The 114295-nt window shown below is 58.9% G+C and carries 109 protein-coding genes and 1 riboswitch (1 of these 110 running past the window's edge); of the genes, 79 read left to right on the top strand and 30 right to left on the bottom strand.

Features of this window, described 5'->3' with window-relative positions:
• A protein-coding gene (putA, locus tag ACJ8J4_RS05745) for a trifunctional transcriptional regulator/proline dehydrogenase/L-glutamate gamma-semialdehyde dehydrogenase (RefSeq protein WP_025303235.1) crosses the window boundary here: on the bottom strand, nt 1-2867 show its 5' portion. Its footprint begins 1105 nt before the window's first position; the window shows 2867 of its 3972 coding nt (coding positions 1-2867); the start codon lies at nt 2865-2867; its stop codon lies off the left edge, out of view.
• Nucleotides 2868-3438: 571 nt separating this feature from the next.
• Here putA and putP point away from each other — a divergent pair.
• The 6 genes from putP (at nt 3439) to lpxO (ending at nt 11123) form a co-directional block, all read left to right on the top strand.
• The gene (gene putP, locus ACJ8J4_RS05740) at nt 3439-4923 is read left to right on the top strand and encodes a sodium/proline symporter PutP (protein ID WP_060447836.1); all 1485 of its coding nucleotides are present in this window, start codon (nt 3439-3441) and stop codon (nt 4921-4923) included.
• A 244-nt stretch (nt 4924-5167) separates the two neighbouring features.
• On the top strand, nt 5168-6013 hold the full coding sequence (efeU, locus tag ACJ8J4_RS05735) for an iron uptake transporter permease EfeU (protein WP_049209047.1): 846 nt from the start codon (nt 5168-5170) through the stop codon (nt 6011-6013).
• Nucleotides 6014-6033: 20 nt separating this feature from the next.
• Complete coding sequence (gene efeO / locus ACJ8J4_RS05730; protein WP_142590281.1) at nt 6034-7170, top strand: iron uptake system protein EfeO; 1137 nt, start codon at nt 6034-6036, stop codon at nt 7168-7170.
• A gap of 11 nt (nt 7171-7181) precedes the next feature.
• Nucleotides 7182-8480: an iron uptake transporter deferrochelatase/peroxidase subunit gene (gene efeB / locus ACJ8J4_RS05725; RefSeq protein WP_049209045.1), complete on the top strand. Its 1299-nt coding sequence runs from the start codon at nt 7182-7184 to the stop codon at nt 8478-8480.
• A gap of 716 nt (nt 8481-9196) precedes the next feature.
• Complete coding sequence (gene phoH, locus ACJ8J4_RS05720) at nt 9197-9985, top strand: phosphate starvation-inducible protein PhoH (RefSeq protein ID WP_015378226.1); 789 nt, start codon at nt 9197-9199, stop codon at nt 9983-9985.
• 235 nt (nt 9986-10220) lie between these two features.
• On the top strand, nt 10221-11123 hold the full coding sequence (gene lpxO, locus ACJ8J4_RS05715; protein WP_025303230.1) for a lipid A hydroxylase LpxO: 903 nt from the start codon (nt 10221-10223) through the stop codon (nt 11121-11123).
• Between the two features lie 36 nt (nt 11124-11159).
• Here lpxO and chaA read toward each other — a convergent pair whose 3' ends face one another.
• Both chaA and ACJ8J4_RS05705 read right to left on the bottom strand, forming a co-directional pair.
• Nucleotides 11160-12263, bottom strand: coding sequence for a sodium-potassium/proton antiporter ChaA (gene chaA / locus ACJ8J4_RS05710; RefSeq protein WP_264383597.1), 1104 nt, complete (start codon nt 12261-12263; stop codon nt 11160-11162).
• A gap of 294 nt (nt 12264-12557) precedes the next feature.
• Nucleotides 12558-13376, bottom strand: a complete 819-nt coding sequence (locus tag ACJ8J4_RS05705; RefSeq protein ID WP_264383596.1) for a siderophore-interacting protein — start codon at nt 13374-13376, stop codon at nt 12558-12560.
• 130 nt (nt 13377-13506) lie between these two features.
• Between ACJ8J4_RS05705 and chaB the strand changes: the two genes are divergently transcribed.
• From chaB to ACJ8J4_RS05655, 10 genes are all read left to right on the top strand, one after another.
• On the top strand, nt 13507-13734 hold the full coding sequence (gene chaB / locus ACJ8J4_RS05700; protein WP_025303227.1) for a putative cation transport regulator ChaB: 228 nt from the start codon (nt 13507-13509) through the stop codon (nt 13732-13734).
• Nucleotides 13735-13985: 251 nt separating this feature from the next.
• On the top strand, nt 13986-14681 hold the full coding sequence (locus tag ACJ8J4_RS05695; RefSeq protein WP_025303226.1) for a gamma-glutamylcyclotransferase: 696 nt from the start codon (nt 13986-13988) through the stop codon (nt 14679-14681).
• A gap of 301 nt (nt 14682-14982) precedes the next feature.
• A complete protein-coding gene (gene cbl, locus ACJ8J4_RS05690; RefSeq protein ID WP_025303225.1) occupies nt 14983-15936 on the top strand; it encodes an HTH-type transcriptional regulator Cbl in 954 nt (317 codons plus the stop codon).
• Between the two features lie 175 nt (nt 15937-16111).
• The gene (locus ACJ8J4_RS05685) at nt 16112-17680 is read left to right on the top strand and encodes an ABC transporter substrate-binding protein (RefSeq protein ID WP_049295813.1); all 1569 of its coding nucleotides are present in this window, start codon (nt 16112-16114) and stop codon (nt 17678-17680) included.
• Complete coding sequence (locus ACJ8J4_RS05680; RefSeq protein WP_049204111.1) at nt 17680-18735, top strand: ABC transporter permease; 1056 nt, start codon at nt 17680-17682, stop codon at nt 18733-18735. The genes ACJ8J4_RS05685 and ACJ8J4_RS05680 overlap by 1 nt, the downstream gene beginning before the upstream one ends.
• A complete protein-coding gene (locus ACJ8J4_RS05675; RefSeq protein WP_016927339.1) occupies nt 18732-19601 on the top strand; it encodes an ABC transporter permease in 870 nt (289 codons plus the stop codon). The genes ACJ8J4_RS05680 and ACJ8J4_RS05675 overlap by 4 nt, the downstream gene beginning before the upstream one ends.
• A complete protein-coding gene (locus ACJ8J4_RS05670) occupies nt 19591-20433 on the top strand; it encodes an ABC transporter ATP-binding protein (protein ID WP_025303222.1) in 843 nt (280 codons plus the stop codon). The genes ACJ8J4_RS05675 and ACJ8J4_RS05670 overlap by 11 nt, the downstream gene beginning before the upstream one ends.
• Nucleotides 20430-21101, top strand: coding sequence for an ABC transporter ATP-binding protein (locus ACJ8J4_RS05665; RefSeq protein ID WP_141998302.1), 672 nt, complete (start codon nt 20430-20432; stop codon nt 21099-21101). The genes ACJ8J4_RS05670 and ACJ8J4_RS05665 overlap by 4 nt, the downstream gene beginning before the upstream one ends.
• 132 nt (nt 21102-21233) lie before the next feature.
• Nucleotides 21234-22808: an ABC transporter substrate-binding protein gene (locus tag ACJ8J4_RS05660; RefSeq protein WP_089181023.1), complete on the top strand. Its 1575-nt coding sequence runs from the start codon at nt 21234-21236 to the stop codon at nt 22806-22808.
• Between the two features lie 231 nt (nt 22809-23039).
• Entirely contained in the window at nt 23040-24650 is a 1611-nt protein-coding gene (locus ACJ8J4_RS05655) for a hypothetical protein (RefSeq protein WP_025303219.1), read from the top strand.
• Here the strand turns inward: ACJ8J4_RS05655 and ACJ8J4_RS05650 are convergent.
• Nucleotides 24647-25315 carry a prepilin peptidase gene (locus ACJ8J4_RS05650; RefSeq protein ID WP_025303218.1) on the bottom strand — a complete coding sequence of 223 codons (669 nt, stop codon included), beginning with the start codon at nt 25313-25315 and terminating at the stop codon, nt 24647-24649. The two genes, ACJ8J4_RS05655 and ACJ8J4_RS05650, sit on opposite strands and share 4 nt — an antisense overlap.
• A gap of 430 nt (nt 25316-25745) precedes the next feature.
• Between ACJ8J4_RS05650 and ACJ8J4_RS05645 the strand changes: the two genes are divergently transcribed.
• Nucleotides 25746-27245 (top strand): YchO/YchP family invasin, encoded by a 1500-nt coding sequence (locus ACJ8J4_RS05645; RefSeq protein WP_043138566.1) that lies wholly within the window; start codon nt 25746-25748, stop codon nt 27243-27245.
• On the opposite strand, the gene narL is transcribed toward ACJ8J4_RS05645, so the two are convergent.
• Nucleotides 27242-27892: a two-component system response regulator NarL gene (gene narL, locus ACJ8J4_RS05640; RefSeq protein ID WP_043138564.1), complete on the bottom strand. Its 651-nt coding sequence runs from the start codon at nt 27890-27892 to the stop codon at nt 27242-27244. The two genes, ACJ8J4_RS05645 and narL, sit on opposite strands and share 4 nt — an antisense overlap.
• A gap of 10 nt (nt 27893-27902) precedes the next feature.
• Nucleotides 27903-29687 carry a nitrate/nitrite two-component system sensor histidine kinase NarX gene (gene narX / locus ACJ8J4_RS05635; RefSeq protein ID WP_043138561.1) on the bottom strand — a complete coding sequence of 595 codons (1785 nt, stop codon included), beginning with the start codon at nt 29685-29687 and terminating at the stop codon, nt 27903-27905.
• 350 nt (nt 29688-30037) lie between these two features.
• Here narX and ACJ8J4_RS05630 point away from each other — a divergent pair, with 350 nt between their 5' ends.
• From ACJ8J4_RS05630 to ACJ8J4_RS05500, 27 genes are all read left to right on the top strand, one after another.
• Entirely contained in the window at nt 30038-31432 is a 1395-nt protein-coding gene (locus ACJ8J4_RS05630) for a NarK family nitrate/nitrite MFS transporter (protein ID WP_025303214.1), read from the top strand.
• Nucleotides 31433-32204: 772 nt separating this feature from the next.
• Nucleotides 32205-33104: a winged helix-turn-helix domain-containing protein gene (locus ACJ8J4_RS05625; RefSeq protein ID WP_060433321.1), complete on the top strand. Its 900-nt coding sequence runs from the start codon at nt 32205-32207 to the stop codon at nt 33102-33104.
• Nucleotides 33105-33284: 180 nt separating this feature from the next.
• Entirely contained in the window at nt 33285-34247 is a 963-nt protein-coding gene (locus ACJ8J4_RS05620; protein WP_025303213.1) for an NAD-dependent epimerase/dehydratase family protein, read from the top strand.
• Between the two features lie 174 nt (nt 34248-34421).
• Nucleotides 34422-35471, top strand: coding sequence for a UDP-N-acetylglucosamine--undecaprenyl-phosphate N-acetylglucosaminephosphotransferase (wecA, locus tag ACJ8J4_RS05615; protein WP_025303212.1), 1050 nt, complete (start codon nt 34422-34424; stop codon nt 35469-35471).
• Nucleotides 35472-35516: 45 nt separating this feature from the next.
• The gene (locus ACJ8J4_RS05610) at nt 35517-36650 is read left to right on the top strand and encodes a polysaccharide export protein (protein WP_025303211.1); all 1134 of its coding nucleotides are present in this window, start codon (nt 35517-35519) and stop codon (nt 36648-36650) included.
• A gap of 27 nt (nt 36651-36677) precedes the next feature.
• On the top strand, nt 36678-38861 hold the full coding sequence (locus ACJ8J4_RS05605; protein WP_043138547.1) for a polysaccharide biosynthesis tyrosine autokinase: 2184 nt from the start codon (nt 36678-36680) through the stop codon (nt 38859-38861).
• Between the two features lie 4 nt (nt 38862-38865).
• Nucleotides 38866-40164, top strand: coding sequence for a flippase (locus ACJ8J4_RS05600; protein ID WP_049204106.1), 1299 nt, complete (start codon nt 38866-38868; stop codon nt 40162-40164).
• The gene (locus tag ACJ8J4_RS05595) at nt 40145-40993 is read left to right on the top strand and encodes an ATP-grasp fold amidoligase family protein (protein ID WP_025303208.1); all 849 of its coding nucleotides are present in this window, start codon (nt 40145-40147) and stop codon (nt 40991-40993) included. Before ACJ8J4_RS05600 ends, ACJ8J4_RS05595 begins: the two co-directional genes overlap by 20 nt.
• 6 nt (nt 40994-40999) lie before the next feature.
• Nucleotides 41000-42154 (top strand): hypothetical protein, encoded by a 1155-nt coding sequence (locus tag ACJ8J4_RS05590; RefSeq protein ID WP_060433311.1) that lies wholly within the window; start codon nt 41000-41002, stop codon nt 42152-42154.
• A 3-nt stretch (nt 42155-42157) separates the two neighbouring features.
• Nucleotides 42158-43063, top strand: a complete 906-nt coding sequence (locus ACJ8J4_RS05585; protein ID WP_025303206.1) for a glycosyltransferase family 2 protein — start codon at nt 42158-42160, stop codon at nt 43061-43063.
• A gap of 1 nt (nt 43064) precedes the next feature.
• On the top strand, nt 43065-44120 hold the full coding sequence (locus ACJ8J4_RS05580; protein WP_049209033.1) for a glycosyltransferase family 4 protein: 1056 nt from the start codon (nt 43065-43067) through the stop codon (nt 44118-44120).
• 7 nt (nt 44121-44127) lie between these two features.
• A complete protein-coding gene (locus tag ACJ8J4_RS05575) occupies nt 44128-44871 on the top strand; it encodes a glycosyltransferase family 2 protein (RefSeq protein ID WP_038876984.1) in 744 nt (247 codons plus the stop codon).
• Between the two features lie 11 nt (nt 44872-44882).
• Nucleotides 44883-46742 carry a carbohydrate-binding protein CenC gene (locus ACJ8J4_RS05570; protein ID WP_197836197.1) on the top strand — a complete coding sequence of 620 codons (1860 nt, stop codon included), beginning with the start codon at nt 44883-44885 and terminating at the stop codon, nt 46740-46742.
• Between the two features lie 292 nt (nt 46743-47034).
• Nucleotides 47035-50796 carry a nitrate reductase subunit alpha gene (locus ACJ8J4_RS05565; protein WP_060433303.1) on the top strand — a complete coding sequence of 1254 codons (3762 nt, stop codon included), beginning with the start codon at nt 47035-47037 and terminating at the stop codon, nt 50794-50796.
• Entirely contained in the window at nt 50793-52337 is a 1545-nt protein-coding gene (narH, locus tag ACJ8J4_RS05560) for a nitrate reductase subunit beta (RefSeq protein WP_264383594.1), read from the top strand. Before ACJ8J4_RS05565 ends, narH begins: the two co-directional genes overlap by 4 nt.
• On the top strand, nt 52334-53056 hold the full coding sequence (narJ, locus tag ACJ8J4_RS05555) for a nitrate reductase molybdenum cofactor assembly chaperone (RefSeq protein ID WP_025303200.1): 723 nt from the start codon (nt 52334-52336) through the stop codon (nt 53054-53056). Before narH ends, narJ begins: the two co-directional genes overlap by 4 nt.
• Before the next feature lie 2 nt (nt 53057-53058).
• Nucleotides 53059-53736, top strand: a complete 678-nt coding sequence (gene narI / locus ACJ8J4_RS05550; protein ID WP_025303199.1) for a respiratory nitrate reductase subunit gamma — start codon at nt 53059-53061, stop codon at nt 53734-53736.
• Nucleotides 53737-54009: 273 nt separating this feature from the next.
• Nucleotides 54010-55017: a 3-oxoacyl-[acyl-carrier-protein] synthase III C-terminal domain-containing protein gene (locus ACJ8J4_RS05545; RefSeq protein WP_025303198.1), complete on the top strand. Its 1008-nt coding sequence runs from the start codon at nt 54010-54012 to the stop codon at nt 55015-55017.
• Entirely contained in the window at nt 55014-56030 is a 1017-nt protein-coding gene (locus ACJ8J4_RS05540; protein ID WP_169541327.1) for an NAD-dependent epimerase/dehydratase family protein, read from the top strand. The genes ACJ8J4_RS05545 and ACJ8J4_RS05540 overlap by 4 nt, the downstream gene beginning before the upstream one ends.
• A complete protein-coding gene (locus tag ACJ8J4_RS05535) occupies nt 56023-56829 on the top strand; it encodes an MBL fold metallo-hydrolase (protein ID WP_025303196.1) in 807 nt (268 codons plus the stop codon). The genes ACJ8J4_RS05540 and ACJ8J4_RS05535 overlap by 8 nt, the downstream gene beginning before the upstream one ends.
• Nucleotides 56826-58112, top strand: a complete 1287-nt coding sequence (locus ACJ8J4_RS05530) for a F390 synthetase-related protein (protein ID WP_049204099.1) — start codon at nt 56826-56828, stop codon at nt 58110-58112. Before ACJ8J4_RS05535 ends, ACJ8J4_RS05530 begins: the two co-directional genes overlap by 4 nt.
• Nucleotides 58109-58726: a phosphatase PAP2 family protein gene (locus ACJ8J4_RS05525; protein WP_025303194.1), complete on the top strand. Its 618-nt coding sequence runs from the start codon at nt 58109-58111 to the stop codon at nt 58724-58726. The genes ACJ8J4_RS05530 and ACJ8J4_RS05525 overlap by 4 nt, the downstream gene beginning before the upstream one ends.
• Nucleotides 58723-59856, top strand: a complete 1134-nt coding sequence (locus ACJ8J4_RS05520) for a sterol desaturase family protein (protein ID WP_197836159.1) — start codon at nt 58723-58725, stop codon at nt 59854-59856. Before ACJ8J4_RS05525 ends, ACJ8J4_RS05520 begins: the two co-directional genes overlap by 4 nt.
• Nucleotides 59849-60931 (top strand): fatty acid desaturase family protein, encoded by a 1083-nt coding sequence (locus ACJ8J4_RS05515; protein WP_025303192.1) that lies wholly within the window; start codon nt 59849-59851, stop codon nt 60929-60931. The genes ACJ8J4_RS05520 and ACJ8J4_RS05515 overlap by 8 nt, the downstream gene beginning before the upstream one ends.
• Entirely contained in the window at nt 60928-62013 is a 1086-nt protein-coding gene (locus ACJ8J4_RS05510) for an acyl-CoA desaturase (RefSeq protein WP_049204097.1), read from the top strand. Before ACJ8J4_RS05515 ends, ACJ8J4_RS05510 begins: the two co-directional genes overlap by 4 nt.
• Nucleotides 62014-62119: 106 nt before the next feature.
• Nucleotides 62120-62344, top strand: coding sequence for a hypothetical protein (locus ACJ8J4_RS05505; RefSeq protein WP_025303190.1), 225 nt, complete (start codon nt 62120-62122; stop codon nt 62342-62344).
• Nucleotides 62341-62607, top strand: a complete 267-nt coding sequence (locus tag ACJ8J4_RS05500) for a hypothetical protein (protein WP_033643416.1) — start codon at nt 62341-62343, stop codon at nt 62605-62607. The genes ACJ8J4_RS05505 and ACJ8J4_RS05500 overlap by 4 nt, the downstream gene beginning before the upstream one ends.
• 9 nt (nt 62608-62616) lie before the next feature.
• On the opposite strand, the gene ACJ8J4_RS05495 is transcribed toward ACJ8J4_RS05500, so the two are convergent.
• Genes ACJ8J4_RS05495 through ACJ8J4_RS05485 form a run of 3 tightly spaced genes read right to left on the bottom strand, consistent with a single transcriptional unit; the run spans nt 62617 to nt 65194 of the window.
• Nucleotides 62617-62769: a DUF2474 domain-containing protein gene (locus tag ACJ8J4_RS05495; RefSeq protein WP_071605360.1), complete on the bottom strand. Its 153-nt coding sequence runs from the start codon at nt 62767-62769 to the stop codon at nt 62617-62619.
• Between the two features lie 14 nt (nt 62770-62783).
• Nucleotides 62784-63791: a cytochrome d ubiquinol oxidase subunit II gene (cydB, locus tag ACJ8J4_RS05490; protein WP_025303188.1), complete on the bottom strand. Its 1008-nt coding sequence runs from the start codon at nt 63789-63791 to the stop codon at nt 62784-62786.
• A gap of 2 nt (nt 63792-63793) precedes the next feature.
• The gene (locus ACJ8J4_RS05485; protein ID WP_016927376.1) at nt 63794-65194 is read right to left on the bottom strand and encodes a cytochrome ubiquinol oxidase subunit I; all 1401 of its coding nucleotides are present in this window, start codon (nt 65192-65194) and stop codon (nt 63794-63796) included.
• A gap of 144 nt (nt 65195-65338) precedes the next feature.
• Between ACJ8J4_RS05485 and ACJ8J4_RS05480 the strand changes: the two genes are divergently transcribed.
• From ACJ8J4_RS05480 to ACJ8J4_RS05455, 6 genes are all read left to right on the top strand, one after another.
• Entirely contained in the window at nt 65339-66757 is a 1419-nt protein-coding gene (locus tag ACJ8J4_RS05480; protein WP_049209027.1) for an aminotransferase-like domain-containing protein, read from the top strand.
• Nucleotides 66758-66944: 187 nt separating this feature from the next.
• Nucleotides 66945-68600, top strand: coding sequence for an ABC transporter substrate-binding protein (locus ACJ8J4_RS05475; protein ID WP_252189140.1), 1656 nt, complete (start codon nt 66945-66947; stop codon nt 68598-68600).
• A gap of 48 nt (nt 68601-68648) precedes the next feature.
• Nucleotides 68649-69605, top strand: a complete 957-nt coding sequence (locus tag ACJ8J4_RS05470) for an ABC transporter permease (RefSeq protein WP_004934604.1) — start codon at nt 68649-68651, stop codon at nt 69603-69605.
• 4 nt (nt 69606-69609) lie between these two features.
• A complete protein-coding gene (gene opp4C, locus ACJ8J4_RS05465; RefSeq protein ID WP_043143878.1) occupies nt 69610-70560 on the top strand; it encodes an oligopeptide ABC transporter permease in 951 nt (316 codons plus the stop codon).
• Nucleotides 70557-71543, top strand: a complete 987-nt coding sequence (locus tag ACJ8J4_RS05460; RefSeq protein ID WP_025303183.1) for an ABC transporter ATP-binding protein — start codon at nt 70557-70559, stop codon at nt 71541-71543. The genes opp4C and ACJ8J4_RS05460 overlap by 4 nt, the downstream gene beginning before the upstream one ends.
• A complete protein-coding gene (locus ACJ8J4_RS05455; RefSeq protein WP_025303182.1) occupies nt 71533-72501 on the top strand; it encodes an ABC transporter ATP-binding protein in 969 nt (322 codons plus the stop codon). The genes ACJ8J4_RS05460 and ACJ8J4_RS05455 overlap by 11 nt, the downstream gene beginning before the upstream one ends.
• Nucleotides 72502-72503: 2 nt before the next feature.
• Here ACJ8J4_RS05455 and ACJ8J4_RS05450 read toward each other — a convergent pair whose 3' ends face one another.
• Entirely contained in the window at nt 72504-73478 is a 975-nt protein-coding gene (locus ACJ8J4_RS05450; RefSeq protein ID WP_197836163.1) for an alpha/beta hydrolase, read from the bottom strand.
• 676 nt (nt 73479-74154) lie between these two features.
• On the opposite strand from ACJ8J4_RS05450, the gene ACJ8J4_RS05445 reads away from it, so the two are divergent.
• The 6 genes from ACJ8J4_RS05445 to ACJ8J4_RS05420 all read left to right on the top strand — a co-directional run bounded on the left by ACJ8J4_RS05445 (nt 74155) and on the right by ACJ8J4_RS05420 (nt 81965).
• Complete coding sequence (locus ACJ8J4_RS05445; protein ID WP_025303180.1) at nt 74155-75369, top strand: aspartate aminotransferase family protein; 1215 nt, start codon at nt 74155-74157, stop codon at nt 75367-75369.
• A 52-nt stretch (nt 75370-75421) separates the two neighbouring features.
• Nucleotides 75422-76456, top strand: coding sequence for an arginine N-succinyltransferase (astA, locus tag ACJ8J4_RS05440; RefSeq protein WP_004934585.1), 1035 nt, complete (start codon nt 75422-75424; stop codon nt 76454-76456).
• Nucleotides 76456-77928, top strand: coding sequence for a succinylglutamate-semialdehyde dehydrogenase (gene astD, locus ACJ8J4_RS05435; RefSeq protein WP_197819270.1), 1473 nt, complete (start codon nt 76456-76458; stop codon nt 77926-77928). The genes astA and astD overlap by 1 nt, the downstream gene beginning before the upstream one ends.
• A gap of 52 nt (nt 77929-77980) precedes the next feature.
• A complete protein-coding gene (gene astB / locus ACJ8J4_RS05430) occupies nt 77981-79321 on the top strand; it encodes an N-succinylarginine dihydrolase (protein ID WP_043143870.1) in 1341 nt (446 codons plus the stop codon).
• Between the two features lie 10 nt (nt 79322-79331).
• Nucleotides 79332-80315 carry a succinylglutamate desuccinylase gene (astE, locus tag ACJ8J4_RS05425; RefSeq protein ID WP_043143868.1) on the top strand — a complete coding sequence of 328 codons (984 nt, stop codon included), beginning with the start codon at nt 79332-79334 and terminating at the stop codon, nt 80313-80315.
• 567 nt (nt 80316-80882) lie between these two features.
• Nucleotides 80883-81965, top strand: coding sequence for a porin (locus tag ACJ8J4_RS05420; RefSeq protein ID WP_025303175.1), 1083 nt, complete (start codon nt 80883-80885; stop codon nt 81963-81965).
• A gap of 242 nt (nt 81966-82207) precedes the next feature.
• Here ACJ8J4_RS05420 and ACJ8J4_RS05415 read toward each other — a convergent pair whose 3' ends face one another.
• Nucleotides 82208-82432, bottom strand: a complete 225-nt coding sequence (locus tag ACJ8J4_RS05415; RefSeq protein WP_016927388.1) for a biofilm development regulator YmgB/AriR family protein — start codon at nt 82430-82432, stop codon at nt 82208-82210.
• A gap of 123 nt (nt 82433-82555) precedes the next feature.
• Entirely contained in the window at nt 82556-82747 is a 192-nt protein-coding gene (locus ACJ8J4_RS05410; RefSeq protein ID WP_004934567.1) for a YebW family protein, read from the bottom strand.
• Nucleotides 82748-82975: 228 nt separating this feature from the next.
• On the opposite strand from ACJ8J4_RS05410, the gene lysM reads away from it, so the two are divergent.
• From lysM to ACJ8J4_RS05385, 5 genes are all read left to right on the top strand, one after another.
• Nucleotides 82976-83422, top strand: a complete 447-nt coding sequence (lysM, locus tag ACJ8J4_RS05405) for a peptidoglycan-binding protein LysM (RefSeq protein ID WP_025303174.1) — start codon at nt 82976-82978, stop codon at nt 83420-83422.
• 265 nt (nt 83423-83687) lie between these two features.
• The gene (locus tag ACJ8J4_RS05400) at nt 83688-83843 is read left to right on the top strand and encodes a hypothetical protein (protein ID WP_016927390.1); all 156 of its coding nucleotides are present in this window, start codon (nt 83688-83690) and stop codon (nt 83841-83843) included.
• Nucleotides 83844-83866: 23 nt separating this feature from the next.
• Nucleotides 83867-84031, top strand: a complete 165-nt coding sequence (locus ACJ8J4_RS05395; protein WP_162837923.1) for a hypothetical protein — start codon at nt 83867-83869, stop codon at nt 84029-84031.
• A 100-nt stretch (nt 84032-84131) separates the two neighbouring features.
• Nucleotides 84132-85073 carry a pirin family protein gene (locus ACJ8J4_RS05390; RefSeq protein ID WP_025303173.1) on the top strand — a complete coding sequence of 314 codons (942 nt, stop codon included), beginning with the start codon at nt 84132-84134 and terminating at the stop codon, nt 85071-85073.
• 427 nt (nt 85074-85500) lie between these two features.
• On the top strand, nt 85501-85854 hold the full coding sequence (locus tag ACJ8J4_RS05385) for a DUF1304 domain-containing protein (protein ID WP_025303172.1): 354 nt from the start codon (nt 85501-85503) through the stop codon (nt 85852-85854).
• 21 nt (nt 85855-85875) lie between these two features.
• Here the strand turns inward: ACJ8J4_RS05385 and ACJ8J4_RS05380 are convergent, their stop codons facing one another.
• Both ACJ8J4_RS05380 and ACJ8J4_RS05375 read right to left on the bottom strand, forming a co-directional pair.
• Complete coding sequence (locus ACJ8J4_RS05380; protein WP_004927697.1) at nt 85876-86262, bottom strand: helix-turn-helix domain-containing protein; 387 nt, start codon at nt 86260-86262, stop codon at nt 85876-85878.
• A 447-nt stretch (nt 86263-86709) separates the two neighbouring features.
• Nucleotides 86710-86922: a YccJ family protein gene (locus tag ACJ8J4_RS05375; RefSeq protein WP_004927694.1), complete on the bottom strand. Its 213-nt coding sequence runs from the start codon at nt 86920-86922 to the stop codon at nt 86710-86712.
• A 183-nt stretch (nt 86923-87105) separates the two neighbouring features.
• Here ACJ8J4_RS05375 and ACJ8J4_RS05370 point away from each other — a divergent pair, with 183 nt between their 5' ends.
• The gene (locus ACJ8J4_RS05370; protein WP_025303170.1) at nt 87106-87345 is read left to right on the top strand and encodes a DUF2766 family protein; all 240 of its coding nucleotides are present in this window, start codon (nt 87106-87108) and stop codon (nt 87343-87345) included.
• A gap of 40 nt (nt 87346-87385) precedes the next feature.
• Here ACJ8J4_RS05370 and ACJ8J4_RS05365 read toward each other — a convergent pair whose 3' ends face one another.
• The gene (locus ACJ8J4_RS05365; RefSeq protein ID WP_004927690.1) at nt 87386-87619 is read right to left on the bottom strand and encodes a YobH family protein; all 234 of its coding nucleotides are present in this window, start codon (nt 87617-87619) and stop codon (nt 87386-87388) included.
• Nucleotides 87620-87780: 161 nt separating this feature from the next.
• On the opposite strand from ACJ8J4_RS05365, the gene ACJ8J4_RS05360 reads away from it, so the two are divergent.
• Nucleotides 87781-87939 (top strand): PhoP/PhoQ regulator MgrB, encoded by a 159-nt coding sequence (locus ACJ8J4_RS05360; protein ID WP_004927688.1) that lies wholly within the window; start codon nt 87781-87783, stop codon nt 87937-87939.
• Between the two features lie 81 nt (nt 87940-88020).
• Nucleotides 88021-88299: a YebO family protein gene (locus ACJ8J4_RS05355; RefSeq protein ID WP_025303169.1), complete on the top strand. Its 279-nt coding sequence runs from the start codon at nt 88021-88023 to the stop codon at nt 88297-88299.
• Nucleotides 88300-88338: 39 nt separating this feature from the next.
• On the opposite strand, the gene fos is transcribed toward ACJ8J4_RS05355, so the two are convergent.
• Nucleotides 88339-88746: a fosfomycin resistance glutathione transferase gene (gene fos, locus ACJ8J4_RS05350; RefSeq protein WP_025303168.1), complete on the bottom strand. Its 408-nt coding sequence runs from the start codon at nt 88744-88746 to the stop codon at nt 88339-88341.
• A gap of 169 nt (nt 88747-88915) precedes the next feature.
• Here fos and ACJ8J4_RS05345 point away from each other — a divergent pair, with 169 nt between their 5' ends.
• From ACJ8J4_RS05345 to ACJ8J4_RS05335, 3 genes are all read left to right on the top strand, one after another.
• Nucleotides 88916-89218: a phage protein NinX family protein gene (locus ACJ8J4_RS05345; protein WP_004927682.1), complete on the top strand. Its 303-nt coding sequence runs from the start codon at nt 88916-88918 to the stop codon at nt 89216-89218.
• A 74-nt stretch (nt 89219-89292) separates the two neighbouring features.
• A complete protein-coding gene (locus tag ACJ8J4_RS05340) occupies nt 89293-89529 on the top strand; it encodes a DUF4060 family protein (protein ID WP_025303167.1) in 237 nt (78 codons plus the stop codon).
• A gap of 175 nt (nt 89530-89704) precedes the next feature.
• A complete protein-coding gene (locus ACJ8J4_RS05335) occupies nt 89705-91066 on the top strand; it encodes an amino acid permease (RefSeq protein WP_264383593.1) in 1362 nt (453 codons plus the stop codon).
• Nucleotides 91067-91112: 46 nt separating this feature from the next.
• Here the strand turns inward: ACJ8J4_RS05335 and ACJ8J4_RS05330 are convergent, their stop codons facing one another.
• Entirely contained in the window at nt 91113-91403 is a 291-nt protein-coding gene (locus tag ACJ8J4_RS05330) for a hypothetical protein (protein WP_033632819.1), read from the bottom strand.
• A gap of 219 nt (nt 91404-91622) precedes the next feature.
• On the opposite strand from ACJ8J4_RS05330, the gene ACJ8J4_RS05325 reads away from it, so the two are divergent.
• Nucleotides 91623-92657, top strand: coding sequence for an MBL fold metallo-hydrolase (locus tag ACJ8J4_RS05325; protein WP_135638292.1), 1035 nt, complete (start codon nt 91623-91625; stop codon nt 92655-92657).
• Nucleotides 92658-92741: 84 nt separating this feature from the next.
• Here ACJ8J4_RS05325 and ACJ8J4_RS05320 read toward each other — a convergent pair whose 3' ends face one another.
• Nucleotides 92742-93032 (bottom strand): hypothetical protein, encoded by a 291-nt coding sequence (locus ACJ8J4_RS05320; RefSeq protein WP_134942539.1) that lies wholly within the window; start codon nt 93030-93032, stop codon nt 92742-92744.
• A gap of 306 nt (nt 93033-93338) precedes the next feature.
• On the opposite strand from ACJ8J4_RS05320, the gene ACJ8J4_RS05315 reads away from it, so the two are divergent.
• Together ACJ8J4_RS05315 and cspE (ACJ8J4_RS05310) are read left to right on the top strand one after the other, a co-directional pair.
• Nucleotides 93339-93455 carry a DUF2627 domain-containing protein gene (locus ACJ8J4_RS05315; protein ID WP_002211058.1) on the top strand — a complete coding sequence of 39 codons (117 nt, stop codon included), beginning with the start codon at nt 93339-93341 and terminating at the stop codon, nt 93453-93455.
• 41 nt (nt 93456-93496) lie between these two features.
• A complete protein-coding gene (cspE, locus tag ACJ8J4_RS05310) occupies nt 93497-93706 on the top strand; it encodes a transcription antiterminator/RNA stability regulator CspE (RefSeq protein ID WP_002221949.1) in 210 nt (69 codons plus the stop codon).
• A 52-nt stretch (nt 93707-93758) separates the two neighbouring features.
• On the opposite strand, the gene pgeF is transcribed toward cspE (ACJ8J4_RS05310), so the two are convergent.
• Nucleotides 93759-94475, bottom strand: a complete 717-nt coding sequence (gene pgeF / locus ACJ8J4_RS05305) for a peptidoglycan editing factor PgeF (RefSeq protein ID WP_004927619.1) — start codon at nt 94473-94475, stop codon at nt 93759-93761.
• A 161-nt stretch (nt 94476-94636) separates the two neighbouring features.
• Here pgeF and rlmA point away from each other — a divergent pair, with 161 nt between their 5' ends.
• A complete protein-coding gene (gene rlmA / locus ACJ8J4_RS05300) occupies nt 94637-95455 on the top strand; it encodes a 23S rRNA (guanine(745)-N(1))-methyltransferase (RefSeq protein ID WP_048323884.1) in 819 nt (272 codons plus the stop codon).
• Nucleotides 95456-95518: 63 nt separating this feature from the next.
• Here the strand turns inward: rlmA and mntP are convergent, their stop codons facing one another.
• From mntP to manX, 5 genes are all read right to left on the bottom strand, one after another.
• Nucleotides 95519-96088: a manganese efflux pump MntP gene (gene mntP, locus ACJ8J4_RS05295; RefSeq protein ID WP_142110047.1), complete on the bottom strand. Its 570-nt coding sequence runs from the start codon at nt 96086-96088 to the stop codon at nt 95519-95521.
• 11 nt (nt 96089-96099) lie between these two features.
• Nucleotides 96100-96283, bottom strand: a riboswitch (yybP-ykoY riboswitch).
• 218 nt (nt 96284-96501) lie between these two features.
• Nucleotides 96502-96960, bottom strand: a complete 459-nt coding sequence (locus tag ACJ8J4_RS05290) for a DUF986 family protein (protein ID WP_060559774.1) — start codon at nt 96958-96960, stop codon at nt 96502-96504.
• 54 nt (nt 96961-97014) lie between these two features.
• Complete coding sequence (locus ACJ8J4_RS05285; protein WP_015378157.1) at nt 97015-97857, bottom strand: PTS mannose transporter subunit IID; 843 nt, start codon at nt 97855-97857, stop codon at nt 97015-97017.
• Between the two features lie 15 nt (nt 97858-97872).
• On the bottom strand, nt 97873-98673 hold the full coding sequence (locus ACJ8J4_RS05280) for a PTS mannose/fructose/sorbose transporter subunit IIC (protein WP_264383592.1): 801 nt from the start codon (nt 98671-98673) through the stop codon (nt 97873-97875).
• A 56-nt stretch (nt 98674-98729) separates the two neighbouring features.
• Entirely contained in the window at nt 98730-99689 is a 960-nt protein-coding gene (gene manX, locus ACJ8J4_RS05275; RefSeq protein WP_049203948.1) for a PTS mannose transporter subunit IIAB, read from the bottom strand.
• A gap of 562 nt (nt 99690-100251) precedes the next feature.
• On the opposite strand from manX, the gene ACJ8J4_RS05270 reads away from it, so the two are divergent.
• On the top strand, nt 100252-101796 hold the full coding sequence (locus ACJ8J4_RS05270; protein WP_025303158.1) for a TerC family protein: 1545 nt from the start codon (nt 100252-100254) through the stop codon (nt 101794-101796).
• A gap of 16 nt (nt 101797-101812) precedes the next feature.
• Here ACJ8J4_RS05270 and ACJ8J4_RS05265 read toward each other — a convergent pair whose 3' ends face one another.
• The 4 genes from ACJ8J4_RS05265 to pabB form a co-directional block, all read right to left on the bottom strand.
• Complete coding sequence (locus tag ACJ8J4_RS05265) at nt 101813-103399, bottom strand: EAL domain-containing protein (protein WP_025303157.1); 1587 nt, start codon at nt 103397-103399, stop codon at nt 101813-101815.
• 268 nt (nt 103400-103667) lie between these two features.
• Entirely contained in the window at nt 103668-105032 is a 1365-nt protein-coding gene (gene sdaA / locus ACJ8J4_RS05260) for an L-serine ammonia-lyase (RefSeq protein WP_025303156.1), read from the bottom strand.
• Between the two features lie 446 nt (nt 105033-105478).
• Nucleotides 105479-106057 (bottom strand): CoA pyrophosphatase, encoded by a 579-nt coding sequence (locus ACJ8J4_RS05255; RefSeq protein ID WP_025303155.1) that lies wholly within the window; start codon nt 106055-106057, stop codon nt 105479-105481.
• Nucleotides 106054-107427: an aminodeoxychorismate synthase component 1 gene (gene pabB, locus ACJ8J4_RS05250; RefSeq protein ID WP_197836167.1), complete on the bottom strand. Its 1374-nt coding sequence runs from the start codon at nt 107425-107427 to the stop codon at nt 106054-106056. Before pabB ends, ACJ8J4_RS05255 begins: the two co-directional genes overlap by 4 nt.
• Before the next feature lie 525 nt (nt 107428-107952).
• Between pabB and ACJ8J4_RS05245 the strand changes: the two genes are divergently transcribed.
• Together ACJ8J4_RS05245 and ACJ8J4_RS05240 are read left to right on the top strand one after the other, a co-directional pair.
• Entirely contained in the window at nt 107953-108954 is a 1002-nt protein-coding gene (locus tag ACJ8J4_RS05245) for a glycosyltransferase (RefSeq protein ID WP_442516028.1), read from the top strand.
• A 70-nt stretch (nt 108955-109024) separates the two neighbouring features.
• The gene (locus ACJ8J4_RS05240) at nt 109025-109264 is read left to right on the top strand and encodes a YoaH family protein (RefSeq protein WP_025303152.1); all 240 of its coding nucleotides are present in this window, start codon (nt 109025-109027) and stop codon (nt 109262-109264) included.
• Between the two features lie 34 nt (nt 109265-109298).
• Here ACJ8J4_RS05240 and purT read toward each other — a convergent pair whose 3' ends face one another.
• Complete coding sequence (gene purT, locus ACJ8J4_RS05235) at nt 109299-110477, bottom strand: formate-dependent phosphoribosylglycinamide formyltransferase (protein ID WP_148123510.1); 1179 nt, start codon at nt 110475-110477, stop codon at nt 109299-109301.
• Between the two features lie 246 nt (nt 110478-110723).
• Between purT and cspE (ACJ8J4_RS05230) the strand changes: the two genes are divergently transcribed.
• From cspE (ACJ8J4_RS05230) to yebF, 5 genes are all read left to right on the top strand, one after another.
• Nucleotides 110724-110933, top strand: coding sequence for a transcription antiterminator/RNA stability regulator CspE (gene cspE, locus ACJ8J4_RS05230; RefSeq protein ID WP_004927572.1), 210 nt, complete (start codon nt 110724-110726; stop codon nt 110931-110933).
• Nucleotides 110934-111080: 147 nt separating this feature from the next.
• A complete protein-coding gene (gene dbpA, locus ACJ8J4_RS05225; RefSeq protein WP_043143580.1) occupies nt 111081-112463 on the top strand; it encodes an ATP-dependent RNA helicase DbpA in 1383 nt (460 codons plus the stop codon).
• An 88-nt stretch (nt 112464-112551) separates the two neighbouring features.
• On the top strand, nt 112552-112875 hold the full coding sequence (locus tag ACJ8J4_RS05220) for a YebG family protein (protein ID WP_025303149.1): 324 nt from the start codon (nt 112552-112554) through the stop codon (nt 112873-112875).
• Nucleotides 112876-112914: 39 nt separating this feature from the next.
• A complete protein-coding gene (gene yqfB, locus ACJ8J4_RS05215) occupies nt 112915-113223 on the top strand; it encodes a N(4)-acetylcytidine aminohydrolase (RefSeq protein WP_004927562.1) in 309 nt (102 codons plus the stop codon).
• A 70-nt stretch (nt 113224-113293) separates the two neighbouring features.
• Nucleotides 113294-113653: a protein YebF gene (gene yebF, locus ACJ8J4_RS05210; protein ID WP_193402280.1), complete on the top strand. Its 360-nt coding sequence runs from the start codon at nt 113294-113296 to the stop codon at nt 113651-113653.
• A gap of 57 nt (nt 113654-113710) precedes the next feature.
• Here yebF and ACJ8J4_RS05205 read toward each other — a convergent pair whose 3' ends face one another.
• The gene (locus ACJ8J4_RS05205) at nt 113711-114274 is read right to left on the bottom strand and encodes a lipoprotein (protein ID WP_025303147.1); all 564 of its coding nucleotides are present in this window, start codon (nt 114272-114274) and stop codon (nt 113711-113713) included.
• Between the last annotated feature and the right edge of the window lie 21 nt (nt 114275-114295).

Below are 114295 nucleotides of genomic sequence, written 5' to 3'. Positions count from 1 at the left end.
TCGGTCGACAGGCGCTCCGGATTGCCCATGCGGCATTCGGCCATCGCGCCGCGCAGCATTTGCAGCGTGTGCTCGGCCACGTCTTCTTGAATGCACAGGATACGCAGCGCGGAGCAGCGTTGGCCGGCGCTGTCGAAGGCGGAGGCCACCACGTCGGTCACCACCTGTTCGGTCAGGGCGGAGGAGTCGACGATCATGGCGTTCAGGCCGCCGGTTTCGGCGATCAGCGGCGTCGGACGGCCTTGCGGATCCAGACGGCCGGCGATGCTGCGTTGCAGAATGCCGGCGACGTCGGTGGAGCCGGTAAACATCACGCCGCGGACGCGGGCATCGTTAACCAGCGTTGAGCCGACGGTTTCACCCTGGCCCGGCAGCAGCTGCAGCACGCCTTGCGGAATGCCGGCTTCCAGCAGGATACGCACCGCCTGCGCGGCCACCAGCGGCGTTTGCTCGGCCGGTTTGGCCAGCACGCTGTTGCCCGCCGCCAGCGCGGCGGCGATTTGGCCGGTGAAGATCGCCAGCGGGAAGTTCCACGGGCTGATGCAGACCACCGGGCCCAGCGGGCGGTGGCTGTCGTTGGCGAAGTCGTCGCGCACCTGGCCGGCGTAGTAGTGCAGGAAGTCGACCGCTTCGCGCACTTCGGCGATGGCGTTGTTGAAGGTTTTACCCGCTTCGCGCACCAGAATGCCCAGCAGGCTTTGCAGCTGGCTCTCCATCAGCTCGGCGGCGCGTTCGAGGATCGCGGCGCGCTCCGTCGGCGGCGTAGCGAACCAGATTGGGCCGGCGGCCGCGGCGGCGTCGAGCGCACGGCTGACTTCGCCTTCGGTGGCTTCACGCACGTAGCCGACCACATCGCCTGGCTCTGCCGGGTTGATCACCGGCTGCTCGACGCCCTGATCCAACTCGGCATCGATGATAGGTTCCGCGCGCCACGGATGGCTGGCGCTGGTGAGCAGGGCACTGGAGAGTGAGGCCAGACGCTGTTCGTTGGACAGATCCAGGCCGCTGGAGTTGGTACGTTTCTCGCCATACAGCTCGCGCGGCAGCGGAATGCGCGGATGCGGCAGACCAATCTGGCCTTCGCTGGCCGCCAGCGCTTCCACGGCGCTGACCGGATCGGCCACCAGCTCGTCGAGCGGCAGGGTGGCGTCGGCGATGCGGTTGACGAACGAGGTGTTGGCGCCGTTTTCCAGCAGGCGGCGCACCAGGTAAGCCAGCAGCGTTTCATGGGTGCCGACCGGTGCATAGATGCGGCAAGGGCGGTTCAGTTTGCCGTCGGCCACTTTGCCCACTACCTGTTCGTACAACGGTTCACCCATGCCGTGCAGGCATTGGAACTCATACTGGCCAGGGTAGTAGTTATTGCCGGCCAGGTGATAAATGGCGCTCAGCGTATGGGCGTTGTGGGTCGCGAACTGCGGATAAATCAGGTTCGGCACCGACAGCAGCTTGCGGGCGCAGGCCAGGTAGGATACGTCGGTGTACACCTTGCGGGTGTAAACCGGATAACCTTCCAGGCCATCCATTTGGGCGCGTTTGATTTCGCTGTCCCAGTAAGCGCCTTTCACCAGACGGATCATCAGGCGACGGCGGCTGCGCTGCGCCATGTCGATCACCGCGTCGATGGCGAACGGGCAACGTTTTTGGTAGGCCTGGATCACGAAGCCGATGCCGTTCCAGCCGGCCAACTGCGGCTCGAAGCACAGTTTCTCCAGCAGATCGAGCGAGATTTCCAGTCGGTCGGCCTCTTCGGCGTCGATGTTGATGCCGATATCATACTGGCGTGCCTGCAGGGTCAGCGACAGCAGGCGCGGGTAAAGCTCTTCCATCACGCGTTCGTACTGCGCGCGGCTGTAGCGCGGGTGCAGGGCGGACAATTTGATGGAGATGCCGGGGCCTTCATAGATGCCGCGGCCGTTGGAGGCTTTGCCGATGGCGTGGATCGCCTGCTGGTAGGAAACCAGGTAGGCCTGGGCGTCGGCCTCGGTCAGGGCGGCTTCGCCCAGCATGTCGTAGGAGTAGCGGAACCCTTTTTCTTCCAGCTTGCGCGCGTTGGCCAGCGCCTCGGCGATGGTTTCGCCGGTCACGAACTGTTCGCCCATCAGGCGCATCGCCATGTCCACGCCTTTGCGGATCAGCGGCTCGCCGCTCTTGCCGATAATGCGGTTCAGCGAGCGGGACAGATTGGCTTCGTTATGGGTCGACACCAGCTTGCCGGTGAACAGTAGGCCCCAGGTGGCGGCGTTGACGAACAGCGACGGGCTGCGCCCGAGGTGCGAATGCCAGTTGCCGTTGCTGATCTTGTCGCGGATCAGGGCATCGCGGGTCGGTTTGTCCGGAATGCGCAGCAGCGCTTCCGCCAGGCACATCAGCGCTACGCCTTCCTGCGAGGAGAGGGAGAACTCTTGCAGCAGGCCTTGCACCATGCCGGCGCGGCCGTTTGCACTTTTTTGGTTACGCAACTTCTCGGCGATGCCGTAGGCCATTTTGTGAGTAGCCTGAGCAAGATCGGCAGGTAATCGCGCCTGTTCGAGCAACATCGGCACCGCTTCGGTCTCCGGGCGACGATAGGCGGCGGTGATGGCGGCGCGGGTCACCGATTGCGGCAGAATTTGTTCGGCGAAATCGAGGAATGGCTGGTGTGACTCTTCCTGCGCTTGCGGCATAATGTCGTCCGCTTCAGGCTGGCCCGCAGCGGCCAGCGCTGGAATTTCAGGAATATCGGTACCGCTCTCGAGACGCTCGAGGTAATTAAAGATGGCCTGCTTGATGAGCCAGTGCGGCGTGCGATCGATGCGCTGCGCGGCGCTCTTGATCCGGTCGCGTGTTGCCTCGTCGAGTTTCACGCCCATTGTGGTAGTGCCCATGCCTATCCAACTCCTGTGTTTAGAACCTATCCCATCAGGCTAGACAAACAGCAGGCCGGAAAGCCTGTTGGGATAGGTTCGTGTGATGTGTGGTGTCAAGAATGCAGACAATATCCTGCATGTTGCAACTTTGTGCAACCTTGTTAAATCAGGCTGATGAGCGAAGTGTGAGTTTCATCGATTTTTTAACATGGGCAGTTGGCATGAATGTTGCGTTATTGAGCGAACGCGGCGGGGTTTATGATGCCGCAGGCGCTTTACCTTGCGGTATATAAGGGTAATAACCAGGTGCAACTCACTTTGCTTGTCGTAAGTGCAACCCGTGAGCCCGGTAAATGTGACGCAGGGTAAACTTTGTGTAACTTTGTTGTTAAATGTCTTGTTGGTTGATGAAAAGCTCATCTAGGATAACCGACGGTCAACAATTACGGGCAGAAACTATTTTACCTGCACTTGCTCGCAGGCTGCGCCACGTTCCGGCGCGGCGGCCAGTGAAATGCATTGCGCGTGGGTTTACCGGCGCCGGCTTGGCCGGAGCGAAACGCGAATAATAATGAAAGTGGAGAATTAAATGACAATGAGCACACCTATGCTGGTGACCTTCCTGGTGTACATTTTCGGGATGGTGCTGATCGGCCTGCTTGCCTACCGGGCAACCAACAACTTTGATGACTATATTCTCGGCGGCCGCAGTTTGGGCAGCGTGGTGACCGCGCTGTCCGCCGGCGCTTCCGACATGAGCGGCTGGTTGCTGATGGGCCTGCCGGGCGCCATCTTCCTCTCCGGCATCTCCGAAAGCTGGATCGCCATCGGCCTGACCATTGGCGCTTACCTGAACTGGAAGCTGGTGGCAGGAAGGCTGCGCGTACATACCGAAGCCAACAACAACGCCCTGACGCTGCCGGACTATTTCACCAGCCGCTTTGAAGACAACAGCAAGTTGCTGCGGGTGATCTCGGCCATCGTCATCCTGGTGTTCTTCACCATTTACTGCGCCTCCGGCATCGTGGCCGGCGCGCGCCTGTTCGAAAGCACCTTCGGCATGAGCTACGAAACCGCCCTGTGGGCCGGCGCCGCAGCGACCATCCTCTACACCTTTATCGGCGGTTTCCTGGCGGTGAGCTGGACCGACACCGTGCAGGCCAGCCTGATGATTTTCGCGCTGATCCTGACGCCGGTGATCGTGATCTTCGCCGTCGGCGGCATCGATACCTCGATGCTGGTGATCCAGGCACAGAACCCGGCCAACCTTGACATGCTGAAGGGGCTGAACTTCGTCGCCATCCTGTCGCTGCTGGGTTGGGGCCTGGGCTACTTCGGCCAGCCGCATATCCTGGCGCGTTTCATGGCGGCGGATTCTCACCGCACCATCCGCAGCGCGCGTCGCATCAGCATGACCTGGATGATCCTGTGCCTGGCCGGCACCATCGCCGTCGGTTTCTTCGGCATTGCTTACTTCGCCAATAACCCGGATCAAGCCGGTAACGTGTCGCAGAACGGCGAACGCGTGTTCATCGAACTGGCGATGTTGCTGTTCAACCCATGGGTGGCGGGCGTGCTGCTGTCGGCGATTCTGGCGGCGGTCATGAGTACTCTGAGCTGCCAGCTGCTGGTGTGCTCCAGTGCGATCACCGAAGACCTGTACAAGGCATTTCTGCGCAAGGGCGCCAGCCAGCGTGAGCTGGTGTGGGTCGGCCGCGTGATGGTGCTGGTGGTGGCGCTGATCGCCATCGCGTTGGCGGCCAACCCGGAGAACCGCGTGCTGGGCCTGGTGAGCTATGCCTGGGCCGGTTTCGGCGCCGCCTTCGGCCCGGTTGTGCTGATCTCGGTAATGTGGTCGCGCATGACCCGCAACGGCGCGCTGGCCGGCATGCTGGTCGGTGCGGTGACGGTGATCGTCTGGAAACAGTATGAATGGCTGGGCCTGTACGAAATCATCCCGGGCTTCATCCTGGGCTGTCTGGCCATTGTGGTGGTGAGCCTGATGGGCCGCCAGCCGTCTACCACCATGACCGAACGTTTCGATCAGGCGGAAGCCGAGTACAAAACGGTATAACGCCGTTCGATGTCAGTCAGCAAGGGGCGCGCAGAGCGCCCCTTCTTTTTGCCGGCTTACCCCGTCATCCGGCTGTAACACCTGGCGACATTTGATTAGAAAAAATCACGCTTGCGCCTCTTGTATTTCTTCTTGGCAGAATGATAATCACTCTCGTTGTATTTTACGTTTCTTTACAGAGTTGCCGCCGCTCATTTCGAGTCAGTTTTCTCTGCCGCCGCGGTCTTTTCAGGGGTGTTTATTTATGTTCGTTCCCTTTCTTATCATGTTCCGCGAGGGGCTGGAGGCTGCGTTGATCGTCAGCCTGATCGCCAGCTACCTGAAACGCACGCAGCGCAGCCAATGGCTCGGTGCGGTGTGGATCGGCGTGATTGTCGCCGCGGCGCTGTGTCTGGCGCTCGGCATCTTCATCAATGAGACCACCGGCGAGTTCCCGCAAAAACAGCAGGAGCTGTTTGAAGGCATCGTGGCGGTGGTGGCGGTGCTGATCCTCACCTATATGGTGTTCTGGATGCGTAAGGTGTCCAAATCGGTCAAGGTGCATCTGGAAGGCGCGATCGATCAGGCGCTTAACGCCGGTAAAGGGCAGGGTTGGGCGCTGGTGGCGATGGTGTTCTTCGCCGTAGCGCGAGAAGGGCTGGAGTCAGTGTTCTTCCTGTTGGCGGCGTTTCAGCAAGACGTGGGCGCCGCGGCGCCGATCGGTGCGGTGCTCGGGCTGGTTGCCGCCATCGTGCTGGGCATGATGATTTACTGGGGCGGTGTGAAGCTGCACCTGGCCAAATTCTTCAAATGGACCAGCCTGTTCATTTTGTTCGTCGCCGCCGGCCTGGCCGCCGGGGCGATCCGCGCCTTCCACGAAGCCGGTCTGTGGAACCATTTCCAGGACATCGCCTTCGATTTCAGCAACACCCTGTCGACCCATTCGCTGTTCGGCACCCTGCTGGAAGGCATTCTCGGTTATCAGGAAGCCCCGACGGTCAGCGAAGTGGCGGTCTACTTCCTGTATCTGATCCCGGCGCTGATTTTCTTTTTCCTGCCGCAGCGCGCGGAGCCGGCAGCGGCCCCGGCGCAACGTAAAATCAATCATTAATGTTTAATAGGGAATCTCGTATGTCTACTCCGTTATTTCGCCGCAAGGCGTTGCACGCAGCATTACTGGCTATCCCGGCGTTTGCGCTGAGCATCGACGCCTTGGCGGCGGACGTGCCGCAGGTCAAGGTCACGGTCAACGACAAGCAGTGCGAACCAATGCAGCTGACGGTGCCGGCCGGCAAGACGCAGTTTGTGGTGCACAACACCAGCCAGAAAAACGTCGAATGGGAAATCCTGAAAGGGGTGATGGTGGTGGAAGAGCGCGAGAACATCGCGCCGGGTTTCACCCAGAAAATGACCGCCACGCTGGAAGCGGGCGAATATGACATGACCTGCGGGCTGCTGAGCAATCCGAAAGGCAAACTGACTGTCACCGCAGCGGCCAACGGCGCTACCGACGGCAAGCCGAGCGCGCTGGATCTGGTTGGCCCGATCGCCGAATACAAAGTTTACGTCACCAAAGAAGTCGATGGGCTGGTGAAACAGACCAAGCTGTTCACCGACGCGGTGAAGGCCGGTAACGTGGAGCAAGCGCGCAAGCTGTACGCGCCGACCCGCCAGCACTATGAGCGCATCGAGCCGATCGCCGAGCTGTTCTCCGATCTGGACGGCAGCATCGACGCCCGCGAAGACGACTACGAGAAGAAATCGGCGGACCCTAACTTCACCGGTTTCCACCGTCTGGAGAAGGCGCTGTTTGCCGACAACTCCACCAAAGACATGGGCGCCTACGCCGATCGCCTGTACCACGACACCGTCGAGCTGCAAAAGCGCGTGAGTGAACTGACCTTCCCGCCGAGCAAGGTGGTGGGCGGCGCAGCCGGGCTGATCGAAGAGGTGGCGGCCAGCAAGATCAGCGGTGAAGAAGACCGCTACAGCCGCACCGACCTGTGGGACTTCCAGGCCAACGTCGACGGCGCGCAGAAGATAGTCAACCTGCTGCGTCCTTTGCTGGTCAAAGCCAATAAGCCGCTGCTGGACAAGATCGACGCCAACTTCAAAACGGTGGACACCATTTTGGCGAAGTACCAAACCAAAGAGGGGTATGAGTCCTATGAGAAGCTGACCGATGCCGATCGCAATGCGTTGAAAGGGCCGATCACCACGCTGGCGGAAGACCTTTCCCAACTGCGCGGCGTGTTGGGCCTGGACTGAGGCATACGGTTATGAGCAACAAGGCAGGCCCGAATAACGGGCCTCATCTGCACTCTCAGGGGGCGGCATCGCCTTCACGGCGCCGTTTGCTGCAAGGGCTGGGGCTGGGCGCACTGGCGCTGGGCGGCACCCGCTTGGCGCAGGCGGCGGGCAATGCGGCGGAGCCGTTGGCGACGCCGCAGGATGAGCGCTGGCAGAAGCAGCCGTTTTATGGCCGCCATCAGGCCGGGGTGCTGACGCCGCAACAGGCGGCGATGATGCTGGTGGCGTTCGATGTGCTGGCGACCGACAAAGCGGGGCTGGAGCGCCTGTTCCGGCTACTGACCGATCGCATCGCCTTCCTGACCCACGGCGGCAAGGCGCCGGAGGTGGACGCCAAGCTGCCACCGCTCGATTCCGGCATCATGGGGCCGGAGATTTACCCGGACAACCTGACCATTACCGTCTCGGTCGGCGCATCGCTGTTCGACGAGCGCTTTGGCCTGCAGGCGCACAAGCCGCTGAAATTGCAGAAAATGACCCGCTTCCCCAACGATGCGTTGGACGCCGGGCTTTGCCACGGCGACCTGCTGCTGCAGATCTGCGCCAACACCAACGAAACCGCTCTCCACGCGCTGCGTGATATCATCAAGCACTCGCCGGATCTGCTCAGCGTGCGCTGGAAGCGGGAAGGGTTCATCTCCGCGCACGCGGCGCGCAGCAAAGGCAAAGAGACGCCGATTAACCTGTTGGGGTTCAAAGACGGCACCGCCAACCCGAAGACCGACGACAAACCGCTGATGGATAAAGTGGTCTGGGTCGGCGACAGCGTCGGCGAACCGGCGTGGACGGCGGGCGGCAGCTATCAGGCGGCGCGTATTATTCGTTTCCGCGTCGAGTTTTGGGATCGCACGCCGCTGCAGGAGCAGGAAACCATTTTCGGCCGCGAGAAGCACAGCGGTGCGCCGCTCGGCATGAAGCATGAACATGACGAGCCGAATTACGCGAACGATCCCGACGGTAAGGTGATCCCGATGGACGCGCACATTCGCTTGGCTAACCCACGCACGCCGGAAAGCCAAAGCAACCTGATGCTGCGGCGCGGCTACAGCTATTCCCTTGGCGTCTCCAATGCCGGGCAGTTGGAAATGGGGCTGCTGTTCGTCTGTTATCAGGCCGATCTGGAGAAAGGCTTCCTGACGGTGCAAAAAAGGCTGAACGGCGAAGCGTTGGAGGAATACATCAAGCCAATTGGCGGCGGATATTTCTTCGTGCTGCCGGGCGTGAAAGAGAACGGTGACTATCTGGCCAGCGGCCTGCTTAAGGCCTGAACCCGGAATGACGAGGCGGGATCGCCTGCCTCGTTTTACTTTGTTTTGCCTGCCGTAAGGAAGATTGAGCGTCGAAAGTCAATTCGACACCTGGCCTATGGATTAAAAAACACGCACCGCCGCGTTTTTTGGTTGTGCAAAATTTAATCAGGAAACCAAAGTGTCATTCGCGGTTTTTAATTGTAATTTGTTGAAATTTATATGTTAAAAATTTTTATGGAATGACGTGTCGCGCGTGATATAGTGTTTTAACGATAACTAAAAACAAAACATATAAAATTTTTTTACATTTTAGTAACGCGACAGGATTGAATGTCATTATACTGTAATCATCTGGCGGTAGTTTTCACACGGTGCACAGCTTGAAGCTGTAAATATCACTGCGGGGATCGCTAATGGTAAAGTCCTTGGTTGGGCTGGAAAGAAAAAATAACACATCTCCCCTGATTTCTCGTTGTAACGAGGGTTCTCTCTCCGACTCTCTTTTACCGGCAACTCCGCACTCTTATCGCTACCGAATCTCACCACTTTTTACTCCACGTTTATTGATGCAGTCCGCGTTGTCCCGTGAAAAAACGGCGCTTAAGCGTTGCCGTCAATTCACATTGTCCCTTGGCTCTCATTGGCTCGGAGGAGGCCAAAACCTAATACGTGTGTGAAACATAATCGCACGGCCTGGCCGTTGCGGTAGGTGAAACAAACTGTAAGGTGCCACTATGGGTAGACAGAAAGCAGTGATCAAAGCACGTCGTGAAGCGAAACGCGTTATTCGTCGTGACGCTCGTAGTCATCGCCAGCTGGAAGAAGAGTCTGTGACCTCGCTGGTGCAAATGGGGGGAGTCGAGTCTATCGGCATGGCGCGAGACAAGCGCGATAGCTCACCCATCGAGGCTAGAACCGAAGCTCAGGGTCATTACTTATCAGCCATAGAGAATAAGCAGCTGATCTTCGCCACCGGCGAAGCGGGCTGTGGCAAAACATTTATCAGCGCCGCCAAGGCGGCGGAGGCGCTGATCCATAAAGAGGTGGATCGGATTATCGTTACCCGTCCTGTTTTGCAGGCGGATGAAGACCTCGGTTTCTTGCCGGGGGATATCTCCGAGAAGTTCGCCCCTTATTTCCGCCCGGTGTATGACATTCTGGTACGTCGTTTAGGATCTTCCTTTATGCAGTACTGCCTGCGCCCGGAAATCGGCAAGGTAGAGATTGCACCGTTTGCTTACATGCGCGGACGCACCTTCGAAAATGCGGTCGTTATCCTGGATGAAGCCCAGAACGTGACCGCCAGCCAGATGAAAATGTTCCTGACCCGCCTGGGGGAAAACGTGACGGTTATCGTTAACGGCGACGTGACCCAGTGCGACCTGCCGCGCGGCGTGAAATCCGGCCTCAGCGATGCCCTGGAACGCTTCGAAGAGGACGAGATGATCGGCGTTATCCGCTTTGAAAAACAGGACTGCGTACGCTCCGCTTTGTGCCAGCGCACGCTCAACGCTTACAGTTAACCTATCCGCTAATGGAAAGGCCGCCTCGGCGGCCTTTTTTATCGCCCCTCATTTATCATTTCGTTTAACCTTTGTGTAAATTATTGTGGTTTTTTGTATGGATTTTCGTTGAGTTAGCGTTAATGATTAATGGGTTCCAGATTGGCGCGCAATTTGCCTGTGCCGCCAAAAGGACATTATCTGGGGTGTGCGCCGCGCGGCGCATAGCGTGTGGGTTCCTTGATGCGATTCAAACATGAAATACATCATTCTGATTTTGCTTATTTTATGCGTCGTCTATGTGCATTACCGCGGACGGGTGCGCTACAACGTGTGGCGACAGCTGTCTGACCATTCCACCTTTACTGCACCGTTGAACGTTTTCATGTATCTGTTTTCCCGTGTGCCGACTACGCCGTATCTGAAGCCGGAGCAGTTCCCTGAGTTGGCGGTACTGCGGGAGAACTGGGAAACCATCCGCGACGAAGGACAGAAGCTGATGGAGATCCAGCAGATCAAGGCGTCCGATCAATTCAACGACGCCGGTTTCAACTCATTCTTCAAGACTGGTTGGAAACGCTTTTACCTGAAATGGTATGAAGACAGCCATCCTTCCGCCATGACCCTGTGCCCGCAGACCACGGAACTGCTGCGCAGCCTGCCTTCGGTCAAGGCGGCGATGTTCGCCGAACTGCCGGACGGCAGCCGGTTGCCGCGCCACCGCGATCCTTACGCCGGTTCGCTGCGTTATCACCTGGGGCTGATTACTCCCAACGATGACCGCTGCTTCATTGAGGTGGACGGCGAACGCTACAGCTGGCGCGACGGTGAAGGCGTGATGTTCGATGAAACCTATCTGCACTACGCGGAAAATCAGAGCGGGCAGAATCGTCTGATCCTGTTCTGCGACATCGAACGGCCGATGCGCTACCGCTGGGCACAGGCGGTTAACCACTGGCTGGGGCGCAATCTGATGAGCGCCGCCACCGCGCCGAACGAAGAGGGCGATCGTACCGGCGGCGTCAACAAGATGTTCAAATACATCTATGCGATACGCCGGGTGGGGAAACGCTTGAAGGCCTGGAACCGCACCGGTTATTACATCATCAAGTGGATTTTGTTCGGGGGGATCGCCGCGGCGATATTCTTCTCGGTATAACGAAGGCAGGGGCGCACAGAGTGCGCCCCTTTTTGATCAGGCGAAGATAGTCATCATGTAGGCGGCGAACAGCGCCAGGTGGGCGGTGCCGTTCAGCACGTTGGTGCGTCCGGTCGAGAACGACAGCTGGCACAGCAGCAGCACCGTCAGCATCACCACGATATGCGGCGTTTGCAGGCCGAAGATCAGCGTCTGCCCGGTCAGGGTGGCGATGATGGTCACCGCCGGCACGGTCAGGGAGATGGTCGCCAGCACCGAACCGAAGAACAGGTTCATGGCGCGTTGCACCTGATTGTTCAACACGGCGCGCAGCGCGCCCAGACCTTCCGGCGACAGGATCAACAGCGCCACCAGGAAACCGGTGAACTGCGCCGGTGCATTCATCTTGGTCAGCAGGCCTTCCAGCGGATTGGCGTTGAACTTGGTGACGGCGATAACCGCGATCAGGTGCACGATGAGCCAGGCGGCGTGCCAGGCGCTGCTGTGCGAAGAGGGCTTGCCGTGATGCGGATCGCCATCGTCGTCTTCATGCTCGTACACGAACAGGCTCTGATGGGTTTTGGTCTGGATCACCAGGAACACGCCATACATGGCGGCGGAGATCAACGCCACCAGCAGCGCTTGCCCGGTGCTGAAGTTACCGCCTGGCAGCGCGCTCGGGAACACCAGCACGATCACCGCCAGCGGGAAAATCGCCATCAGATACTGTTTGATGCCGCCCAGGTTGACGTACTGGGTGGCGAACTTGCGCCCGCCGAGCAGCAGCGCAAAGCCGACCAGGCCGGCGGAAACGATCATGATGATGGAATACAGCGTGTCGCGCATCAGCGCCGGTGCGGCGTCGCCGGTGGCCATCAGCGCGGAAATCAGGCTGACCTCGAGGATCACCACCGACAAACTGAGGATCAGCGAGCCATAGGGTTCGCCCAATCGGTGGGCCAGCACGTCGGCGTGGCGCACCACGCTGAAGGCGCTGCTGAGGATCCCCACCAGCGCGAGAATATTGATGCCGACGATTAGCGGAAAGTTACCGGTGCTACCCCATAGATTTAGCACTACCAACGCGGCGATAGGGAAGATCAGCGAGTATTCGGTGTGGCGAGATTTGGTGGATCGGCCAGGATCGTGTTGCGACTTCATGAGGGTGGCACTCCTTCTCAAACAGCGTAGCCCGTCAGCGCCGGTTGCCGTGATACGGCAACTCTGCGTTTCCAGTAGGTATTTTATATTAGGATACACCCACGGCGCCGGTGTGATGTTGTTTTTATCTGAGAAAGCAATTGCTTGCTTTATGTGATCAGGGTAGCAAAAAAACCGCACGGGGTGCGGTTTTATTTACTTACTTTTACGCAATAACGCCAAGTTTTAACGTTAGATTTGAGAAAAGTCATGTTTACTTGTTTAGTACTCGGTTAATCAAGGAAAATGAGACGATCAGTCGTCAATGTTATCCATGATTTCATGCCGTTTATTGTGGTAACCCTCTTCATTTAGCCCCTCACGCCAGTAAGGCACAGCATAAAGACGATTACGATCGCATTGACGTTCACGGCGTAGGTAGCGGCGCAGCTCTACCACCAGGCGATCTTCACCGGCGAGCCAGAAGTGGGTATCGCTCTGCGGCACGGATTGCGCGCGGAACCGAGCGACCAATTCGTCGGTTTTCTCTGTGCCGCCGACAACCCAATTCACCTCAACGCCGGCAGGCTTTTTCAGGTCAATGACGTCAGCGTTGCTGTCGACGCGGACGAAAGCGCGTCCGGCGCTGTGCGGCGGCAGGTTTTCCAACAGCGCGGCCAGCGCAGGCAGTGAGGAAGGATCGCCCGCCAGGCAGTAGAAGTCGGCGGCCGGCAGCATCGGCTTGGGGCCGCCCGGGTTGCTGATGCCGATTTTATCGCCGGCTTTCGCCTGGCGCGCAAAGTCGACCGCCGGGCCCTGATGGTCATGAATGGCGAACTCGATGTCCACTTCCGCCAGTTCCGGGCGCACGGCGCGGATGGAATAGGTGCGCACGATCGGGCGTACGGCATCTGCGGCCCAACGCGGGCCGTTTTCGGTCAGCGTCGGCAGGTCCGGCTGCGTCTGGCCGGCGAGCGGCAAAAAGACTTTGATGTGTGCAGCGGCGGCATTGGCCGGGTAGTAACGCAGATCGGGGGCGGTAAAGGTAATGCGGCGCAGGTGCGGCGTAATGTCCTGTACGCGGCTGACGGCGATCAGGTAGGGGGCGCGTGAGCGAGGGGCTTCGGTAGTCACGGGGATCTCCTTATAGTTCGTTTGGCGGTGAGTATAACATGTCGTTTGATAATGAGAATTGTTTGCTAATTGAGACGAAACCGCATGTGGGCTAGGCTTAAGGTTCACTCATCCTGAAAGGGGAGGCCATATGCCCTACCACAGCACGAACGACTTGCCGGACAATGTGAAGCATGTGCTGCCGGAACATGCGCAGGCGATCTATAAAGAAGCGTTCAACAGCGCCTGGCAACAATACCGCGATCCCGATGACCGGCGCGGTGACGACAGCCGTGAAGAGACGGCGCATAAGGTAGCTTGGGCGGCGGTCAAGCAAAGCTATCGTAAGGGCGATGACGAACGTTGGCATAAAAAGTAACGAATTATCACGCAGCAAAAATCGCGCAGACATTATGTGGAGCCCGGCAATTAATATTATTGCTGCTCAGTACAAATACTTTTTCACTTTAACGCCGCTTTGTAACTTGATTGCACGTCAGGAAAAGAATAAGGTCATTCTTATAAGGCGCGGTGATTGAATTAATAAAAATCCGCAGCCGAAAATAAAACATCAAAGGTTCAGCAGTGGCGAGGGAAGGCGAGAAATCGTATTCCCGGGAGGTAATATCAGTGTTAACGCGAGATTTTCTGCAAAAAGCGGATTGCAAAACTGCATTCGGCGCTATTGAGGAGTCGTTGTTGCTGACGCCTGAACAGCGTGCAGCCTCGTTGGATTGCACCTTATCGCGCCGGCCGGGTCACAGCCCCGTATGGATATTCGGTTACGGTTCGCTGATGTGGAACCCGGTTTTCGAATCGGAAGAAGTGCGGCCGGCCAAGCTGCAGGGTTGGCACCGGGCGTTCTGTATGCGCTTGACCGCCGGGCGCGGCACGCTGCATCAGCCGGGGCGCATGCTGGCGTTGAAGGCCGGCGGCCACACTACGGGCCTGGCCTTTCGCTTGCCGGAAAGCAAACTGCGTGAAGAGTTGGAGCTGCTTTGGAAGCGCGAAATGGTGACCGATTGCTACGTGCCGACCTGGTGCGAGCTGGAGTTGGATGGCGGCGAGAAGGTTACTGCGTTGGTATTCGTGATGAACCCGCAGCATCCGCTGTTTGAAGAAGACACCAGCTACCAGGTGATCGCGCCATTGATCGCCAGCGCCAGCGGCCCGCTGGGCACCAACGCGCAATATCTGTTTGCGCTGGATAACGAGTTGAAGCACCACGGCATGCAGGATGATTGCATCGGCGATCTGGTGCGCTGCGTGCAGCAATGGCTGCAGCAGAACCGCACCGGCGGCATCGGCAGTGAGGCCACCGCCTGAGGCTGCTGTGGGAATGCGAACGGTGAGGGGCTCAGCATGCTGAGCCCTTTTTTTATATCTAATGCCTATATTTAATAACTTTAATTTGCACAGTGATTGAAGGCATGTTTTTATTGTGGTTATCTATCCCTTTATTTTTAAAGTCATTCGCTGTTTTTTGTCAGTTTCCCATCCCCTATGCGAAGCAGAATGATCGACTTAGTATTAAATTGCATAAGTAAAGGTTATTTCTTATTTGTTCAGCCCCGCGGGACTCCGTATCAATATGGCTAACGCTACTGGAAGAAACAGGGAGACGGGGATGAACTTTCAACAATTAAAAATTATTCGTGAATCGGCGCGCTGCAACTACAACCTGACCGAGGTCGCCAATACGTTATTTACCTCGCAGTCCGGCGTCAGTCGGCATATTCGCGAGCTGGAAGAAGAGCTGGGCATCGAAATATTCATTCGCCGGGGCAAACGGCTGCTGGGCATGACCGAGCCCGGCAAAGAGCTGCTGGTGGTGGCGGAGCGCATTCTCAACGACGCCAATAACATCCGTCGCCTGGCGGATGTCTTCAGCAGTAACGACTCGGGCCAGCTGCATATCGCGACGACGCACACCCAGGCGCGCTATAGCCTGCCGGGGGTGATCAAAGAGTTTCGCGCGCTTTATCCGCGGGTGCGGGTGGTGCTCAATCAGGGCAGCCCTGAAGAGATCGTCTCGATGTTGGCCGCCGGCGAAGCCGATATCGGCATTGCCAGCGAACGGCTGATGAGCGACGAATCGCTGGCGTCGTTCCCATATTACCGCTGGCATCACACCATTCTGGTGCCGGAAGGGCACGAGTTGACGCGTCAGCCGCAGGTGACGCTGGAGATGCTCAGCACTTTGCCGCTGATCACTTACCGGCAGGGCATTACCGGGCGCGCGAAGCTGGATGCGGCGTTCAAAGCGGCGGGCCTGACCCCGGACATCGCGCTCAGCGCACAAGACTCCGACGTGATTAAAACCTATGTCGAACTGGGATTGGGCGTGGGCGTGCTGGCGGACATGTCGTATGAAAAAGAGCGCGATCGCGGGTTGGTCAGCCTCAACGCCGAGCATTTGTTTGAACCCAATACGGTATGGCTGGGCCTGAAACGCAGCCAGCTGCAGCGCAACTATGCCTGGCGCTTTATCCAACTGTGCAACCCGACGCTGTCGCTGACCGAAATCAAAGACAAGGTCTTCTCGTCGCAGCTGGACGCGGTGATTGATTACCAGATTTAACCGATAAGCGGCAGGCAATTCCTGCCGCGCATTCTGCATTGCCCGCCTAATAATCAAAACCCCATCTATATACATAAAAAGAATATCTATAGTGATTTAAGTACCTTCAGCTGCCGATCGCGCTCGCATACACTCGCAAAATTATTATAAATTCCATCCGCTTGGAGAGTTTCAGATGAAAGCGCTCGTTCCTTCTTTGCTGTTTTTGGCCGTGGCGGCCAGCGTTAACGCACAGGCGGCGACGCCGGCCAACACGTTGGTGATCGCACAGTCTATCGATGACGTGGTCAGCTTTGACCCGGCCCAGGGATTTGAGTTAACCACGGTGCAGTCGTTCAACAGCCTGTATCAACGTTTGATCCAGTCCGATCCGCACAACCCCATCGATCTCAAGCCGACTCTGGCCAGCAGCTGGCAGGCCGGCGCCGATAACCGCAGCCTGACTTTCAGCCTGCGCTCGGACGCTAAATTCGCCAGCGGTAACCCGCTGCGGCCGGAGGACGTGATCTTTTCGCTTTCACGGGTGGTGAAATTGAATCTGGAGCCGTCGTTTATCCTAACGCAGCTGGGCTGGAACGCGAAGAACGTGGATCAACACCTGACCAAGGTGGATGACCATACGGTAAAAATCAGCTGGAGTGAAAACGTCAGCCCGGCCTTCGTGCTCAGCCTGCTGTCGGCGCCGGTATCCTCGATTGTCGACGCCAAAGAGGCGCTGGCGCACCAGCAGGGCGACGATCTGGGGCACCAATGGTTGAACAGCCACTCCGCCGGCAGCGGCCCTTACAAAATTCGCACCTATGTGCCGCACGAAGTGGTGGTGCTGGACGCGAACCCCGGCTCGCCGGAAGGGGCGCCGACGTTGAAAACCATCCTGATCAAAAACGTGCCCGATCCGGCCGCGCGCCGTTTGCTGATTGAGCAGGGCGATGCCGATATCGCCCGCAACCTGGGGGCGGACCAAATGGCGGCCCTGAAGGGCAAGCCGGGCGTCAAACCGTTGGCCATTCCTTACGCCTCGCTTTATTACCTGCAGTTCAACGCCAAGGCGTCGCCGGCGCTCGGCAACCCGGCATTTTGGGAGGCGGCGCGCTGGCTGTTCGATTACCAAGGCATCGCCGACGATCTGCTGAAAGGGCAGTTCCAGAGCCATCAGGCATTCCTGCCGGACGGTTATCTGGGCGCGCTCAAGGATCAGCCGTACAGCTTCAATCCACAGAAAGCCAAAGAAATACTGGCCAAAGCGGGGCTGAGCAACGTCAGTTTCCGTCTGGACGTCAACAACCAGCCGCCGTATCTGGATATCGCTCAGGCGCTGCAGGCCAGTTTTGCTCAGGGCGGCGTGAAGGTCGAACTGGTGCCGGGCATCAGCTCGCAGGTCTCCACTAAGGTGAAAACGCTTAACTACGATGCGACGCTGACCTCCTGGGGACCGGATTACTTCGATCCTAACACCAACGCGGCCGCCTTTGCCTACAACCCGGAGGACGGCAGCAAGACGCTGGCCTGGCGAGCCAACTGGCAGATCCCGGCGCTGAGCAAGTTGACGCTGGCCGCCACTGCAGAAAACGACACCGCCAAACGGGTGGCCGACTACCAGCAACTGCAGAAAGAGGTGCAGCAAAGCTCGCCGTTTGTCATCGGCCTGCAGGCGCGCAGCCTGATCGCAGTGCGTGACAACCTTAAGGGCTATGTGCAGGGCATCAACCCTGACATGGTGTTCTACAGCAAGGTCAGCAAGTAATGGCTGCTGACCTGTCCGCCAGCGCCGGGGCGGCCCGGCGGTATTGGCGCAGGGGCGGGCGGCTGCTCGGCGGCGCGCTGTCGCTGGCGTTAACGCTGCTCGGTCTGCTGCTGTTCACCTTCATGCTGTCGCACCTGGCGCCGATCGATCCGGCGCTGCAGGTGGCGGGCGATCACGCCAGCGAAGCCACCTATGCGCAGGTGCGGCACGAGCTGGGGCTGGATCAGCCTCTGCCGGTGCAATTTTGGCGCTATCTGGTGCACCTGGCGCATGGCGATCTGGGCATTTCGCGCATCACCGCCCAGCCGGTGTTGAGCGATCTGCTGCGTACCTTCCCGGCGACGGTGGAACTGGCCACCTGCGCCATTATCCTCGGCGCTCTCGGCGGCATTACGCTGGCGTTTCTGGCGGTGCTCAAACCGGGCAGTTGGCTGGATAACGCGGCGCGCTTGCTGTCGCTGATCGGTTATTCGGTGCCGATTTTCTGGTTGAGCCTGCTCGGGCTACTGCTGTTCTACGCCACGCTGCACTGGTCGGCGGGGCCGGGGCGGCTGGATGACATTTACTTGTACAGCATGGAGCCGCGTACGGGTTTCGTGTTGATTGACAGCTGGCTGTCCGGCGATCGCGAAATGTTCTACAACGCCATCAGCCACCTGTGGCTGCCGGTGGTGGCGCTGGCGCTGCTGTCGATGGCGGGTATCACCCGGCTGCTGCGCGCGGCGATGCTGGAAGAATGCAACAAGGAATACGTGACGCTGGCGCGCTCCAAGGGCGCCGGCCGCCTGCGCATTCTGCTGCGCCATGTGTTCCCCAACGTGCTGGGCACGCTGATCACCGTACTGTCTCTCTCCTACGCCAGCCTGCTCGAGGGCGCGGTATTGACCGAAACGGTGTTCGCCTGGCCCGGCGTCGGGCGTTACCTGACCTCGGCGCTGTTTGCCGCCGACACGCCGGCGATCCTCGGCGCCACGCTGCTGATCGGCACCTGTTTCGTGCTGTTGAATGCGCTGGCTGACGCCTTGACCTATTTAGTGGATCCGCGAACCCGATGAGCCAATATCTCTCTGAACACGAACCGCAAAGCGAGCCGGCCGTCGGTTACCGCCGCGGTCGGCGCCTGACCACGCTGACGCTGGGCGCGGCGCTGGTGGCGATCCTGATCGTCACCGCGCTGCTGGCTCCGTGGCTGGCGCCTTTCGATCCCAATCTGCAGCATATCGAGCTGCGGTTACTGCCGCCTTCCGCCGCACATTGGCTGGGCACCGACGGCTTCGGCCGCGACTTGCTCTCCCGCGTGATTTACGGCGCACGGCCGACGTTGATCCTGGTGTCGTTGATTCTGGTGTTGACCATTCCCATTGGTCTGCTGGTCGGCATTTGCGCCGGTTATCTCGGCGGCTGGGTAGAGCGTATTTTGATGCGTCTGACCGACATTTTCCTGTCGTTGCCGAGCCTGGTGATCGCGCTGGCGTTCGTGGCGGTCATGGGGCCGGGGCTGATGAACGGCGCGCTGGCGTTGGCATTGACCAGCTGGCCGGCCTTTGCCCGCCAAGCGCGGGCCGAAACCCTGGCGCTGCGCCGCAGCGACTACCTGGCGGCAGCGCGTATGCAGGGCATCAACGGGCTGCGGCTGATGGTCGGCCACATTTTGCCTTTATGCCTGCCGAGCGCGGTGGTGCGCGCGGCGCTGAGTCTGGGCGGCATCATCTTGTCCGCCGCCGGTCTGGGGTTCCTCGGCATGGGCGTCGCGCCGCCGACCGCCGAATGGGGATCGATGGTGGCCGAAGGCAGTAAAGTGATTTTCGACCAATGGTGGGTCGCCGCCGCACCGGGCGGGGCGATCCTGTTCGCCAGCCTGGCGTTTAACCTGCTGGGCGATGGCCTGCGCGACAAAATGGATCCTCGTCATGGGCACTGATAACACCTTATTGACCGTTGAACGTTTGGCGATCGGCGTGCCGGGGCCGCAGCCGGTGGCGCTGGTGAAGAATATTTCGTTCAGCATGGGGCGGGAGCGACTGGCGCTGGTCGGTGAGTCCGGCTCCGGCAAATCGTTGACCGCGCGTGCGCTGATGGGGCTATTGCCGCCGCCGTTGCAGCTGCAGGCGCAGCGCCTGACGTTGGGCGATGAAGACTTGACGCGCCTGAGCGAACGCCAGTGGAGCCGCCTGCGCGGCGACCGGGTGGCGATGGTGATGCAAGATCCCAAACATGCGCTGAATCCCAATCAGCCGATCGGCCGTCAGGTGGAGGAACCGCTGGTGCTGCATGCCAAGCTAAGCCGCGCCGAGCGGCGTGAAAAAGTGCTGGATATGTTGGCGGCGGTGGGGTTGCCCGATCCGGCGGCGCTGTGCGGCCGTTATCCGCATCAGCTCTCCGGCGGGATGGGGCAGCGGGTGATGCTGGCCATTGCGTTGATCAACGATCCGCAGCTGTTGATTGCCGATGAACCCACGTCGGCGCTGGATCACCAGATGCGCGATCAGGTGCTGCAACTGATAGACAATCTGGTGGCGCAACGCAACATGGGGCTGATCCTGATCAGCCACGATTTGCAGCAGGTGGCGCACCACTGCGAGCGGGTGCTGGTGATGTACAAAGGCGAGCTGTTGGATCAACTGCCGGCAGCAGAGCTGGCGCAGGCCACGCACCCTTATACTCGCACGCTGTGGGCGTGTCGGCCGAGCCGCGAGACGCGCGGCAAACCGCTGCCGGTACTGGACCGCGCGCTGTTGGAGACGTTGAAATGAGCGTAATTGCACTGGAGAACCTCAGCGTCAGTCACCGTCAGGGCTATGAACAGCGCACCGTGGTGCACGACGTTAACCTGCGCATCGAACCGGGCGAGTGTTTCGGCCTGGTGGGGCCTTCCGGCTGCGGCAAGTCCTCGTTGCTGTGGGTGCTGGCCGGGCTGAACGACAGCTGGCGCGGCGGTTTTGAACTGCTCGGGCGGCAGCTACAACCGGGGCAGGTATTTACCGGCGAACTGCGGCGCGAGGTGCAGATGGTGTTTCAAGATCCCTATGCTTCGCTACACCCTAAACACCGGCTGTTGCGTACGCTGTCGGAACCGCTAAAACTGCTGCAGGAAAGCGACATCGAACGCAAAATCGGCGCGGGCTTTCGCCAGGTGGGGTTGGATCCGCGCCTGCTGGATCGCTATCCGCATCAGCTGTCGGGCGGGCAGCGGCAGCGCGTGGCGATCGTGCGCGCATTGCTGCTGCGGCCGAAGCTGTTGCTGCTGGATGAGCCGACCTCGGCGCTGGACATGTCAGTGCAGGCGGAAATCCTTAACCTGCTTAACGAGCTGAAACAGGCGGGCGATCTGACTATGGTGCTGGTCAGCCACGATGCGGACGTGATTGACCATATGTGCGATCGTTCGGTGGCAATGGCGCACGGCCGCATCATCGTTTGACCCTATGCCCGCCAACGTGGCGGGCATATCCATCTTGGTAATAAATAAAGCAATTTATCGTCGTTCTTCTGTTAATTCTTACCCTCTACACTCGTCAAACAGCGCAACCGCGTGATTGTGGAGAGTGTATCGATGAAACGGTTAATCCCAACCTTGTTGTATGGCGCGCTGGCGGCCGCTTTCGGTGCGCAGGCCGCCACCCCGCAGGATACCTTGGTGGTGGTCAGTTCGCTGGAGGGCATTATCAGCCTCGATCCGGCGGAGAGCTTTGAAACCGTCAGCTCGGCCAATCTGGTCAACCTCTATCAGCGCCTGGTGGCGCCGGATCGCGCCGCGCCGCAAAAGCTGGCGCCGGACGCCGCAGGCAGTTGGCAGGCGGGCGCCGATGGCCACAGCCTGACCTTTACCCTGAAACCGCAGCAACGTTTTGCTTCCGGCAATCCGCTGCGGCCTGAAGACGTGATTTTCTCGCTGGTGCGTGCGGTAAAGCTGAACAAGGCGCCGTCGTTTATTCTCGGTGAATTTGGCTGGACGCCGGATAACGTTGAGCAGCAGCTGAAGAAGGTGGGGGATAACCAGGTGCAACTCACTTGGCCCGCCAACATCGGCAGCGAGCTGGCGCTACGGCTGCTGACGGCGAACGTGGCTTCGATCGTGGATGAGAAGCTGCTGAACGAGCACGCGCAGCAGGGGGACTACGGTAACGCCTGGCTGCGCAGCCATTCCGCCGGCGGCGGCCCGTATCGGGTAAATAACTATGTGCCGCATGAGGCGCTGCTGTTTGGCCGCAACGATTACGCGCCGTCGCCGGCAAGGTTGAAAACGGTGCTATTCAAGAACGTCAGCGACGCCGGCACCCGCCGTTTGCTGTTGCTGAAGGGGGATGCCGACGTGGCCTACGATCTGGGCGCCGACCAGTTCGACTCGCTGCGCAACGCGCCGGGCGTGCGCATCGAACAGGCCGATGCGCCCCGGATCTATTACCTCGGTTTCAACACCGGCAGCAAAGACAATCCGGCGCTGGGCAATCCGGCGTTGTGGCAGGCCGCGCGCTGGCTGGTGGATTATCAGAGCATCGCCGAGCAGCTGCTGAAAGGGCAATATCGCGTGCATCAGGCCTTCTTGCCGCAGGGATTGGACGGCGCGCTCGACGATCGGCCATTTAAGCTCGACGTAGACAAAGCCAAACAGATCCTGCGCGATGCCGGCATCGCTGAAGGTACGCGCATCGATCTTATCGTCATCAACCAACCGCCGTATACCGACATCGCGCAGGCGCTGCAGGCCAGTTTTGCGCAGGCCGGACTGCGGTTGGATATCCATCCGGTGGTGGAAAGCGATCTGTGGGGCAAGATGCGCGGCCGCGATTTTCAGGCGATCTTCACCTACTGGGGCGCCGACTACCTGGATCCGAACACCAACGCCAGTGCCTTTGCTTACAACGTGTCAGGCGGGCCGAAAACCTTGGCCTGGCGCACCCAGTGGGACATTCCCGCCATCAGCGCGGAAACGCGTGCCGCGGCTGCGGAAGGGAATAGCGCCGCGCGCAGCGCACGCTACGTCACGTTGCAACGGGAATTACAGGCCAGTTCGCCCTATGTGGTGGCGCTGCAGGGGCAAACGCTGGTGGCATTGCGGGACAATGTCGAAGGTGCCCGGCTGGATATCGCCAACAGCATGTTGTATCTGGATCGGGTCAGTAAGTGACGGCAACGCCGTGCGCCTGGCCGAGCTTTCTGTCGCGCCATAGGCCGACAGCGCGTGAAATCGCTTGCTGTTGCCACCACGAATCGTGAAATGTTGTGTCAGGGTGAAATAAAATGAAATTTCATAACGTGCTCATATGACGGTGATAGATTGGCTTCGAAAGGCGGCGTTGTTTACGCCTTTCACCGCGGTCGTCCGCAATGATGCGGACACATCACGTCAGGAGAGATTATGGACAATAACGAAAAGGCTTCAGCAGCGCGCGCAGCAACCTTGCTTGCCACCGGTGAGGTGGTTACGCCGGAACAGTTTTATCAGGACAGCGACGGAAGCAACTGGGGGCCGGCGATCAACAAAGCGGCGGCGGCGGCGCTGCAAGCCGGCGGTACGTTGTCCCTGGGGAAGCGGGTGTATACGGTCGCCGGACACGTACTCATTCAGACGACAACGGACATCTACGGCGGCATCGGTTTACGGGTGGTCGGATTGGGGCGGGCGACCAAAATTGTCAAGACGGCAGACAGCAGTTACACCAACGAACAGGGCGAAACGAAGAAAGCGGTGATCGTGGTAAAAGGCTTCGCCAATCTGACGCTGCACGGCTTGACGTTGCGGGATGATACCGGCGTAGACGACACCCACGGCGTGTGGTTCAGCGACCGCAATATGACGAAGTTTGATATTCGCGACATTTACACCAAGGTCGGCGGTTATTCGCTGTTTGTCTCGGGCGACATGTTCATCAACTGGCTGGTGAACGTGCAGATGGAGGCAAACGCCAATCGCCCGGGCGATGGGGTGCTGTGGATGGACAAGTCTGGCACCACCAATTTTATAGACGGCCTCTACGCCGCTCGCGCGAAGGGTACGGCGTTCAGAATTTCAGGGTTTTACTCTACTATCGGCTCGTTGGCTGCGGATGACTGCATCGGCGATATCTACTCTTTCAAAGATTTTAACGGCACGATCAATTCGTTGGGTTGCGAGAACCGCAACACGCAGCGCGCCGCCAATGTCAGCGTGCTGTCCACCAACTTTGCCCAAGGCACGATAGGCAATATCAATATCCAGGACGCGCAGAATGTGGAGAGCGGGGGCGTGTTGTGCCGATTCATCAACGAATCTCGTTGGGATATCGGTCAGTTGACTCTTTACAGCGGTTCTAAGACGCCTTTCCCGGTGGCGATCGCCGCCTGCAGCAACAATACCGAGGTAACCTTCAGTAACGTATACAACGGCGGCGTCCCGGTGGCCGGCAAAAGCACCGTCGATGTGACGTCGTTTTTAAGCGGGGTTGAAGCGATGTACAGTCTGGGCGAGCGGGGTATTGCCCCTTCCGCCTCCAGCAACCATTTGCCGCGCAATATATCGAAACAGCCATCGTGGACTTTTTTAGGCACCCTGACTGCGCCGGATCGGCAACCTACAACGCGCATTACTCTTCAACAGGGCGTAAGCACCAAGGTGCTGGCGTGCGATTTATATATCACGTTCGATCTGACCTCGCAGGCGACCGCCTTTGTCGTCAATAAAGGCAGCTATAGCGCGAAAGGCGCCTTTATGTTGCGTCGCACTGGGCCGTTGAGCTGCGAAATATATTACCGTGTCGAGAAAGATTTCGGCTTTGGCAGTTATCAGGTGCAGACTACACGCGGCAGCTACTGGCGGCCGGACGGCGTTTCGTTGAGCACGCCGCCCTCCGATGCGTTGGAAATCCGCAGCGATGAGGTGTTATCCACGACCAGACTCGCGGTGATCCAACCACTGGCCAATCCGACAACGGCCAGCACGGCGGAAGTGGCCGGATTGCTCAATCGGCTGATCGAGACACTGAAGAATTAACCGAATAACGCCGGCGCGTTCTGGCCGGCGTCCAGCAAGAGCAGCAACCAGCCGGCGGCCGCCAAGGCGATGCCGAAAGGCTGCGGCGTTCGCCAGGCGCGACGGTTGCGTCGGCCGCGCGCCAATGCCATGCCTAATCCGAACATTGCCGCCAGGCAGACCAGCAGCGGCAATATTGTCCAACCGAGCCAGGCGCCCAGCGCGGCCAACAGTTTGAAATCGCCCTGTCCGATGCCGTTACGCCGCCGCACCTGCCGATAAAGCGCGTTGAGCAGCCACAATGCCCCGTAACCGGCCACGGCGCCGAGAACCGCGTCGTCAAGCGTTGCCCAGCGAGCGTCAAGATTGCACAGCAGCCCGCCCCACAGCAGCGGCTGGGTTAGCCGGTCCGGCAGCCACCGGTGACGCCCGTCTAGCCAGGCCAGGGCGATCAGCAGTGCCGCGGCTGGCGGTAACCACAGCCGGTGTGCTGCCGGCAGGTCGAAGGGCAACGCCGTCAACGCCAAACCCAGGGCCGTTAGCAGCAGGCTGCGGCGGCGCAATCTCGGCGGGCTGGCGCGCACGGCCGCCGTTCGCTCCAAGCGGGTGATGAGCGCGAAGGCGACCAGACCCGCCGACAGCAGCGCGGTGAAAAACAGCGCGTGCCACAGTGAGGAAATAAACATCAAGGCTCCGCCAGTCGTGAAACAGATGTTTAAAATAACGGCAAAATGCATATTTCATCGGGGTGAAATGCGGTGGATTGTGAGGAATGCGCAGTCGTACGCATCGCCACTTTACGTATTGCAGAGTGATACAATGCCTTGCGCGGTGGCGCTCAGCAGTGGTGTGCTGTGCTTTTTATCGGCAAAATCGACGCTAAAATGCGGTGAATTCATTTGGCGGCGGGAATGGATCGGTAAATGGTGCAAGTGACGCTGTCACTGAAGCGCGATTGGGGTTTATCCTATTGTTTCTGCTCGTCAAGCCGTTAGGCTTTAAGAGAGAGGCGTCCCCGCCAGGCCGGGACGTAAGGTTTTTCAGATCTGCCGTGGGAAAGGCGGCAGCAAAGCAGTGGGTTGGCATGCTCCAGGAGGGAGGGAGGCCAACGGTGTCATGAAAGACGTGATTCAGGCAATACTTATCAAGACCAAAAAACGATTCTGGCGCCGACGCCAGACGGCGTGGCTGGCCGGGCCACTGGTGTGGCTGGCCGGCGCAGCGGCCGCGTGCGCCGAATCCCCGCCGGCGCCGGACAGCGTCATCTCTTCTGAACAGGCCGCCGCGAATTTGCCGGAGTTGGGCGGTGCGCCCGACGATGCCGCGCGCGAGAAGCAGTGGGCCGAGATGGCCAAGCAACTCGGCGAAAAAGAGTTGAACAACGTTTCACGTCAACAGATGCGCAGCCGCGCCGAAGATTATTTGCTGGGCCAGGCGACCGGTGCGCTGCAGCAACAGGCGCAGGAGCTGTTGTCGCCGTTGGGTACCGCCAGGCTATCGCTGAAGATGAGCGGCGAGGGGGACTTTACCGGCAGCAACGGGCAGTTATTCAGCCCGCTGTACGACGTCGACGGATTGTTGACCTACAGCCAGATCGGCTGGCTGCAGCAAAGCGCCGGGGCGCTTGGCAATTTCGCGCTGGGGCAACGCTGGATCGCCGGCGACTGGCTGCTGGGGTACAACACGGCGCTCGACAGCGATTTTGCTCGGCAGCGCAATAGAGGCAGCGTCGGTGCGGAAGCCTGGGGGGATTATCTGCGTTTCTCCACCAACTATTACTACCCGCTGTCGGCGTTGTCGCAACAGCCCGGCGATGGGGTATTTTTCAGCCGTCCGGCGCGCGGTTACGACATCACGACGCAAGGTTATCTGCCGTTTTATCGCCAGATCGGCGGTTCGCTCAGTTATGAGCAGTATCTGGGCGATAATGTCGATCTGTTCGGCAGCGGCAAAAAACAAAACGATCCGCGCGCGATGCAGCTGGGGCTCAATTACACTCCGGTGCCGCTGGTGACGATGAAGGCACTGCATAAGATTGGCGCGGGCGGGCAGAGCCAGGATCAGGTCGAACTGGCGCTGAGCTATCGGCTCGGGGTACCGCTGGTGAAGCAGATTTCGCCGGAGTATGTGGCGCAGGCCAAGTCGCTGCGCGGCAGCCGCTACGATCCTATCGAACGCAAGAACGTGCCGGTGCTGGAGTTCCGTCAGCGCAAGTCGCTGCAGGTGTTCCTGGCTACGCCGCCGTGGAGCCTGCAGGCGGGGGAAACCGTGCCGCTGGTGCTGGAAATCAAGGCGCTGAACGGCATCACTCACGTCAGTTGGCAGGGGGATACGCAGGCGCTGAGCCTGACGCCGCCGCACAACGCCAACGATCCGCAGGGCTGGACAGCGATCGTGCCGCCGTGGGACGACGCGCCGGACGCCGCCAACAGCTACCGGCTATCGGTCACGCTGGAGGATGATAAACAGCAGCGCGTGACGTCCAACTGGATAGAGCTGAAAGTGGCGCCGCCGCTGACGGCAACCGCCGGCGATGACGCGGGCCTGCCGCCGATCAAAACCCTGACGCCACCGCCGATCCCGGCGCAAACCGGGCCGCTGTACGGCGGCGATTAACCGTTTTTGCCCTGCAGCACCCATACGGCGGCCTCGACGCGGGATTTTAGCTTCATCTTTTTCAGCAGGTGTTTGACGTGTACCTTGACGGTGCTTTCAGTGATGGTCAGGCGACGGGCGATCAGCTTGTTTGGCAGCCCTTGGGCGATCAGCTTCAGGATATCTCGTTCCCGCGGCGTTAGTTGCTGAATATCACGATCGGCGCTGGGGCGGTTTTCCCGCAGGCTGGCGGCGAGGATCGGCGTCAGCGCTTCGCTCAGTACCATCTGCCCGGCTGCCGCCTGATGCAGCGCCTTCAGCAGATCCTCCGGCTCCATGTCTTTCAACAGATAGCCGTCGGCGCCGCGTTTGAGCGCGCTGACGACGTCATCTTCATGGTTGGACACGCTGAACACCACGATGCGCCCTGACAGGTCGGTTTGGCGCAGACGATCCAGCGTTTCCAGCCCGTTGATGCCGGGCATGTTCAGGTCGAGCAGGATCAGATCCGGATCGTGCTGCTCCGCCAGCGTGACCCCTTGTTCACCGTTGCTGGCTTCGGCAATGACCTGCAGACGAGCGTCCATGCCAATCAGCTGTTTTACGCCGTTGCGCAGCATCGGGTGGTCGTCGATCAGTAAGATGGTGGCGGCGGTGTCTGTCGTCATGGTGTCTCCGTTAGTCGATGGCGTGGTTATCTGGCGTGAAGCTGACCCGCACCTCAGTGCCGCCGCCGCTGCGCGGTAAAATGTCGCAGCGGCCGTGCAGGCTCTTGGCGCGATCGCGCATGATGATCAAGCCGTAATGGTCGGGGCGAGACGTCTCGGCCGGCAGGCCGCGTCCGTTGTCGCAGACGCTTAGGGTCACTTCGCCCCGTTTATTGATGACCTGAATGCTCACCTCACTGGCGGCGGCATGCTTAAGGATGTTGCTGAGCGCCTCGCGGGCGATCTGCAGCAGGTGAATGGCCTGATAGGCCGGAACCGTGCGTGGCCCCAGCTGGTAATCGAGGCTGATGGTCAGGCCCAGCTTGGGATTGAACTCCGCCACCGTCGATTGCAGCGCCGCCAGCAGGCCCGGTTCGGTCAGCTGCAGGCGGAAGGTGGTCAACAACTCGCGCAGCTGGCGATAGGCGCCGTTCAGCTCTTCACGCATCTGTTGCACCAGTGCCTGGCTGGCCGAAGAGAGCGTTTCGCCCTGCATCTGCAGACAGGCGATCTGCATTTTCAGGCAGGAGAGCGATTGGGCGATGGAGTCGTGCAGCTCGCGGGCGATCGCCGCCCGCTCCTCCATCAGCATCAGCTGCTGTTGGTGGTCGACCTGACGCTCGATGGCCAGCACGCTGGTCAGCTGTTCCACCAGGGTATTGATCAGTTGGCGATGTTCATCGTTCAGCGGTTGCTGCGGCGCATGCTGTGCCACGATCACGCCGTAGTCGCCGAGCTTGTCGCTCAGGCTCCAGCTCAGCGACGGATTGTCGGGATGCTGGCGGTGGCTGTCGTTCAGGCAGGCGCTGCACACCGGGTTATGGCAATGCTCCGGCCTTAGCGGTTGGTTGCCGCTCAGCTGCAGCAGCGGTTCCCGGCTGTCGTTTTCATACAGCCGCACCTGAATGGCGCGCAACGGCGTCAGGGTTTGCAGTTGGTTGAGCAGCGGCGTCAGGCGGCTGCACAACGGCTCGCTGGCGTGCAGCTGGCGGCTGGCGCGGTAGAGGAAGCTCAGCACCTGATTTTTCTGCTGCAGGTCGGCGGTCTTCTCGGCCACGCGCTGCTCCAGCCCACTGTAGGTCGCCGACAGCTCGTCGGACATGGTGTTCAATGCGCCGCCAAGCGACGCCATTTCATCCTGGTGGCCGCGTTGTGCATAGCGGCGGCTAAAATCGCCGCGGCCTACCGCCAAGGCCATCTCCACCAGTTGCCGCCACGGATGCAGCAACCGGCGCCGCAGGTAGCAGGTGGTGCCGAACAACAGCAGCAGGGTCAGCGCGATGAAGCCGGCCTGCACCAGCGTCACCATCAGCAGGCGGCGCTCGGTTTGCCTGTCGATATCCGAGACCAGCTTGTCCAGCAGCTGCACGAAGTGCGCCACCTGCGGGGCGGCATCGGCCGGGCGCTGCGCGCTGCGCAGGCGAGGTTGCAGAGTCTGTTGCCAGTAATCACGCAAGGCGTCGAACGGTTGGGTCAACCCTTCCTGCTCCACCGAACGCTGCAGATCGGGGCTGTTTTCGTCGCGCTCCAGTTCGCGGATCAACGTTTCATGCCGTTCATCCAGCGGCACCTGCGCCAGCAGTCGGTAGCTTTGCATACGCAGCGAGCCGGCTTTGTTGATGGCGTGCGCGTTGCCCTGAATGCTTTGCGACATCCAGGCGGAAATCCCCATGCCGGCCACGCCCAGAATGCCCGACAGCAACATCAGCAGGGCGACCTGATTCACGATCGAAAGCGGGGCCAACAGGCGTTTCATAAGCGCGGGTTCCTGGCATTTGGCGCCGATGAAGCTCAGGGGCGAAGGCGGCGACGAGGTAAATAAGTAACGATTCAGCCGTATTTTTGATTATCCCTGAGCATAACCCCATACCTCGAATGAAGTACCCATTAGTTTCCAGCAGGACGGTGAAGCGGTAAAAATGACGGAGTGATGCTTTCTAATGCATTGATTAAAAGTGATTTAATTTTTATTCGGGGTGTACCCCTAAGGGGATGAAGGCGCTATTTGTGCCGCCAACTACTTGCATTCGGGTTGATATACATCAACTTTGCCGCCGGGGCCGCCCCCTAGGGTGTGCGGAATGATCCCCCGTGTCTGAGGTTTTTATGTCGCAACTTGCAACGCCTTCATCAAAGAAAACCGGTGCGCTGATTCAGGACTGGCGTCCTGAAGACAGCGCCTTTTGGCAGCAGCGTGGCCATCGCATCGCCACCCGCAACCTGTGGATTTCCATTCCCTGCCTGCTGCTGGCCTTCTGCGTCTGGATGCTGTTCAGCGCCGTTGCGGTCAACCTGAACAAGGTCGGTTTCAACTTCACCACCGACCAACTGTTCCTGTTGACCGCGCTGCCGTCGGTCTCGGGCGCTATTTTACGCGTGCCGTATTCCTTCGTGATCCCGCTGTTTGGTGGCCGTCGCTGGACCGCCATCAGCACCTGCTTCCTGCTGGTGCCGTGCCTGTGGCTGGGGTTCGCGGTGCAGGACAGCAGCACGCCGTACAGCGTGTTCGTCATTATTTCCCTGCTGTGCGGTTTCGCCGGCGCGAACTTTGCCTCCAGCATGGCCAATATCAGCTTCTTCTTCCCGAAAGCGCGTCAGGGCGGTGCGTTGGGGCTCAACGGCGGTCTGGGAAATCTGGGCGTCAGCGTCATGCAACTGGTCGCGCCGCTGGCGATTTCTTTCAGCCTGTTTGGCCTGTTTGGCGGCACGGCGCAAAATCAGGCAGAGGGGGGGCAGCTGTGGCTGGAAAACGCCGCCTGGATCTGGGTACCGTTCCTGCTGGTTGCCACCCTGGCGGCCTGGTTCGGCATGAACGATCTGGCCGCGGCCAAGGCATCGCTGCGCCAGCAACTGCCGGTGCTCAAGCGTGGGCATTTATGGATGCTGAGTTTGCTGTACCTCGCGACCTTTGGTTCTTTCATCGGTTTCTCCGCCGGTTTCGCCATGCTGTCGAAGACGCAATTTCCGGACGTAGTGATCCTGCATTACGCCTTCTTTGGGCCATTCCTCGGTGCGCTGGCACGGCCAGTCGGCGGCGCGCTGTCTGACCGTTTCGGCGGCGTGCGGGTGACGTTGATCAACTTTGTAGTGATGGCCGTGTTCGCCGCGCTGTTGTTCCTGACCTTGCCGATGGCGGGTGAGGGCGGTTCGTTCATCGCCTTCTACGGTATCTTTATGGTGCTGTTTCTCACGGCGGGGCTGGGCAGCGGGTCGACTTTCCAAATGATCGCCGTCATTTTCCGTAAAATCACTGTCGATCGCGTGAAAGCGGCCGGCGGCAGCGACGAGAGCGCGCAGCGTGAAGCGGTGACGGACTCCGCCGCCGCATTGGGTTTTATCTCGGCGATCGGTGCCGCAGGCGGCTTCTTCATTCCCCAGGCATTCGGCACTTCGCTGGCGCTGACCGGTTCCCCGGCGGGGGCAATGAAAGTATTCCTGGTGTTCTATATCTTGTGTGTGGTCATCACTTGGGCGGTGTATGGCCGCAAGAAAAAGGCCTGAGTATCAAACGATTTTCTCAATCCCTCCCGACAGGGGAGGGATATTTCGCTCATTCCGAGTCATCTCTCCTCGCTCTCTCAGTGAAATTTTCTGCCTTTAGGTAAAATTCTCATCTCCGTTTGCCGTTTTTTTCTTTTTTTATAGTTATATCTCTCAATATGGGAATGTCTTCTCCCAAGCGTATTATATTATTTGCACGGTTTTTTCGTTTTGTTGAGAGTATTCTTACATTAAAAGATTAATGTCTTTCCCGCAGGTTAAATGAAATTTCTGGGAGGGTAAGGCATAATTAGTGCGATTGTTATAAAATCAGCAATAGGGTTTTGTCTTAGATGCTGCACGCGCCGTGTGGAATGTGTGACAGGGTTAAATCAGATAACTCTCATTCTGTTTTTTCCGGCTTTTTGTAGTCTATCTGACAATCCGATTAGGTGGGAAAACACAATGAACTCACGGAGAAGAATGAAATTTCACAATTTCATTCGGTTAACAACTGAACAGGGTTGTTATTTTTTTCTTTTTAAATCAATGAGGTGATCATTTGAACTTTACGGTAGTCATGAAGGAAATCCATGTTGCCAACAGGGAAAAAGAGTCATTTGGATAAACGGAACATCCTTAATAAGGCCTAATGTAAAAAATGAAATCAGAAAATTTTTATAAAGGCCAATATCCGATGAATGCAACCTGTTGAGTTTACATTTAATTTCTTGAACATTTTTTGATATTTCTATACAAAGTGTGCAGGACAGGCACGCTAAGGAAATTAAAAGTGAATCTTGATAGAAGAATAAAGATTAGGAATCTCGATGTTCTGACTCCTGCCGGGGAGAAATTTCGTCTGCGTTGGAAGGAGTATCAAATTCTTTCGCTGCTTGTCGCCAGATCACCAGAACTGGTAACCCGAACGGAAATTATAGAAAATATCTGGAAAGGAACTTACTGCTCAGATTCAACGATAAATCAAACAATTAAATCTATTCGCCAAAAAATCAGCGACTCGGAACATACGCTTATCAGAACCATTCCTCGGCTGGGTTACAAGGTGGAAAATCAAGCGGCTTTTCACTTTATATCCGAGGATGAAGACTACGCTGATGATGATATATTAAATAGCGGTGAGGATATTGGTGTTAATATTCAAGCGGAACTTTCTGAAAGTGAAAGTGAGTCCCCTGAGGCACACGATGAAAAAATAGATAAGCCGCGTAAAACGACGCTTGTTGCAGCGCCTGTTGCAACGGTAGAACCCTCCCAGGAACCCACTCGTGATAAAAAGTCGGCGACGGTGCGCCGATTTTTCAGCATGCCCGCCAGTCGCGTAGTGAAATACCTGACGGCATTTGCTTCTTTGCTGGTTATTTCACATTTTTCATATGTGCTCGGCAACCAAACTCGCCCGCCGGTGATCAATGATATTCAGAACAATACGCGCGTCGTGTTGACGCTGACGTTGAATAACCCCCATACCAACAGCCCACAAACCCTGTTCTGCCTGTACCAGGGGGAGAGCATGGAGCAGGCGACCATCGAATGTGTCGACCCTAAGCAGGGGCAGCTTAAATTACCGGTAAAATATGAGACCTCTTCTACGCCGGGTAAAGGTCGGATTAATCTCATATTGCCGAATAAAACCTTGCAATATCAAGTTGCTTACGATGTTAAAAATTAGTGCTAAATGAGGTTTTATCTTTAGCGATAATTTTACATTTGATGAAATATTTTATTTCATTATTTGTTATTTGAAAGCCGGGTTCGATTTGTCCAGTCTGGAACTCATTACCTAACGCATATTAGCGTCCTGTTTCCATCGAGGTGACAGGAATAATGAGAACCTGCTGAGTGACAAATTATGGATAAGCGTAAAGTAGCTATTATCGGGGGTTCCGGTTTTATCGGAACACGCCTGGCGAAACGTCTCAGTGTGCGCGATGATCTGACGTTGGTCATCGTTGATAAACAACCTAGCGCACATTTTCCGGCGCTCTATCAGTATGGCGACGTGACGCAACCCGAGACCCTGCAAGAGCCGCTGGCGGGCTGCGACGCCATCATTAATCTGGCGGCGGAACATCAGGACAACGTCGATCCCATTTCGCTCTATTATCAGGTCAATGTAGAAGGTGCACGGCATGTCTGCATGACCGCCTCCGCGTTGAATATCCACCAAGTCATTTTCACTTCCTCGGTTGCCGTTTATGGGTTCGTCGAGCAGGAAACCGATGAAGGAGGGCGTTTCGATCCTTTCAATCATTACGGCAAATCCAAGCTCGAAGCGGAATACGTTTATGAAGCGTGGCGCAAGGCGGATAGCGCCAACAAATTGACCATCATTCGCCCGACGGTGGTATTCGGTGAAGGCAACCGCGGCAATGTGTATAACCTGTTCCGCCAGATCGCCAGCGGCCGATTCGTGATGATTGGCAGTGGCAATAATATGAAGTCGATGGCTTACGTTGAAAATATTGCCGCGCGGCTGGAGCATGCGTTGGACCAGCAGTCAAGTTATCAGGTCAGCAACTACGTCGATAAACCGGACTTTACGATGAATCAATTGGTCGACGTTATTTCCTCCTCGCTGGGCAGAGAAAATAAGACGATTCGCATTCCTTATGTGGTGGGAATATGCGGGGCGACCGCATTGGATGTCGTGAGTAAAATAAGTCGTAAAAAATTCCCAATCAGTCGCGTCAGAGTGCAGAAATTCTGCGCCAGAACGCAATTTAAAAGTAATGTGCAAAATAATTTCGTGGCGCCGGTTGAACTTGATTCGGCAATCGAAAGAACCATTAAACATGAGTTTTCTGATAGATAACTTAACCGCACGCTGACGTTATTTACTTATTTCCGCCGACAAGCGGATAAATCTGTATTTTTCAGGATTAATTCATGCTGACTTATATCCTGGCAGGATCAATTTTGTTTTTGTTAATAGCGCATTGGGAGCTGTAACTCAAGGGCGGTAGCGTGCTTATTCGCTGGAGGAACGATGTTATATCAACTGAGCGTGATATTTGTGCTGGCGGTAGCGTGGGTCCTTATTGCCCGCCGGGCCGCCTTAACGGTGGGATTAGTGGATAAGCCCAATGCGCGTAAGCAACATCTGGGACACATTCCGCTGGTCGGCGGTATCGCCGTGTACCTGACGCTGATGCTGATGACGCTGTGGCAACCCGCCTGGCTGCCTGACAGCACCGTCTATCTGCTGTGCATTACGGCGCTGGTGGTGTTGGGCGTGCTGGATGACCGCTTTGATCTGCCCGTGGCGCCACGCGTCATGGTGCAGGGAGGGATCGCGCTGGCGATGATGCTGGCGGCAGGGATGCAGCTTTCCTCATTGGGCTATGTTTGGGGGCATCAGGAAGTGATGCTCGGTTATGGCGCGTTGCTGCTCACGCCGCTGGCGGTATGGGGAGCGATCAACGCCTACAACATGGTGGATGGCATCGATGGGCAACTGGGCGCCTTGTCCTGCGTGACCTTCGTCGCGTTGGCTATCGTGTTCGGATTGGGCGGCAGGGAAGATCTGGCGCTGTGGTGCCTGGGCCTGATCGTCGCGCTGGCGGCCTATCTGTTGTTCAACCTGAGCCTGTTCGGCGCGCGCAACAAGATCTTTATGGGGGACGCCGGCAGCATGGTGATCGGCTTCAGCGTGCTGTGGCTGGTGTTGCTGGCGACGCAGGGGCCACAGGCGGTAATGCGTCCGGTCACCGCGCTGTGGCTGATCGCCATTCCTCTGATGGACATGGTGACTGTGATGGTGCGTCGCCTGTTGCGTCGCCAAAGCCCCTTCAAAGCGGGCCGCGATCATTTGCACCATATTCTGATGCGTCGTGGGCTCAATGCGCGTCAGGCGCTGGCGATGAGCACCATGCTGGCGGTGACGTTGGCCTGCATTGGCATTTGCAGTGAAGTGTTGCAGCTGCAGGAAAGCCAAATGTTGGTGGCGTTTCTGTTCTGTTTTTGCGGTTATTTCGTCATGTTGCGCGAACCGCGTCAGGCGACGGTGTTCAGCGATAATCCGACCGTCGGCCGTTAATCCCCTCACGGGCTGCGGCAGCAGCCCGTTTATCACGGTACTTCCATGAATTTTCATTTGCCTCTTTTGATGCCATTGGCCTTCACCTCCGCGCTGTTGAGTGGATGTACGGTGGTTCCCGGTTCACATTTACCGACCAGCGGAAAAGCCATCGTCGTGCAACAGGACGACGATTTCGATTTGAATGACCAGGTACAGGTTTATCGCATGTCGCCGATGCTGCTGCAGAAAATGCGGCGCGTAGAACCGGTCGCCCGGCCGAACCCGGCGCTGGATCAGCGATTGCAGAGCTATCAATACCGCATCGGCGTCGGCGACGTGTTGAACGTCACCGTCTGGGATCACCCCGAGTTGACCACGCCGGCCGGGCAATACCGCAGCGCCAGCGACACCGGCAACTGGGTGCATGCGGATGGCACGATTTTTTATCCCTATATCGGGCGAGTGGCGGTGGTGGGCAAGACCGTCACCGAAGTGCGCAGCCTGATCGCCGGCCGTCTGGCGCAGTATGTGGAAAGCCCTCAGGTAGACGTCAGTATTGCCGCTTTCCGTTCGCAGAAGGCTTACGTGACCGGCGAAGTGAAAACCTCCGGCCAACAGGCGATCACCAACGTGCCGTTGACCATTCTGGATGCGATTAACGCCGCCGGCGGCCTGACGGACAACGCCGATTGGCGCAACGTCGTGCTGACCCATCAGGGCAAAGAGCGGGCTATCTCGCTGCAGGCGCTGATGCAGCGCGGCGACATCAGCCAGAACGCGCTGCTGCAGCCGGGCGACATCCTCTACATCCCGCGCAATGACGAATTGAAAGTGTTCGTGATGGGCGAGGTGGGCAAGCAAGCGACGCTGAAGATGGATCGCAGCGGCATGACCCTGACCGAGGCCCTCGGATCTTCCGAAGGGATCAGCCAGACGGTGGCGGATGCGACCGGGGTGTTCGTGATCCGGCCGAGCGGCGGTAAAACACCGCAGCGACTGGCGACGCTGTATCAGTTCGATCTCTCCGACGCCAGCGCGCTGGCGATGGGCGCTGAATTTCAGCTGCAACCTTACGACGTCGTGTACGTCACTGCGGCGCCGGTCGCGCGCTGGAACCGTTTGATCAGCCAGCTGGTGCCGACCATCAGCAGCTTTAACGATCTCAGCGAGGCGACCTTGCGCGTGCGCAACTGGTAACTCCGCAGGGTGAATAAGGAACAGAAGATGAAAAATAATGCGCTGTCCGTGATGGTGGCCGAACAAGACGAAAAGCTGGAGTGGGAACGCCTGATTGGGCCGCTGTGGGATAACCGCTGGCGGATCGCCGTCGTGACCGGCGTGGCAGGCATGTTGGGCGTCGCCTACGCCCTGTTGGCCACCCCGGTGTACCAGGCTACGGCGGTGGTGCAGGTGGAGAAGCAGCTGTCCGGCGATTCGCTGCTGCGTGAAACGTTGGACAGTTCAATGATGGGGCAAAATTCGGCGACACAGGATGAGGTGACGCTGGCTAAGTCGCGCTACGTGCTGGGAAAAACGGTGGACACCCTCGGTCTGACGGTGCGCGTCAGCCCGGACTATTTCCCGGTGTTCGGCAAAGGCTTTGCCCGCTTGAGCGGTGAAAAGCCGCCGGTGCTGAGTATTGCCACGCTGACGACGCCGGCGGACATGGAGGGCGAAGCGCTGACGCTGACGGTGCGCGATGGGCAGCATTACGAGCTGAGTTATGACGGCAGCAAACTGTTCAGCGGCGTGGTCGGGCAGCCGGTGGCGCAAGGCGGTTGGAACATGACCGTCTCGGCGCTGGACGCTTCGCCGGGCGCCAGCTTTACCGTGGTCAAAGTCGCGCGTCAAGAAGCGGTGGACGATCTGCGTAAATACCTGGACGTGGTGCCGAGTGGCAAGGACAGCGGCATCATGACCTTTACGCTGCCGAGCGAAGATCCGCAGAGCGCCGAGGCAATGCTGAAGAACATCACCGACAACTACCTGCAGCAGAACGTGGATCGCAAAACGGAAGAAGCTCAGCGAATGCTGGCGTTCCTGCAAGAGCAGCTGCCGCAAACGCAAACCTCGTTGAACAACGCCGAAACCCAACTTAATCAGTTCCGCCAGCAAAATGACTCGGTGGATCTGTCGCTTGAAGCCAAATCGGTGCTGGATACTCAAGTGCAGCTCGAGGCCCAGCTCAACGAGCTGACCTTCAAGGAAGCGGAAATCTCCAAACTCTACACCCGCGCGCACCCGGCTTACCGGGCGCTGCTGGAGAAGCGCGCCACGCTGGAGGCGGAAAAGGCACGGCTGGGTAAACAGGTGCAGACGTTGCCGAAAATGCAGCAGGAGATCCTGCGTCTTACCCGCGACGTGCAGGTGGATCAGCAGGTTTACATGCAGCTGATGAACAAGCAGCAGGAACTGAGCATCAGCAAGGCCGGCACGGTGGGCAATGTGCGCATCATCGACGAAGCGGAAACCGCGCTGCGGCCGATTAAGCCGCAAAAGATGCTGATCGTATTGTTGGCGCTGCTGCTTGGCGCCGGGGGCGGCGCCATCGTAGTGCTGCTGCGTGCGGCCTTCCATCGCGGCATCAATGACATCGATACCCTGGAGAAGCGGGGCATCAACGTCTACGCCACCGTGCCGCTGTCGCCGTGGCAGGTGAAGCGCAACCGCGAGCAACGTCAGCTGCTGCCAAGGTCCGGGGGGCGGCGCTTGCCGATCCTGGCGGTGGCCGAACCGACGGACCTGTCGGTGGAAGCGATCCGCAGCCTGCGCACCAGCCTGCATTTCGCCATGATGGAGGCCAAGAACAACATTCTGATGGTCTCCGGCGCCAGCCCGGAAAGCGGCAAGAGCTTTACCAGCACCAACCTGGCGGTGGTGGTGGCGCAGGCCGGGCAGCGGGTGCTGTTGATCGACGCCGATATGCGCAAAGGCTTCCTGCACCGCTGGCTGGCGGATGATGGGCATCAGGGGCTGTCCGACATGCTGGTGGGCAACGTGATGGCGGAACAGGCGGTGCGGAAAACCGCCATCGCCAATCTGGACTTCGTGCCGCGCGGTCAGGTGCCGCCGAACCCGTCCGAACTGCTGATGCACCGCCGTTTCGCCGACTTCCTGCGCTGGGCCGGGCAGAACTACGATCTGGTGCTGATCGACACGCCGCCGATTCTGGCGGTGACGGACGCGGCGATCGTCGGCAATCACGCGGGTACCTCACTGCTGGTGGTGCGCTTTGAGGTGAATACCGTCAAGCAGATCGAAACCAGCATGCGTCGTTTCGAACAGAATGGCGTGGCGATCAAGGGCGTGATCCTCAACGGGATGGTGAAGAAGGCGGCAACCGACATGAGCTATTACAACTTCGCCTACCCAAGCCATCGGGAAGATCACCCGCAGGCAGGGGAATAAGCGGGTGAAGGCCATTATCACCAATGCCCTGTGGCTGATGCTTGAACGCGTTTCGCTCAGCCTGTCCGGCATCTTCGTCTCCATTTACGTTGCGCGCTATCTGGGGCCCGCGCAGTTTGGCACCCTCAACTATCTGTTGGCGACGATCGCCATCGTAGTGCCACTGGTGCAGTTGGGCGCCGACAGCATCATTTTCAACCGCGTCGCCCGCCGACAGCCGAGCGGCATTCGCCTGATGCTGGCGTCAATACGCCTGCGTCGTTGGCTGTTCCTGGTGGTGGCGCTGCCGATGCTGATATGGAGCTATTTCAGCCAATCGCCCGCCAGCCAACTGATGACGCTGTTGCTGCTTATCAGCGCCTATTTCTCGATTCAGGACGTGTACAAAATTTATTACGATGCCCGCCTGCAGTCGAAACGCAATACGCTGATCAACAACCTGGCGCTGCTGCTGTCGATCGGGCTGCGGCTGGCGCTGGTGAGCGCGGCGCTGCCGCTGGTGTGGTTCGCGGTACCCTACATCCTCAGCAGCGCCGTACCTTACCTGGCGCGCCTCTGGTTATTCCGTGCGGAAGCGGCGGCCTCGCCGCGGGTTACGCCGCGCCAGGCCAGGCGCTATGGCCGTTATTTGCTAAAGGTGGGCCTGCCGTTGGCCATCTCCAGCCTGTCGATAGTGATCTATACCCGCATCGATCAAATCATGCTGGGCAATCTGGTCGGCGAGCAGGCGGTAGGCTGGTTCAGTGCCGCCACCACCCTCAGCCAAGGCTGGGTTTTCGTGCCGATGGCGCTGATCACTTCGTTGATGCCGGGCATTGCCAGCTGTCGCGATCCGTTGGAGCAGGAGTACCGTATTCGGGTGCTTTATCTGGTGGTCTTGGGCCTGTCGTTGCCGGTGTTGCTGGGCCTATGGTGGTTCGCCCACCCGGCGATTGCGCTGCTGTACGGCGCCGCTTTCCAACCGGCCGCCAATATCCTGGCTATTTGCACGCTGACCTCGCTGTTCTCGGTAATGGGGACGGTTTCGTACCGCAGCATCGTGCTGTTCGCCGGCTATCGTTTTATCGCCATCAAGATGCCGTTGGTGGCGGTGGCGAACGTGGTGATGAATCTGCTGCTGATCCCGCGCTACGGCCTGATCGGTGCGGCGGTATCTACGCTGTTGGCGGAGTTCATTTCGTTCTTCGTGCTGAACAGTTTATTCCGTGGCGGAAAAATTACCCGACTGCAGCTGACCTGTTTTTACTGCCTGCCGCGTCTTGTCAGCAAATTAAGGAGAGAGCATGTTAAACATCCTGGTTAAAAATATTTCCAAGCGCCTGCCCGATGCCTGGCACCATCAGGTTAAATACGCGCTCTATTTCAAGAAGCTGCCGCACCTGTCAAAACCGACCGGCTTCAGCGAAAAGATCATGCGCCGCAAAATTTATCCGCGCAGCATCTACACCACTTTGTCGGACAAGTTCAAGGTGCGTGAATTTATCGCCGGCCTGTGGGGCGAGGAGTATCTGGTGGAGCTGTATGCGCATGGCACTGAACTTAGCTACGACATGTTCAGGCAATTGCCTAACGCCTTTGTGCTGAAGGCCAACCACGGCAGCGGCTATAACCGCTTGGTGTTCGACAAGCAGCAGATTAGCTACGCGGAGTTGTACGATCTCAGCAACGCGTGGATGCGCAGCAACTTTTATGAGCAGAGCCGCGAAAAGCATTATCTGGATATCGAACCCTGCATCATGGTGGAGCGCCTGTTGCTGGATGGCGAACAGGTGCCGAACGATATCAAGTTTCATTGTTTCAACGACAATCATGAAATTCGTATGTTCATCCAGGTGGATTACCAGCGTTTCGGCACCCATCGGCGCGATATTTTTGATATCGACTGGAACCGCACCGAAATTCGTATCAACTTGCCGAATGCAGACGAACCGATGCCGCGCCCTACACGGCTGGAGGAAATGATACGTTTGGCTCGCCAGACCGCGCAGCAGTTCTCTTATGTCCGTGTGGATTTCTACCAGGTCGGTGAGAAGGTGTATTTCGGTGAGTTGACGTTTACGCCTGGCGCGGGGTTAAGCAAGCTGATGCCGAAAAACATTGAGCAGGAATGGGGCAGTTATTTTACTGAGTAAACGCTTATGCAAAGAGTCGCCTCCAATTTTCAAATGCATGCCAATGCGGGTTATAATCAGTCGCGAGATTTAGTCAATCAATCAATTGTATTGACCTTCCTGCTGATGTTTTTCGTGAAAACGTTCCTGACCTCGGGATCGTTCAATAGCGAGCTGATTAATAAAGCGGTCATGGGGCTTAATGGCTTGATGTTGCTCTATGTTGGCTATGCATTTTTTATCGCTACGCTGGCGGAAAAGGCGGTTGCGGGTTTTTTGGTTCTGCTGTTTCTTGTTAATATTGCCACCGGTCATGGTGATTATCTGTTTGGTGCGGTATTCAGCACGGCGGTGATCATTTTATTTCGCCGCATAGACATGGGGCGTGGCGCTGAAATGTTTGCCATCACCTTTGTGGTGGCAGGGTTACTGGTGGTTATTCCCTATATCTTTTACACCGATGGGTTTGTTTACCTTGATGAGCGTTACGGCAATCGATTAACGCTGGGGTTCGATAATCCGAATACCCTGGCGTATTATTCTTTTGCCTTGTTCGCCACATTGCTGTGCCTGATCGATCATGCGAAATTAACGCGAGGAATGAAAAATATCGCTTCGCTGGCGGTATCGGCGTTAATTCTCCCGGTGCTGATGTATTCCTATTCTCGCACCTGTTTTATGTTGGCGCTGTTGATGTTGTTGCTGTTTTGGCTGGCGCCGCTGCTGCGTGTCGCGCCGAACAGAAAAGTCTGCATCGCGCTGACGTTGGCCATTGTAGGCTTTCAATTCGCCAGCGTTATACGCTGGGGGAGTAATCCGGCCTTGGACGTCCTCTTGAACCAGGCGTTGACCGGGCGAATCTGGTTCTCCTGGCAGATGTTTCAGGCGGTGGGGCTACCCAATCCGCTGTTCGGCATGAATATAGAGCCTTATAAGCCCGTCGATTTCTTCTTCATCGCCATGTTTTATTCGGCCGGTGGCATCGCTTCTGTCGTCATGCTTTTTTGTTATTTTCACCTGTTGGGCAATATGCGCAGGCTGAGTCGGTTCATGCGCTGGGTGGTGGTTGTTTTCCTGCTGACAACCTTTACGGAAACCTATTTTTTGGTCCCGGTATTTAACGTGTCGTTATTGTTGCTTTGCCGTGGAAAAGAAATGATAAATTCTAAGTTGGAGGGTTAAGAAATGGATTTCTCGATCGTTATCCCTATTTATAATAGTGCACGCTACCTGCCGAAAACGCTGAAGCGGATTTTCAACGCTTGCCAAGGATTCGACTATCAGGTGATTTTGGTTGATGATTGCTCTGACGAGGATGATATCAAGTATATTCGTCAGATAGCGGCGACGAATAGCAATGTGATGCTGCATGAGAAAAAACAGAAGAGCAATGCGGCGGTGTCGCGCAACTTAGGTACCAAGTTAGCGCAATCGGAGATCGTGTTTTTCCTCGACTCTGATGATTACTTCACGACCAACTATATTATTCGTCGCATGAATAAACATGAGGATCGCCATATTGATATTATCTTCGGCAACTATGCGGAGGTGAGCGGCGATTCGGTGCGTGATTTCAACTTCCATTATAAATCCGGTTCCTCCGGCGAGGATTTTCTTTTTCTGGAAATGGGCGATATTCGTTCATCCACCATCAGCATCCGTAAAAAAAGCGATCGCCGCTTTTTATTTCCCGAGTTCCTCAATAAGCATCAGGACTGGGGTTTTTTGGTCAATGCCACCAATTTGGGCGCGCATGTGGCGCACGACGCCGGCGGAGGGGTGTTTCTCGACGTAGGGCGCTATGGGCGCATGACGGCGAAGCTCAATCTGGAGGCCAGCGACCGCTTTATCAATACCTTCCTCAGCCCCAGCGATCGCCATATCAGCGGATTCGCCTGCAAGCATCTGCTGGCCTCGCTGTATTCGGAAAACGCCCAGGCGTTCAATTATTACTCGTCGCGCATCGTGCGGCACAGCCTGAGCGGCAAGTTCAAGGTGATCAAATGGTATGGCGATTGTCTGGCGCGGTTGGGATTGTTCTCGGTTGGCGGCCGGCTGCTGCGCAATGTGCGCCAGGGATTCAGGAGATGATATGCAAGCACGCAAGGTAATCATCGTTATCGAAAATATCGCGGGCAAGGGCGGTACTGAACGGGTCGCCAGCGGTTTGGCCAACGCGCTGGCGCGTCTGCCGGGTTATGAGGTGGCGGTGTTTTCGCTGTTTGGCGAGCGGAGCTTCTTTCCGCTGGCGAGTGACGTCCGGTTGCGCTGCGGCGGTGGCGATTCGCTGTTCTGGCCATGGCGGCTGGCATTGGCGCTGCGGCGTGAACGCGCGGACGTGATTATTACCGTTTCTATGGGAAAACTGTCGGTGGTGATGACGCCTTTTCTGCGTTTGTTCTGTGCCCGCAGCCGGTTGCTATTAAGTGAGCACGTCAGCTTTCACCAGTATCCGCGCGTATTTAAGTGGCTGAAGTTGCTGGTTTACCGGCTGAGCGATCGCGTGATTTTCCTGACGCGGCAAGATAGCGACGCCATCGCTCGCTGGGTGGGGGCCGGAAAATGTCGGGTGATCGAGAACGTTTCGCCATTCGGCGCACAGGCGCCGACGCCGGCGCTGCAAAAAAAGGTGGCGCTGGCGGTGGGGCGATTGAGCAATCAGAAAGGCTTCGATCGACTGATCGCACTGTGGCGAGGGGTGGTGGCGCAGGCGCCGGATTGGCGTCTGCTGATTATTGGCGACGGTCCGGAGCGCGACGCATTGCGGCGACAGATTGAAGACGCCGGGCTGGAGCGGCAGGTGAGTCTGCTGCCGGCCACCGCTGACGTGGCGGACTATTATCGCCAGGCCAGCCTGTATTTGATGACCTCTCGCTATGAGGGATTGCCGATGGTGTTGATCGAAGCCATGAGTTTCGGCCTGCCGCTGGTGGCCTACGACTGCAAGACCGGCCCGGCCGAGTTGATAGACGATGGCGTCAACGGCTATCTGGTGCCCGATGACGACGCTGCCGCCTTCAGCGAAGGGGTGATCAAACTGATGCTCGATCCGGGTTTGCGCGAGCACTTCTCTATCGCCGCGTTAGAGAAGTCTCGTCGTTTTTCTCCCGAACGTATTTATCCCCAGTGGCAACAGCTCACCGAGTGAGGACAGAATGGAAAAGATATCCGTGATAATGCCGGCCTACAATGCTGCGAACTCTATTAAAGAGTCGATTTTAGGCGTGCTGAATCAGCGATTTACCGATTATCACCTGTATGTGATCGATGATGCGTCTACCGACGATACTGCCGAGGTGGTACGGCCGTTTATCCACGATCGCCTCACCTATATCCGTAATGAGCATAACCAGGGCGTGGCGGAAACGCGCAACATCGGCATTGAGGCGGCGAAAGGCGACTATATCGCCTTCTGCGACAGTGATGACGTATGGCTGCCCAACAAGCTGTCGCGGCAGGCGAGCATTTTGCAAACCCGCCGCTACGACGTGGTGTGCTCCCATTATTACACCTTCGAAGACGACCTGAAATTGATCAAAAACACCCGTGGTGCGGATGAGCTTATTGGCTATCAGGATATGTTGAAAAGCAACTGGATTGGCAATCTCACCGGCATCTACAACCAGAAGCGCATCGGTAAGGTGTATCAGCAAAAAGTGGGCCATGAGGACTATTTGATGTGGCTGGCGGTGCTGCAGAAGGCGCGTAACGGCCTGGCCTACTGCATTCCCGAACCGCTGGCCTGTTACCGATTGTCTACCCATTCGCTGTCGGGCAACAAAATCCGCGCCGCGGATTGGCAATGGCGGATTTACCGTCAGCATTTGGGGCTGTCTTACCAGAAATCCTGCTATCTGTTCGCCACCTATCTGTTCAATGCCGTGGTGAAAAGGAAGTGACCATGAGGGGGATGTATCAGAGGGTGGCTCTGGGCTGTTGCGCCTTGTGGAGCGCTTCGGCTCTGGCGCAGAGCTGCCAACCCAATCTGTTGGCCAACCCCGGCTTTGAGCAGGGGCTCAGCGGCTGGCGCGCGCAGGGCGCACAGGGCGACGGCGATACGCACAGCGGCCGTGGCAGTCTGCGTTATGACAATGCAGATGCAGCGCAGTACCGTACCTTCAACCAGGCGCTGCAGGTTGTACCCGGGCAGACGATCGATTTCGGCGTCTGGCTCAAGACCCGCGGCGTACGCGGGCAAAGCCGCGACGGCGGCGCCGGGGTTTATCTGCAAAGCTTTGATGCGCAGGGGCGCTTTCTGGAAGGCAGCTATCCGGCTGGCGTGACCGGCGACAGCGGTTGGCGGCAGGTGAACGCCAGCTATACCGTGCCGCCACAGGCGGCGCGAATCACTTTTGGCGTTTACCTGCGTAAGGGGAGCACCGGTACCGTCTGGTTTGACGACGCCTATGCGTGTACTCGAGCGTCTAAGCCGGCATTGTATCAGCTCGGCGCGTCGGCGCAGGGAAAGGTCGACACGCTGATAGTCACTGCGCAGCCGCAGCATTTGCAGGTCGATAGCGAATTGCTTAATGCCGAGGGGCAGGTTGTTCACCGTAGCCGCGACCGTTATCAAGTTGAAGGGCAGCGCCGTATCGAATACCCACTGCCGACCGGCCTGGCCCAGGGAGAGTACCGCCTGCGTCAGCAGGTCACCGGTCAGCAATCCCAGCCGGCACAGGGCAGCGAGCTGTCTTTTCGCGTTGGCCAGCCTGCGGCCAAAGTGGCGATCGACAGCAAAGGCTTTACCCTGCGCGATGGTCAACGGCTTTTCCCGTTGGGCATTTACGCCAACGTGGCTACCGATGAACATTTGGCGCGCATCGCCTCGGCGGGATTCAACACGGTGCTGAACTATGATTATGGGGAAAAGAAAGATCCTTACGCCTTTTTCCGCAACGCACGCAAGCGCGGGCTGCTGGTCATTTACTCCGTCAAAGATCAGTACCGCGGCAGCCGTTTCGCGCCGGCCGTGCGTGGTGGCGACTACGCGGCGATGACGGCCTGGTACGTGCAGCGCTTGCGCTCTCAGCCCAACCTGCTCGCCTGGTACATCAACGATGAACTGGGGCCGGAATATCTCGATAAGATCGAGGAAAAAAACCTGCAAATAAAGCGGCTTGACGGCGATCACCCCACCTTCCAGGTGTTGAACAAAACCGGGGAGTTGGACGCCTACTTTAACAGCAGCGACATTTTGGCGACCGACCCTTACCCGGTGGGGAACGATCGCGATCTGACGCGCACTACGCGTTATACCGAACTGACGGTGCAGGCCGCCCGCCAGGCACGCGGGGCCTGGGTGGTGATGCAAATCATGGATCACGCCGCTTATGACGCCCGCCGCAAGCCACATCCGCCGTCAGAGGCGGAAATCCGCAACCAGGCCTGGCAGGCGCTGATCGGCGGCGCTAAGGGGCTGTTGTTTTATTCTTATACCGATCTGTTTTACAAGCGTAAAACCGGCCGCTTCGACCAACGGGAGTTTGACGCCACCTGGCGTGGCGTGGCTACCGTGTCGCAGCAAATTGCCGCTTTCACCCCTTATCTGCTGACGGGTAAATCGACGCCGCTGGCGGGAAGCGACCCGCAAATGCCGGCGCGGATGTTTATTTTGGGCGATCGCGCCTTGCTGCTGGTAGCCAACCCCTACTATCGAGAGGGAAGCACCCGCTTGCGCCTTCCGGCGGGCTGGCGGCAGCAGGGAGAGGGCACGGAGGTCAAGCTGGCGTTGCCCGCAGTGGGCACCGCGACGCTGTGGCTTCAACGCTGAAAGCGACGAGTTAGCATCACGCGGGAGGTTTCTCCCGCGTCCTACCCCCAAATACCCCACCTTGCCCCCCGCCCGTCAGTCTCTGTCATGAATTCCTGATTTATTCATTCAAATTCAATTAATTAAAGTTAAGTCTCGCACCTATACTTTGGTGGTATTTCATCCCCGACGCGCGCGTCGCCTCCCGCTTTCTCTTGATCGCAATCAATTTGCCGCCGGTTGGCCGTCAGTAGGCTGGCGGCAGATTGAGCATGTCTTCTTATAACGACAAGAGCCTTCAGGAGCATTCCGGATGAGCAAATTTTTAGACCGTTTCCGCTATTTCAAGCAGTTGGCGGAGCCTTTTTCTGGCGATCACGGCCAGACCTTGAACACCAACCGCGACTGGGAAGACGGCTACCGCAGCCGTTGGCAACACGACAAAGTGGTGCGTTCCACCCACGGCGTGAACTGCACCGGTTCCTGCAGTTGGAAGATCTACGTGAAGAATGGTCTGGTGACCTGGGAAACCCAGCAAACCGATTATCCGCGCACCCGTCCCGATCTGCCTAACCATGAACCGCGCGGCTGCCCGCGCGGCGCCAGCTACTCCTGGTACCTGTACAGCGCCAACCGGCTGAAATACCCGCTGATGCGCAAGCGTCTGCTCAAACTGTGGCGCGAAGCGAAAGCGCAGCACAGCGATCCGGTCGCGGCCTGGGGCTCTATCGTCGGCGATGCGGAAAAAGCCAAAAGCTACAAGGTGGCGCGCGGCCGCGGCGGTTTCGTCCGCTCCAGCTGGCAAGAGGTCAATGAACTGATCGCCGCCGCCAACGTCTATACCGCCAAAACCTTCGGCCCGGACCGCATTATCGGCTTCTCGCCGATCCCGGCGATGTCGATGGTGTCCTACGCCGCCGGCGCCCGCTACCTGTCGCTGATCGGCGGCGCCTGCCTGAGCTTCTACGATTGGTACTGCGATCTGCCGCCGGCCTCGCCGATGACCTGGGGCGAGCAGACCGACGTGCCGGAATCCGCCGACTGGTACAACTCCTCCTACATTATCGCCTGGGGCTCCAACGTGCCGCAGACGCGTACCCCGGACGCCCACTTCTTTACCGAAGTGCGTTACAAGGGCACCAAAACCGTGGCGGTGACGCCGGACTATGCCGAAGTCGCCAAGCTGTGCGACCACTGGCTGAATCCGAAGCAGGGCACCGACAGCGCGATGGCGCTGGCGATGGGCCACGTAATGCTGAAAGAGTTCCATCTCGACCGCGAAGTTGGCTACTTCCGCGACTATGTACGCCGCTATACCGACATGCCGATGCTGGTGCTGCTGGAGCCGCGTGAAGGCGGCCACTACGCCGCCGGCCGCCTGCTGCGCGCCGCCGATCTGGTGGACGGATTGGGCCAGGAAAACAACCCCGAGTGGAAAACCGTCGCCATCGACAGCCACAGCGGCGATCTGGTGGCGCCGCAGGGTTCCATCGGTTTCCGCTGGGGCGAGAAGGGCAAGTGGAACCTGGAACAGCGCGAGGGCAAATCGCAACAGGAAGTCGAGCTGCAGCTCAGCCTGTTGGGCATGCATGACGACGTCGCCGAGGTGGGCTTCCCGTACTTCGGCGGAGCCGACAGCGAGCATTTCAACAGCGTGGCACTGGACGAGATCCTGCTGCACAAGCTGCCGGTGAAACGCCTGCGGCTGGCGGACGGCAGCGAAGCGCTGGTGACCAGCGTGTATGACCTGACGCTGGCCAATTACGGCCTGGAACGCGGGCTGGACGACGCCAACTGCGCCGCCGACTATGACGAGGTCAAGGCCTACAGCCCGGCCTGGGCCGAACAGATCACCGGCGTGTCGCGCCACAACATCATCCGCATTGCCCGCGAGTTCGCGGAAAACGCCGAGAAGACCCACGGCCGTTCGATGATCATCGTCGGTGCCGGCGTCAACCACTGGTATCACATGGACATGACCTACCGCGGCCTGATCAACATGCTGATCTTCTGCGGTTGCGTCGGCCAGAGCGGCGGCGGCTGGGCGCACTACGTCGGCCAGGAAAAACTGCGGCCGCAAACCGGCTGGCTGCCGCTGGCGTTTGGCCTCGACTGGCAGCGCCCGCCGCGCCACATGAACAGCACCTCGTTCTTCTACAACCATTCCAGCCAATGGCGCTATGAAACTGTCGGCACCGACGAGTTGCTGTCGCCGCTGGCGGACAAGTCGCGCTTCGGCGGCAGCCTGATCGACTTCAACGTGCGCGCCGAGCGCATGGGCTGGCTGCCGTCGGCGCCGCAGCTGGGCACCAATCCGTTGCGCCTGGCGGAGCAGGCCCGCGCCGCCGGCCAGTCACCGGTCGAGTTCACCGTCGACGGCCTGAAAAACGGCACGCTGGGCTTCGCCGCCGAGCAGCCGGACAATCCGCAGAACTTCCCGCGCAACCTGTTCGTCTGGCGCTCCAACCTGCTGGGGTCTTCCGGCAAGGGCCATGAGTACATGCTCAAATACCTGTTGGGCACCGAAAACGGCATCCAGGGGAAAGATCTCGGCCAGCAGGGCGGCGTGAAGCCACAGGAAGTGGAATGGCGCGAGCAGGGCGGCGAAGGCAAGCTGGATCTGGTGGTGACGCTCGATTTCCGCATGTCGAGCACCTGCCTGTACTCCGACGTGGTGCTGCCGACCGCCACCTGGTACGAAAAAGACGATATGAACACCTCCGACATGCACCCGTTCATCCATCCGCTGTCGGCGGCGGTCGATCCGGCCTGGGATTCGAAGAGCGACTGGGAGATTTACAAGGGCATCGCCAAGGCCTTCTCCGAAGTGTGCGTCGGCCATCTGGGCCAGGAAACCGACGTGGTGACCTTGCCTATCCAGCACGACTCCGCCGCCGAACTGGCACAGCCTTACGGCGTGCAGGACTGGAAGAAAGGCGAATGCGATCTGATCCCCGGCAAAACCGCGCCGCACATCATCGCGGTGGAACGCGATTACCCGGCCACCTACGAGCGCTTCACCTCGCTGGGGCCGCTGCTGGACAAACTGGGCAACGGCGGCAAGGGCATCAGTTGGAACACCCAAACCGAGGTCGACTTCCTCAAGCAGCTTAACTACGTCAAGGCCGACGGCCCGGCGGTAGGGCGGCCGAAGATCGAGAGCGCGATTGACGCGGCGGAAGTGATCCTGTCGCTGGCGCCGGAAACCAACGGCCAGGTGGCGGTAAAAGCCTGGGAAGCCCTGAGCAACGTCACCGGCCGCGATCACCGGCATCTGGCGCTGAACAAGGAAGACGAGAAAATTCGCTTCCGCGACATTCAGGCGCAGCCGCGCAAAATTATCTCCAGCCCGACCTGGTCCGGTCTGGAGGATGAACATGTTTCCTATAACGCCTGCTACACCAACGTGCACGAGTTGATCCCGTGGCGCACCCTCAGCGGCCGTCAACAGCTGTATCAGGACCATGAGTGGATGCGCGCCTTCGGTGAAAGCCTGCTGGTATACCGGCCACCGATCGACACCCGTGCCGCGCAGCCGCTGCTGAACAGCAAGCCGAACGGCAACAAGGAGAAGGCGCTGAACTTCCTGACGCCGCACCAGAAGTGGGGCATTCACTCCACCTACAGCGACAACCTGTTGATGCTGACGCTGTCGCGCGGTGGCCCGATCGTCTGGCTGAGCGAAGACGACGCCAAAGATCTGGGCATCGCGGACAACGACTGGATCGAGGCCTTCAACGCCAACGGCGCGCTGACGGCGCGCGCGGTGGTCAGCCAGCGTATCCCGGCCGGCATGACCATGATGTACCACGCGCAGGAGCGCATCGTGAACCTGCCGGGCTCGGAGATCACCAGCCAACGCGGCGGCATCCACAACTCGGTGACCCGCGCCTGTCCGAAGCCGACCCACATGATCGGCGGCTATGCGCAGTTGGCCTACGGCTTCAACTACTACGGCACCGTCGGCTCCAACCGCGACGAGTTCGTGGTGGTGCGCAAGATGAACCGCATTGATTGGTTGGACGACGAAGGCAACGACTACGCGCAGGGCAGTCAGCAGGAGAACAGCAAATGAAAATTCGTTCGCAAGTCGGCATGGTGCTGAATCTGGACAAGTGCATCGGTTGCCACACCTGTTCGGTCACCTGCAAAAACGTCTGGACCAGCCGTGAAGGCATGGAGTACGCCTGGTTCAATAACGTGGAAAGCAAGCCCGGCGTCGGGTATCCGCACGCCTGGGAAGATCAGGAAAAATGGAAGGGCGGCTGGATCCGTAAAATCAACGGCAAGCTGGAGCCGCGCATGGGCAGCCGCGTCGGCGTGTTGGCGAAAATCTTCGCCAACCCGGACGTGCCGGCGCTGGACGACTACTACGAGCCGTTCGATTACGACTACCAGCATCTGCACACCGCCAAACAGGGCAAGCACCAGCCGGTGGCCCGCCCGCGCTCGCTGATTACCGGCCAGCGCATGAACAAGATCGAAAGCGGCCCGAACTGGGAGGAGATCCTCGGCGGGGAATTCGAAAAACGCTCGCAGGACAAGAACTTCGATAACCTGCAGAAGGCGATGTACGGCCAGTTCGAAAACACCTTCATGATGTACCTGCCGCGCCTGTGCGAGCACTGCCTCAACCCGGCCTGCGTCGCCACCTGCCCGAGCGGGGCGATCTACAAACGCGGCGAAGACGGCATCGTGCTGATCGACCAGGACAAGTGCCGCGGCTGGCGCATGTGCCTGACCGGCTGCCCGTACAAGAAAATCTATTTCAACTGGAAGAGCGGCAAGTCCGAGAAGTGCATCTTCTGTTACCCGCGTATCGAAGCCGGGCAGCCGACGGTCTGTTCGGAGACCTGCGTGGGCCGCATCCGCTATCTCGGCGTGCTGCTGTACGACGCCGACCGCATCGAGCAGGCGGCGGCGGTGGAGAACGACAAAGATCTGTATCAGAGCCAGCTCGATATCTTCCTCGATCCGCATGATCCTAAGGTGATTGCTCAGGCGCTGGCGGACGGCGTGCCGCAGGGCGTCATTGAAGCCGCCCAGCAGTCGCCGGTGTACAAAATGGCGATGGACTGGAAGCTGGCTCTGCCGCTGCACCCGGAATACCGCACGCTGCCGATGGTGTGGTACGTGCCGCCGTTGTCGCCGATTCAGTCCGCCGCCGACGCCGGCGAGCTGGCGCACAACGGCGTATTGCCGGACGTCGAGAGCCTGCGCATTCCGGTGCAGTATCTGGCGAATCTGCTGACCGCCGGCGATACCGAACCGGTACTGCTGGCGCTGAAGCGCATGCTGGCGATGCGCCACTACAAACGGGCGGAAACCGTCGACGGCGTGGTGGACACCAGCGCGCTGGAGCAGGTTGGCCTGAGCGAAGCGCAGGCGCAGGAGATGTATCGCTACCTGGCGATCGCCAACTATGAAGATCGCTTTGTGGTGCCGTCGAGCCACCGCGAACTGGCGCGCGAAGCCTTCCCGGAAAGCAAGGGGTGCGGCTTCAGCTTCGGCGACGGCTGCCACGGCAGCGATGGTAAGTTCAATCTGTTCAACAGCCGCCGTATCGACGTCATCGACGTGACCGCGAAAACCGCGCGGCCGGAGGATGCCTCATGATCAGCCTGAAAGTGATCGCCCGCCTGCTGGATTACCCGGAGCAGGTGCTGTTTGACCATCAGCAGGCGCTGATCGAAGCGCTGGAGCCGGCCAGCGAGCTGGATCTGCACCACAGCGCGCAGCTGATTCTGTTTATCCGCCGCCTGTGCGCGCGCCCGTTGCTGGATGCTCAGGCTGACTATTGCGAGCTGTTCGATCGCGGCCGCGCCACCTCGCTGCTGCTGTTTGAGCACGTGCACGGTGAGTCGCGCGATCGCGGCCAGGCGATGGTTGACCTGATGGCGCAGTACCGCACCGCCGGGCTGGAGATCGACAGCCGCGAGCTGCCGGACTTCCTGCCGCTGTACCTGGAGTATTTGGCCAGCCGCAGCGCGGCGCAGGCGCGGGAAGGGCTGCAGGACATCGCGCCGATCCTGGCGCTGCTGGGCGCGCGCTTGCAACAGCGTGAAAGCCCGTACGCGGTGCTGTTCGATCTACTGCTGGCGCTGTCCGGCAGCGAGGTGCAGGCCCAGGCGCTGGAGACCCAGGTGGCGCAAGAGGCGCGCGACGATACGCCGCAGGCGCTGGATGCGGTGTGGGAAGAGGAGCAGGTCAAGTTTCTCGGCGAACAGGGCTGCGCCTCCGCCCAGCAGACGGCGCACCAGCGGCGCTTCGCCGGCGCGGTGGCGCCACAGTATCTGGATCTGACGGATGCGTTAACCGGAACCAAAGGACGCTAATCATGCAATTTTTGAATCAGTTCTTCTTCGATATCTACCCTTATCTGGCCGGCGCGGTATTCCTGATCGGCAGCTGGTTGCGTTACGACTACGGGCAGTACAGCTGGCGCGCCGGCTCCAGCCAGATGCTGGATAAAAAGGGCATGCGGCTGGCGTCCAACCTGTTCCACATCGGGATTATCGGCATCTTCGCGGGCCACTTCCTCGGCATGCTGACGCCGCACTGGATGTATGAGGCCTTCCTGCCGATCGACGTGAAGCAGAAGCTGGCGATGATCGCCGGCGGCGCCTGCGGCCTGATGACGCTGATCGGCGGCGCGCTGTTGCTGAAGCGCCGGTTGACCAACCCACGGGTGCGCGCCACCAGCAGCTTCGCCGACATCATGATCCTGACGTTGCTGGTGGTGCAGGTGTGTCTGGGGCTGCTGACCATTCCGTTCTCCGCCCAGCATATGGACGGCAGCGAAATGATGAAGCTGGTGGCCTGGGCGCAGGCGGTAGTGACCTTCCACGCCGGTGCCTCTGCGCACCTGGAAGGGGTGGCGATTATCTTCAAACTGCACATGGTGCTGGGCATGACGCTGTTCGTGCTGTTCCCGTTCTGCCGCCTGGTGCATATCTGGAGTGCGCCGGTAGAGTACCTGACCCGCCGTTATCAGCTGGTGCGCAACCGCCGCTGAGCCTGACCCCGCCGCCGCCGATCGCCAGCGGCGGCGCTATTCCGATAATTCCCCCGCCGTCTGCCCATTCTCGCCGCCTTGTCGTAAACTAATTATCTCAGTCATGTTACGCTTATGCTTCCGCCGACGGACGTCGGCCCGTGGTAGCCGATAACAAGAGATACCGCCTTGATGAAAGGCATTTTGGGACATAAAAACCGGGGATGATCCGCGTGGCCTTCGTGCCGTGCGGGAGAATCGCTTTATGGATAGTCAGGTTAATCAATAACAATAATGACCACACAATGTCGCTCACCCGAGCTGTTGCCTCTGAAAATCATTGCCACCGGGGCCGCGTTGCCGCCCAACCGCGTGGCGTCTTCTACGCTCGACGCTCGCCTGGGGAAACCGGCCGGCTACGTTGAAAAACGCTCGGGCATCGTTTGCCGCTATCACGCCGCCGACGATGCCAGCCAGGCCGAACTCGCTGCCGCTGCGCTGCAAGATGCGCTGGCTCGCCACGCCATCCCGGCAGCTTCCATTGACCTGCTGATCTCCGCCTCGGCGATATCGGTGCAGGCGCTGCCATGCACCGCCGCGCATATTCTCAAGGTGGCGGGGCTGGCGGCGGGCACGCCGGGCTTCGACATCAACAGCAGCTGCGTCAGCTTTATCTCTGCGCTGCAGGTGGCGGCGGGGCTGTTGAACGCCGGGACGTATCGGCGTATCGCCATCGTTTCGGCGGATCTCGCTTCACGCGGCATCGACTGGCAGCACGAAGAATCGTCGCTGATCTTCGGCGATGGCGCCGCCTGCGCCATTGTGGAGCGCGGCGACGGCGCCAGCGGCATCCTCGCCAGCCTGGTGGAAACCTACCCCGCCGGCAGCGAACTGTGCGAGATCCGCGCCGGCGGTACGCGTCGTAACCCTCGCGCCGGCATGTGTGAGCAAGACTTCCTGTTTCATATGCAGGGCAAGCCGCTGTTCCGTCAGGCGTCGGCGCTGATTGAGGGCTACCTCGACCGGCTGCTGAACGCCAGCGGCCTGACCCTGGCCCAGATCGCCACCGTGGTGCCGCATCAGGCCAGCCATCTGTCGCTCGAACATATGCGCAAGCGGCTGCACGTCTCCAGCGAGGCGCTGGTCGACATCTACCGCCATCATGGCAATCAGGTGGCGGCGTCCATCCCGACGGCGCTGCATGCCGCTGCGACCACCGGGCGCTTCAATCCCGGTCAGCCGGTGATGCTGATCGGCACCGCCGCCGGGCTGGCGCTGGCCGGCATGGTGTTGCTGCCATGAGGGTGCTGGTCACCGGGGCGACCAGCGGGCTGGGACGCAACGCGGCGCAGTGGTTGCTGGAGGCCGGACATCAGGTGCGCGCCACGGGCCGCGATGAGCGGGCCGGTGAAACGCTGCGTCGGCTGGGCGCCGAGTTTTGCGCGCTCGATCTGGCGCAGGCCACGCCGCAGCAGTGCCGGGAGCTGGTGACCGACTGCGAGTGGGTGTGGCACTGTGCGGCCAAGTCTTCGCCCTGGGGCAGCAAGGCGGAATTTCACCGCATCAACGCCGCGGCGACGGAGAAGCTGGCGGAGGCGGCCGGGCGCTGCGGCGTGCGCCGCTTCGTGCATATCTCCACGCCGGCAATCTACTTCGATTTTCAGCCGCATTACGATCTTGACGAGGGTTACCGCGCCCGGCGCTTCGCCAATCACTATGCCGCCAGCAAGTATGCGGCCGAACAGCGCCTGTTGGCGCAGGCGAAGATCTATCCGCAAACCACCTACATTATGCTGCGGCCGCGCGGCCTGTTTGGCCCGCACGATCGGGTGATCGTGCCGCGGCTGTTGCAGCAGCTCGAACGCGATCGCGGCGTATTGCGATTGCCCGGCGGCGGGCAGGCGTTGCTGGATCTGACCTTCGCTCCCAACGTGGTGCACGCCATGGAGCTGGCCAGCCGGCAGCGCGGATTGCCGTCCGGCGCCGTGTACAACATCACCAACCACCAACCGCAGCGGCTGGCGGACATGCTGGATGCGCTGCTGCGCCAGGCGCTGGGGCTGCGCTACCGGCTGCAGGCCGTGCCCTATCCGCTGCTGCATACGCTGGCCGGCGGCATGGAGCTGTGGGCAAGCCTGAGCGGCAAGGAACCGATGCTGACGCGCTACAGCGTGGCGGCGGTGCATTTCGACATGACCCTGAGCCAGACCCGCGCGATCGAAGAACTGGGCTATCGGCCGCGTTACTCGATGGAAGAGGGGATCCGCCTGACCGGCGAGTGGCTGCGGCAGCAAGGAGGCGGACAACATGGCTAAAGTCACCGTTTTTGAAGTGGGCTATTGCACGCATATCGGCTGCATGGCGCTGCGCGGTGCCGGGTTCCGGGTGTGCAAATTCCCGGCGCGCGCCTATCTGCTGGAGGTAGGGGAGCGCCGCTGGCTGTGGGATACCGGCTACGCGCATTATTTTCAGCAGCACACGCAGTCGGGGCTGTTCAGCCTTTACCGCCGCATGACGCCGGTCTATTTCGATCCCGCCGAGTCGTTGGCACACCAGCTGCGCGAAGCCGGTTACACCGAAGGTGACATCCAGGCGCTGATCGTCTCGCATTTTCACGCGGATCACATCGCCGGGCTGCAGGATTTCAGCCAACTCGATTTTATTTGCTCTGGTGAAGGCTGGCAGCAAACCCGTGGGCTGCGCGGTTTTGCGGCGCTGAAGCGCGCCTTTATTCCCGGCCTGATCCCGGCGGACTTCGAGAGCCGCCTGCAGTTTATGGAGGCTTTTCCCTCGGTGGCGTTGCCCGCGCTGCTGGCGCCGTTCGATCGCGGTTACGCGCTGCCGGGCAGCGAAGGGCAGATCGTGCTGGTGCCGCTGCCGGGGCATGCGGCCGGCCATATCGGCGCCTTTATCCTCACCGATGCCGGTTGGACACTGCTGGCCAGCGACGCCGCCTGGTCGCCGCAGAGCTACCAGACGCTGCGCGGGCCTTCGCGCCTGGCCAATCTGGTGATGGACGACGCGGCGGCGTACACCCGCACGCTGGAGCGGCTCAACCAGCTGTGGGCGGGCGGCCAGGTCAACATTTTGCTGTGTCATGAGGGGGACCTGTGATCCCCTTCATGACCCTTTGGCACTATTTTCGCGCCCGACGCCTGCGCTTTGGCGATCGTGCGGCGCTGGAGGCGTATCAGGCCCGGCAGCTCACGGGCTTTGCCCGCCGGGTGCTGAGCAAGAGCCCCTATTTTCAGTGTTTCAGCCGCCGGCCGTTCGCCGAATGGCCGCAGATGGACAAGGCGCTGATGATGGCGCAGTTCGACCGGATGAATACCGCCGGGCTGCAGCGCGATGCGGTGCTGGCCTGCGCGCAGCGCAGCGAGGCGGATCGCGATTTCACGCCGAAGATCGGGCGCTACAGCGTCGGATTGTCGTCCGGCACCTCCGGGCAGCGCGGCGTGTTTGTCGTCAGCCCGCGCGAACAGCAGGTGTGGGCCGGCGGCATGCTGGCGAAGATGCTGCCGGACGGGCTGTTGGCCGGCGAGCGCGTTGCGCTGTTTCTGCGGGCGGACAATAACCTCTATCACAGCGTGAACAACCGTTGGCTGAGCCTGGCGTTTTACGATCTGCTCGCGCCGTTCAGTGCGCATCTGCCCGCCTTGGAACGGCAGGCGCCCAGCATCATCGTGGCGCCGGCGCAGGTGCTGCGCGCCCTGGCGCTGGCGGTGCTGGCCGGGCAGGTGACGCTGCCGGTCAAAAAAGTGATCTCGGTCGCCGAGGTGCTTGAAGAACAGGATCGCCGCCTGCTGATGCAGGTGTTTCCGGCGGTTGGCGAAGTGTATCAGGCCACCGAGGGGTTCCTGGCCGCGACCTGCGCGCACGGCACGCTGCATCTGAACGAAGAGTTTTTGCATATCGAACCGCAGTGGATCGACGAACTGCACTTCACGCCGCTGATCACCGACTTTACCCGCAGTACGCAGCCGATCGTGCGCTATCGGCTGGATGATGTATTGGTGCTGCGCCAGGAACCCTGCCCATGCGGGCAACCGACGCGGGCGATTGCGCGTATCGAAGGGCGGCGCGACGATCAGCTGATGTTACCCGATGCGCAGCGGCAACCGCAGGCGGTGTTCGCCGATGCCTGCAGCCGGACGATCGCCAATGCGTTGCCGCTGACCAGCGATTACCGCCTGATCCAGCGCGGCGAGCAGCGGCTGGAGCTGATTGCCGATTGCAGCCAAGCGGAATTGGCGCACTGCCAGGCGCAGCTGATCGCACTGTTCGCCCGTCAGGGCATCGCCACCGAGCGGCTCGAATGGCGGCTGACGACGCAGGCGGTGCTGCCGCAGTTCGATCGCAAGCGGCGGCGCATCGTGCGCCAGGCGGAGGAAGCATGAAAAATACGCTGTTCAGGCTAGGGCACATGTTGCTCGGCTGGGGGACGGTCGGGGTCGTGTATAGCCTGACCGATCGCCTGCAGGGGGCGGGAACCCTGTTGCCGCCGTCGGCGCTTGATCGGGCGATCCCGTTCAACCCGGCGGCCATCTGGCTCTACCTGTCGTTCTTCCTCATCGTCCCGGCTGGCTATTTGCTGGCGCCGCTGCGGCGAATCAAATGGCTGACGCTGGCGATGCAGCTGACGGCGCTGGGCGCCGGAGCGGTTTACCTGCTGTGGCCGACCACCATGGCCTATCCGCAGAACGATGGCGTTGGGATCAGCGCGCAGCTGCTGGCGGCGTTAACGCAGGTGGATTCGGCGCAGAACTGCCTGCCTTCGTTGCACATGGCGCTGACGGTGCTGGCGGTGTGGGCGCTGAGCGACGGCGAGCGCAAAATGCGGACGGCGCTGTGGATGCTGTGGGGCGTGGCGATCGCGTTCTCCATTCTGCAGCTGCGCCGTCACTTGTTTGTCGATTTGGCCGGTGGCGCCTTGCTGGCGCTATGCGCCGGTGGGCTGGCGCTGCGTATAAAGGCCCTGCGCAGGCGCGTGGTTAAAGGAGAAATGGGATGAGCGATCTGGCGTTGCCGATAGTGTTCATGCTGTTCATCGTGGTGGCCGAGGCGGTGGCGCTGCAGTGGGGGCGCCGTGAGCCGGTCAACTGGCACGATCTGGTGTTCAACCTGAACTCCGGCCATATCATGCTGTGGCTGTTCCGCGGGCTGGAGATCACCTGCTACGGCTACGTGGCCGCGCATTTCAGCCTGGGGCTGCTGGACGCCTGGCCGCCGCTGCTGATGTGGCTGTTCGCCCTGCTGGCGTGGGACTTCGGTTTCTACTGGCTGCATCGCCTGCACCACCACTTCCGCGTGCTGTGGGCGGTACACGTGGTGCACCACCAGGGGGAGCACTTCAACCTGTCGCTGGGGGTGCGCAACTCCTGGTATTCGTCGCTGACGTCGATCCCGTTCTTTTTGCTGCTGGCGCTGGCGGGCGTGCCGCTGTCGGTGTTCGTCGCGGTGTCGATTTTTCACTACAGCATTCAGCTGTTTAACCACAATGCGCTGACGCCGAAGCTGAGCGTGCTGGAAAAAATCCTGGTCACGCCAGCGCACCACCGGGTGCACCACGTCAAGGACATGGCGTATTCCAATAAGAACTTCGGCGGCAGCTTTATCTTTTGGGACAAGCTGTTCGGCACCTTCTGCCCGGCGTTGCCGACCACGCCGTTCAGCTATGGCGTCAGCGGTGACAGGCCGTCTGCCAACCCGTTCTGGGCGAGTAATCTGCCGTTCCTGCGCTATTTGCGTCTGACATGGCGCCCGGCGCCGGGCCGACCACGCGACCGCCGTTCGGCACTCAGCGTATTCAGCGGCGCCATGCTGTTGTTCACGCTGGTGGTCGGCTACGTCTACCAATACGGCTATGGTTACGGCGACATCAGCTGGCCGCAAATGGCGCTGCTGGTGCTGCTGGCGTTGGGATCGGTAGCGCTGGGCGGCATGACGGAAGGGCGGCCGTGGGCGAGCGCCGTCTGGCTGCTGATCGCGCTGGGCATGCCGCTGCTGTTTATCGGCTATCTTGGCTGGCCGCAGCGCTATTGGCATATCGCCATGGCCGCCGTGGCGCTGCATGCCCTGTGCATCGCGCTGGGCTGGGGGCGAGTGGCCGCATCGGCCGCCGTGGAGGAACCGCATGGCTGAGTCATTGCCGCCGCTGCGTTTTCCCGCCGATGGCGAGCAGGCGTTTCATCGCGATCTCAAGCGCGCGGCGCACGCCTGCCTGGCGGGCGATCATCGCTATGCCGATGCCGCGCGGCTGGTCAAGGCCGCGCTGTTGTTGGTGTTGTGCGCCGGGTTTTACGCGCTCAGCCTGATGCAGCATCAGCCATGGGCGTTTTTCCTTTGCTATTTCCTGTTCGTGACCATGGGTATGCTGCTCAACGTCAACGTCAACCACGATGCTTCGCATAACGCCTTCCTGCGTGCGCCCTGGGCCAATCGCCTGGTGGGGCGGGTGGTGACGCTGCCGCTGGGCGTCGATCCGGACTATTGGCGTACGCGGCACGTGGATTACCACCACGTTTACGCCAACGTGGAGCATTACGATCTGGACACCGAAGAGAACGGCTTTTTCCGCCAGACGCCTTTCCAGCGCTGGCGGCCCCATATGCGCTATCAGCATCTGTACTGGCCGCTGATCGCCGCGCTCTCCTTGCCCTATATCGCCTGGATTTTCGATTGGTCCGATCGGCTCGATAAAACGCCGCTGCGGGAAAAACGCGTGCTGGCGGGGCGCGGCGGTTGGACGCTGTTCGTGCTGTGCAAGCTCGCGCATCTGGCGCTGGTGCTGGTGGTGCCGCTGATCGTGGGCCACTTGCACGGCATCGGCTGGGGCTGGGTGTTGCTGGCTTACGCGCTCAGCCAGATGTGCGCCTCGCTGCTGGTGGTGTTCTTGCTGCTGGGCACCCATTGGGCGCAGGCCGAGTTTTACCCGGCGCCGACGGGCGACAGCATGCCGCAAGGCTGGTATCGGCACAATTTCGCCACCGCCTGCGACTGGCAGCCCGAACCGCGCTGGCTGGAGCATCTGACCGGCGGGCTGAACTATCACCTGACCCATCACCTGTTTCCCGGTTGGAATCACCGCCACTATCCGGCGCTGGCCGCCGCGGTGGCGGAAGTGGCACAGCGGCACGGCATGGCGTACCGCTGCATCGGCTATCGCGAACTGCTGGCGCAGCAACAGCGCTTCTTGCGGCGGATGGGGCAGCCATGAAACCGCTGCGTCCGTTAGCCTATCGGCGCGACGACAACGGGTTGCACCGCGCGCTGATGCAGGCCGCCCAGCATTATCTGGCGGCCAACGGCGATCACCGTTTCGCCGACGGCGGCATGCTGGCGAAGGTCGCGCTGCTGCTGGCGCTGTGCGGCCTGTGTTACGGGTTGAGCCTGCAGCAGCAAAACGGCTGGGCGTTTTTCGCCTGCTATTTCGGCTTTATCTTTATCGGCATGTTCCTGACGGTGAACGTGGTGCACGACGCCTCGCACAACGCGTTTTTCCGCCGCCCTTGGGCCAACCGCTGGTTGAACGCACTGGTGAGCGTGCCGCTGGGGCTGGATCCCGACTGTTGGCGCGTGCGGCACGTGCTGTTCCACCATGCCCATAACAATATCGAACATTACGATCCCGACATCGACGCCAACGGCGTGCTGCGGCAAACGCCGTTCCAGCGCTGGCGCCCCTTTATGCGCGCGCAGCGTTACTATTGGCCGCTGGTGGCGGCGCTGACGTTCCCGTACTACATCTGGTTGTTCGATTGGCTGGACAGGGCGGGCCGCACCCGCGTGGCGGCGCGCATGGCGCAGCAGGGCGTGCGTGGCTGGTGCGGGTTTCTGGCGGGTAAGGCGGCACACCTGCTGCTGGCGCTGGCGATCCCATGCTGGCTGCTGCCGCCGGCTATCGGCATCGGGCAAATTCTGCTGGTCTATTTGCTGAGCCAAATGCTTTCTTCCTTGCTGTTCGTGATGTTGATCATCGGCACCCACTGGGCCAAGGCCAACTTTTATCAGGCGCCGGCGCAGGGCACGATGCCGCACGGCTGGTATCACCACGTGTTCGCCACCACCTTCGACTGGCTGACCCGGCCGCGTTGGCTGGGGTACTGGCTCGGCGGGGCGAACCTGCATTTGACGCATCATCTGTTCCCGCACTGGAGCCACCGCCATTACCCGGCGCTGAGCCGCATCATCGGCGAGGTGGCGCCGCGTTTCGGCATCGACTACCGCCTGCTGGAACTGGAGGAGCTGTTGCGTCTGCAGCAACGCTTCCTCAGCGCGATGGGCCGCAAGCCGTACTAGCGTTGCATGCGGATTGTGCGAGGCGTTACGCAGTTCACTAATTGAACGATATTTGCCCTTCCAGTAGACTTTCCCTCTGTGAATCAACGGCCACAGGAGGTGGACTATGCGCAGCTTGCCGATTCGGTTATCGAACAAAATTGATGATGATCTGAACGATATCGCCCGGCGTCACGGGATGGAAAAAACCGAGGTAATCAAAATGGCGTTTGCACTGATTACCCTTGCCGATAAGTACTGGATGAAACAGGATGGTACTTCTCTTGGCATTGTACGGGAGAAGGGTGAACAGCTTGAAGCGGTGGGGCGGGTCGTGGAGATCTTCCCATGAACATCGAAAGCCGTAATCTGCGCGATGAGGCCAGCCAGGTTTATCTGGAGCAGGTCTTGGTCTTCGACGAAATGGAGCGGCTGCGCCTGGCACGCCAGGTGCTGTGCGGGATATTCGCCGTCAGCGTGGGCGTATTCGCCGCCCACGCGTATTGGGAGAAAAACGAAGCGCTGAATCAGGTGTTCGAGCTGGTGAAGATCGGCGCCTTGCCGCTGGTCACGCTGGTGGTCTCTTTTTACTTTCCCAACAGCGCGTCCAGATAAGGCGCCACGTCAATGCGACTTCATGCCCGCCGCGGTCATCAGCAGGCGGAACAGTGAGGCAACCACGAATAACCCCAGCACGCTGGCGCTCCAGATGATCACCAGCCAACCGATGCGTTTCCACCAGGGCGCCGGAGCGGCGGTTGCCGTTTTATCTTGCATAGCGTCCTCCCTTCTCAATGATAGCCGTGTTCATGGCTGATCTTGCCGCGGAACACGTAGTAGCTCCAGAAGGTGTAGACCAGAATGATTGGGATGATGAACAGCGCGCCCACCAGCATAAAGCCGAGGCTCTGCGGTGGTGCTGCGGCGTCCCACAGGCTGATGGCCGGCGGGATCAGGTGCGGCCAGATGCTGATGCCAAGTCCGCTCAGGCCGAGGAACACCAGCAGCAGCGTCAGCATAAACGGCGAGTAGTGCGCGCCGCGTTTCACTCCGCGTTGAATTCCCCAGGCGCTGAGCAGCACCAGCAGCGGTACCGGCAGCAGCCAGAACAGGTTAGGCAGCGTAAACCAGCGGGCGGCGATTTCCGGATGGGCGATCGGCGTCCAGACACTGACCGCAGCCAGCACCAGCAACAGGATGGCCAGCAGCGGCGTCGCCAGGTGATACATGCGTGCCTGCAGTTCACCGGCGGTTTTCATCACCAGCCAGGTACAGCCGAGCAGGGCATAGGTCACCACCAGCCCCAGCCCGCAGAACAGCGCGAACGGCGTTAGCCAGTCCAGCGCGCCGCCGGCGTAGGTGCGGCCTTCTACCGGGAAGCCGTTGATCACGGCGCCCACCACCACACCCTGGCTGAAGGTGGCGAACAGTGAGCCCCAAATAAACGCCTTGTCCCAGATATGGCGCTTCTCCGGCGTCGCCTTGAAGCGAAACTCGAAGGCCACGCCGCGGAAAATCAGCCCGATCAGCATCAGCGTCAGCGGGATCGCCAGCGCGTCGAGGATGACCGAATAGGCCAGCGGGAAGGCGCCGAACAGTGCGGCGCCGCCCAGCACCAGCCAGGTCTCATTGCCGTCCCACACCGGGGCGACGGTGTTCATCATCAGATCGCGGTCGCCGCTCTCTTTCACCCACGGAAACAGGATGCCGATGCCCAGGTCGAAACCGTCCATCACCACGTACATCATGGTGCTGAACACGATGATGACAAACCAAATCAGCGGAAGATCGATACCCATGTTCAGCTCCTGTCGTCCAGAGTGTCGTTGACCGCGGACAGCGGACGCGCCGGCCGGCCCTCGGTATTGTCTTCTTGGTGTTCATGCGGCTGCGGCCCTTTGCGGATCAGGCGCATCATGTAGGAATACCCCACGCCGAACACCGAACAGTAGACGATGATGAACGCCAGCAGGCTGATGCTCATGTGCAGGTCGCCGTGCGCGGAGACCGCATCCTTGGTGCGCAGCAGGCCGTACACCACCCACGGTTGGCGGCCGATCTCGGTGGTGAACCAGCCCGCCAGCAGCGCCAGCAGCCCGGAAGGGCCCATCCACAGAATGAAGTACAGGAACGGACGCGACTGATACAGCCCGCCGCGCCAGCGCAGCCACAGGCTCCACACCCCGGCCAGAATCATCAGCATGCCCAGCCCGACCATGATGCGGAACGACCAGAACACCACGGTGGAGTTGGGGCGATCTTCCGGCGGGAAGGATTTGAGCGCCGGCACCTGTTCGGTCAGGCTGTGCGTCAGGATCAGGCTGCCGAGGTACGGCACCTCCAGCTTGAAGCGGGTTTCTTCGCGCTGCATGTCCGGCCAACCGACCAGGATCAGCGGCGTGGCTTCGCCCGGCGGGTTCTCCCAGTGGCCTTCGATGGCGGCGATCTTCGCCGGCTGGTGTTTCAGCGTATTCAGACCGTGCGCATCGCCGATCATCGCCTGCACCGGCGCGACGATCAGTGCCATCCACATCGCCATCGACAGCATTTTGCGCATCGCCGGGGTATCACGGCCGCGCAGCAGATGCCAGGCGGCGGAGGCGCCGACGAAGAACGCCGAGGAGAGGAAGGCGGCGGTGGACATGTGCAGCAGGCGGTACGGGAAGGACGGGTTGAAGATCACCTTCAGCCAGTCGACCGGGACCACCTGGCCGTTGATGATTTCATGCCCCTGCGGCGTCTGCATCCAGCTGTTGGAGGCCAGGATCCAGAAGGTGGAGATCAGTGTGCCGAGCGCGACCATGCAGGTGGCGAAGAAGTGCAGCCCTGGGCCGACGCGGTTCCAGCCGAACAACATCACGCCGAGGAAACCGGCTTCGAGGAAGAAGGCGGTCAGCACTTCATAAGTCAGCAGCGGCCCGGTAATGCTGCCGGCGAACTCGGAGAAGAAGCTCCAGTTGGTGCCGAACTGATAGGCCATCACCAGCCCGGACACCACGCCCATGCCGAAGTTAACGGCGAAAATCTTTGACCAGAAATGGTAAAGCTCACGGTAGGCTTCATTGTGCGTTTTCAACCATAACCCTTCCAGCACCGCCAGATAACTGGCTAAACCGATGGTGATGGCGGGGAAGATGATATGGAAAGACACGGTGAAGGCGAACTGTATTCTGGCGAGTTCCAGTGCATCAAGACCCAGCATGGCGCCTCCTAGGGTTGAACATAAATTAACCTCTTGAGTATAGCTGTCATTTTTATGTGAAAAGCTTGGCGTTAAGTTAATCACGAAGTACAGTGACTATAATAGTGACAGTTATTTTACTTTTTCATATAACAGTTAATGGTTATGACCCGATACGAGCAGCTTGCGCAGCAGATTAGAGAACAGATCCAGAACCGGGTGTGGCGGGCGGGCGACAAGCTGCCTTCGCTGCGCGAGAGCGGCAAACGCGCCGGATTAAGCCTGATGACGGTGGTGCAGTCTTACCAACTGCTGGAGAGCCAGGGGTGGATCGTCGCCCGCCCGCAGTCGGGCTACTATGTGGCGGCGCGTCCGCAGCCGCTGCCTCAGCCTTCGCGCGGCGAGAAACTGTTGCTGAGCGAGCAGGTGGACATCAACGCCTTTATTTTTGACGTGCTGCAGGCCTGCAAGGATCCGGACATCGTGCCTTTCGGTTCGGCCTTTCCCGACGCCACGCTGTTCGCCCAGCCGAAGCTGGCGCGGGCGCTGAGCAGCGTAGCGCGCAAGTTCACGCCGCACAGTTCGCTGGCCAACCTGCCGCCGGGCAACGACGCGCTGCGGCGGCACATTGCCCAACGCTATGCGCTGAGCGGCATGCAGGTTGCCCCGGACGAAATCGTCATCACCGCCGGGGCGATGGAGTCGCTCAGCCTCAGCCTGCAGGCGGTGACCCAGCCGGGCGACTATGTGGCGATCGAATCGCCGGCGTTTTACGGCGCGCTGCAGGCGCTGGAACGGCTGCGGTTAAAGGCGGTGGCGATCGCCACGCATCCGCAGGACGGTATCGATCTGGACGCGCTGCAGCAGGCGGTGGAACAGTATCCGATCAAGGCCTGCTGGCTGATGACCCACTTCCAAAATCCGCAGGGCGCCACCCTGCCGGAGGCCAACAAGCAGCGCCTGGTGGAGCTGCTGCGCGAACGGCAGATTTCGCTGATCGAAGACGATGTCTACGGTGAGCTGTACTTCAGCGCCGACCGGCCGCTGCCAGCCAAGGCGCTCGACAGCGGCGGCCAGATCTTGCACTGCTCGTCGTTTTCCAAATGCCTGGCGCCGGGCTTTCGCGTCGGCTGGGTGGCGGCGGGGCGTTATGCGCAGCAGATCCAGCGTTTGCAGCTGATGAGCACCGTTTCCACCAGCGTGCCGACCCAGATGGCGCTGGCGGATTATCTGCTGCACGGCGGCTACGATACCCATCTGCGGCGGCTGCGGCGCCTGCTGGCTCAACGCCAAAGCGCGATGCGTCAGGCGATCGCCCACCATTTCCCGCCGACGGTGAAGGTCAGCCAGCCCGACGGCGGTTATTTCCTGTGGCTGGAGCTCGATCCGGCGCTGTCGTCGATGGAACTGTACCGGCGGGCCCTTTCCCGGGGCATCAGCATCGCGCCGGGGCGCATGTTCACCACCGGCGACCATTTCAACCACTGCTTCCGCCTCAACGCCTCTTTTGAATGGAATGACCGCTTTGAAGAGGCGATCAAAACCTTAGCCAAACTTATCCGGGGGCTGGCTGCGACCGGTTGAACCGCGATTTGCAGCGGGCTTTGCCCCAGAAAAATTCATAATGCTTTTTTCGGCAATGGAATGCCGGTTTCGTTGTTAGACAGCCCTCCAGCCGCCCATTACTCTGCGATAAATTTTGTCACATTTTTATCAACGGGAAGACGAGGGGCTGTGGGTGAGAAGAATAAAAAATAAGCTAAACAAACTGTTGCGATATCGCCTGACACCGCTGGCGTTGGTCTGCGCGCTGGGGCTGAGCGGCGTCGTTCAGGCGGAAACGCTGGCCGAAGGTATCACGCCGGCCAGCGACACCGCTCGGGTGCCGGCCGCCGCCAAACTGCGTAAAGACACCGTGGTGGCGGGCATCTCGGAACCGCAGGGGATTTTCAACCCGTATCTGTTCACCAACGGCTGGGACGAGAACGTAACCGACGTGATCTTCAGCCGCCTGATCGGCCTGGACAGCCAGGGCAAGCCAGAAGGGCGATTGGCGGAGTCCTGGCAGGTCAGCCCCGATAATCTGACCTACACCATTAAGCTGCGGCCGAATTTGGTCTACAGCGACGGCTCGCCGCTGAAAGCCGACGATATCGCCTTTACCCTGACGCTGCTGCACGATCCGGCCTATGACGGCGACACCGATATCACGCCGGCGCACATCCAGGGCGGCGCCGAGTATAAAAACGGTACCGCCGCCGGCATCAGCGGGCTGAAGGTGATCGACGATCGCACCATTCAGATCGTCACCACCCAGCCGGGCGCGACCACGTTGCAACTGATTGGCGGGCCGGTATTGTCGCGGGCTTACTACGGCAAAGACTATCAGCGCGGCAAGCTCGACAGCGTGCGCGCCTTGAACGGCAAGCCGCTCGGCAACGGCCCCTATATTTACGACAAGTACGTGCCGGGGCAGGAGATCCGCTTCCACGCCAACCCGAACTTCTACCTCGGCCCGCCGCCGATGGCGCGCTTTATCTACCGCGTCACCAACCCGGCCACCAACTTCCAGCTGTTCCAGACCGGTGAGACCGACTACGACGCCTTTACCGCCAAACCGGACGATATCGAACAGCTCAAGCTGCTCGGCTTCGCCAATATCAACCTTTACAGCTCAAGCGATTACAGCCGCGTTGATTTCAACCTCAGACGCCCGGCGCTGCAGGATAAACGGGTGCGCCAGGCGCTGATCTACGGCCTCGATCGGCAAAAGCTGATCGCCGTGGTGTACCAGGGGTACGGCAAGGTCGCCAACCAGCCGATTTCGCCGATCTCCTGGGCCTATGACGCGAACGGCATCAATCCCTACGCTTACGATCTCGATAAGGCCAAAAAGCTGTTGGATGAGGCCGGTTGGCAGATGGGCGCTGACGGTATCCGGCAGAAAGACGGTAAAAAGCTGGAGCTGACGCTGCTGGTAACCAAAAAGCTGATCAACGACGCGCTGGTGCCGATCGCCAAGGATAACTATCGCCGGCTCGGCGTGGTGCTGAAACCGCAGGTATTGGACTTCAACGCGCTGTTGGCGCAGCGCAAGGCGGGCAATTACGACCTGGCGTCCCTCAGCACCAGTACGCTGAACGATCCGCACGACGGCGTACGCGATTTCATCAGCAGCGAGAGCGAGACCGGTTATCACAACCCGCAGGTAGACGCGCTGATCGCCAGGGCCAATGCCACGCTGGATATCGCCCAGCGCAAGCCGCTGTATCACCAGCTGTATCAAGCGTTGGCGGACGATCCGCCGGTGATCCTGCTCGGCAACCGCGAGATTTTGAGCGCCAGCAGCGCGCGCGTCACCGGCTTTAAACCGGATATCTACAACGGATTGGTCGGCAGCCTGCCGAACGTCAAACCGGCGCCGTAACGCCCTGACGCCGCCGCGCCATTCCGGGCGGCGGCGATGGAACCCGCGATGAGAAACTTTATCCTGCGCCGTCTGTTGCAGACTATCCCGATGCTGTTGTTGGCTTCCTTGCTGATTTTTTGCATTTTCGCCCTGGCGCCCGGCGATTTTATCGACGGCAACATCAATTTGACCGCGCAACGCGCCGCCGAGCTGCGGGCGCTGTATGGGTTGGATCAGCCGTTGTTCAGCCGCTACCTGCACTGGCTCGGCCGCTTGCTGCAGGGCGATCTCGGTTTTTCGCTGCAGTATCAGATCCCGGTCAGCACGTTGCTGAATCAATACATCTGGAACTCGTTCCTGCTGGCGGCGGTGGCGATGGTGCTGTATTGGGGCATCGCGTTGGCGGTGGGGGTGATCTCGGCGATGAAACCCTATTCGCTGTTCGATCATCTGATCACCGTGGCGGTGTTCGCCGCTATGTCGTTTCCGACGTTCTTCCTGTGCCTGTTGCTGATCAAATGGTTCGCCGTCGACCTGCACTGGCTACCGGCGGGCGGCATGTTGCGTACCGGCAGCGAAGCGAGCGGACTGGCCTGGGCGCTGGAGGTGGCGGCGCACCTGCTGTTGCCGGTGCTGGCGCTGGTGATGCTGCAGGCCGGCAGCCTGACGCGCTATTTTCGCGCCAGCATGCTGGAGGTGATCCGCATGGACTATATCCGCACCGCGCGCGCCAAGGGGCTCAGGGAGAAAACGGTGATCCTCAAACACGCGCTGCGCAATGCGCTGTTGCCGATCATCACCCTGCTGGGGTTCGAGCTGCCGGGATTGTTCTCCGGCGCGCTGATCACCGAAAAAATCTTCAACTGGCCGGGCGCCGGACATATCCATATCGATTCGTTGGCGGCGCGTGATTACCCGGTATTGATGGGGTTCACGCTGTTTCTGGCCGCCTTGACCATTCTCGGCAATCTGCTGGCGGATATTCTGTACGCCTACGCCGACCCGCGCATTCGCTTGAGGTAACACGATGTTGGTTACGCTGTTTTTCGGCCGCCGTCGCCGTTGGCGACAGGCACAGCTGCCTGCGCTGGCGCAACTGTCGCCACCGCCCGCCGCTCAGGCCTGGCGACGTTTGCGCCGCCACCGACCGGCGATGATTTCGCTGGCGTTGCTGGTGCTGTTGGCGCTGCTGTGCCTGATTGGGCCGTCGCTTTCGCCGTGGCGCGACGATGCCGGCGACGTGCTGAATATCAACCAGGCGCCGAGCGGCGCGCACTGGCTGGGCACAGACTTTCTCGGCCGCGATATCTGCACCCGGCTGCTGCTGGCGGGGCGGATATCGCTGACCATCGGCCTGGTGTCGATGCTGCTGTCGGTAACGCTGGGCTATGTGCTGGGGGCGCTTTCCGGTTATCTGGGGGGCGTGGCGGACAGGCTGATCATGCGCTTCGCCGATCTGCTGATGACCATTCCCGGCCTGCCGCTGCTGATCATCATGGGGGCGATGCTGACCGAACTCGACGTGTCGCCGGACTACCGCATCTACATGGTGATGATCATGCTGAGCCTGCTGGGCTGGCCGTCGCTGGCGCGGCTGGTGCGCGGCCAGATCCTGTCGCTGCGCGAGCGGGATTTCATGTTGGCTACCGAGGTGCTGGGGCTCTCTACCCGGCGGCGTCTCTTCGGCCATCTGCTGCCCAACACCGTGCCGATTTTGGTGGTGGTCGCCACCATGGCGGTGGCCAACGCCATCCTCAGCGAGTCGGCGTTGAGCTACCTTGGGCTGGGCGTGGTGCCGCCGACGCCGTCGTGGGGCAACATGATGGACGCCGCCAATAGCCTGATCGACTTTCAGCGCCGCCCCTGGCTGTGGATGCCGCCCGGGCTGGCGATCTTCGTCACCGTGGTGGCGATCAATATTTTGGGCGACGGCCTGCGGGACGCGCTCGATCCGAAAATGAACGGGGTAACACGATGAGCCAACCGCTGGTGGCGTTCGAGCGACTGTCGGTGTCGTTTCAGGGGGAACAAGGGCCGGTGCGGGCGGTGCAGCAGGTCAGCCTTGAGCTGCAGGCCGGGCAAACGCTGGGGATCGTCGGTGAGTCGGGCTGCGGCAAAAGCGTGACCGCCATGGCGCTGATGGGGCTGTTGCCGCAGCCGCTGGCGCAGGTAGACGGCGGTAAAATTCGCTTTGAAGGGCAAAACCTGCTGTCGCTGCGGGCCTCCAAGATGGCCGATCTGCGCGGCAACCGACTGGCGATGATCTTTCAGGAACCGATGAGCGCGCTCAATCCGGTGTTGACCCTCGGCGAACAGCTGGTGGAGCCGCTGATTCGCCACCTGACCCTGTCGCCGAAAGCGGCCTGGCGTCAGGCGATTCAACTCTTGACTGAAGTGGGGTTAGCGCGGGCCGAGGCACTGATGCGCTGCTATCCGCATCAGCTTTCCGGCGGCATGCTGCAGCGCGTGATGATCGCTATGGCGATCGGGTGCCGTCCGGCGCTGCTGATTGCCGACGAACCGACCACGGCGCTCGACGTTACGGTGCAAGCGCAGATCCTGGCGCTGCTGCGTGAGCAGAGCCGGCGACACAACATGGCGATGATCTTGATCACCCACGATCTTGGGGTGATCGCCCAGATGGCGGATCGGCTGGCGGTGATGTACGCCGGGCGCGTCGTCGAGCAGGGCACGACGCGGGAAGTGCTGGCCGAACCGCGGCACCCTTATACTCAGGGGCTGATCGCCTCGCGGCCGGTGCCGGGCCAGCGGCTCCGCCGTTTGTACTCCATTCCCGGCCAGGTGCCGGATCTGGCGCGCTTGCCTGATCACTGTGCGTTTGCCGAGCGCTGTGCGCAGGCCACCGCGCGCTGCCGCGATGGCATTCCGCCGCTGTACGGCACGCCGCAGCGCCAGTCCGCCTGTTTCCTCAACGCCGGAGGGCGCCCGCATGTCGACTGAACCTTTGGTGGAAGTGAAAGGATTAAAGAAATATTTTCCGCTGCGCGACGGACTGTTCGGGCGCACCACCGGTCAACTGAAGGCGGTGGACGACGTCAGCTTCAGCATTCGCAAGGGGCGCATTTTCGGGCTGGTGGGTGAGTCAGGCAGCGGAAAAACCACCGTCGGCCGCACGCTGCTCGGCCTGCACGACAAAACCGCCGGTGAGGTAATGTTCAAAGGGCTGGCACTGGATAGCCTGAGTAAAGATGCGCTGCGCGCCCTGCGGCCGAAAATGCAGTTAGTGTTTCAAGATCCGTACAGTTCGCTGAACCCGCGCCTGCGCGTGGGCGACGCCATTGGGGAAGCGCTGTTGCAACACGGCCTGGCGAGCAAGGCGGAACTGCGCGAACGGGTGCTCGATACCCTGGCGATCTGCGGGCTGTCGCCGCAGCATTATGGGCGGTTTCCGCATGAGTTTTCCGGTGGCCAGCGCCAGCGCATCGGCATCGCGCGCGCGCTGATCCTGCAGCCGGAGTTTATCGTCGCAGACGAACCGATATCGGCGCTCGACGTGTCGATTCAGGCGCAGATCATCAATCTGTTCTCCGATTTGCAGGAACGGCAAGGGGTGACGCTGCTGTTTATCTCGCACGATCTCGGCGTGGTGGAGCATCTGTGCCAGGATGTGGCAGTGATGTATCTGGGGCAGATCGTTGAGAGCGCCGATCGCGACGCGCTGTTTCGCCAACCGCTGCATCCCTACACGCAGGCCTTGTTGGCAGCGGTGCCGACGCTGGATGCGCAACGCGCGCCGGCGTGGGTGGCCGGCGGCGAGCCACCGAACCCCGCCAACCCGCCGCGCGGCTGCCGTTTCCATCCCCGCTGCCCGCTGGCCACGGCGCAGTGCCGCGAACAGGCGCCGCAGCTGCGCAGCGTGGCGCCCGGCCATCAGGTGGCTTGCCACCTGGTCGGCTAGCGTCAGGACAGGTAGTGCTTCAACGCGCGCCCGGCCTGGTGGATCGCCGAATGCACCGCAGGGACGTGGGCGAGCGGATTCAACAGGCCGTAGTCGTGGATCAGCCCGTTGTAGCGGGTGGCGGTGACCTCGACGCCGGCGGCATCGAGCAGACGCGCGTAAGCTTCGCCTTCATCGCGCAGCACATCCAGCTCGGCGGTCTGCACTAGCGTCGGTGGCAAGCCCCGCAGCTGTTCCGGCGTGGCGTTGAGCGGCGAAGCGTAGATATCTTTGCGCTGCGCCTTATCGGGCGCGTAGCTGTCCCAAAACCACTTCATCATGTTGCGGGTCAGGAAATGGCCTTCGGCGAACTGATGATAGGAGTCGGTATCAAACTGGGCACGGGTGACGGGCCACAGCAGGATCTGGCAACGCAGTGCCGGTATGCCTTTCTCTTTGGCCATCAGGCTGACCACCGCCGCCATATTGCCGCCGGCGCTGTTGCCGACCACCGCCAGCCGTGAACCGTCGACGTTGATCTTCTCGCCGTACTCGGCCACCCATTCCGTGGCGGCGTAAGCCAGGTTGATCGCCTCGGGGTAGCGCACCTCCGGTGAGCGGGGATAGTTGACGAACACCGCCGCCGCGCCGGAGCTGTAAACCAGATCGCGCACCAGGCGCTCGTGGGTGGGGAAATCGCCCAGCACCCAGCCGCCGCCGTGAAAGAACATGAATACCGGCGGCGCCTCGTTGACCCTGGCCGGCCGCACCAGCTGCAGCAGAATATCCTGACCTTCTACGTGAATCGTTTTTTCGCTGATCTCGACCTCGCGCAGCGGCACCTCGACGCTGCGTTGCGCGTCCTCCAAGACCCTGCGTGCCTCTTTAGGCTTCATCTGTTCCATGGGTTTACCGCCGGCGGCATTCAGCGCGTCGAGAAATGCGCGGATGTCGTGCTGGGCGTGTGGCTGGCTGAGATCGACGGTTTTCTTGGGCATGGTGACTCCTTGGGCGCAGAAGAGAAGGGGCGGTCAGGATCACAGTGTAGCCGCTGGCAAACAAAGCGGGAGCGGAGGCTGACGGCGGTCAGCGCGGCCCGTGTTTTGGGGATGTTGCAGGTGGGATCTCCGCGTCACTGCCGTCTTGCACAATCCTGACGCACCGCTGCACCCAATTGGGGCAAAAAGTGTGAGGGCGAGCAAATTGGGTGAAATTATTTTTGCGAGCCCGATCAGAAATTCTAAAGTTTTTCGTAATTGAATAGTATTTCGCGCGCAATGATGATTTTAGGCCTTATTTTTTAATTTATGCATTACCAATGCATAGAAAATGAATAAATATTCAATATAAGCCGTTGTTTTAACGTAAAAAATAGCAAAATCCGGCAAAAATCCCGTTTTGGCACGATAGCTGCTCTACACTCTTTATCAAACGACATGTATTTTAACTGCTCGTTAACATTTACTCCCCGCTCAGGGACCGGATATACGCCATAAATAGTGAAAAATCGATTTTATGTAACAGATTTGTTTCTAAATCAGCGGTAAGGGACAGTATTTTCTCCGCCGCGAAAGTCGGTTTTGAACAACGGTTTTTTTGCATTGTGGCGGCCTAACCGGGCTTGAGCGACCCTTACAGTCAAAATTCAGCCTTTGCTGAGATTATGAGGTCACTATGGAACAGCCAATCGCAGTTACCCGCCAGTCTTTCGATGACTGGATGGTCCCGGTTTATGCCCCTGCCGATTTTATTCTGGTGCGGGGCGAAGGATCGCAGGTGTGGGATCAGCAGGGTAAGTCTTATATCGATTTCGCCGGCGGCATCGCGGTTAACGCGTTGGGGCATGCGCACCCGGCGGTCAAGGCGGCGCTGGTGGAGCAGGCAGGCAAGCTGTGGCATCTGGGCAATGGCTATACCAACGAACCGGTGCTGCGCCTGGCCAAAAAACTGATCGACGCCACCTTCGCCGACAAGGTGTTCTTCTGTAACTCGGGCGCCGAAGCTAACGAAGCGGCGCTGAAACTGGCACGCAAACATGCGCACGATCAGCACGGCGCTGGTAAAGATCAGATTGTGGCGTTCAACAACGCGTTCCACGGTCGCACGCTGTTTACCGTGTCCGCCGGCGGCCAGCCAAAATATTCGCAGGACTTTGCGCCGCTGCCGGGCGGCATCACTCATACGCCGTATAACGATCTGGCCGCAGCGGCCGAGCTTATCAACGATCGCACCTGCGCGGTGATCGTCGAGCCGATCCAGGGCGAAGGCGGCGTGCTGCCGGCGGAAGCCAGTTTCCTGCAGGGGCTGCGTGAACTGTGCGATCGTCATAACGCGCTGCTGATCTTCGACGAAGTACAGACCGGCGTCGGCCGCACCGGCCACCTGTATGCCTATATGCAGTACGGCGTGGTGCCGGACGTGTTGACCACCGCGAAAGCGCTGGGCGGCGGCTTCCCGATCGGCGCCATGCTGACCACCGATGCGCTGGCGAAAACGCTGGGTGTCGGCACCCACGGCACCACCTACGGCGGCAACCCGCTGGCGACGGCGGTGGCGGGGGAAGTGTTCTCCATCATCAACACGCCGGAAGTGCTGGAAGGCGTCAAGCAGCGTCACCAGTGGTTCATCGACGGGTTGAACGACATCAATCGCCAGTACCCGATCTTCGCCGACATTCGCGGCGGCGGTTTGCTGATCGGCTGCCAATTGACGAAGGACTATGCCGGCAAAGCGAAGCAGATCACCCAACTGGCCAACGAAGAAGGCGTCATCGCGCTGATCGCCGGTCCGGACGTGGTGCGTTTCACGCCGTCGCTGATCATCCCTGAGCAGGATGTGAAAGAGGGGCTGGCGCGATTCGCGCGTGCCGTGGCGCGCATTTGCAGCTAATCAGCGGGCTGCGCCTTCACCGGCGCAGCCTGATTCAGAAGAGGTTCGCATTATGATGATTATTCGCCCTATAGAGCGTCGCGATCTGGCGGATTTGTTGACGCTTGCCGGTAAATCTGGCATCGGTCTCACTTCACTGCCGCAAAATGAAGATACCCTGTCGGCACGCATTGAGCGGGCGTTAAAAACCTGGCAAGGCGAACTTCCGCAAAGTGACCAGTGTTATCTGTTCGTGTTGGAGGATAGCGAGCGCCGGCAGGCGGTGGGGGTCTGCGCGATCGAAGTGGCTGTCGGCCTGGCAGAACCCTGGTACAGTTTCCGCGTCGGCACGCAGGTACATGCCTCCAAACAGCTGAACGTCTATAAATCGGTACCGACCCTGTTCCTCAGCAACGATCATACCGGCCATTCGGAGCTGTGCACGCTGTTCCTCGATCCGGACTATCGCCACGGTGAGAACGGCAAACTGCTGTCGAAGGTGCGTTTCCTGTTTATTGCCGCATTCCGCGAGCGTTTCTCCCGCCGTCTGATCGCCGAGATGCGCGGCTTCTCAGATGAAAACGGCCGTTCGCCGTTCTGGGAGAGCGTCGGCCACCGTTTCTTCTCCATCGAGTTCGCCAAGGCGGACTACCTGAGCGGCACCGGACAAAAGGCGTTTATCGCTGAACTGATGCCGAAACATCCGTTGTATGTCGATTTCCTGGCCGAAGACGCGCAGAAGGTGATCGGTGAAGTGCACCCGCAAACCCTGCCGGCGCGCCGCCTGCTGGAGGCGGAAGGCCTGAGCTATCAGGGCTACGTCGATATCTTCGACGGTGGCCCGACGCTGGAAGCCGAAATCGACCACATCCGTGCGGTGAAGCAGAGCCGCCTGGTCAAAGTGGTGCTGGATGACACGCCGATGCGCGCCGATGCGCCGGTTCATCTGGTCGCCAACGACAACTATCAGAATTACCGCGCACTGTTGGTCAATGCCGATCTGTATGACGACCGCCTGCATATCAACGCCGCCACCGCTGCGGCGCTGGGCGTCGAACAGGGCAGCCCGGTGCGGGTGCTCCCCCTTATTGCACAGGAGAAAGCATGATGTCCCATCCTGCACTGTTGATTAACGGCGTCTGGCGGCAGGGCCGCGGCGCGGAGTTCGGCAAGGCCGATCCGGTCGGCAATCAGCCGCTGTGGCGCGCCAACGCCGCCGACGCTGATGACGTCGCCGCCGCCTGCGAAGCCGCGCGCGCCGCATTCCCCGGCTGGGCGCGTACGCCGTTCGAGCAGCGTGAACAGCTGGTGAAACGCTTCGCCGCTTTGCTGGAAGAACATAAACAGTCGCTGGCGGAAACCATCAGCCGTGAGACCGGCAAACCGCGCTGGGAAACCCTGACCGAAATTCAGGCGATGATCGGCAAGGTGGGCATTTCACTGCAGGCCTATCAGGCGCGCACCGGTTTTAGCCAGACGGCGATGGCCGACGGCGCTTCGGTGCTGCGCCATCGCCCGCACGGCGTGCTGGCGGTGTTCGGGCCTTACAACTTCCCCGGCCATCTGCCGAACGGCCATATCGTGCCGGCGCTGCTGGCCGGAAACTGCGTGGTGTTCAAACCGAGCGAGCTGACGCCGCTGACCGCCGAGGAAACCCTGAAGCTGTGGCAGCAGGCCGGCCTGCCGGACGGGGTGATCAATCTGGTGCAAGGCGGCCGGGAAACCGGCGAAGCGCTGGCGGCCAGTGCGGATATCGACGGCCTGCTGTTCACCGGCAGCGCCGGCACCGGCTATCACCTGCATCGCCAATTGGCGGGGCAGCCGGAGAAGATCCTGGCGCTGGAGATGGGCGGTAACAACGCGCTGATCGTCGATGGCTTCGAGGATCGCGACGCGGCGGTCAACCTGGCTATCCAATCGGCGTTTATCTCCGCCGGCCAACGCTGCACCTGTTCACGCCGCATTTTGGTGAAGCAGGGGGCGGAAGGCGACGCCTTTATCGCGCGTTTGGTTCAGGTCGCGGGCGAACTGCGCGTTGGCCGTTGGGATGCCGAACCGCAGCCGTTCATGGGCGGGGTGGTGTCGGCAGCCGCGGCGGAGAACATGCTGAAAGCGCAGCAAAACTTGCTGGCGCTGGGCGGCAAATCGCTGCTGACCATGCGCCTGCTGGAGCCGGGCAGTTCGCTGCTCAGCCCGGGCATCATCGAGCTGACCGGCGTGGCCGGCGTACCGGACGAAGAGTACTTCGGGCCGTTGACCACGATTGTGCGTTACCGCGATTTCGACGAGGCGCTGCAGCTGGCCAACCGGACGCGCTACGGCCTGTCGGTGGGGCTGGTATCGCCGCAGCGTGAGCTGTTCGAGCGGTTGCTACTGGAAGCGCGTGCCGGCATCGTCAACTGGAACAAGCCGCTGACCGGAGCGTCCAGCGCGGCGCCGTTCGGTGGCGTGGGAGCCTCCGGCAACCATCGCCCAAGCGCCTTCTATGCGGCGGACTATTGCGCCTGGCCGATGGCGTCGCTGGAAAGCGAAAGCCTGTCGCTGCCGGCGACGCTCTCGCCGGGCTTGTCGTTCCGTTAATCGTCTGCGGCGGCGCGATGGCGCTGCCGCAGGCCATCCCCAGGGGATAGCCATGTCAGGATATGAAGTCAATTTCGACGGTTTGGTGGGGCCGACGCACCACTATGCCGGGCTGTCGTTCGGTAACGAGGCCTCTACGCAGCATCAAAACAGCGTATCGAACCCGAAGCTGGCGGCGAAGCAAGGTCTGCTGAAAATGAAGGCGCTGGCCGATCTCGGTTTCCAGCAAGGGGTATTGCCGCCGCAGGAGCGGCCGCATCTGCCGATGCTGCGTCGCCTGGGCTTCAGCGGCAGCGATGAGACGGTGCTGGCGCAGGTGATGCGTCAATCACCGCGTTTGCTGTCGGCGCTCAGCTCGGCGTCTTGCATGTGGACCGCCAATGCGGCCACCGTGTCGCCCTCGGCGGACAGCGCCGACGGCAAGGTGCACTTCACTGCCGCCAACCTGAACAATAAATTCCACCGCGCCATCGAGGCGGAAACCACCACCGCCGTATTGCGGGCGATGTTCAGCGACGATCGGCATTTTGCCCACCACGAGGCGCTGCCGCAGGTGGCGTTATTCGGCGACGAAGGGGCGGCCAACCATAACCGTCTGGGCGGCGACTACGCCAAGCGCAGCGTGCAGATGTTCGTCTACGGTCGTCAGGAATTCGGTGGCGAAACGGCGCCGACGCGTTATCCGGCGCGCCAAACGCGCGAAGCCGGCGAGGCAATCGCTCGCCTGCACCAACTGGACGAGCAGCATACGGTCTTCGTACAGCAAAACCCGGCGGTGATCGATCAGGGCGTATTCCATAACGACGTGATAGCGGTCAGTAACCAGAACGTGCTGTTCCACCACCAGCAGGCGTTTTACCGCCAGCAACAGGCGTTGGATGACGTGCGCCGCAAGATGGCGACGCTGGACAGCGAGCTGGTGGCAATCGAGGTGCCGACAGAGCGCGTCTCGGTGGCGGACGCGGTAGCGACCTATCTGTTCAACAGCCAAATTCTCACCAAGCCGAACGGCAAGATGATGATCGTGGTGCCAGAAGAGTCGCGCCAACATGCCGGCGTGTGGCGTTATCTGAACGACATGGTCGGCAGCGGCGGCCCGATCGATGAAATTCGCGTGTTTGACCTGCGCGAAAGCATGCGCAACGGCGGCGGCCCGGCCTGCCTGCGGTTGCGGGTGGCGCTCAACGAGCAGGAGCTGCGGGCGGTGAATCCACGCGTGATGATGAACGAGCGGCTGTTCGCGACGCTGAACGAGTGGGTGGATCGCCATTACCGCGATCGCCTGACGCAGGATGACCTGGCCGATCCGCTGCTGCTGCGCGAAGGGCGTGAGGCGCTGGATTCGCTGACGTCGATCCTCGGTCTCGGCGCCATTTATCCGTTCCAACGCTAAGGGAGGCGGCATGATCGATCTACTGCCCCTGACGCTGGAAGGGAACGAACCCGTCGAATGGCAAGGTGAAACACCGCAGCTGCGCTGGCGTTGGCAGGGGGAAGGCGTGCTGGAGCTCATGCCGCGGCAGCCTTACCGCCAGGCGATGGTCATGTCGGCGGGCGTGCACGGCAACGAAACCGCGCCGATTGAACTGCTCAATCAGCTGGTTGGCGATCTGCTGATCGGCCGGTTGCCGCTGACGGTGCGGCTGTTAGTGGTGCTGGGCAACCCGGCGGCGATGCGGGCCGGCAAGCGTTATCTGCACAGCGACATGAACCGCATGTTCGGCGGCCGCTACCGCAACTTCGCCGCCAGCGGCGAGACCGTGCGTGCGCAGCAGTTGGAGCGTGCGCTCGCCGCCTTTTTCGATGGGGAACTGGCGGCGCGTTTCCATTACGATCTGCACACCGCCATCCGTGAATCGCGGTTGCCACGTTTCGGCATTCTGCCTTTCCAGAAACGCCCGTACAGTGAGCCCATGCTGAAGCTGCTGGATGCCGCCGATTTGGATGCGCTGGTGGTGCACAGCGCACCAGGCGGGACGTTTAGCCACTATTCCAGCGAGCATCTCAATGCGGCGAGCTGTACGCTCGAGCTGGGCAAGGCGCGGCCGTTTGGCAGCAACGATCTACAGCAGTTTGCTGCCATCGATCGCGCTTTGCGGGCGGCGGTCAGCGAGGGGCCGTTGCCGGAGCGCGAGGGCGAGGCGATCCGGGTATTCCGTGTGATGCATTCGTTGATCAAACACAGCGAGGATTTCAAGCTGCACCTGGATGATGACACGGCCAACTTCACCGAGTTGAAACCGGGGATGTTGCTGTGCGAGCAGCCGCAGGAGGACTATCGCGTTGGCCAAGAGGGCGCGTGGATACTGTTCCCTAACCCCACTGTGGCGCTGGGCCTGCGCGCTGGCATGCTGTTGAGCGAAGTTTCCCGTTCTACGCTCTATTGATTTATCCTCGGCGGCGCCGTCAGCGCGCCGCCGTTATTCCGTTCATTATTTTGCTCTGCTATTTCCCGCTATTTTAATTGCCCTAAGGCGAATTTTATTCGTTCCTAATGCCTCCTTTTATACGCGTGAATAAAAGGAGGTATCAGGTCGTTATCTGAAAGCCTTAATTGCCTGGTGAGATTGTTAAGATAAAAATGTGAAATAAGTAACGTTTTTAATAACCATGCTAATTTTGTTGTTACTTTTGAATCGCGCAGAAAGCACGCAAAACGAAACCAAAATGCACCAAAAGAGTGCGATGCACCATTTTGGTTATAAGTTATGTGATAAAAAATTCTTATATTCAATAAGTTATATGCTTTCTTATTGGAAATATTTAGTTACAAATAAACATGCTTTCTCCTCGTTGTTTCATGAACTTTTTGATTTTAAGTTTTGATTCATGATGCTAATGTCACATCACCCCACATTAGGGGGGCTCATAAAATACCAAAAGATAAAATCACAGCCCAAACTATAAATTGGGCGTGACGGGCAGGGTTCTAATTATAATATCTAGGAAAATAAATGATGAAACGCAGTGTATTAGCCTTAGCTGTCGCCCTCGGGGCGATCACCTCCTTCGCCAACGCGGCTGAAATCTACAATAAGGATGGTAATAAACTCGACCTGTACGGCCGCGTTAACGCCAAGCATTATTTCAGCGACAGTAAGTCCAATGACGGCGATATGACCTATGTTCGCCTGGGCTTCAAAGGCGAAACGCAAATCAATGACCAGTTGACCGGTTACGGTCAGTGGGAATACAACGTCCAGGCCAATCACGACGAAGCGCAGGGCACCGCCGGCACCAAAACGCGTCTGGGCTTCGCGGGGCTGAAATTCGGCAACTACGGTTCTTTCGACTACGGCCGTAACTACGGTGTGGTGTATGACGCCGAGGCTTACACCGACATGCTGCCAGAATTCGGCGGCGACTCCTACAGCTATACCGATAACTTTATGACCGCCCGTTCCAACGGTTTGGCTACCTACCGTAACCGTGATTTCTTCGGTTTGGTGGAAGGCCTGAATCTGGCGGTGCAGTATCAGGGTAAAAACGACGGCGACGGTCGCAGCGTGACCAAGCAAAACGGCGACGGTTACGGCCTGTCCCTGGACTACCAGGACATCGGCGGTTCCGGCATCGGCGTAGCGGCGGCGTTCTCTGATTCTAACCGCACCAGCAAGCAAAAAGAGCTGCAGTATGGTAAGGGCGACAGCGCCACTGCATGGACCACCGCAGTGAAATACGACGCCAACCAGGTTTACCTGGCCGCGATGTATGCCGAAACCCGTAACATGACGCCGATCAGCGTCAATGGCACCTCCGGCTTCGCCAATAAAACGCAAAACTTCGAAGTGGTGGCCCAGTATCAATTCGAAAACGGCCTGCGTCCTTCCTTGGGCTACGTGCAGTCCAAAGGCAAGGATATCGAAGGGATCGGTGATGCCGACCTGGTGAAATATGTGGAAGTGGGGGCGACTTACTACTTCAACAAAAATATGTACACCTACGTTGATTATCAAATCAACCAGCTGAGCGACAATAACAAACTGAAACTGGCCAACGATGATATCGTTGCCGTCAGCTTGACGTATCGCTTCTAAGCGGCAATTTCATTACCTTCATCCTGTGTCGGGAGTGGTAATCAGGCAGGGCGTAAGCCCTGCCTTAGCTTGCTGACAAAGGAGGAAAAAGCGTGGTTTTTCCTCCTTTGTGGTGAGCAGTCGAAAATCAATGAATTGATTTTCCTTATTTTAAAGGTTGTCTTCGGTAAACCTGGTAATGTCATCAGGTTTGTCATTAACCTCAGGCAGGGCGCAAGCCCTGCCTTTGTTTTATCGGGAACTCAGCCTTTGGGTGCCAACCCGACCAGCTCAATGGCGGAACGCAGCGCGGCGAAACGTTGCTGATCCTGCTCCCGCTCTATTTCGGTCACCAGCTGTGAAAGAATATTGCCGCCGGATACTTTTTTATGGTTTTTGATTAACTGCAACACTGCGTCGCCTAACGCCAGGCTGACGTCGCGCAGCAGAGTTTCATATTGCTCGTTGGAATGAGCTGATGCTGGCATGACCTTTCTCTGTCTCTCTCTTCTTCGGGAGCCGCAATTTAGCAAAACAGCGGCCTTATGCCTCGGAGGAAGGCGAAGTTTCTGATGAAATCAGAAATTCCTCAGCATCGCGCGGGGAGGGAATTAAAAATCCGAATATTCGCTGGCTGGCAACCAGAAGCCGTCAATGAACTCTTCCATGGGATAACAACCGGCGTGTCGCAAGTTCTGTTCCTTCATCGCGACCAGGCATTGTGGCTCGTCGCGCAATATGTCGACCACCATTTCACTGCAGCCACCATCCAGATAACAGACAAACATCACCAATGCGTACATCGTTGCACGCCTCCTTCGTCGAGTTGCCTTGTCTGCAACAGTGTAGGTAAAAAAGCACGATTTTTCAGCATCATTGCGCAATTAATCACCGTTGAAACGCCGCTGACGACACTTTCGGAATACTCTACCCGTTTCTGGCGCCGTGAGCGGATGGCATATCCTTTTGACGATGCTAAGCTTAACAAGCCTTACTTAAACGCATTAATGCAACCATCAAAAGGAGTGAATATGGGCTTGTTTAACTTCGTCAAAGAAGCGGGAGAAAAACTGTGGGACACAGTCACCGGCAATGCCTCCGCCGAAGATCAAGGCGCCAAACTCAAGGAGCATCTCGATAAGAGCGGCTTGCCGGGCACCGACAAAGTCGATGTGCAGGTGGTCGATGGTAAAGCCGTAGTGACCGGCGATGCCGTCAGCCAGGAGTTAAAAGAGAAGATCCTGGTGGCTATCGGCAACGTGGCGGGTATCAGCGGGGTGGAAGACAAGGTGGCGGTGACGCAACCCGACGCCGAGAGCCGCTTCTATACCGTGAAGAAGGGCGATACGCTGAGCGCGATCTCTAAAGAGATGTACGGCAACGCCAATCTGTATAACAAGATTTTTGAAGCCAACAAGCCGATGCTGTCGAGCCCGGACAAGATTTATCCGGGGCAGGTATTGCGTATCCCGCAATAACGCATCGGTCTGCCATAGCCCGGTTGCGTACCGGGCTTTTTTTTGTCCTCTGCAATAAGCGTCTCTTATTTCCCTGCGATCTCCATGCCAGTTACATCTCCCCTGTGTCCCTGCTCGCTCGCCGGCAGGGGCGGTGTTGACCCTGATGGGGAAAATTGATAGCGTCATCTCCCGGTTGAGGCCGGAACGACCAAGGCGCCAACGTGCGTGCCTTATTCTGAGGGGATATTTTGCCCCGTCAAACAGCAATGCAGCAGTTGAACGAGTGAAAACCGATTTAGTGAAACAACAGCGTAACGCCTCAACGGATAAAAATTATCGAGAAACCTTGGGTGATGCGCAATTTGCGATCGTCGTGTTGGCGGTGGCGTCCTGCTCACTGATTATCTTTACGCTGGCGGTCACGCTGTGGGTGACCTGACGCGATTAACTAGGGGAGATAAAATGGAGCCTAATCTCCATGATGAAACCAAACTGCTGGCGATCATCGGCCTGTTGGTGTCCGTGCTGCTGGTGGTATCAATTCTCTTTGGCGTGACCTATTTCTCCGATCTCAGGCACGCGCATGACGATATAGACATCAAGAGCTGCTATATCAAAGCGTCCTGAATCGCGCGAACGCGCTGAGCGTCGCCGCTCTGTGGGGGCTACCCTGTGTTAAGATTGGGGGTACCCTTGGCGAATCGGCGCCATTCAGGAGGTCTTTGCGATGAGTCAGTCACGTCCTACGCTCTCTTCATCTTCACGCGAATGCCCTGTCGTTGACGGCGTGCGCCAGATACAACGTATTGCCGTGCGTAATGCCGAAGTGGGAGGTATCCCGATCAATCGTGCGTTGCCAACTCGGGAGCGGCGCACCGTCGGCGCCTGGTGTTTTCTCGATCACGCTGGACCGACGGTATTCAACGGCACCTCGCCCGGCATGGATGTGGGGCCGCATCCGCACATCGGGCTGCAAACGTTCACCTGGATGATAGAGGGTGAAGTGCTGCACCGTGACAGCCTCGGCAGTGAGCAAGTGATTCGCCCAGGGCAGGTTAATCTGATGACCGCAGGGCGTGGCATTGCGCATACGGAACAGTCGGTGGGCGAGCAGCGGCGATTGCATGCCGCACAATTATGGATCGCGCTGCCGGCCGAACATGCCGACATGGCGCCACGTTTCGATCACTATCCGGACTTGCCACAATGGCAGAATAACGGCGTGAATCACCGTTTGTTGGTCGGGGAATTTGGCGCTTATCGTTCACCGGTGTTTACTTTCTCGCCACTAATTGCCATTGATATGGAGTGGCAGGAAGCGGCGAGGATAGAATTGCCGCTGCGCGATGATTATGAAATCGGCTTTTTGCCCCTTATTGGTGCATTTGAACTTAATGGTGAAACTTTTTCACCTGATGAGTTTGCCTATTTGGGCATGAAGAATAACTCTATTGGGTTAAATGCACGGAAGGGCAGCCGGGGATTATTAATCGGTGGAGTGCCACTAAACGAAGAGATCCTTATCTGGTGGAATTTCGTTGGCCATACCAAAGCTGAAATTACTCAGGCTCAGCATGATTGGGAGCAAGAGGCGCCGCGTTTCCCGGCGGTTGACGGTTATTCTGGTGAGCGCATGACCGCGCCACGCCTGCCCTGGAGCGATGTTTGATAGCGTTAGGATATAATCGCCGCGGTTATTCGGCTTATTTCGCTCTAATAAGGCGTAATTAATGTGATCGCGGCTCCAGCTTTAGGACAATATAAGGTTTCTCGGCGGAAAAGTGATCTGGCGCATATAATGACAACGAGAAGAAGTTTAGGATAATCCTCAGGAAGTCAGGTTGTCTCCCGTTAGTCAGATGTCAGTGAGGTCATTATGAGCCAGGTACTCTATCGTGCAAGACTGTCCCATGTCGTGGTTGCCACGGCGTTGTTTTGGGTCTCTGTCGCGGCATTGTTGGTCGCCGTATTAAACTAACCTCAAAAAATGACTCCTGCATAAACCCGCTTCGGCGGGTTTTTTTATCTCTATCGATGGGGAGGTGAGAGGCGGCGTTTATAATTGACGACATCTTCAATAAACGACAGGGATCATCATGAAGCTCTTTGCCGATATTTTGTTGCTGCTCATCGCAGCGCTCCATCTTTATATCCTGGTGTTGGAAATGTTCCTGTGGCGTACGCCACTCGGCAGACGCGCATTTGGCACGACGGCGGAGTTCGCTGCAGCCACGCGGGTGTTGGCCGCCAATCAGGGGTTGTACAACGGCTTTCTGGCGTTGGGGTTGGCATGGAGCTACTGGCGTGAGGATATGGCGCTGCAGCTGTTTTTTCTCGGGTGTGTGCTGGCGGCCGGCGTATTCGGCGGCCTGAGCGCCAGCCGTAAAATTCTCTGGGTGCAGGCTCTGCCGGCCGCGATCGCGATACTGGCGGTCTGGGGGACGCGTTAACCCGCCGGTTTACGGCGGGCTTCAGGCGGATTTTTGATGAATGACGTGCAGCGGCGGATCGATGTGCAGATCGACGCTCAAATCCTGGCGAAAATCATAGGGCGTGATATTAAAACGCTTTCTGAACATGTAGGTGAAGTGGGACTGTGAACCGAAGCCAAAGTCCAGGGCGATATCGAAGATCGACGCTTCACTGCTGCGCAGTTGATAGACCGCGCCGGCCAGACGGCGTTCGCGAATGTATTTGCCGAGCGAAATCCCTGTCGCTTCTTTGAACAGCTTCTGCATGTGCCACAGCGAGTAGCCGGAGTACTCGGCCAACTCTTCGAGATGGATCACTCGTCCGAGGTGAGTTTCGACCCATTTGCTGAGGGCGCAGACCAATGAGAGGTGGTGTTCTTGTATCATCAGTGCGTCAGTGTGAGACCTACATAGCGGTGAAGTATACACAACTTGCCGCCGTGGACAAAAACGCCACCGATGACCGGGGGGGATTATTCGGAAAAACCGTTGAACCGCCGCTTGTCAGCAGAAAGGAAAAACGGCTAATCTGAGACTGTCGCCGCCGCGGTGGGGGACGGAAAGAAGGCCACAGCAAGTAACCGCCAAAACAGAGTCAGCCGTAACAACTCAACGTTGATGGGGTGATCGCATGTTAATGACAGTGATTATTACTCTGGTTGTAATCGTGGGCGTCGGCGCTTTTATGGCGATGCCGGTGATGAGCATGAAAAATGCGGAAAGTGTGGGAGGTGAAGAGCCGTGAGAGCAAGAGACATTGCACGCCGCTGAGCGGGGCGTTCGCTAATCGGGAAAGCCTGGGTCAGAAACCCGGGCTTTTTGTTGCGCGGGCGCTCAAACGTTTTTCCGCTCGACGGTTTCCTCTCCCCAATAAAGCTGGTCGGCGGTGGTTTTGGCAAAGGCCTTCTCCAGTGCTTCATCGCTGCCTTCTTCCCAGATTTTCTGCGCCAACACTTCGTCGTTCCCTGCCAGCTCAAAAATGGCTTCGGCGATTTCCACCGAAGTTTCACGCACTGTCGCCCAGGATTTCACATTGTGATTCGCCATAACTTTCTCCTGTTGGTTGTGGCTTATGGGTGGTTTTTGCCACCGTCATGCTGCAAGTATAGGCTAATCCGCCGCGGGCTTTTGCCCGGCGGTGCGCAGAAGGGGAAAAAAACGGGGAGAGCGGGCAATGGCGCGGACGCCGTGCTATTCTGTGCGGCGTTTGAATCAAGAGGGAAAGTTATTATGTCTGACATGCTGAGCAACGAGCAGGAACTGGCTTCCGATCTGGTCGCTTGCCAACTGGTCATCAAACAGATTTTGGACGTTATCGACGTGATTGCGCCGACCGAAGTGCGCGACAAGATGGCGGGTCAGCTAAAAAGCATTGATTTCTCCACGCACCCGGCAGGTGCCGATCCGGTGACACGCCGAGCGATTGACAAGGCGATTGCGCTGATCGAGATGAAATTCACCCGCAGCTGAGGCGGGGCCGCCGCAAAGCGACGGCGTCGGGCGGTGGCGGTTAATCCACCACCGTTTCGATTTTCTTGAACAACGGGCAGTCGGCTACGCCGATGAAACCGTTGTCGCCATTCACGTACTGGGCGATCGCCACGTTGCGCGCCGTCAGGTATTTGCACTGCAATCCCAACCCGCCAACGTTTTTGTTGCTGCCGATCAGCACGCCGTAACCCGAGATCAAAAAACCGCCGTAAATGACCGCTAGCACCAGTACCCACTTAATCAATTTGCTCATTGCGCTTCCTCATTATCCCTGAGGGTTCATCTAGCCATGACTGCCGCGCGACGACAAGGGTAACAGTCTGAAAACCGGGCAATAGCCAGAAATCTAAACGGAAAGTTAAACTTCGTTTAACTTCGCTGTGATAACATGCGCGATAGATTACCCAGATAACAATGAGGCTGCTAAATTTGTTGCGAAAAAAAATCCTCGTGATAATGACGGCCGTCGCTGCCTGCCTGTTTTTCTACCTGCTGGCGCTGGATAGCTATTGCGACGACGGTGGAAATTTTGCGTTGGGCATCTGTTCGGTGACCCGCTTCGTGCCCTGGTAAGCAATTTTCGGTAGGGATGTTCGCACGGCCGCCGCGAGTGCTAAGATGGCGGCCTGAATTTCGCAGTAGATAGGGTTGTCCATGTACGATTTAGGTTTTGGCCAGAACGGCCTGTTGTCGCTGGCGCTCGCCGTTGTGGCATTGTTGGCCGGGCTGTGGGTTTGGTTCCTGGTGAACCGCGCCAGTGTGCGCGCCAACGAGCAGATTCGCCTGCTGCAGGAAATTGCCGAGCAACAACGCCAGCAAACGGCGCTGTTGAAGCGTTTAGCGCACAGCGCAGGCGCTGACGGCGCCGCTGCGGCTGACGACGACGATCTCAGCCCCGCGCTGGATTTCAAAGGTTTTATCCCCGAACGTTGAACATGATGCTCCGGCCGGCGGCAGCGTCGCCGGGGCGTTTCAGTAAAACACCATGCCCTGATACGGTTTTTCCCGGCATGCCGCCAGGCGGCTGGCCAGATCGCCGGCATGGATCTCCAACTGATGCCCATCGGGATCGAGAAAGTAGAGCGATTCGCCTTCGCTGCGATTGCTTTTCCACTCTTCGACGCCGGCCTGGCGCAGCCGCTCACTGACCCGTTCAATGTGTTCCGGCGCGACGCTGAAGGCGTAATGGGTGTAATCACGCTCCCGTGGTTGCATGCGGGCCTCATCCAATGACAGACACAGCCACAACGCCCCCAACGACAGATAGGCGCCGCCTTGCCAGCGGGCGTGAGGGGTAAACCCCAACAGATGACGATAAAAATCGAAGCTGCGATCGAGATCGCTGACGGCGAGCGTCAGGTGGTTGAGGCCGGTCAACATGCGTGCGTTTCCTGGGCGCTAAACAGAGGAAAAGTGTACGCAGAAGGGGAGAAAAGTTAAAGGGAGCAAAACATTAGTTCAGATAATGTGAAAACCGGCGGCACTGTCATAAAACTGTCTTACAGACATCGTAATGTAGCGCGAACCTTACGAAAGATGGATGAAGCCGATGATTAAATGGTACGAAGAAAGCGATGCCGAAGTGAACCGCAGCATCGCGCTGCTGACCGGAGAGAACCCGGACAAGTGGTATCCCTACGGTGGCGTGAAAGGTAAAGATTACTGCAAGAATCCCTCCGATGCCTGGCCGATTATTTGCGCCAACAAAATCAGTCTGAACCCCGACAACCAAAGCGACAGCCCGCAGTGGCAGGCGCGCATGAGCACCCAGGGCGGTGAATGGCAGGCGGACAGCGCCAGCCCGCTGCGCGCGGCGATGATCTGCTTCCTGATGAGCCGGCAGGCTAACTGAGTCGAACAATACCGGTGATTGGTAAGAGTTTCTCCTTTTTCTAATAACAGAGCTGTCGTTGGCGGAGGCTGTTTATGAAGCGCATTATCAAAGGTGATAAAAACTTGTCTCATCTGGTGATTGCCCATGCGGCGATCGATCGTCATGCCGAAAGCTTTGGCCAGCGTCGTCAGGGTTGGCCCTCGACCTACCTGATAAAATATCAAAACGATCGCGTGGCGGTGGAAGTGGTCACGCGTCGCCAATCTTATGTCGCCACGCTGATGATAGGCGCGCGCAACCTGACCAAACTGTGCGGCATGCCAGGCTGAACGCCGCCATTTCACGCTTTCTCACGGTTAAAAAATCGCGCTCCGCTACGCCGTCTCGGGGCGCTTCTCCTTGATGCTCACGGGGTTAAGTGTTAAAAAGCCGCCCGCAGATACATTTATTGATTGGTGAAATCTTGGCCGATAACGGCAAGGGTGTACGCCATATGAGGATAAGATGGGCGGTCAGCATCAGGATACTCCGCTAAAACGCGGCTTAAAAAACAGACATATACAGCTTATTGCCCTCGGGGGCGCCATTGGCACCGGTTTATTTCTCGGCATTGCGCAAACCATCAAAATGGCCGGCCCCGCCGTGCTGTTGGGCTACGCCATCGGCGGCTTTATCGCGTTTTTAATCATGCGCCAGCTGGGCGAAATGGTGGTGGAAGAGCCGGTCGCCGGATCTTTCAGCCACTTTGCCTATAAATATTGGGGCGATTTCGCCGGTTTCCTTTCCGGCTGGAACTACTGGGCAATGTTCATTTTGGTCGGTATGGCGGAATTGACCGCCGTCGGCATCTACATTCAGTACTGGTGGCCGGAAATCCCCACCTGGGCCTCCGCCGCGCTGTTTTTCGTGCTGATCAACCTGATTAACCTGGTGAACGTGCGCCTGTACGGCGAAACCGAGTTCTGGTTCGCCATCATCAAAGTGGTGGCGATTGTCGGCATGATCGTGTTCGGTGCCTGGCTGTTGGCGAGCGGCAACGGTGGCCCACAGGCCAGCATCACCAACCTGTGGCAGCAGGGCGGCTTTATGCCGCACGGCTTCTCTGGGCTGGTGATGGCGATGGCGGTCATCATGTTTTCGTTCGGCGGGCTGGAAATGGTCGGCATCACCGCGGCGGAAGCCGCCGACCCGCGTCGCAGCATTCCCAAAGCCACCAATCAGGTGGTGTACCGCATTCTGATCTTCTATATCGGCTCGCTGACCGTGCTGCTGTCGCTCTATCCGTGGGGGCAAGTGGTGGAGGGCGGCAGCCCGTTCGTGTTGATCTTCCATGCGCTGAACAGCAATCTGGTGGCGACCGTGCTCAATGTGGTGGTATTGACCGCCGCGCTGTCGGTCTACAACAGCGGCGTTTACGCCAACAGCCGCATGCTGTTCGGGCTGGCCAGCCAGGGCAACGCGCCGCAGGCGCTGACGCGTGTGAATAAACGCGGCGTGCCGGTGCTGTCCATCGCGCTGTCGGCGTTGATTACCTCGATCGGCGTGCTGATTAACTACCTGATGCCCGGTAAGGCGTTTGAGCTGCTGATGGCGCTGGTGGTTTCAACGTTGGTGATCAACTGGGTGATGATCTGCCTGGCACACCTGAAATTCCGCGCTGCCAAGAACCGTCAGGGCGTCATTCCCAGCTTTAAGGCGCTGTGGTATCCGTTCGGTAACTACCTGTGCCTGGCGTTCCTCGGCCTGATTCTGGTGATCATGTATTTCAGCGAAGGGATCCGCATTTCGGTGCTGCTGATACCGGTATGGGTTGCGGTGCTGTGGTGCGGGTTCATGCTGACGCGCCGTAAAGGCGCCAAGCGTTAATCTGCGTGCTGCGGAGGCGTATTGCCCGCCTCCGCTTCTTTTCTCGTTAGCCGCGCGGCATAAAGGCGCGGCCCTCGCCGTGACCCCGCCCCAGCAGTTTCCGGCACAGCAGCAGCAGGGTGCTGATGATGTCGATGGTCACCACGCTGAGCATCAGCAGGGTCAGCATGAAGAACCCGAGCAGCGAACCGCCAAGCAGCACCAGCGGTGCAGGCACGCGCACGCGGCGCAGCTTCATGGCGAAATACATTTTCCAGTATTGCTTCTGCGCCAGCAGCGCGCTACGAATACGGCGCCCCAGGCCTGCGCCTGATTTGCGGGATGTCGAACGACTCATAACTTCTCCTTTTCTGTATGCCCTACAAGTCAATCACAAAGATCTTAAGAGAGTCTTAACGGGCTCTTGGCGGCCCTGGCTTTCCACCGGAGTGAGACAACAGCATACGGCAAAAGGTCCCGAGATGCAGCGCACGGCTGACAAAGTGCGAGCTTCATCGGGTTTGTTACACTGAAAGTCATGCCCGTGCAGGGTGCTGTGGTCGGGAGAAAAGGCAGGATGAAAAGAATCAACCGTTATTACGACGCGGCCAAGGCGCATCATACGCCGGAGGGATTTCGCAACCTGGAACCTTCGCGGCGCCAGGAGGGCGATCTTCGGCGTTGGCAAGATGAACGCAAGCGGCAGGGGCTGCCCAGGCCGCCGCAGCAGGGTTACGCGCAATTTACCCAGCGCTGGTGGCAGCCTGCCGATCTCAGTGGCAGCGACGACAGCGTCTGGTGGTTGGGGCATGCCTCGATGCTATTGCGATTGAGCGGCCGCTATATCCTGATCGATCCGGTATTGTCCGAACGTGCATCGCCGCTGAGCTTTTACGGCCCAAAGCGCAGAACGCCGCCGCCGTTGACGGTGGGGCAACTGCCGGCGGTGGATGTGGTACTGATCTCCCATAACCATTATGACCACCTCGACAGGCGCACGGTACGGCAATTGGCGCAGCGTTTCCCGCAGGCCGAGTTCATCGTGCCGTTGGGGTTGAAGCGCTGGTTTCGACGCTACCGGCTGAAGGTGCATGAACTGGACTGGTGGCAGAGCCTGTCACTGGGCGAGCTGACGGTCTATGCCACGCCGGCGCGGCACTGGAGCATGCGCACGCTGTGGGATCGCAATCGCTCGCTGTGGTGCGGGTGGGTGATCCACCATCCGGCGCTACGGTTTTATTTTTCCGGCGACAGCGGTTATTCGGAACGGCTGGCGGAGATCGGTCAACGGCTGGGGCCGTTCGACGTGGCTGCGCTGCCGATCGGCGCCTATGCGCCGCGCTGGTTTATGCAGGAGCAGCATATGGATCCGCAGCAGTCGGTGGCGCTGTATCGCGAGCTGAATCAGCCGCGAGCCATTCCCATCCATTGGGGAGTATTTGAACTGGCGGATGAGTCGCTGGACGAACCGCCGCAGCAGCTGAACCTGGCCCTGAGCGAGGCGGGGTTGGAGCAGCATCAATTCCTCCCGCTGAAGATTGGCGAGCGCATCGCGTTGCAGGGTTCATCGCCTGCGTTACCTCATCACCCGGCGGCGCAGCGGGATGAATAAAGTCAATGGTTTGAAAGCGCAGCTGTAATTAGCAGAATTGATAAGTGCGGGTGGTGATTCAAATAACCCCCGTGTTTTCAGGATTTAATTCAACGTTGAACTTTCGTTATTGATAAGATTATTCCGGCTATTGAGGTTAATGACATTCGGATTATTTATGATGAACCCACCGGCAGCGGAAGATGTGCCGGCGCTTTGCATGCTTATGCATCCGTTGTGCAGGGCAGAGACGTTGCCGCCGACCCGTGCGCCGTTCTCGCCCGCGCCGTTTGGCGGCAGGCCGGAAAGCCGATGATGAATGGGCTTTCCGGCGGTAAATGGTCGGAGGAGCGATGAATAAATTGGCCCCCGTTCATCGATATTCAAATGTTGCATATCACATTCCATAAAGATTCAAATTTTTTAACGCTATAAGCGGCAAAAAAGCGGAAATGATGAGACGCAAAGGCGTCAATACGATGAAAGTTTTGTTAAAACTCCAGCAGAATGCGGGGTCTGGCGCAGTGATTTTGGCAAGCAGAAAATAGCCGATGCTTCAACATCTTTTGGCCTATTTAAGCAAATGTTGCGCTCGACCGTTTCAAATATGTGCGACATGTCGTTCAGTGATTAAAAATGGCTTGCCATCGCATACAGAGTATGTGATAACGCATCTGGGTAAAACGAGGTACAGTTCTGTATATGTGTGGCATTTTCAGTAAAGAAGTTCTGAGTAAAGACGTTAGCGTTGAATACCGCTTCTCTGCCGATCCTTATCTTAGTGCCTCAAGCAGTAACGACTCTAGTTTGTCTATGTAACGCCCTCGGGCGGTTTAAACAATCCAAAGGAAATACTCAAGATGGCAAAGATCAAAGGTCAAGTTAAGTGGTTCAACGAGTCTAAAGGTTTCGGTTTCATCACCCCGGCTGACGGCAGCAAAGACGTGTTCGTACACTTCTCTGCAATCCAGGGTAACGGCTTCAAAACCCTGGCTGAAGGCCAGAACGTTGAGTTCGAAATCCAAGATGGCCAGAAAGGCCCATCTGCAGTAAACGTTACTGCTATCTAATCAGCGTCAGCTGTACAAAAAGCCCGCCTTCGCGCGGGCTTTTTCGTTTCCGTCATCCGGCGGCGATGATGATGCCGGCGTACTGGTTGCGGCCTTTGATCCCCGGATGCGTCGGATCCTGCGCGCGCCGGTGGCTGTTGCGGCGATAGCTGGTGTATTTGAAGCGCTGCGGCCGCTGTGGGTCGACGTCCGGCGTGCAGATGGTACAACTGCCGGCGCGGTCAACGGCGGCGAAGCCGAGCGCCGCCAGCTTGTATTCGGCAATTGCGGCCAAATCGAGATGCCGGTAATGCGGGCTGATCAGCGTGGCGGGCAGCGGCAGGCGCTGTTTAAAACTCTCCACCAGCGCTTCATCGACTTCGTAGCAGCACGGGCCGGCGGCAGGGCCGATGGAGACGACCCAATCGGCGGTGTCGCCGTCCTGGCGAATGCGTGCTGCCATCTGTTCCAGAATGCCGTCCAGCAGCCCGCGCCAGCCGGCGTGCACCGCAGCGATGGCGCCGCCGTCACGGCGGCTGAACAGCACCGGCAAACAGTCCGCCGTCAGTACGCTGAGCAGAATGCCGGGCTGGCGAGTATAGAAACCATCGGCCTCGCCGCATGCCTGCGCCGGCTGCAGCACATCGACGATGCGGGTGCCGTGCACCTGTTTTTTTTCCGGCAGCGTGGCGCTGTAGGGCAGCAGATGCCCGGGCAGCAGCGCGAGTTTGCTGCCGAAGCCGTGCTGAATGTGGGGCACCGCATCGAGCAGCGCGGAACGATCGCTCATAAGTTATGTTCACCTGCATGAGAAAACAGACTCTCAGTGTAGCCAGCTTTTTCCCCGCTTGGCCAGGTGTTGTTGGCGACGAAAGCGAGCGGGGATGCGCCTTGCATCAAGCCGACGCCTTCTTTAGACTAGCCGCGCCCTGTCTTTCTGGAAGCCCATTCATGTCTTATCAATGCCCCCTGTGTCATCAACCGCTGCATTTTTCCTCACAACACTGGCGTTGTGACGGCAATCATCAGTTCGATCAAGCCAAAGAAGGTTACGTGAATCTGCTGCCGGTGCAGCACAAACGATCGAAGCAGCCGGGAGACAGCGTGGAAATGATGCAGGCACGGCGCGCGTTTCTCGACGGTGGATATTATCAGCCGTTGCAAGCGCAGGTGGCCGAATGGCTGGATTCGGCGCTGGCGGCCGATGCAGGCGCGTTATTGGACATAGGCTGCGGGGAAGGGTATTACACCGCCGCCGTGGCCGCACGGCTGGCTCAGGAGCGCAATATGGCGGTCTATGGGCTGGACGTCGCCAAAGTGGCGATCCGTTATGGCGCCAAACGTTATCCGGCGGTCTCGTTCTGCGTTGCCTCCAGTCACCGTTTGCCGTTCGCCGACGGGGCGTTGGACGCGGTCTTGCGCATTTATGCGCCTTGCAAGGCGGAGGAGCTGGCGCGGGTAGTGAAGCCGGGCGGCGTGGTGCTGACGGTTTCGCCGGGCCCGCGTCATCTGTACCAGCTGAAAGAGCAGGTGTACCAGCAGGTGCAGCTGCATGCCGAACAGGATGAACAGTTCGCCGGTTTCGACTGTCAGCGCAAAGAGGCGCTGGCCTATACGATGACCCTACCGGGCGCGCAGGCCGCCAATCTGCTGCAGATGACCCCGTTCGCCTGGCGCGCTACGCCGGAGGTGCAACAGCGGTTGGCCGAGGGCGGCGAGTTTGTGTGCGAGACGGATTTCGTGTTGGCGTTGTACCGACGTCGCGCTTAAGGGGTCTTGAACTCAGAAACAAAAAAACCTGCCGCGGCAGGTTTTTTTTGCAGTTCGGTCGCCTCAGGTCAGGTAGCCGAGGTGCTCCAGCAGGATGTTGACGCCGATGCCGATCAACACCACGCCGCCGAGGATTTCGGCGCGTTTGCCCAGCAGCGGGCCGATAAAGCGGCCGATCATCATGCCCAACGTTGCCATGATCATGGTGGCGCAGCCGATGGCCATTGCGGTGTGCACGATGTTCACCTGCAGGAAGGCCAGACCGACGCCGATGGCCATGGCGTCCAGGCTGGTCGCGATAGCGGTGGCCACCAATATCCAGAAGCCGTGGCGTTTGACCTTCTCTTCTTCGTCGGGCCTGTTGCGCACCCCTTCGACAATCATGCGCATGCCGAGAATGAACAGAAGCGAGAAGGCGACCCAGTGATCCCATTCCATGATGTATTGGCTGGCGAACAGGCCGATGGCCCAACCGATGAGCGGGGTGATTGCTTCGACCACGCCGAAGATCAGACCGGTGCGGATCGCTTCGCGAAAGCGCGGCTGATGCAGACTGGCGCCTTTGCCGATAGAAGCGGCGAATGCATCCATGGACATGCCGAAAGCGAGAATAAGCGTTGCTGAAAGGTTCATGTGAAATAGCCTCGGCCGGGTGGCTCCATATACACGTAACCCACCCCCAACCAAACGACGGAGTTACGTGTCTATGGTCTCGCCAACCTTACCTGGCTGCCCGCACCACGTTTCATACGACGAAACGAGTATGTTGATACGGGCGTTTCTGGCGTTTTATTCTCCAGAAACCGGCTACTCCCCAATGACGGCGCAACCATACCATATTATTTCCAGTACCGACAACTTTATTCTGGCGCGATTTTTGTTCTTAATTGAGACTCGTTTTCATTAATCTGAGTTCATGTGGGAATATAATGTAGACGTGGGTAACAATGTTGCAGAAATAATAGTCAGAAATGAAATGGCGCTGCCGATTAATTATCCATAGACAGCGCAAGGTTTGAGCGAGAATAAAATTAATTTCCCTTTATTTATTGATTATCAACGAAAAAATTGTATATCTTCTCCAGGTCATCCAATTGCGTCACCTGAACCAACAGCCGGCGCTGCTCCAGGTCGATGGCCAGAATGCCGTCCTCCGATAAATTCATGGCTTTAATGCGGTTATATTCGACAAAAACATTGGCGAAGAAAAAACCGTGCGCTTTAAACACCATTTTGGGCGAGCGGATATAAGCAATATAGATGGCGAGCAGCGCCAAAGAAATAAGCAGATAAGTGGTTAATAGCGCGCCGTTGGCGGTGACGTTACGGTAAATCAGAATGGCGATCAGGCCGACGAAAATCAGGCTGTCGAGGCGGTTGCGGCGTTTGAGCGGCACTTTGAGCCGCGTTTTGCCTTTCAGCAGATCCATGCCGAATTCGTCGTACAGCGAATACAGCAACAGCAGGGCGATAAACAGCATCAGTACGGCGTCGGTCAGTGACATCTCTTGCTCCACACATAAAAAAGCCGGGGGTTGCCCCCCGGCCGTTTCGAACGATTACAGGCCCAGCAGGCCAATCCAATAGCCAAAGATACCGATGACGAAGAAGCCGATGATGATCCACAGCGCGTTGACTTTCTTGCGCAGCAACCACATACAGGCGAAGGTCAACAGCAGCGGCACCAGGCCCGGCATCAGCTGGTCGAGGATGGTCTGCACCGTGGTGACGTTGGTATGCCCGGTCTGGTCGGTGATCTTGGACACCACCAGCGGGATATTCACGTGCGTCCACTTGTTGACCAACGCGCCCATGACAAACAGGCCGAGAATGGACGCTCCTTCCGTCAGTTTCTGCAGGAAGCCGCCGCCCATGTCGTTGACGATATCCACCCCTTTACGGTAACCGTAGGCCACGCCGTAATAGCGGGTCAGCAGGCGCACCAGGTTGAACAGCACGAAGAACAGGATCGGTCCGAGCAGGCTGCCGCTCATGGCGATGCCCGCCCCAAGCGCGGCGAATACCGGCCGCACGGTGCCCCAGAAGATCGGGTCACCGACGCCCGCCAGCGGCCCCATCAAACCAACCTTGATGCCGTTGATTGCGGCGTCGTCGATCGGTGCGCCGTTGGCGCGTTGCTCTTCCATCGCCATGGTCACGCCGAGCACCGGTGCCGCCACGTAAGGGTGAGTGTTGAAGAACTCCAGGTGACGCTTGATCGCCTGTTTGCGGTCGTCATTGTTTTCCGGATACAGGCGACGGATCACCGGCACCATCGAGAAGCAAAAACCCAGCGCCTGCATGCGTTCGAAGTTCCATGAACCCTGGAACAGGTTCGAACGCAGGAATACGCCGCGAATATCGGCCGGCGTGAGTTTCTTTTGAGCAGTTGTATCAACCATTTCTCTCACCTATTCCTAGTCGAGTTCGTTATCGAGATCGTTCGCGTTAGCCGGGCCGGCCTGTACAACTTGAGACTTGTTGTATTTCGGGCTGAGCTGGATATACAGCACGGCCATCACCACGCCAATGACGCCGAGCGCCACCAGGTTGAAGTTGGTGAAGGCGGCGGTAACGAAACCGAGATAGAAGAACGGCATCAGGTAGCCGGCGCGCATCATGTTAATCACCATTGCGTAACCGACCACGACGATCATGCCGCCGGCGATGTTCAGGCCGCTGGTGACCACTTCCGGGATCGAGTTGAGCAAGGCGTGTACCCCGGCGGTGCCGACCGAGATGGCGACAATGACCGCCGGGATGGCGATACGCATCGCCTGCAGCAGCAGGGCGCCGACATGGATCCAGCTAATGGCGCGCAGGCTGCCGCGCTCCGCTGCGCTATCCGCCGCGTGCTGGAACGCCACGGTGAGGGTACGCACGATGATGGTTAATACCTGGCCGGCCGCCGCCAGCGGAATGGCCAGGGCGATACCGGCGCCGACGCTTTGCCCGCCGGCGATGACCAGAATGCTCGAAATGATGGACGCCAGGGCAGCATCCGGCGCGACGGCCGCACCGATGTTCATCCAGCCCAGGGCGATCATTTCCAGCGTACCGCCGATGATGATGCCGGTTTTCATATCGCCGAGGATAAAGCCGATCAGGGTACAGGCGACCAGCGGACGGTGGAACTGGAACTCGTCGAGGACGGAACCCATCCCGGCGATACAGGCAACGATAAATATCAGCACAATCTGAAGAGTGGTGATCTCCATTGCACTTCTCCTATGACCAAAAAAGCTCTGAGTAAAATAATTAGCGGCTGGCGCCACTAATTGAGTTTGTTAATCAGGTCCATCATTTTTAGCCGGCTGTCGGACGAGACCTTACGTACCTCCAGCTCGATACCGCGATCGTTCAGTTTCTTAAACGCTTCGATATCTTTTTCATCGACGGAAACGGCGTTGTTCACCTGGGTTTTCCCCTGGCGGAACGCCATGCCGCCGATATTGACGGATGTAATCTCCACGCCGCCTTCCACCAAACGCCAGACGTCGGTCGGGTTGGTGAATAACAGCATCACGCGATCGTTGGCGTATTTCGGGTTGTTCCAGACGCGGATGGCCTTCGCCACGTCCACCACGTGGGCGGTGACGCCCGGCGGGGCAACCTGGGTCAGCAGGGTCTTGCGCACATGGTCGGCGGCGACTTCATCGCTGACGACGATAATGCGGCTGACGTTGGTCTCTTTGGTCCAGCGGGTAGCGACCTGGCCGTGGATTAAGCGGTCATCGATGCGCGCCAGGCCGATTTTCATGTGGTCGTTCGGCCCCAACGGCGCCTGAGGGGCAGCGGCTTTGGCGACGGGTGCTGCGGGTTTTGCGGGTTCTTCCTGCGGTTTTTTCAGCGCTTTCACGCCTTCACGGCCGGTTTCCAACGCCAGCGCCACCAGTTCATCGAAAGCGGGGTTGTCGTCCCGCGCCATGAAGGTTTCCACCAGCATCGGGATGTTGACCCCGGTGACGACCTCATAGTGTTCTTTGTCGACCGCAATGCGGCTGGCGGCGTTGAACGGGCTGCCGCCCCAGGTATCCACCAGGAACAGCACGCCGCCGCTGGTATCCAACCCACTGATTTTTTCGTTGTACTTGACGATTAACGTTTCGGCATTCTCACCGGGAACGAAGTCTATAAAGGCGACGTTGTCCTGCTCGCCCAATAGCATCTCCGCCGTTTTCAGCAGTTGTTCCGCTGCAGCCCCGTGTGTGCCGATGATAATAGCTATTGCCACTCGCTACCTCCTCGTTGAACTCCAGACGCGGTGTGTGTCGTTTCTCCGCGCCGTCTTGGCAGTCACTTCCGCGGTTCAGATACATTATGGTAGAAAAAAAGAAACGCACGCCTAACATTTCTCACGCAGTTTCAAATGCCTGTGCGTGATACTTCACGAACGCGAGATTTATTTTAGTGAGTGAAAAAATATTTTTTGTGACGCTGCTCCGCTATTGAATGCTCGGGGAAATCTTAGCTGTCGCAGACGATATGGTGTGGCGCCACCCTAAACCGCCGTTGAAAAAGCCGCTTTGTCCCCCAGAAAAATCCTGATACAGTAATTTCTTCTTTCATCACTAAGGAGTGAAGGGCCTCAGCCCTCCCTATGGACTGTCACCGAAGTTACTGTTTTTCCAGGTTTCACCCGCCACCTGCTGGCGTTGTATATGCTGTTCGGCCCTTCGGCCATCTCCCGGTAACCCCATCCCGTCACCTTGCTATTGTCGACTGCGCCCATGCAGCGGCGGCATCGTCACGTCTGAGCGGCGAGCGCTCATTCCCACTTTTTTCTGGAGTCTGATATGGAATTTTTAATGGACCCCTCTATTTGGGCTGGGTTGCTTACGCTGGTGGTGCTGGAAATCGTGCTGGGCATCGACAACCTGGTGTTCATCGCCATTTTGGCCGACAAATTGCCGCCGAAGCAGCGCGATAAGGCGCGCGTTATCGGCCTGTCGCTGGCGTTGCTGATGCGTTTGGGCCTGCTGTCGGTGATCTCCTGGATGGTAACCCTGACCACACCGCTGTTCAGCGTCGGCGATTTCAGCTTCTCTGGCCGCGATCTTATCCTGCTGTTCGGCGGGGTATTCCTGCTGTTCAAGGCCACCATGGAGCTGCATGAGCGGCTGGAAGGGCAGACGCACCAGGATGGCGCCAACCGCGGTTATGCCAAGTTCTGGGCGGTGGTGGTGCAAATCGTGATCCTGGACGCAGTGTTTTCGCTTGATGCGGTGATTACCGCCGTAGGCATGGTGAACGATCTGCCGGTAATGATGGCGGCGGTGGTGATCGCGATGGCGGTGATGCTGTTGGCATCCAAGCCATTGACCAACTTCGTCAATGCGCACCCGACCATCGTGGTGCTGTGCCTGAGCTTCCTGTTGATGATCGGCCTGAGCCTGATCGCCGAAGGCTTCGGTTTGCATATTCCGAAAGGCTATCTGTACGCCGCGATCGGCTTCTCGATCCTGATTGAATTGTTCAACCAGATCGCGCGTCGCAACTTCATCAAGCATCAAGCGCGTCGGCCGATGCGCGAGCGCACCGCGGAAGCGATCATGCGCCTGATGGGGCAGCAGCGCGCGCAGCAGTCGGACGATGAGGTCGCTTTGCCGAGGGATGAAACCTTTGCGGCGGAAGAGCGTTATATGATCAGCGGCGTGTTGACGCTCGCCTCGCGTTCATTACGCAGTGTGATGACGCCTCGCACGGACATCTCCTGGGTCGACTGCGAGCGCTCCCGCGAGGAGGTGCGCGCACAGTTGCTGGATACGCCACACAGTCTGTTCCCGGTGTGTCGTGATTCGGTGGATGAGATCGTCGGCGTGGTACGCGCCAAGGATCTGCTGGTGGCGCTGGAGCAGGGTGAAGATATTGCCGAGTTTGCCGCCCGCACGCCGCCGATCGTGGTGCCGGAAACCATGGACGTCATCAAACTGCTGGCGGTGCTGCGCCGCGCCAAAGGGCGTCTGGTAGTGGTCACCAATGAATTTGGCGTCGTGCAGGGGCTGGTGACGCCGCTGGACGTCCTGGAAGCGATTGCCGGTGAGTTCCCGGACGAGGATGAAACGCCGGATATCGTGGCGGAAGGCGACGGCTGGCTGGTGAAGGGGGGAACCGATTTGCACTCGCTGGAACAGGCACTGGCCTGCGATGACCTGGTCAGCCCAACCGCAGACTACGCCACCCTGGCGGGGCTGCTGTTGGCTCACTACGGCCAGATGCCGGTGGTGGGGGACACCATTGAACTGAACCACCTGCGTTTCGATATCGTCGAGGTCTCCGACTATCGCATCGAATTGGTGCGTGTTACCCGCGTCGTCTTTGACGAGCCGACGCAGTCGTAACCCTCCCGCCGGGGGCTCAGGCCTCCGGCGGATCCTCTTCCGCTTTCCTGACGCGCGATTCGTACTGTTGCAACCACAGCGGGAAAACGTGGATCGGCATTGGCTTGGCGAAATAATACCCCTGCAGGGCATTGACCTCGCGTGAGCGCAGATAGTCGGCCTGTTCCTCCGTTTCGACCCCCTCTGCCACCAGTTTCAGCTTCAGCCTCTGCGCCAGCGTAATGATGGTGTCGGTCACCGTGGCGTTGACCGCGTCGGTGCCGATGGCCGCGGTAAACCCGCGGTCGATCTTCAACACGTCCGGGCTGAGGTTTTTCAGGTAGCTCAGCGAGCTGTGGCCGGTGCCGAAATCGTCGATAGCTAGCATGATCCCCATGTCTTTCAGCGTGCGAATTTGGTCATACTGGATCGCCGACAGCGCGGTGCGTTCGGTCAGCTCCAGCATCAATGAGGGCATCGGATGTGCCGGCAGCCAAATCTGGCGGATATCGTCGATGATGTTGAGCGTTTTAAAATGCTCGGCAGCAACGTTAATGCTGATGTAGAAGGACGGTCGTGGCGGGAACAGCTGCAGATTTTCCGTCACGGTGTTCATCAGATAGCGAGTGAGCGGAATGATGAGGTCATGCTGCTCGGCCAACGGAATAAACACGTCTGGCGAGATCCACCCCTGCCGCTTCTTTTTCCAACGCAGCAGCATCTCGACGCCGGCACAGCGCCCGGTATCGCTGTGAATGATCGGTTGGCAGTAAACGCGGAACTCCCGATGGGTAATGGCATGGCCAATGTGGTAAGACAGGCTCATGCGGTTAGCGGTGAGCAGGTAGACCACATAGGCCGCCAGCAGGCTGATCAGCAGCGCCAGCGGGATATGGCGCGGCAGTGCGGAAAACGCCAACATGCCGACCTGCGGGCCGAACAGCGAAATCGAGAACGGGTAACGCTCGGAACCGGCGGTGTAACGCAGATCGTTGGTCAGGGTGTCGCGGCGCAGGATTTCGCGGCGCCCGTATTCCAGGCTGCTGTCGGCTACGTTCAGCACCATGCGCTGAACATAAGGCTCCTGCGGTTCGAGTAAAAAGTTCGATAACAGCTCGATATTGAAGACGTGCAGCACGCCGCTGCTTCTATCGCCGGGGGAGGGTGTCCACATCACCAACGTGGGCAGTCCTTTGCTCACCGCCAACGAAGGGCGCAGCGCCAGCCTGACGTTGCTGTTGACGAAAATCGGCAGCACGGCAGCCAACTGATAATGTCGGGCGCCAAACAGACTGGAGCAGTAGATGATGCCATTTTTTACCAGCAGCATGGCGCGCAGCGCCTGATTTTGCGCGGCGCGAAAGCGCAGGGTCGATGAGACGTTCTCGCAGGGTTGTTCCAGCATGTCCATACTGCGTTCCGCCTGCAGCTGCGCGGGGGACAACAGCTGGTCAATTTTGCCGACGGTGCGGGTGGCCAACGTTTGCTGGCTCTGCTCGATGCTTTTGACCTCTTGATAGTAACGGGTATACAGAGATACCAACAGAATAGCCACGCCCACCGCTCCGGCCAGCAGCCAACGGTAGTAACGATATTGGGACGCGGCGAGGTGGGTCATCAACATCCGGTAAATCCTTGTTCGGTAATCCAGCTCCGAGTCACAGTCAGGCCACAGCTCCTTAAGTTGCGCTCGGCTAATTCTAGCCTGAGGTTATACAAGATTGATGGTAACTCAGTAAATTATTTCGATTTGGCAAAACAGAAGGTCAATTTGCAGGCTAACCGCTGGATCGATGAGAAAAATGCAGGATATTTTCTGGTGACATTGTCACTAAAAACGGTCAATGAATTGATTGCCCATAAAAAACCCCGCCGGGCGGCGGGGTTGTCTGTCAGTCGCATTGCACCTTGATTGCCAGGCCACCGCGTGATGTTTCTCGGTATTTGGCGTTCATGTCTTTGCCGGTTTCGTACATGGTCTCGATCACCTTATCCAGCGAAACGCGCGGTTCGCTGGTGCGGCGCAGAGCCATGCGGGCGGCGTTGATCGCCTTGACCGAGGCGATGGCGTTGCGCTCGATGCACGGCACCTGTACCTGGCCGGCGACCGGGTCACAGGTCAGCCCCAGGTTGTGTTCCATGCCGATTTCCGCCGCCACACAGACCTGCTCAGGGCTGCCGCCCAGCAGTTCAGCCAGGCCGGCGGCCGCCATGGAGCAGGCCACGCCGACTTCGCCCTGGCAGCCGACTTCGGCGCCGGAAATGGACGCGTTCATCTTGTACAACGCGCCGATGGCGCCCGCTGCCATAAAGTAACGGATGTAGATATCCGGGCTGACGGACTCGATAAAGTGATCGTAGTAAGCCAGCACCGCAGGCACGATGCCGCAGGCACCGTTGGTCGGCGCGGTGACGACGCGGCCGCCGGCGGCGTTTTCTTCGTTAACCGCCAGTGCGAACATGTTGACCCAGTCGATCACGTTCATCGGATCGTTGGACAGTTTGTCCGACGCCACCAGCATGCGGCGCAACGCGGAAGCACGGCGCGGTACGCGCAGCGGCCCCGGCAGCACGCCTTCGGTGTTCAGACCGCGATCGATACAGGCACGCATGGTTTGCCAGACGTTGCCGAAGTAGGTTTCGATCTCTTGCTTGCTGTGCAGCGCCAGTTCGTTCTGCATCACCATGCCGGACAGTGACAGCCCGGTCTCGCGGCAGTGGTCGAGCATTTCGCGCGCGGAGTTGAATGGATAAGGCATTTGCAGCTCTTGCTCGGCGTCCTTACCGAAGTTCTCCTCGTCGACGATGAAACCGCCGCCGATGGAGTAATAGGTCTTGCTGTACACTTCTTTATCGCCGGCGAAGGCGTGGATTTGCATGCCGTTCTCGTGCAGCGGCAGGTTGTCGCTGCGGAAGACCATGCCGCCGTCGCGTGGGAAATCGACTTCATGCAGGCCGTTGGCCAGCATCAGGCGTTGACGTTGTTCTACATCGCGAATAAAGCCAGGAATGCTATCGATATCGACGGTGTCCGGCATGTTGCCGGCCAGGCCGAGAATGATGGCGATATCGGTATGGTGACCTTTACCGGTCAATGAGAGTGAGCCGTAAACGTCTACGGCAACACGCGTGATAGAAGGCATCAGGCCTTTATTTACCAGATCGTCGACAAACTGTTTGCCGGCTTTCATCGGTCCAACCGTATGAGAGCTGGACGGGCCGATGCCGATCTTAAACATGTCGAAAACGCTAATCACGCTAAAACTCCTTAAAGAGACGTATTGTTATGGCTGCGGCGGTTAAAAACCGCGCAGGGAACAGCGATATTGTAAAAGGGCCGTGCGGGTTCGGCTGCCTTTTTCGCATGAAATTAAATAATCCGTGGTGTCGCTTTTTTTACTGATTACCCGGGGCGAACCCTTATGCGAGGTATCCGCTTTCGCCCAAGCTCCATTAGCGGTAATCGCGCCAGCTTTCCGTGCTGAACGCCGCCGGCTTAATCCCTGTTTCTACAGTGGTTTATCTCGGACGGTGGTATTTTACAGGTATTTCGTAAGGTTTAAGAGAGGGTTTACAGTTTTTTTAAAACCATTCAATCGGAACGGTAGTTGAAAAAGCGTTCAAATGAAGTGATTTCGATCGCTTTACCGGCAGCGGAGGCCGTCGGCCATGCCAGATTGCGAGTCAGATCACGTAATATGGGCTAAATACTGACCTGCTGCGCCAGACGCCGAATGATGGCTGCGGTCAGCCCCCAGATAAACTGGCTGTGATACCAGGAGAGGTAAATGCGGTGCGTATGGCCGGCGCGATGAATATCCAGCGGATAGTAACGCGACAGGGTCAGCGCTTCCCTCAAGGGCATCTCGAACACGTCCGCCACTTCACCCTCATTGGCGTGGAACTGCACATCCGGCGAGACCAGGCCGACGATGGGCGTGACCTGAAATCCGGTGCTGCTGTCGAGCGGCGCCATTTGGCCGAGGACGGTCACCGCCTGCGGCGGTATCGCCACTTCTTCCTGCGCTTCTCGCAGCGCCGTGACGATCGCCGACCCGTCTTCAGCGTCGGTTTTACCGCCGGGGAAGGCCACCTGGCCGGCATGTTTGCGCAGCGAGTCGGCGCGGCGGGTCAACAGCAGCGTCGGCTCTGCGCGGCAAACGATCGGGATCAGCACCGCCGCCGGGCGCACATTGTGCGAGATCTGCGCCGCCTGGGGCAGCTGCAGTTGAAAACGGCTGATAAAGGCGTGCAGTGAGGCTGGTGTGTTCGATGGGATCACGACAGGGCACACTCCCCAAGCTGCGGCAGAATACGGCCAACCTTGTCGAAGGTCTCCTGGTATTCCGCCTGCTCCTGGCTGTCCGCCACGATGCCGCCACCGGCGGAGCAGTGGATGCGGCCGTTTTCGGTGACGAGCGTGCGGATGGTGATATTGGTGTCCATGGTGCCGCAGGCGCTTAGGTAACCGATACTGCCGCAATAGGCATTGCGGCGCTGCGACTCCAGCTCTTCGATGATTTCCATCGCCCGCACCTTGGGCGCGCCGGTGATCGAGCCGCCGGGGAAGCAGGCGCGCAGCAGTTCGGCCGCCGAGGTCTGTTCCGGCAGGGTTGCGGTGATAGTGCTCACCAGGTGATGCACGGCGGGAAACGGCTCCACGGCAAACAGTTCCGGCACCCGTACGCTGCCAGGCTGGGCGACGCGGCCGATATCGTTGCGCAGCAGATCGACGATCATCAGATTTTCAGCGCGATCCTTGGGGGAATCGGCCAAACGGCGAGCCTGAGCGGCGTCCTGTTCCGCGTCCGCCAGCCGCGGCAGCGTGCCCTTGATCGGGCGGGTTTGGATGCGCTGCTGCTCCAGCCACAGGAAGCGCTCGGGAGAGACGCTCAGTACGCTGTTGTGCGGCAGGCGCAGGAAGGCCGAGAACGGCGCGCGGTTGCAGGCGCTCAATCGACAGAAAGCCTGCCACTCATCTCCCTGATAGTCGGCGGAGAACCGTTGCGCCAGATTAATTTGGTAACAGTCACCGCTGCGCAGGTAGCGCTGAATACGTTGGAATTTCTCGCCGTATTGCCGCCGGCTCATATTGGCGCGCCAGTCGCTCAGCAGCGTGAAAGGGCGTTCTGTCGGCGCGGTTTGGCTATTGAGCCAGCACCAGCGCTGTTCCACGTCGCCATAGCTGAGCAGCGTCAGGGTTTGCAGACGGTGATCGGCGATCAGCGCCCAGTCATAAATGCCCACCGCCATGTCCGGCAAGGCGAGGTCGGCTGCGGCCAACTGCGGCAAGCTTTCCACCCGCCGCCCGAGATCGTAGCCGAACAGCCCCAGTGCGCCGCCCTGAAATGGCAGATCCGGGTTAAACGCAGGTTGCCAACCTTGCGCCACCAGGTGTTGCTGCAGCAGGGAGAATGGATCTTCCTTCGACTGAATAGTGACGCCGTCACTTTCTATTTTCGTGCTGGCGCCCTGGGTGGTGAGCGTAACGCACGGCTGCGCGACCAGGATGTCGAAGCGGTTATGCGAATGGTCGGCGAAGCCCGAATGCAGCAGCATCGCCCACGGGTGGGTTGAAATCGAGGCGAAAAGCGTCATCAGGGCACTGCGGCTGTAGGGCAAAGATTTTATGTTTGGGGCGGTTACGCTCATGAACGTCAATAAACCTGGCTGTGAGGACGGCGATATCTGGCGGCTAGTGTGCCATAGACGGTCACGTCATGCATGTTTTGCCACGCGCGACATGGAGCACAGTTCACATAAACGGCAGTTCAATAAACCTGAGATAAGGCATTTTTTGCGCCATTGATTATACTTCGATATGTTAAAAATTTAACGTCAAATGCACTGGACGTTTATTCATCGAGGGCGCAAGACCCGAGAAATATAAAAAAGGTTCGTTAATTTCATACTTTTATTGTTGCTTGCTGTTATTAAGCTGGCGATGCGAAACGGTTTTGCCTGTGTTTTTTCATGGTGGCCGTCTTGTGAAAGTTATCCCTTGTTGTGGAACGCTTTTCTTGTCGAAAGCATGAAAAGACAAACAAGATTAATCTTATTTAGCCTGCGGCGGAAATGTGAAGGTTCGCGTTTTATTTCGCTCGTGCGCTGAAGCGGTTTCTATTTTTTAAAAAAATAAAATTATCATTTTGTTACATTATTATTGAAGAGCTACCTATGTCGTTAATGCTGAGCGTCATCGTCCCGATGCACAATGCGGGGGAGTTATTGGAGCCGTTCCTGGTCTCGCTGCTGGCCCAGCGCGAGCAACGGTTGGAGGTGATCATCGTCAACGATGGTTCCACCGACGGTTCGGGAGAGATTGCGCACCGTTACGCGGCGGTGCATCCGAATATTCGCGTGATCGATCAAGCCAATGCCGGCGTTTCTAATGCACGTAATGCCGGGCTCGCCGTTGCCCGAGGTAAATATGTGGCGTTTCCGGACGCCGACGATTTATTGGCGCCCGAGATGTATTCCACGCTGTTGGAACAGGCAGAACGACACCAATTAGACGTGATGCAATGTAATGGTGAACGCTATTTTACCAGCCAAGACGAATTACAGCCGATTTTTCCCGAGGCGCGTTTACGCACTACCGACGTTATCACTGGCGTTCAGTGGTTCGAACGTGCATTGAAGTCGCGAAAGTTTATTCATGTTGTATGGCTGGCAATATATCGCCTCGATTATATTCGCCAGCATCGGCTTTATTTTGAGCCGGGGTTGCATCACCAGGATATTCCCTGGACGACGGAAGTCATGTTTAATGCCAAACGGGTCAAATATTTAAGCACGCCGCTGTACCGGCAACGGGTGCACGACAAGTCGATCAGTAACCGTCGTCGCACCGGCAAAGCGAACGTAGAGTATCAGCGTCACTATATGAAAATCGTCGAAATGCTGGAGCGGCTCAACCGGCGCTATGCGGGCACTGTCGCCATTCGTCCCGCTTTCCATTGGCAAATCACCCGTGAGGCGTTGGGCATTTGTCACAGTATCCGTCGTGAGCCGGATCCGGCCGCCCAGAGTCAGATTACCGAAGAGTTCTATCAGCGCGGCATCGACAGAGCGATGTTCGCCAATACGCGCGGCCTGAAGCAGGGGTGGCATGTCATGCTGTGGCGGCATCGCCTGAAGCAGTGGCGCAGCGATAACGGCTGTTCGCAACCGGCCTGAGCCACAAGACGTTGGGATCCGTCGCGTTAGCGCGTATACTCGCTCTCCCTTTTGCCGGAGAGAACGACACATGCATGCAGGTATGCCATTACTGAGCCACGCGGAGCAGCAGGAAGCGGCGGATCGCATCCATCAGCTGATGGAACAGGGCATGAGCAGCGGTGAGGCCATTGCTCGCGTTGCGCAGGAAATTCGTGAGCAGCATCAGGGCGCTCAGGTTGCGGTGCTGTTCGATGACGAAGACGAGCAGCAGGATGCCGCACCGGAGGCGTCGCGGGATGACGATGCTGAAGAAGACGAAGACTATTGATGTTATCGGGGCCGCGCAAGCGGCCCCGTCAGTTTTAGCGGTTGACCGCCACGGCGGCGGCGGCCTGTTTCGCCAGTTCCACCGCGAGTTCCGTGGTGTCCGCCGTCGCCAGCGCTACGCCCAGGCGGCGCTGGCCGGCGATTTCCGGCTTGCCGAACAGACGCAGCTGGTTGTGCCCGCGCAGCGCGTTTTCCAATCCGCTGAAGCGCACATCGGTGCTGGTGAGCTGTGGCAGGATCACCGCCGAAGCGGAAGGGCCGAACTGGCGGATAGCGCCGATCGGCAAACCGAGAAACGCGCGCACGTGCAGGGCGAACTCAGACAGATCCTGTGAAATCATTGTGACCATGCCGGTATCGTGCGGGCGTGGCGACACTTCGCTGAAGATCACGTCGTCGCCGCAGACGAACAGTTCCACGCCGAACAGGCCGAAGCCACCCAGGGCTTTCACCACCTTCTCCGCGATAGCCTGAGCACGGCTCAGCGCCGTAGCCGACATACGCTGAGGCTGCCAGGATTCGCGATAATCTCCGTCTTCCTGACGGTGCCCGATCGGCTCGCAGAAATGCACGCCGTCCACGGCGCTGATGGTCAGCAGCGTAATTTCAAAATCAAATCTTACCAGCCCTTCGACGATCACCCGGCCACCGCCGGCACGGCCGCCCTGTTGGGCGTAATCCCAGGCGCTTTGCAGCTGTTCGGGCGTGCGGATCAGGCTCTGGCCTTTGCCGGAAGAGCTCATCACCGGTTTGACGATGCACGGGTAGCCGATATGCTCAACCGCCTGGCGGAAGGCGATTTCACTGTCGGCAAAGCGGTAGCTGGAGGTGGGCAGAGCGAGCTCTTCCGCCGCCAGACGGCGGATGCCTTCACGGTTCATCGTCAGGCGGGTGGCTTCGGCACAGGGCACCACGCGGTGGCCCTGGCGTTCAAGCTCGACCAGCATGGCAGTGGCGATCGCTTCGATTTCGGGAACGATATAGTCAGGCCGCTCTTGTTCGATAACGGCTTTCAGCGCGTCACCATCCAGCATATTGATGACGTGGCTGCGGTGCGCCACATGCATGGCGGGGGCGTCGGGATAGCGATCGACGGCGATCACTTCCAGACCGAGGCGCTGGCATTCAATGGCGACTTCTTTACCCAGCTCCCCGGAGCCGAGCAACATAACGCGGGTGGCGGAAGGGCGCAGGGCGGTTCCAATCGTTAACATAGTGTCGTACCTGGATCGGTGAAAGTAAGCGGATTGATGATCGGCGGGCAGTATATACGAAAACGATTGCGTTCACAGCCGCTGCGCCAGGTTTGTTGCTAACTGACTGTTTTTATAACAAACAGAAATATTTGCCCTGCATGAGCGATTATGCGTTAATAACCGACGGCGAAAGAAGGCCTACATATCACAGGGTTTTCGCGTCTCGTGCCGTTAAGGCAGGTTTATCAAGTAAAGGAAACACAAATGAGCAAGATCACTGGTCACGTTAAATGGTTCAACGAAAGCAAAGGTTTCGGCTTCATCACGCCTGCCGACGGTTCTAAAGACGTTTTCGTTCATTTTTCCGCTATCGTTAGCGATGGGTTCAAAACCCTGGCTGAAGGCCAGCAGGTTGAATTCTCCATCCAGGACAGCCAACGTGGCCCTGCTGCAGCCAACGTCGTTGCGATTTAACGACTGCGTTGCCAAGAAACCCGCCGCCGGCGGGTTTTTTTATGCCCGCACCCCGTAACGCCGCCCATCTCTGTTATCATTTACCCCTGATTCGGCGCCAACCTGCGGGCGCGCCGCCATTCCATTCGTCATATAAGAGTTATCGCCGTGAGCACAGTTTCTTTTTCTTCCCTGCCGCTGCCAGCCGAACAGTTGGCCAACCTCAACGAACTGGGGTACGCCGAAATGACGCCGGTACAGGCCGCCGCGTTGCCCGCCATCCTGCAAGGGCGGGACGTGCGCGCCAAGGCGAAAACCGGCAGCGGTAAAACGGCGGCCTTCGGCATTGGTCTGCTGAACAGTATCGTCGTCGGTCAGGTCGCCACGCAGGCGCTGGTGCTCTGTCCCACCCGCGAGCTGGCCGATCAGGTGAGCAAAGAGCTGCGCCGCCTGGCGCGTTTCACGCAAAACATCAAGATCCTGACGCTGTGCGGCGGTCAGCCGATGGGGCCGCAGCTCGATTCGCTGGTGCATGCGCCGCACATCGTGGTGGGGACGCCGGGCCGTATCCAGGAACACCTGCGCAAGAAAACGCTGCAGTTGGACGAGCTGAAGGTGCTGGTGCTGGATGAGGCCGATCGCATGCTGGACATGGGGTTCGCCGACGACATCGACGATGTGATCAGCTATACGCCGCCGCAACGTCAGACGCTGCTGTTTTCCGCCACGTACCCGGCAGGTATCGAGCGCATCAGCGCGCGCGTTCAACGCCAGCCGCTGAGCGTCGAGGTGGACGATGGAGAAGCGCAGGCCTCCATCGAACAACGCTTTTATGAGACTACGCGCGATCAGCGCCCGGCGCTCCTGGTGTCGGCTATTCGCTATCATCAACCCGCGTCCTGCGTGGTGTTCTGCAATACCAAACGCGATTGTCAGACGGTGCTTGAGGCCCTGGAGGCCCGCGGCATCAGCGCGCTGGCGCTGCATGGCGATCTGGAACAGCGCGACCGCGACCAGGTGTTGGTGCGTTTCGCCAACCGCAGTTGCCGGGTATTGGTGGCGACCGACGTTGCCGCACGCGGGCTGGATATTAAAGAGCTGGAGCTGGTGGTCAACTACGAGCTGGCGTTCGATCCCGAAGTGCATGTGCACCGTATTGGCCGTACCGGCCGCGCCGGCATGAGCGGGTTGGCGATCAGCCTGTGCACGCCGCAGGAAATGGCGCGTGCGCACGCGATTGAAGACTATCTGCAGATGAGCGTCGACTGGTCGCCGGTGTCCGAGCTGAGCGGGGCGGCCAACGGCTCGCTGGAGGCGGAGATGGTGACGCTGTGCATCGACGGCGGCCGCAAGGCGAAGATCCGTCCCGGCGATATTCTCGGGGCGCTGACCGGTGATGCCGGGCTGACGGCGGCGGAAGTGGGCAAGATTGACATGTTCCCAGTGCATGCCTATGTCGCAATCCGCAAAGCCAGCGCGCGCAAGGCGCTGCAACAGTTGCAGCAGGGCAAAATCAAAGGCAAAAGCTGCAAGGTGCGGCTGCTGAAATAAGCCGAAGGCGGGCGGCGGTTTGCCTTCCCGCCACGATCTATTTATACTGTACATAATTACAGTAATTTGAGTTTTTGAGGACGCACGCATGGCGGTTGAAGTTAAATATGTGGTGGTGAGAAACGGTGAGGAAAAAATGACTTTCGCGAGCAAGAAAGAAGCCGACGCCTACGACAAAATGCTGGATCTGGCGGACAATCTCGGGGAGTGGCTGCAGCAGGCACCGCTGACTCTGGATGACGAACAGCGCGAAGGCTTGAGCTTCTTCCTGGCGGAGAATAAGGACGCGCTGGGTCTGATTTTGCGTGGCGCTTCGCCGGCGGAAACCCTCAAAAAACCGGCGGAAAGCAAAGCGAAAAAAGCGACATCTAACCCAAAAGAGGGATCTGCGTCAGAAAAGCAAGCAGCATAATGACTTATGTTGCGGTGTTGTGATGAAAAAGGATCTAAAATGAGCCGTGAAATAACTTTCTTCAGCCGCTTTGAGCAAGACATTCTGGCCGGGCGTAAAACCATCACCATTCGGGATGCCAGTGAGTCGCACTTCGAACCGGGCGAGGTATTGCGCGTAAGCCGCAATGAAGACGGCGTCTTTTTCTGTTTTATCGAAGTGCTGTCGGTAACGCCGGTGCGCCTGGATGCGCTGACCGAACGCCACGCACAGCAGGAAAACATGTCGCTCGGCGAACTGAAGCAGGTGATCAAGGAAATCTATCCGGGCCTGGATGCGCTGTTTGTCATCGAGTTCGTCAAACGGTAACTCTTTGCCGAAACCCTGTTGTGAGCCAGGGATGGGCGCCCGGATAGCGCTAATCACAACGGGAGGACATATGAAAAAAATGGGTTTGGCTATCGCCTTGTTGGCCATGATGGGAGCATCAACCGCGGTGTGGGCGCAGGATCAAGAGCAACGTACCGCCAAGGTGGGGCAGTGTGCAGGCCTGCAGCCGGCGGATATCGCCGCCCAGGTCAAGCGCGACTTCTTGCAGAACCGCATCACGCGTTGGGAGGCGGACAAAAAACTGCTGGGCACCGCAACCCCGATCGCCTGGGTGAGCCCGGATGCCATTACCGGCAAGGATCAGGTGTGGCAGGTACCGTTAACGGTGCGTGGCACCAAGGCAGATAAAACCTACAACGTGACGCTCAACTGCAACACCGGCGAAATCGCCTACAGCGTCCCGCAGTAACGCTTTCCCGGCAGTAAAAAGCCCGCCGAGCGGCGGGCTTGATGTTATCAGGCAGCGTCAGTCGCTGAACGGGATCACCAATTCACCCGGTTTCACTTCCAACCCTTTCGCCAGTTTTTTCGCCAGCGCTTCGGTTTTGCTGTTGTCAGGATTCAGCACATAAGCCGGCTTTTGGTCGAAGTAGGATTTCAGCGACTGGTTCAGATACGGCGTCAGCGCTTTCATTACCGTCTGCATTTTTTCCGGCTGCACGCTGTAATCAGTCAGCTCCATGTCCTTCAGGAAAATGGCGCCCTGCGCCCGGTCGTAAACCGGCTGCGCCTTCAGCGTCAGCTTCAGATCCGCGGTCTGCGGGCCGAGAATCGACGTGATATTGACCTTGGCGTCGCCGGAAAGGGTAACTTTACCCGGTTCGCTGCGGCCGATTTGGCTTTGCAGCTGAGTCAGCACGATATTGGCGTCCACCAAGCCGGGCACGCCGATCTGCTTCTGATAGTCGTTGTGTTTCTGCAGGTAATCATTCACTTCCTGCTCGCTCAGGGTGTACTGGGTCAGTTGATTGCAACCGGCCAATACGCCGGCGAACAGCAGGGCGGCTGCGCCCATCAGGATCTTCTTCATTAATGCCTCATTGCGACTGCT

Origin of the sequence: Serratia sp. CY47280 (genome assembly GCF_052168655.1) — a bacterium.
Classification (GTDB): domain Bacteria; phylum Pseudomonadota; class Gammaproteobacteria; order Enterobacterales; family Enterobacteriaceae; genus Serratia; species Serratia bockelmannii.
This window is presented reverse-complemented; position numbering and strand designations above follow the sequence as displayed.

Coding starts and splice junctions, on each gene's coding strand:
- putP (WP_060447836.1), top strand. CDS start 3,439: ATGACAATGAGCACACCTATGCTGGTGACCTTCCTGGTGTACATTTTC.
- efeU (WP_049209047.1), top strand. CDS start 5,168: ATGTTCGTTCCCTTTCTTATCATGTTCCGCGAGGGGCTGGAGGCTGCG.
- efeO (WP_142590281.1), top strand. CDS start 6,034: ATGTCTACTCCGTTATTTCGCCGCAAGGCGTTGCACGCAGCATTACTG.
- efeB (WP_049209045.1), top strand. CDS start 7,182: ATGAGCAACAAGGCAGGCCCGAATAACGGGCCTCATCTGCACTCTCAG.
- phoH (WP_015378226.1), top strand. CDS start 9,197: ATGGGTAGACAGAAAGCAGTGATCAAAGCACGTCGTGAAGCGAAACGC.
- lpxO (WP_025303230.1), top strand. CDS start 10,221: ATGAAATACATCATTCTGATTTTGCTTATTTTATGCGTCGTCTATGTG.
- chaA (WP_264383597.1), bottom strand. CDS start 12,263: ATGAAGTCGCAACACGATCCTGGCCGATCCACCAAATCTCGCCACACC.
- chaB (WP_025303227.1), top strand. CDS start 13,507: ATGCCCTACCACAGCACGAACGACTTGCCGGACAATGTGAAGCATGTG.
- cbl (WP_025303225.1), top strand. CDS start 14,983: ATGAACTTTCAACAATTAAAAATTATTCGTGAATCGGCGCGCTGCAAC.
- ACJ8J4_RS05685 (WP_049295813.1), top strand. CDS start 16,112: ATGAAAGCGCTCGTTCCTTCTTTGCTGTTTTTGGCCGTGGCGGCCAGC.
- ACJ8J4_RS05680 (WP_049204111.1), top strand. CDS start 17,680: ATGGCTGCTGACCTGTCCGCCAGCGCCGGGGCGGCCCGGCGGTATTGG.
- ACJ8J4_RS05675 (WP_016927339.1), top strand. CDS start 18,732: ATGAGCCAATATCTCTCTGAACACGAACCGCAAAGCGAGCCGGCCGTC.
- ACJ8J4_RS05670 (WP_025303222.1), top strand. CDS start 19,591: ATGGGCACTGATAACACCTTATTGACCGTTGAACGTTTGGCGATCGGC.
- ACJ8J4_RS05665 (WP_141998302.1), top strand. CDS start 20,430: ATGAGCGTAATTGCACTGGAGAACCTCAGCGTCAGTCACCGTCAGGGC.
- ACJ8J4_RS05660 (WP_089181023.1), top strand. CDS start 21,234: ATGAAACGGTTAATCCCAACCTTGTTGTATGGCGCGCTGGCGGCCGCT.
- ACJ8J4_RS05655 (WP_025303219.1), top strand. CDS start 23,040: ATGGACAATAACGAAAAGGCTTCAGCAGCGCGCGCAGCAACCTTGCTT.
- ACJ8J4_RS05650 (WP_025303218.1), bottom strand. CDS start 25,315: ATGTTTATTTCCTCACTGTGGCACGCGCTGTTTTTCACCGCGCTGCTG.
- ACJ8J4_RS05645 (WP_043138566.1), top strand. CDS start 25,746: ATGAAAGACGTGATTCAGGCAATACTTATCAAGACCAAAAAACGATTC.
- narL (WP_043138564.1), bottom strand. CDS start 27,892: ATGACGACAGACACCGCCGCCACCATCTTACTGATCGACGACCACCCG.
- narX (WP_043138561.1), bottom strand. CDS start 29,687: ATGAAACGCCTGTTGGCCCCGCTTTCGATCGTGAATCAGGTCGCCCTG.
- ACJ8J4_RS05630 (WP_025303214.1), top strand. CDS start 30,038: ATGTCGCAACTTGCAACGCCTTCATCAAAGAAAACCGGTGCGCTGATT.
- ACJ8J4_RS05620 (WP_025303213.1), top strand. CDS start 33,285: ATGGATAAGCGTAAAGTAGCTATTATCGGGGGTTCCGGTTTTATCGGA.
- wecA (WP_025303212.1), top strand. CDS start 34,422: ATGTTATATCAACTGAGCGTGATATTTGTGCTGGCGGTAGCGTGGGTC.
- ACJ8J4_RS05610 (WP_025303211.1), top strand. CDS start 35,517: ATGAATTTTCATTTGCCTCTTTTGATGCCATTGGCCTTCACCTCCGCG.
- ACJ8J4_RS05605 (WP_043138547.1), top strand. CDS start 36,678: ATGAAAAATAATGCGCTGTCCGTGATGGTGGCCGAACAAGACGAAAAG.
- ACJ8J4_RS05595 (WP_025303208.1), top strand. CDS start 40,145: ATGTTAAACATCCTGGTTAAAAATATTTCCAAGCGCCTGCCCGATGCC.
- ACJ8J4_RS05590 (WP_060433311.1), top strand. CDS start 41,000: ATGCAAAGAGTCGCCTCCAATTTTCAAATGCATGCCAATGCGGGTTAT.
- ACJ8J4_RS05585 (WP_025303206.1), top strand. CDS start 42,158: ATGGATTTCTCGATCGTTATCCCTATTTATAATAGTGCACGCTACCTG.
- ACJ8J4_RS05580 (WP_049209033.1), top strand. CDS start 43,065: ATGCAAGCACGCAAGGTAATCATCGTTATCGAAAATATCGCGGGCAAG.
- ACJ8J4_RS05575 (WP_038876984.1), top strand. CDS start 44,128: ATGGAAAAGATATCCGTGATAATGCCGGCCTACAATGCTGCGAACTCT.
- ACJ8J4_RS05570 (WP_197836197.1), top strand. CDS start 44,883: ATGTATCAGAGGGTGGCTCTGGGCTGTTGCGCCTTGTGGAGCGCTTCG.
- ACJ8J4_RS05565 (WP_060433303.1), top strand. CDS start 47,035: ATGAGCAAATTTTTAGACCGTTTCCGCTATTTCAAGCAGTTGGCGGAG.
- narH (WP_264383594.1), top strand. CDS start 50,793: ATGAAAATTCGTTCGCAAGTCGGCATGGTGCTGAATCTGGACAAGTGC.
- narJ (WP_025303200.1), top strand. CDS start 52,334: ATGATCAGCCTGAAAGTGATCGCCCGCCTGCTGGATTACCCGGAGCAG.
- narI (WP_025303199.1), top strand. CDS start 53,059: ATGCAATTTTTGAATCAGTTCTTCTTCGATATCTACCCTTATCTGGCC.
- ACJ8J4_RS05545 (WP_025303198.1), top strand. CDS start 54,010: ATGACCACACAATGTCGCTCACCCGAGCTGTTGCCTCTGAAAATCATT.
- ACJ8J4_RS05540 (WP_169541327.1), top strand. CDS start 55,014: ATGAGGGTGCTGGTCACCGGGGCGACCAGCGGGCTGGGACGCAACGCG.
- ACJ8J4_RS05535 (WP_025303196.1), top strand. CDS start 56,023: ATGGCTAAAGTCACCGTTTTTGAAGTGGGCTATTGCACGCATATCGGC.
- ACJ8J4_RS05525 (WP_025303194.1), top strand. CDS start 58,109: ATGAAAAATACGCTGTTCAGGCTAGGGCACATGTTGCTCGGCTGGGGG.
- ACJ8J4_RS05520 (WP_197836159.1), top strand. CDS start 58,723: ATGAGCGATCTGGCGTTGCCGATAGTGTTCATGCTGTTCATCGTGGTG.
- ACJ8J4_RS05515 (WP_025303192.1), top strand. CDS start 59,849: ATGGCTGAGTCATTGCCGCCGCTGCGTTTTCCCGCCGATGGCGAGCAG.
- ACJ8J4_RS05510 (WP_049204097.1), top strand. CDS start 60,928: ATGAAACCGCTGCGTCCGTTAGCCTATCGGCGCGACGACAACGGGTTG.
- ACJ8J4_RS05505 (WP_025303190.1), top strand. CDS start 62,120: ATGCGCAGCTTGCCGATTCGGTTATCGAACAAAATTGATGATGATCTG.
- ACJ8J4_RS05500 (WP_033643416.1), top strand. CDS start 62,341: ATGAACATCGAAAGCCGTAATCTGCGCGATGAGGCCAGCCAGGTTTAT.
- ACJ8J4_RS05495 (WP_071605360.1), bottom strand. CDS start 62,769: ATGCAAGATAAAACGGCAACCGCCGCTCCGGCGCCCTGGTGGAAACGC.
- cydB (WP_025303188.1), bottom strand. CDS start 63,791: ATGGGTATCGATCTTCCGCTGATTTGGTTTGTCATCATCGTGTTCAGC.
- ACJ8J4_RS05485 (WP_016927376.1), bottom strand. CDS start 65,194: ATGCTGGGTCTTGATGCACTGGAACTCGCCAGAATACAGTTCGCCTTC.
- ACJ8J4_RS05480 (WP_049209027.1), top strand. CDS start 65,339: ATGACCCGATACGAGCAGCTTGCGCAGCAGATTAGAGAACAGATCCAG.
- ACJ8J4_RS05470 (WP_004934604.1), top strand. CDS start 68,649: ATGAGAAACTTTATCCTGCGCCGTCTGTTGCAGACTATCCCGATGCTG.
- opp4C (WP_043143878.1), top strand. CDS start 69,610: ATGTTGGTTACGCTGTTTTTCGGCCGCCGTCGCCGTTGGCGACAGGCA.
- ACJ8J4_RS05460 (WP_025303183.1), top strand. CDS start 70,557: ATGAGCCAACCGCTGGTGGCGTTCGAGCGACTGTCGGTGTCGTTTCAG.
- ACJ8J4_RS05455 (WP_025303182.1), top strand. CDS start 71,533: ATGTCGACTGAACCTTTGGTGGAAGTGAAAGGATTAAAGAAATATTTT.
- ACJ8J4_RS05450 (WP_197836163.1), bottom strand. CDS start 73,478: ATGCCCAAGAAAACCGTCGATCTCAGCCAGCCACACGCCCAGCACGAC.
- ACJ8J4_RS05445 (WP_025303180.1), top strand. CDS start 74,155: ATGGAACAGCCAATCGCAGTTACCCGCCAGTCTTTCGATGACTGGATG.
- astA (WP_004934585.1), top strand. CDS start 75,422: ATGATGATTATTCGCCCTATAGAGCGTCGCGATCTGGCGGATTTGTTG.
- astD (WP_197819270.1), top strand. CDS start 76,456: ATGTCCCATCCTGCACTGTTGATTAACGGCGTCTGGCGGCAGGGCCGC.
- astB (WP_043143870.1), top strand. CDS start 77,981: ATGTCAGGATATGAAGTCAATTTCGACGGTTTGGTGGGGCCGACGCAC.
- astE (WP_043143868.1), top strand. CDS start 79,332: ATGATCGATCTACTGCCCCTGACGCTGGAAGGGAACGAACCCGTCGAA.
- ACJ8J4_RS05420 (WP_025303175.1), top strand. CDS start 80,883: ATGATGAAACGCAGTGTATTAGCCTTAGCTGTCGCCCTCGGGGCGATC.
- ACJ8J4_RS05415 (WP_016927388.1), bottom strand. CDS start 82,432: ATGCCAGCATCAGCTCATTCCAACGAGCAATATGAAACTCTGCTGCGC.
- ACJ8J4_RS05410 (WP_004934567.1), bottom strand. CDS start 82,747: ATGTACGCATTGGTGATGTTTGTCTGTTATCTGGATGGTGGCTGCAGT.
- lysM (WP_025303174.1), top strand. CDS start 82,976: ATGGGCTTGTTTAACTTCGTCAAAGAAGCGGGAGAAAAACTGTGGGAC.
- ACJ8J4_RS05395 (WP_162837923.1), top strand. CDS start 83,867: ATGGAGCCTAATCTCCATGATGAAACCAAACTGCTGGCGATCATCGGC.
- ACJ8J4_RS05390 (WP_025303173.1), top strand. CDS start 84,132: ATGAGTCAGTCACGTCCTACGCTCTCTTCATCTTCACGCGAATGCCCT.
- ACJ8J4_RS05385 (WP_025303172.1), top strand. CDS start 85,501: ATGAAGCTCTTTGCCGATATTTTGTTGCTGCTCATCGCAGCGCTCCAT.
- ACJ8J4_RS05380 (WP_004927697.1), bottom strand. CDS start 86,262: ATGATACAAGAACACCACCTCTCATTGGTCTGCGCCCTCAGCAAATGG.
- ACJ8J4_RS05375 (WP_004927694.1), bottom strand. CDS start 86,922: ATGGCGAATCACAATGTGAAATCCTGGGCGACAGTGCGTGAAACTTCG.
- ACJ8J4_RS05370 (WP_025303170.1), top strand. CDS start 87,106: ATGTCTGACATGCTGAGCAACGAGCAGGAACTGGCTTCCGATCTGGTC.
- ACJ8J4_RS05365 (WP_004927690.1), bottom strand. CDS start 87,619: ATGAGCAAATTGATTAAGTGGGTACTGGTGCTAGCGGTCATTTACGGC.
- ACJ8J4_RS05360 (WP_004927688.1), top strand. CDS start 87,781: ATGAGGCTGCTAAATTTGTTGCGAAAAAAAATCCTCGTGATAATGACG.
- ACJ8J4_RS05355 (WP_025303169.1), top strand. CDS start 88,021: ATGTACGATTTAGGTTTTGGCCAGAACGGCCTGTTGTCGCTGGCGCTC.
- fos (WP_025303168.1), bottom strand. CDS start 88,746: ATGTTGACCGGCCTCAACCACCTGACGCTCGCCGTCAGCGATCTCGAT.
- ACJ8J4_RS05345 (WP_004927682.1), top strand. CDS start 88,916: ATGATTAAATGGTACGAAGAAAGCGATGCCGAAGTGAACCGCAGCATC.
- ACJ8J4_RS05340 (WP_025303167.1), top strand. CDS start 89,293: ATGAAGCGCATTATCAAAGGTGATAAAAACTTGTCTCATCTGGTGATT.
- ACJ8J4_RS05335 (WP_264383593.1), top strand. CDS start 89,705: ATGGGCGGTCAGCATCAGGATACTCCGCTAAAACGCGGCTTAAAAAAC.
- ACJ8J4_RS05330 (WP_033632819.1), bottom strand. CDS start 91,403: ATGAGTCGTTCGACATCCCGCAAATCAGGCGCAGGCCTGGGGCGCCGT.
- ACJ8J4_RS05325 (WP_135638292.1), top strand. CDS start 91,623: ATGAAAAGAATCAACCGTTATTACGACGCGGCCAAGGCGCATCATACG.
- ACJ8J4_RS05320 (WP_134942539.1), bottom strand. CDS start 93,032: ATGCAACATTTGAATATCGATGAACGGGGGCCAATTTATTCATCGCTC.
- ACJ8J4_RS05315 (WP_002211058.1), top strand. CDS start 93,339: ATGTGTGGCATTTTCAGTAAAGAAGTTCTGAGTAAAGACGTTAGCGTT.
- cspE (WP_002221949.1), top strand. CDS start 93,497: ATGGCAAAGATCAAAGGTCAAGTTAAGTGGTTCAACGAGTCTAAAGGT.
- pgeF (WP_004927619.1), bottom strand. CDS start 94,475: ATGAGCGATCGTTCCGCGCTGCTCGATGCGGTGCCCCACATTCAGCAC.
- rlmA (WP_048323884.1), top strand. CDS start 94,637: ATGTCTTATCAATGCCCCCTGTGTCATCAACCGCTGCATTTTTCCTCA.
- mntP (WP_142110047.1), bottom strand. CDS start 96,088: ATGAACCTTTCAGCAACGCTTATTCTCGCTTTCGGCATGTCCATGGAT.
- ACJ8J4_RS05290 (WP_060559774.1), bottom strand. CDS start 96,960: ATGTCACTGACCGACGCCGTACTGATGCTGTTTATCGCCCTGCTGTTG.
- ACJ8J4_RS05285 (WP_015378157.1), bottom strand. CDS start 97,857: ATGGTTGATACAACTGCTCAAAAGAAACTCACGCCGGCCGATATTCGC.
- ACJ8J4_RS05280 (WP_264383592.1), bottom strand. CDS start 98,673: ATGGAGATCACCACTCTTCAGATTGTGCTGATATTTATCGTTGCCTGT.
- ACJ8J4_RS05270 (WP_025303158.1), top strand. CDS start 100,252: ATGGAATTTTTAATGGACCCCTCTATTTGGGCTGGGTTGCTTACGCTG.
- ACJ8J4_RS05265 (WP_025303157.1), bottom strand. CDS start 103,399: ATGTTGATGACCCACCTCGCCGCGTCCCAATATCGTTACTACCGTTGG.
- pabB (WP_197836167.1), bottom strand. CDS start 107,427: ATGAGCGTAACCGCCCCAAACATAAAATCTTTGCCCTACAGCCGCAGT.
- ACJ8J4_RS05245 (WP_442516028.1), top strand. CDS start 107,953: ATGTCGTTAATGCTGAGCGTCATCGTCCCGATGCACAATGCGGGGGAG.
- ACJ8J4_RS05240 (WP_025303152.1), top strand. CDS start 109,025: ATGCATGCAGGTATGCCATTACTGAGCCACGCGGAGCAGCAGGAAGCG.
- purT (WP_148123510.1), bottom strand. CDS start 110,477: ATGTTAACGATTGGAACCGCCCTGCGCCCTTCCGCCACCCGCGTTATG.
- cspE (WP_004927572.1), top strand. CDS start 110,724: ATGAGCAAGATCACTGGTCACGTTAAATGGTTCAACGAAAGCAAAGGT.
- ACJ8J4_RS05220 (WP_025303149.1), top strand. CDS start 112,552: ATGGCGGTTGAAGTTAAATATGTGGTGGTGAGAAACGGTGAGGAAAAA.
- yqfB (WP_004927562.1), top strand. CDS start 112,915: ATGAGCCGTGAAATAACTTTCTTCAGCCGCTTTGAGCAAGACATTCTG.
- yebF (WP_193402280.1), top strand. CDS start 113,294: ATGAAAAAAATGGGTTTGGCTATCGCCTTGTTGGCCATGATGGGAGCA.
- ACJ8J4_RS05205 (WP_025303147.1), bottom strand. CDS start 114,274: ATGAAGAAGATCCTGATGGGCGCAGCCGCCCTGCTGTTCGCCGGCGTA.